The following is a 115,343-nucleotide window of genomic DNA, read 5'->3' as shown; positions in this document are numbered from 1 at the left end:
CGATGAATCCCCGAGCCATGGGTGAACATCAGCCGCATCCGGCCGCCGCTGACGGCGCAGTCCACGTCGAGCAGGTGCGCGCGCAGCCCTTCTGGTGCGTGCGTGGGCCCCGCCGAGCCCTCCGACAAGCGCAGCGGCGCCGTGGCGGGCAGCACATTGTCGAACTGCCCCAGATAGTTGAACCCCACCTCCGGCACGGGCAAGGCGCTCAGTCGCTCGCGCAGCGCCCGGTCCGGCGACAGGTAGCGCAGCACACCGAACCCCACGCCCTTCGACGGAGTGCGCCGCACGGCCTCCTTCGCCGCTCGCACCCACGCCCCGGGCCCATCCCCCATTGACTCCACCAGCACCGGATACAGGCTGGTGAACCAGCCCACCGTGCGCGAGAGGTCCACCTCTCCGAAGAGGTTCTCGCGCCCGTGCCCCTCCATCTCCACCCGCACGCACGATGCCCCCGTCCAGCGACGCAGCACGTGCGCGAGCGCGGCCAGCAACAGCTCATCCGGCTTCGCGCGGAACGCCTTCGCCACGTCCTGGAGCAACACCTGCGTCTCCCCAGGCTCCAGCGTCACCTCCACCAGGCGCGAAGCACCCTCCGTGTTGGCGGCGCCTCCCTCCACCTCACGGGGAAGCGAGCCCACCCGCTCCCAGGGGAGCCCGAGCCAGAAGGTCGCCTCCTCCCTCGCGGACGGCGTGCGCGCATGCTCCACCAGGCGCGAGGCCCAGGACTGATAGGACAGCGTCTTGGCGGGAAGTCGCACGGGCTCGTCCGCGCGAAGCCGCTGGTAGGCAGACAGCAGATCCTCCAGCAGCACCCGCCACGAGACGGCATCCACTGCCAGGTGGTGGATGACGAGCAACAACTCCTGCGGCACCTCCGGCCCCAGGTCGAAGAGCACCGCTCGCGCGACGTCTCCCGTGGAGGGCTTCAAGCGCTCCTGGACCCGCGCCGAGTACGCCTCCACCCCTGCACTCCGAGCCCCCGGCGCGCACCGAGAGAAGTCCACCGTCTCCAGCGGCAGGGTTCCTTCCAACCCCATCAGCTCTTGATGCCAGCCGCCCTGCCCGTCCCTCGTGAAGCGCAGGCGCAGGGCGTCGTGGTGCTCGCGCACGAGTTGGAGGGCTCGGTCCAGATGCGCGGCCACCATCCGCTCGCGCAGCGTGAAGCGCAGGGCTTGATTGAAGTGGTGCGCCCCCGACAGCTCGCGCGCGAGGAACCAGCGCTGGATGGGCGTCAACTCCACCGGACCCGTCACGGGCCCCTGGGCGATGACTTCCCTGGGTGCCTCGGACACCACCGCGGCCAGCCGCGCCACCGTCGGATGGTCGAAGAGCTGCTTCGCGCTCAGGTGCAACCCCGCCTGCGCAGCGCGAGAGATGACCTGGATGCCGAGGATGGAGTCGCCCCCCAGTTCGAAGAAGTCCTCGTGCACGCTGACCTGGGGACGCCCCAGCACCTGGGCCCAGATGCTCGCGAGGGCTTCCTCCTTCGCGTCACGTGGTGCGATCTCGGCGGTCCGCTCCACCACCGTGAGCTCCGGTGCCGGCAGGGCTCGCCGCTCCACCTTCCCGTTGTCCGACAGCGGGAACGCCTCCAGCACGACGAAGGCCGCGGGCACCATGTACTCGGGCAGCCGCTCCGCCAGGAACTCGCGCAGCGCGGAGGATTCCGGTCGCTGTGCGCCGGAGGGCACCACATACGCCACGAGCCTCGCGCCGGAGGGCACGTCCTCGCGCACCACCGCCACCGCGTCGCCCACCGAGGGGTGTGTCCGCAGCACGGACTCGACCTCGCCCAGCTCGATGCGATAGCCGCGCACCTTCACCTGGAAGTCCGCGCGGCCCAGGTACTCCAGGCGTCCATCCGCGCGCCAGCGCACGCGGTCTCCCGTGCGATACAGCCGCGCCCCCGGCTCCGTACCGAAGGCATCCGGGATGAAGCGCTCCGCCGTCAACTCCGGCCGCCGCCAGTAGCCTCTCGCCACGCCGGCGCCACCGATGAACAGCTCTCCCACCACGCCCACCGGCACCGGGCCCAGGCTCGCATCCAGGACATAAAGGCGCGTGTTCGCGATGGGCCGACCGATGGCCACCGGACCACTCACCGGGTCCGCCGCGCTCACCGTGTACACGCAGCAGCCCACCACCGTCTCCGTGGGGCCGTACTCGTTGATGAGGCGCGTGTCGGGCGCGTGCTCGCGCCAGAAGGCGATGCCCTCGGCCGTCAGCGCCTCACCGCCAATGACGAAGGCCCGCGTGCGTCCCGCGGCTTCCTCGGGACGAAGCTGCGCGGCCAGCATGCGCAGGTGGGTGGGCGTCAGCTTCACGAGACTGAAGTGGTTGCCCGCGCGCAGGGCTTCGCCCAGTCCCTCGATGCCCACGTCTTCCGGGACCAGCACCACCGGCCGCCCCGCGACCAGTGGCGCCACCAGGCTCGTCACCGTCAAATCAAACGACAGCGGCGAGTGCACGGGCGAGCCGCTGCCCTCCGCGAGCCCATAGGCCCGCTGCGCCCAGGTCAGGTAGTTCACCACGCCCCGGTGCTCGACCATCACCCCCTTGGGTCGCCCCGTGCTTCCAGACGTGTAGATGAGGTACGCGAGGTCTCCGGCTCCGGCCAGTGGCTCTGGCGGCGTCATGGGCTCGCGACCCGCGGTGCGCGCCCAGTCCGTGTCCAGGCAGAGGAGGAACTGCGAGGTCGCCGGCAGCGCGTCCGCGAGCACCTCCTCGGTGAGCACCACCGGCACACCGGTGTCTTCCAGGAGGAAGGACACCCGTGTCGACGGCCAGGCCGGGTCGATGGGCACATACGCGCCCCCGGCCTTCAAGACGGCCCACAGCGCCACGACCATGTCTGGAGAGCGACGGAAGCACAGGCCCACCAGCGTTCCTCGCCGGACGCCCAGGCCGCGCAGGTGGTGCGCGAGCTGATTCGCCCGCGCGTCCAGCTCGCGGTAGCTCCAACGCACATCTCCCATCGACACGGCCAGCGCGTCCGGGGTGCGAGCCACCGCCTCCTCGAAGAGGCCATGCACGGTGGCCTGCTCCGGGAAGTCCGCGCGTGTGTCGTTCCAGGTCGCCAGGAGTTGGTGCCGCTCCGCGCCGGACAACAGGGACAGCTCCCCCAGTCGCCCATCCGGCCGCGCCGCGATGGCCTCCAGCACGAGGATCATCCGCTCCAGTCGCGCATCCGCGAACGCCTGCGTGAAGCGGGTCTGGTCGTAGCGTAGGAGCAGCGGAAGTTTCGCGCCCGAGGTGGAGATCAACGTGAGGCCGAAGTGGTCCGCCTCCCGGGCCCGTACGTCGCGCACCTCCAGCGCCCGCGCGGAGGACGTGAGCGCGGCATCCAGTGGGTAGTTCTCGAAGACGACCAGCGTGTCGAAGAGCGAGGTGCCCGCGGGGACGTTGCTCCAGCGCTGCACCTTCACCAGGGGCGCATGCTCGTGCTGGCGCGCCTCCACCTGCGTGTCCTGGATGCGACGCAGCCACGTCGACCAGGTCAGGTCCTGGGACCAGCGCACTCGCACGGGCTGGGTGTTGATGAACAAACCGACCATGTCCTCCACGCCCGCGAGGTCCGGAGGACGACCGGAGACCGTGGTGCCGAAGACGACGTCCTCGGCGCCCGAGAGCTGTCCCAGCACCAGCGCCCACGCGCCCTGCACCAGGGTGCTCAGCGTGAGCCCGTGTCGACGCGCGAAGGTGTTGAGCGCCGCGGTGGTGGACTCCGACAGATGGCGGGTGCGCGTGATTCGCCCCGTGCCCTCCCCCGCCCCCTCGCCCGTCGGCGTGGGTTCATCGACCCCGGCCAGTTCGCGGCGCCAGAAGTCCTCCGAGTCCTTCAGGTCATGCTCGGCCAGCCACCCCAGGTAGTCGCTGAACGGACGAGGCGAGACGAGCCTCGGAGACCGCCCCGCGAGCGAGCCTTCGTACAGCGTGAAGAAGTCCCGCACCACCAGCGGCACGGACCAGCCATCCAGCACCAGGTGAGAGTGACTGAAGACGAAGCGGTACGCATCGGCGGCGCTTCGCAGCAGCGTCAGCCGGATCAACGGCGCGCGCGACAGGTCGAACCCCTCACGCCGGTCCTGCTCCAGGAAGGTCGACAGTCGGGCCTCGAAGGCGTCCGCCGACAGGTCGCGCCAGTCCTCGACGCGCACGGGCAACTCCACCTCTCGCAGCACCACCTGCACCGGCTCGTCCACGTCGTCCCAGACGAGCGCCGTGCGCAGCGCGGGATGCGCCGCCACCGCGCCCCGCCAGGCCTGGATGAAGGCGTCCACGTCCAGCTGTCCCCGCAATTCACAGACGAGCTGGTTGAAGTAGAGCCCCTCTCCTGGCTCCGCGATGGCGTGGAAGAGCATGCCGCCCTGCAGAGGCGACAGCGGGTACAGGTCCTCGATGTTGTCGCTCATCGCGTCTTCTTTCCGAACCGCGCCGCCAGTTTGTCGAGCTGCGACTGCTTCACCTTCGCGAGCGGGAAGTCCGACGGAGAATGTCCCCCCGCGTCGGGCGCTCGCGAGGCGGCCACCAGCGCCAACAGTCTCGCCACGAAGTCCTCCGCCACACCCACCACCGTCTCTCGCCGGTGCACCGCCTCGCTGAAGGTCCACGTCACCTCCAGCCGGCCCTCGCGCACCACGCTCGTCACATCCAGCAGGTACGGCCGCCGCGAGCTGTCCGCGCGCTGCCTCAGCCCGTCGCTCTCCGGGGCCAGTCCGAAGGGGCCTCCCGTACCGACGATGCCGTCCACCTGTCCCAGATGGTTGAAGCCAAGCTCCGCGACAGGGAGCGCCGCCAACGAAGCGTCCTTCGCCACGTAGCGCAGCAGCCCCCAGCCCATGCCTTGCGACGGGACCGCGCGCAGCGACTCCTTCACGACGCGCAAGGCCTCGCCGGGCCCCTGCACGTCGCGGAGGTCCAGGAGCGCCGGGAAGACACGCGTGAACCACCCCACCGTGCGGGAGACATCCGCGCCCGGCAGCACCTCTTCACGGCCGTGCCCTTCCACGTCCACCAGCGCGACGCTCCGTCCCGTCCAGGCCGTCAGGGCCTGCGCCAATGCGGTGAGCAAGGGGTCCTGCGGCTGCGTGTGCCAGGCCTTCGGCACGTCGTGCAGCAGCGCCTTCGTCTGCTCCGCATCCAGCGACACCTGTACCCGGCGAGCCGTGGCCTCGGTGTTGATGCCCTCCGGGAAGTCCCTCGGCAGCCGCGCGGCTTCGGACCAGGGCCGCTCCAGCCACCACGCGCGCTCCGCGAGCAGCTTCTCCGAACGCGCCAGTGCCTCCAGTCCTCGAGCCCAGACCTGGAAGGAGGTCGTCTTCGGTGGCAGTCGCACCGCGCCGCCCTCGGCGAGCTCCGCGTAGGCCGTCGCCAGGTCTTCCAGGAGGATTCGCCAGGACACCGCATCCACCGCCAGGTGGTGGAGCGCCAGCATCAGCAGCGTCGGGCGTCCGGGACCTCGCTCCAGCAACACACCCCGGATGAGCGACGCCTCCAGGCGCAGGGACTGTTGAAGCTCCAGGGCGCACCGCTCCAGCGCGGGCCCCATCGCCTCCGGCGGCACGGTCGACAGGTCCACGCGCGCCACCTCCACCGACACGCCCGGAGCCACGGACGTCTGATGCCAGCCGTCCTCCTTCCTGGCGAAACGCAACCGCAGGGCGTCATGGTGTTCGACGACCCGCGCCAGCGCGCGCTCCAGCAGCGGCGCGTCGAGCGCGGCCCGCGCCTCGAACATCAGCGACATGTTCCAGTGGTGCGGCTCCTCCAGCCCCAGCTCGAAGAACCAGTGCTGGATGGGCGTGAGCGCCACCGGGCCCACCACGGGTCCCTGCTCGGCCTGCACCGCGAGCCGTGTTCCCGCCACCGTCGCGAGCCTCGCCACGGTGGGGTTCTGGAAGAGCTGCTTCGGAGACAGCTCCAGACCCGCCGCCCGCGCACGGGTGACAATCTGCAAGCCGAGGATGGAGTCGCCGCCCAGCTCGAAGAAGTCGTCGTGGATGCCCACGCGCTCCACGTTGAGGACCTGCCGCCACAGCTCCGCGAGGCGCGCCTCCACCTCCGTACGAGGCACCGCGTCCTCCGCGCTCGAGGACTTCGACGGCTGGGCCTCCGGTGCCGGCAACGCGCGCGCGTCCACCTTGCCGTGACGCGTGCGCGGCAGCGCGGCCAGCGTGACGAAGGCGGACGGCACCATGTAGGGCGGCAGGCGGGAGAGCAGCCACGACTTCAGCGCGCCCGAGGTCAGCGCCTCGACCTCTCCCGGATTCCGCGCCACGACATAGGCGACGAGCCGCCGAGGCCCACTCCCCTCCGCCCTCGCCACCACCGTCGCCTCCCGCACCTCGGGATTCGCGAGCAGCGCGGCCTCCACTTCACCCGGCTCGATGCGGAAGCCTCGCACCTTCACCTGCGCATCCGCGCGGCCCAGGAACTCCAAGCTCCCATCGCGGCGCCAGCGGGCCATGTCTCCCGTCCGGTACATGCGCGCGCCCGGTCGCGTGTCGAAGGGGTCCAACACGAAGCGCTCGGCGGTGAGCCCGGGCTGGCCCAGGTACCCTCGCGCCACGCCGGAGCCACCCACGTGGAGCTCGCCCGGTGCGCCAGGCAGCGCCAGCCCACCTCGGGCATCCAGCAGGTACACCTGGGCGCCCGGCACGGCCCGACCAATGGGCACATGTCCCTGCTCGTCCCGCCGGACACGATGCACCGTGCTCCAGATGGTTGCCTCCGTCGGACCGTACTCGTTGAACAATGGCACCGAGGGCAGGGCCTCGTGATGCGCGCGCGCCAGTTCGAGCGTGCAGGCCTCTCCGCCCACGCTCACCGCGCGCAGGCCCACCAATCCTCCCGCTGGCGCCGCCGCGAGCACCTCCGCGTAGAGAGCCGGCACGGAGATGAGGTGCGTCACGCGAGCCCTGGCCACCAGCTCCGCCAGCTTCCTCGGGTCCTCGCGGTCCTCCACGTCCGGGTAGCGCAGCGTGCCACCCTCGAAGAGCGACCAGAGCAACCCCGCCAGCGAGGCATCGAAGGTGAACGGCGCCAGGGACAACACGACTCCGGGGGCGCCATAAACCTGCTGTCGTGCCCGCGTCGCCGAGACGAGCTGGCGGTGCTCCAGCACCACCCCCCTCGGCTTGCCGGTGGAGCCCGAGGTGTAGACGATGCATGCGGCCTGGTGCGGCTGGGGCTCCGAGGGCAGCGCGCTTGCACCCGTCGGGAGGGACTCCAGGGTCACCACCGCCATGCCCTCTCGCGAAGGCACACGCGCCAGCCATGCGCCGGACGTCACCACCGCGTGCGCCTGGGTATCCTCGATGATTCCGGACAGCCGCTCGGAGGGATGCTCCAGGTCGAGCACCACCACGGCCGCGCCCGCACGCAGGATGCCGAGGAGGCCCGCAACCACGTCGGCCGGTTGCGCGAGCGCGAGCGCGACGATGTTCCCCGAGCCCGCGCCCACCGCCTTCAGCGCACCAGCGAGGCGCGCGGACAGCGCATCGAGTTCGCGGTAGGTGAGTCGGCGGGTGCCGTCGTCCACCGCCACGACGTCGGGGTCGGAGGAGGCGCGCGCCGCGAAGCACGCGGTCACCGTCTCGCCCGCCGTCGACTCGCGCGAGGGCGCAGTGGCCCATTCAGTCAGGAGCTGGTGACGCTCATCCTCGGACAGCACGGAGAGCTGGGACAGGCGTCGCTCCGGATGCGCGGCCAGTTGCTCCAGCAGTCGCAGCAGGTGCCCCGAGAGTCGGTGGATGGTGTCCGCGTCGAAGAGGTCGGTGTTGTAGTCGATGCCTCCGGACAGCCCCTCCTTCGACTCCACCAACTCCAGCATGAGGTCCAGCTTCGTGGCCCCCGTGTGGACGGCCTGGCTGCTCAAGCGCAGACCGGCCATGGTCAGCTCGATGGGCGGCGTGTTGTGCAGCACGAGCATCGTCTGGAAGATGGGCGTGTGACTCAGGTCGCGAGCCACATGGAGCGCGTCCACCAGCTTCTCGAACGGCACTTCCTGGTGGGCGAAGGCCCCCAGCGAGGCTCGGCGCACGCGGCCCAGCAACTCCGTGAAGGTGGGGTCGCCGGACAGGTCCGCGCGCAGCACGATGGAGTTGATGAAGCAGCCGATGAGCGGCTCGATTTCGGGTCGGTTGCGTCCAGCGACGGGAGTGCCCACCGCGAAGTCATGCTGCCCGGTGTACGCGTGGAGGAGCGTCTGCCACGCGGTCATCAACACCATGAACGGCGTGGCGCCTTCTCGCCGACCCAGTGACACCAGCGCGTCCGTGAGAGACCGGGAGAGGGAGAGGGGCAGTCTTGCGCCCGGATAGGTCTGCACCGGAGGCCGGGGACGGTCCGTGGGCAGCCGGAGCACGGGGACGTCCGCCAGCACTTCGCTCCACCAGGCCTGCTCGGCCGCCAGCTCCGGGCCTCGCATCCATTCGAGCTGCCAGGCCGCGTAGTCCGCGTACTGCACCGTGATGGGTGGGAGTGGAGACGGCTGGCCCGCGAGGAAGGCGGCATAGAGGCTCGCCAGCTCAGGGAACATCACGCCCAGGGACCAGCCATCCGAGACGATGTGGTGCATGACGATCAGCAGCACATCCTCGTTCTCGCGGACGCGCAGGAGTGAAGCCCGCAGCAGCGGCCCCGTCTCCAGGTCGAAGGGCTTGCGCGCCTCGTCCCGCGCCCAGCCGTCCACTCCCCGGGCGTCCCCTGCATCCATCGTGAAGACCCGCAGGGGCACTTCGAGCGCCGCGGAGATGTGCTGCACTCCGCCCGCGTCGGACATCGAGAACGTCGTCCGGAGGACCTCGTGGCGACGCACCACCTCGTTGATCGCGCGCTCCAGCGCGGCCACGTCGAGCGTGCCGGTCAGCGCGAGCATCACCGCGTTGTTGTTGGCCACATTCCCCGGCTCCAGCCGGTCCATGTACCAGAGCCGTTGCTGCGAGAACGAGAGCGGCAGCGGGCGCTCGCGGGAGACGTGCGGAATGGGCGGAGGGCCCTCGCGCCGAGCGGCGCCGCTCGACTGCGCCACGACCCGGGGCGGGGTCGGACGACGTGACGACACGGGCAGCGGAGGCAGCAACTCCAACGAGCCATCCAGGTGGCGGCGCGCCCTGCGCCCCATCGCGAGGCGAGGCCCCGCGCCGCCGTCCGGAAGCAGCCGGAGCGCGGCGGACGCCGGAGCATTCCAGAGGCCGCGTGGCGCATGTTCGCCCAGCACCGCCAGCTCGCCCACCACACCCGTGGGAACGGAGCGGCCTCGCGCATCCACCACGTCCCAGGACAGGGGCTCCTTCGACGAAGGTGAAGCAGACCCGGACCGCGTCCACGCCCCCAGGCCGAGCAGCGGGTCCCGGCGCGACACCTCGACCGGCAGCGCACGCGACAGCGCGTCCGCGACCTCTCCCTTCGCCTCCTCCAGCAAGACGCGCCGCACGGGACGCAGGACCTCGGCGGCGGAGGGCAGCTCCGACAGGGCCTTGGCGAGCGTCGCCGTGAGGTGCAGGTGCGTGGCGCCCGTCTGGCGCACCAGGGACAACAACGCCTCGGCGGCGCTCGGCCCTTCGTGGATCGTCACGGTGGGCACGGGCGACGCGGACAGCGGCGCATGTCGCCGCCGCAGCACATCCAACTGCTGGAGCGAGTCGAGCGTCGCCTCCACCTCCACGCCGAAGTCCACGAGGCAGGCCACTTCATCCACATCCAGGCGCTTCACGCGCTCGACCACCGGCCCGCACGTGTCCGGGGTTCCGAAGAGGCCCCCATCCTCCACGTAGCGCGTCAGCCCGTGCTCCAGCAGGGCATCCATGTCCCCCGGAGTCAGCGAGCGGAAGTCTCCCTTGAGGCCCAGGCTGGCCACGAAGGCCTGAAGGATGTCCACGGAGCTGCGGAAGTATTCGAGCAGCGGCTTGCGCACGCGGCGGCGGACCTCGGCCTCGTCCTCGCCCAGGAATGCGTGGAGCATGAGGCTCACGTGTCCCCGCCCTGGATGACCGTGTTGCCGCCAGGCCTCGCGATAGAGGGCCACCTTCGACGACAGGTCCTCCAGGTTCTGCCCCATCAAGTTCGTGAGGACGTACGCCCCCATTTCACCCGCCATGCGGAACGTGTCCGGGCTCCCCGCCGCCGTGAGCCAGAACGGAAGTTCCTTCTGGACGGGACGTGGACGGAGGAACACCTCCACCTCGTCACCCGCGCCGTTGCGCCGAAGCACCGAGCCGCCACGCCACAGCGTGCGCACCTCCTCGATGCCCTTGAACATGACCTCCTTGCGCCGCGCGTACCGGTCCGGCGCGAAGACGAAGTCATTCGCATGCCAGCCCGATGCGAACGACACACCCACGCGGCCGTTGGACAGGTTGTCCAGCACCGACCACTCCTCCGCGACGAGGATGGGGTCATGCAGCGGGAGCACCACGCTGCCCGCGCGAATCCCCAGCCGCTCCGTCACCGTGGCCACGCCCGCGCCGACGACAGCGGGGCGGGGGTAGAGCCCTCCGAAGGAATGAAAGTGCCGCTCGGGGGTCCACACCGCCGAGAAGCCCTGCGCGTCGGCGTACTTCGCCGCCTCCATCAGCAAGCGGTACTTGCGTCCCCCCAGCGAGTCCTCGTCGTTGGCGAAGAACGACAGGCTGAAGTCGGGCCCAGGCCGTGTGCCCGCTCCGCTCGAAGTGGCCAGCACGAGGCGGGCACGCTCCGACGGCAGCACCACGCGCAGGCCTCGCGTCAGCGCCCACAGCAACTCCAGTCCCGTCCCCGGCGCCCCCGCCTCTTCCGCCGACAGCCAGGTCCCCTCCTTCACCTCGGCATTCGAGTCGAGGCGCCGGAACAGCGCATCCACCGTGCGCACCGTGTGCATGGCACGCAGTCGCGCTCCCGTCGGTCCAACCAACGACTCCAGGCAGACCAGGGTCTCAGCCGAGGACTCCATTGAGCCTCGCGAGGCGGAGGCATCCAACGTAAGGCCTCCCTCCACCGCCAGCGTGGAGAGCGCGCGGACGGAGATGACCCGAGCCGGGTCCAACGGCACGCTCGTGTGCAACCGCTCGTGCGTCAGCAACAAGGGCGGTGGGCCACCAGCAGGCGCGAGGGCCGCGAGTTCCCTGAGCTGGGGGGTGGAGAGGAGCACGTAGCCGCCGCCCGCCTCCAGGACCGCCCAGAGCGCCACCACGCGCTCCACGGACGGTTCAAGACAGAGCGCGACCAGCACCTCGGGGCCCACGCCCTTCGCACGCAGCTCGGACGCAAGCCGGCGCGACTCCGCGCGCAGTGCGCGCCACGTGAAGTCACCTTGGCCCTCCGTCGACACAGCCACCGCATCCGGAGCCCGCGTGGCACGAGACTCCAGCAACGCGGAGACCGTGCTCGGCGGCGCCGACAAGTCAGCGGGCGAGACGCGCGCGAGCGCCTCCTGGCCCTCGGCCTCCAGACGCAGTCCGGACAGCGGTTGCCCCGGGTCCGCGAGCGCGGAGGTGAGCAATACCGTCCAGTGCGACAGCAGCCGGTCGATGGTCTCGGGCGCGAACCGCTCCACCGCGTAGTCGAGCGTGCCCGCGAAACCGCCAGCATCCTCACCCATCGACACGGACAACGGCGACAGCACCGCGCCGAACCGCGGCGGCCCCTCCTCGACTTCCACCAACTGCATCCGCAGATCCGGAGCATCCAGGACCGCATCGAACCGGGGATGCAGGACGAAGAGCGCATCGAACACGCGCTCGCGGCCCGGGTTCCGCGTGGGCTCCACCTCCCGGATGAGATGCTCGTAGGGGACGTCCGGCTGCGCGTACGCGTCCAGCGTGACATCGCGCACGCGCCCGAGCAGCTCACGGAACGTCGGGTCACCCGACAGGTCCGTGCGCAGGGGCACCGCATGCGCGACGTAGCCAATCAACGGCTCGAGCTCCGGACGATTCCGATTGCCAATGGGCGTGCCCACGATGATGTCGTCGCGGCCCGCCCATCGCGCCAGCAGCGCCTGCCAGGACGCGAGCAACACCATGAAGGCCGTGACGCCCTCTCGCCGCGCCAGGGCGTGGATGCCGCTCGTCAACGACGCCGAGAAGCCGACGCCGCGTCGGACTCCGCTGAGCGCGGGCCCCACGCCAGGCGGCAGGTCCACGGGCAGGTCCAGCGGCCCGGGCATGCCCGCCAACCGCTCACGCCACGTCGCCGCCTGCGCGGTGGAGGCCCCCGACTCCAGGAACTTCCGCTGCCAGGCCGCATAGTCGATGTACTGAATCGCCAGCTCCGGAAGCGGCGACGACTCCCCCCGCTTGAAGGCGCCGTACAGCGCGCCCAGCTCCGAGCTGAACACCACCAGGGACCACGTGTCGCAAACCACGTGATGGACCGAGATGACGAGCAGGTGCTCCCGCGCCGAGAGCTTCAACAGTCGCGCGCGAACCACCGGCCCGTGGGCGACGTCGAACGGCTGGGACATCTCCGCGAAGACCCGCCGTCGCCACTCCGCTTCGCGCGCCTCCTCCGCCATCTCATCGAGGGAGTCGATGACCAGGGGAACGCGCGCCTCCGAAGAGACTCGCTGCACCATCCGACCGTCCACGAGCGGATACGACGTGCGCAGGGCTTCGTGACGCCGGACCACCTCCTCCAGGCTTCGCCGCAGCACCGACACGTCGAGCACGCCCGTCAGGCGCAGGGCCACGGACATGTTCAGCGCGGGATTGCCTGGGAGCGCCTGCTCCAGCGCGCAGACCCGCTCCTGCACCACCGACAAAGGCAGCACCCCATCCCGAGGAACCCGCACGAGCGGCGGCAGGACACCGTCCTTCGCGGACAGTCCCTCGGTCCCCAGTCGCGTCTGGATTCGCGCGGCCAGGCCCGCCACGGTGGGCGCCTCGAACAAATCACTGAGCGGAAGCTGGACGGGGAAGGCTTCACGCAGCCGCGTGAGCATCTGTGCCGCCATCAGCGAGTTTCCACCCAGCTCCAGGAAGTCGTCGTGGATGCCAAAGTCCGAGCGCCCCAACCGCTCGCGCCAGATGCCGAGCACGCCCCGCTCCACATCTGTTCGCGGTCCCGCCTTGTCCGCGGGGACGTCCATCACCTCGGGTGACTCCGCGCCGCTGGTGTCGAGTGCGGGCGCAACGGTGGCGGCAGTCGTCGTCGCGAGCACCTTGGGAGCATCCAGCGCGAAGCGCCGACGCTGGAACGGATACGTGGGCAGCGACACCCTGTGGCGTTGCTCGTTCGCGTAGACCCGCTTCCAGTCGGGCTCGAGCCCGGACTCCCACAGCGCGCCCAGGGCCGCCATGAGCACGCCGTACTCCCCCACCTTCGAGTCGGCCCGAGGCAGCGAGGCCACCACTCGCCCTCCGTGTCCGCGCAGTCCCAGTCGCGCCAGCGCCGTGAGCGCCTGGTCCGGTCCCACCTCCAGGAAGAGCGTGAAGCCGCCCTCCTTCAGCGTCTCCAGTCCCTCCCCGAAGCGCACCGGGGCCCGCATCTGACGCGCCCAGTACGCGGGGTCCGTCGCCTCCTCCGGACGAATCCACGTCCCCGTGACGCTGGAGACATACGGCACCCGGGGCGCGGAGAGCCGCAGGCCCGCCACCACGCGCGACAGCTCCTCTCGCAGCGGCTCCACGGCCTCCGAATGGAAGGCGTGCCCGGCGGGCAGGCGCAGCACGCCGACGCCTCGAGCCACCAACTCCCGCTCCAGGGCCTCGACCTCCGCCGTCGGCCCCGACACCACACACCGCTCGGGCCCGTTCACCGCCGCCAGGGCGAGGGCTCCCGTCAGTAACGGACGCACCACCTCTTCGGCGCAGCCCACCGCCGTCATGCTTCCCGGGGGCAGCTTCGACATCAGCCGACCGCGCGCCACCACCAGCGTCAGCGCGTCCTCCAACGGCAGGACGCCCGCGAGGCAGGCCGCCGTGTACTCGCCAAAGCTGTGTCCCAGCAGCGCCCCCGGCTGGATGCCCCATGACTCCCAGAGCTTCGCCAGCGCGTACTCCACGCAGAACAGCGCGGGCAGCGCATGGCGTGGGTCTCCCAGCGCCGCGCGTGCCGCGGCCTCCGCGCCCGGGCCCGGCAGCAGCACGTCGCGCAGCACCTGCTCCAGCGCGGGCCCCAGTTCTCGCAGACAGGTGTCCACCGTTTCGCGGAAGAGCGGCTCCGCGCCGTACAGCTCGCGCCCCATCCCCAGCGACTGCGCGCCCTGCCCCGGAAACAGGAAGGCCACGCGCCGCTCGCGCGCCGCCGCGACATCCTCCAGCACGCGCCCGTTGCTGGGAGTCCGCAGGCGTGCGAGCAACTCGGCCCGGTCCCCGGCCACGACCGCGAGCCGATGCTCGAAGCCACCGCGCCCCACATTGCGCGTGAAGGCCACGTCCGCGAGCGACGTGTTCCCAGGGACCGTCTCCAGCCACTCCGCCAACTCACGCACCGACGCGGAGAGCGCCTGTGCGGTGCGCGCGGACAGGGTGATGAGCTGCGCGGGCCGAGCACTCGGGCCCGAGGCTTCCTTCTTCGGCGCCTCCTCCAGCACCGCATGCGCGTTGGTGCCACCGATGCCGAACGAACTCACGCCCGCGCGCCGGGGCACGTCTCCGCGCGGCCAGGCGCGCTTCTCCGCGACGACGGAGAACGGGCTGCTGGCGAAGTCGATCGCGGGGTTGGGCGACGTGAAGTGGAGCGTGGGAGGCACCACCTCCTCGGAGAGCACCAGGGCCGTCTTGATGAGCCCCACGAGTCCGGCCGCCGTATCGAGGTGGCCGATGTTCGTCTTCACGGAGCCCAGGGCGCAGAAGCCCTTGCGGTCCGTGTCCCTCCGGAAGGCGCGGGTCAGCGCCGCGACCTCGATGGGGTCTCCCAGCGCGGTGCCAGTGCCGTGCGCCTCGACGTAGCCGATGTCGTCCGCGGTCAGTCCCGCATAGGCGAGCGCCTCGCCGATGACATCCGCCTGCCCTTCCACGCTGGGCGCCGTGTAGCCCACCTTCAGGCCACCATCGTTGTTCAGCGCGGAGCCTCGGATGACCGCATGGATGTGGTCTCCATCCCGCAGCGCATCCGCCAGCGGCTTGAGCACCACCGCCGCGACGCCATTGCCCGGCACCGTGCCAGCCGCGCGCGCGTCGAAGGCACGGCAGTGGCCGTCGGGGGAGAGGATCATCCCCTCCTGGAAGAGATACCCCGTGCGCTGCGGCAAGGAGATACGCACCGCGCCCGCCAGCGCGATGTCGGACTGGCGCAGCAGCAGGCTTTGACAGGCCATGTGGACCGCGACCAGGCCCGTGGAACATGCCGTGTAGACGGCGAGGCTCTCGCCACGCAGCTTCAGCTTGAAGGAGGCCTTGGTGGCCAGGTTCTCGCCGGACGTGCCCATCACCTCGTACAGCGAGGCCGGGTCCAGTTGCCCCTGTCCCAACATGCCCAACGTGTGCAGCGACGGGGCCGCGCCCGCGTACAGGGAGATCTTCCCCGAGTAGCGAGTCGGGTCATAGGCCGCATCCTCGAGCGCGGCCCAGGCGCACTCCAGGAACACCCGCTGCTGCGGGTCCATCCACAACGCCTCGCGTGGGGGCACGTCGAAGAAGTCGGCGTCGAAGGTGTCCGCCCCCTCCATCACTCCGGCCACGGGCACGAAGTCCGGGTGTCTCCGCAGCGCTTCGGGCACCAGCGGCGAAGTCTCCAGCGCCTCCGGCGACAGGCGGGAGACCGACTCCACGCCGTCGAGCAGATTGCGCCAGAAGTCCCGCACATTCGCCGCGCCGGGGAACCGCCCGGACATGCCGATGATCGCGATGTCGTTGCCACTTCCGCCCGTCAGGTCCTGGTCCGCCATGTTCTCAGGTATTCCTTCCGCCGCGACGCTGGAGGGCCTGACGACGGGCCTCCGCACGCTCCTGATGCTTTACCGTCTGCGTCCCTGGCTCCGACTCGGAGGACAGCCTCCGCGCCAGCGCATGGACGGTGGGATGCTCGAAGAAATGGGTGACGGGAACGTCCCGCCCGAGCACCTCGCGCAGCCGCGCGCACGCGCGCACCGCCGACAGCGAGCTGCCGCCCAGGTCATCGAAGAAGTGGGCGTGGACGCTCACCGTCGGATACCCGAGCGTCTCCGCCCATGCCTGGACCAACGTCTGCTCCAAGGGTGTGCGCGGAGCACCTTCCGAGGGCGCCGCTCGCGTCGGAGCCGGCAGGGCCCGCGTGTCCACCTTGCCGCTGGACAACAACGGCAGTGCCTCCAGGGTGACGAGGTCCGCGGGAATCAGGTGTTCGGGCAGGCGCGCGCGAAGGCTCGCTCGCACCTCTCCCGGCGTCGGCATCCCGCCTTCCGGGGGCACCACGTACGCGACCAGCCGAGGCTCTCCACCCGCAGGCGGGCGCCACACACGGACATGGGCCTGCCGCATTCCCGCCAGCTCGCGCAGGGCCACCTCCACCTCGCCCGGCTCGATGCGGAACCCGCGCAGCTTCACCTGCGCATCCACGCGGCCCAGCAAGTCGATGTGGCCAGAGGGACGCCAGCGCGCCTGGTCCCCGGTGCGATACAGGCGCGCCCCGGGCCGTGGGCCATACGGGTCCGGGACGAAGCGCTCCGCCGTCAGGTCCGGGCGCCCTTCGTAGCCGCGTGCGACGGCCGGTCCTCCCAGGAACAACTCCCCCGTCACCCCAGGAGGAACGGGCCGCAGGGCCTCGTCGAGCACGTAGGCATCGACATGCGGCAAGGGCGGACCGATGTCCGGCGCCCCGGTTCCGACCACGCACGTGGACCACGCCGAGCAGACCGTGACTTCGGTAGGCCCATAGGCGTTCAGCATCACCCGCCCAGGAGCGAAGCGGGTCACCAGGTCTTCCGGACAGTGCTCGCCCGCGGAGACGAGCGTCTTCAGGTCGGGAAGCGGTGTCTCCGGCAGCAACGTGCAGGCGGAGGGAGGGAGCGTCACGAGGGTGATGCGTTCTTCTCGCAGCACCCGGTGCAGCGCCTCACCCGCGAGCACTTCGCCCGGAGGAGGCAGGACCAGCGTCGCACCCGTCATCAGGCCCTGGATGTATTCCCAGACGGAGACGTCGAAGGCCGGTGACGCGAACTGGAGCACGCGTGCTCCGGGGGCCAACGCGAAGCCTTGTCGAATCGTCTCGACCAACTGCAGGGCGCTCCAGTGAGAGATCATCACGCCCTTCGGACGTCCCGTGCTCCCCGAGGTGTAGATGATGTACGCCGTGCAGTCCGACGAGGGCAGCGCCCGTGCTTCGAACGGCGAATCCCCGTCACGTGTGTCCCGGGCTCCGTGCTCCTCCCAGAGCAGCGTCGTCACGGCTTCGGGCAGGGTCAGCCGCCGTGCGAGCCGCTCGTGGACGAGCAACCAGCGCGCCCCGGCGTCGCTCAACATCCACGAGACTCGCTCCGACGGGTAGCCCGCGTCGAACGGCACCACCGTTCCACCGGCTTTCAACACCGCGAGGAACGCGATGAGCGCCTCGGGGCCCCCGCGCTCCATCTGCACACCGACACGGCACTCCGGACCGACGCCCTGACGGCGCAGCCTCGCGGCGACACGGTCCGACCAGTCATTCACCTCGCGATAGGTCCACCGCGACGTGCCCGCGACCAGGGCCACGGCCTCGGGTGTCTTCGCCACCCAGGACTCGAAGGCCTCGTGCAGACCGGTCACCGGGGGGGCTTCGGACATCGCGCGCCTTCGGCCGGTGGCCAGCGCCGCGCCCCGCTCCTCCTCATCCAGCACCGGCAGGTCGAGCACCGGCACGTCGGGTGTCCGCGACGCCGCGTCCAACAGCGCGCCCAGATGACGGGCCATGCGCTCCACGACTTCGGCATCGAAGAGGTCGGTGCAGTACTCCAGGCTGGCCGCGAAGCCACCTCGCGACTCCGCCATCGACAACGTCAGGTCGAAGGCCGAGGCCTGATTGCGCAGCGGAACGGACTCCAGCTCCAGCGCCCCCAGCCGGACCCGCGCCCCCTCGCCTCCGAGCGCGAAGGGCGCGAGGGCTTCACGACCCGGACGCCCGGAGTGCAGCACGAACATCGTCTGGAAGACGGGCGCGCGCGACGCATCCCTCCGAGGCTGGAGCCGCTCGACGAGCCGTGCGAAGGGCAGCTCCTGCCGCTCCAGCGCGGACAGCACCGTGCCGCGCACCTCCGCCAGCAGCGCGGAGAACGACAACCCTTTCGTCACGGTGGCGCGCAGGGCCACGGGGTTGACGAAGTAGCCCACCTGTCGAGCCAGATCCGCGCGTGCCCGGCCGGCCGTCGGCGTCCCCACCAGGAGGTCTTCATGTCCCGTGTAGCGGCGCAGGAAGGCTAGGTAGCCGGACAGGAGCACCATGAAGGGCGTGGCACCGCGCGCGCTCGCCAGCGACACCAGGCGAGAGGCGGTCTCCGCCTCCACTCGGAAAGTCACAGCCGCGCCTCGGAAGGACTGGAGCCGAGGCCGTGGACGCGAAGTGGGCAACTCCAACACCGGCAGCTCTCCGCTCAGTTGCTCACGCCACCACGCCTGGAGCCCGTCGCCTCGTGAACCGGAGTACAGCGCCTCCTGCGCGCGGAGGATGGGCGCGACGCGAGCCGGAGGTGGCGGCAGCGTCGGAGCCACGCCTTGGAGACCGGACGTGTAGAGGAGGCCCAGTTCCTCGGCCATCACCTCCAACGACCAGAAGTCGGTGATGAGGTGGTGGAACACGAGCAGCAGCACCGGTCCACCTGCGACGTCGGTGAAGACGCGCATGCGCATCATGGGCCCGCGCTCCAGGTCGAAGGGACGGTGGGTCTCCACCTCCAACCGCTCGCGCAAGGCCCCCTCCGTCCACCCTCCGGCTGACTCGCGCTCCAGCACGGGCGCGGCGGCGGGACGCAGCACGGGCTCGCCGCGCTCCTCGGGGAAGGCGCACGCGAGGGCAGGATGGCGGGTGATGAGCACCGAGAACGCGTGCTCCAGAACCCCGAGGTCCACGTCCGGAGCGAGGCGCATCGCGCGCGCGATGTGGTACGCGGTGCTTCCTGGCGCCATGCGCTGGAGGAACCAGAGCGCGCGCTGACCGTCCGAGACATGCGGCGTCGCGTCCTCCGACACAGCGGGAATGGACGACTCCGCCACCGAGTTCCGCGTGCGCTCCACCCACGCCGTCACATCACGCAGACTCGGCCCTTGCAGCAACAACGTCGGGGGCAGCGACACGCGCCACGTCTCTTGCACCGCGTGCATCACATCCAGCCCGCGCAGCGAGTCCAGGCCGTACTGCGTGAGCGGCGCATCGGCATCCAGCGTGCTCGCGGAGACACCCAGCCGGTGCGCCACCTCGCTCGCGAGCCACGAGAACACGTCTCCCGAAGTCAGCGCCTCGGACGCGCTCGCCACCTCGTCCCGCGCGAGCACGTCCGCGCGGCTCTCCCGCCACTCCTTCACGACCTCCAGGCCGTCGGTGAGGAACGCCTGCTTCGTCACGCGCCGCTGCACCTTGCCGCTGGACGTCTTGGGCAGGCTGCCCGACGTGATGAGCACCACCGCGTGCGCGGCCACGCCGTGCTCCTCGACGAGCGTGGCGCGGATGCGCGCGAGCGCCTCGTCGATGATGCCCCCTTCGGCCGCCTTCCCGGAGACCTCCTGGACGATGACGAGCCGCTCCTCCCCTTCCGCCTCCACCGAGAACGCGACGCCACACCCCGGACGCAGGGCCGGGTGGCCGCGCTCCACCGTCAACTCCAGGTCCTGCGGGTAGAGGTTGCGCCCGCGCAGGATGAGCACGTCCTTCAAGCGGCCCGTGACGAAGACCTCGCCGCCCTCGACGATGCCCAGGTCTCCCGTGCGCAGGAAGGGCCCCTCGCCCGTCCCCGCGAGGCGGCCCCGGAAGTCACGCTCCGTCTCCTCGGGGCGCTGCCAGTAACCCTCCGCGATGCTGGGCCCGCGCACCCACAGCTCGCCCACCTGGCCCGGGGCCTTCGGCTCGCGCGTCTGGGGGTCCACCACGCGCAGCTCCTGCGCGCCCAGCACCTCGCCGCTGCCCACGAGGACTGCTCCGGCGTCGGCGTGCTCCGGTGCTCGCGCCTCGCCCCGCTCCAGGCCCTCGCGCGAGAAGCTCTTCACCACCAACTCCACCGGACGCTCCGCGACGCGCTGGCGGCCCGTGACGATGAGCGTCCCCTCCGCCAGGCCGTAACAGGGATAGAGCGCGTGGCGGCGAAAGCCCGCGGGCGCGAAGGCCTCCGCGAAACGGTCCATCGTCTCCGCGCGCACCGGCTCCGCGCCACAGAACGCCACCTCCCAGCGACTGAGGTCCAGCGCGGCCCGCTCCTCCGGCGTGCTCTTGCGCACGCACAAGTCGAACGCGAAGTTGGGCCCGCCACTCACCGTGCCGCCGTGGCGCGAGATGATCTCCAACCACCGCATGGGCCGCTGGAGGAAGAACAAGGGCGCCATCAGCGACGCATGCATGTCCCGGAACAGAGGATGGACGATGCCGCCAATCAGCCCCATGTCGTGGTACGGCGGGAGCCACGAGACGAACCTCGGGTCCGGCTTCGCGTCGAACCCTCGGGAGATGAGCTCGCAGTTGTGCATCAACTGGCGGTGCGCCAGCACCACGCCGCGTGGCGAGCCGGTGGAGCCCGACGTGTACTGGAGGAACGCCACCGTGTCGTCGCGCACGCCCGCCTCGCGCCACGACGCGGCCTCACCGAGAGGAACCGTGTCCGTCGACAACCAGCGCAGCGCCCGCAGGTCTTCCAGTCCTTCGGTGAGCGGCCCTACCAGCTCCGAGATTCCGGACGTGGTGAGCGCCACACGCGCGCCGCAGTCCGCCACCAGCGCCTGGAGCCGGGGCAGCGTGCGACCCAGTCGCATCACATCCGGCGGATATGCGGGCACCGCCACCACGCCCGCATACAGACACGCGAGGAAGCCCACCACGTACTCGCGCCCTGGCGAGTACATGAGCAGCGCCCGGTCTCCTGGCGCCATCTCTTGCTGGAGCCGCGCCGCCACCGCGCGCACCTGCGCATCCAGTTCAGCATAGGTGACGGTGTGCTCCCCCTCTTCGTCGACAAACGTGAAGATGGAGTCGGTGGGCTGAGACACCGCCCGGGCACGGCACACGTCGACGAGGGTAGCGTTCTCGGGACGAACGAACGCGGAGGCGGGGGCAGCGCGAGTCGGCAAGTGCATGTCGAGTGTCCCGGGGGGATTTTCAGGAGGACGGAAGCCGTTTCAGCCCGGCACACACGCGTCCCGTGAACCCGGGGGGCGTTGACCTTGCTGCACCGACCGACGCCCCCTGGATTCCCCCTACTTTTAATGGATTCTCGGCATCCAGAAAAGTCGTGTCATCACGAATGACCCAGCACATCGGTGTTGACCGGTTGCATATTCACGAACGTTCGTGGCGATGTGCCGCGTCGACACCCGACGAGAGGAGCTCCCCATGAAGTACACGCAACTGGGCCGCACCGGCCTGCGCGTCTCACGCCTGTGCCTGGGCTGCATGAGCTACGGCACCCCCTCATGGCGCCCGTGGGTCCTCAACGAGGAAGCCTCGCAGCCGTTCTTCCGCCGCGCGGTGGAGATGGGCATCAACTTCTTCGACACCGCGGACATGTACTCACTGGGTGTCAGCGAAGAAGTGACGGGCCGTGCGCTGCGACGCTACGCGCGCATGGAGGAGGTGGTGGTCGCCACCAAGGTGTACTTCCCCATGGGCGATGGCCCCAACATGCGCGGCCTGTCCCGCAAGCACATCGTCCAGGCGTGCGAGGCCAGCCTGAAGCGGCTGGGCATGGAGACCATCGACCTCTACCAGATCCACCGGATGGACCCGCACACGCCGGTGGAGGAGACGCTGTCCGCGTTGGATCAGCTCGTCCGCCAGGGCAAGGTGCGCTACCTGGGCGCGTCGTCCACGTATGCGTGGCAGTTCGCGCGGGCCCTGGGCGTGGCGGACGTGAACAGCTGGTCCCGCTTCGTGTCCATGCAGGACCACTACAACCTCGTCTATCGCGAGGAGGAGCGGGAGATGCTGCCGCTGTGCGAGGCGGAGGGCATTGGCGTGCTCCCCTGGTCTCCGCTCGCGCGCGGGTTGCTCGCGGGGACGCGCAAGTCGCTGGGAGACCGGGACGCCACGCCGCGCGCGAAGACGGATGCGTACGCGCCGGTGCTGTATGACCAGGCGGGAGACTGGGACGTGGTGGAGGCCACGCGGCGGGTGGCCGAGGCGCGCAACGTGCCTCCGGCCCAGGTGGCCATGGCGTGGCTGCTGTCGCGTCCCGTGGTGACGGCGCCCATCATCGGCGCCACGAAGCTGGAGCACCTGGAGGACGCCATGCGCTCGGTGGACCTCAAGCTCCAGCCCGAGGAGCTCCAGGCCCTGGAGGCGCCCTACCAGCCCCACGCGCTGCGCGGCATGTGAGCCGCGCGGCGGTACGGTACCGGGTCGACGTCAGAGGTCGACCTGGGTGGGAGCGGGCTTCGGCGCACGCGCGGGCGCGACCGGAGGGACATCCAGGAAGGCGGCTCGCGGGCCAGAGCCGCCATAGGCCAGCGCTTCGATGCGGTTGGTGCGGGGAGCCAGCGGGTCTCTCGGCAGACACTCGGCCTCGGTCTCCAGGAGCTTCAGCTCCGGGCGGGACTCCATGAGCCGCTCGATGCGCGGGGGCACGTAGTCGACGGCGTCCTCGAACGCATACCGGGAGAGGATGCGCGTCGCCGTCACGGGCTCGCAGCGAATCTCGGGACGCGACGTCAGGGAGGTCGTGGTCATCAACACGGCCGCGCCCCGAGCGGAGCTGGGACCGGACCGGGTGGCCTCCGTCACCGTGGTGGACACCCAATGCTCCCGGCACTGCGTCATCGTGTACGGGATGGGGCGGCGGATGACCCGCAGCGGCGCGTATTCCCCCGCGGCCATGGCGGTGCGGACCAGGGCCTTCCATGGCGGCACGGGGCCCTCGGGCATCAGGTGCGTGCGGCACTCCAGCTCCGTGCCCCCGTCGTCCGCCATGAACACCACCTGGACGTTGCTGACGTAGCGCGCGCCCGACGTCTCCGCGCGCTCCAGGAACCGCAGCACCAGCGTGCTGCCGTCCTGCGCGTGTCCGAAGGGCATGGAGATGGCCCAGGGCGCGAAGCCAGACTGCTGCGCGAGCGCCGGCGTGGCGACGATGACGGGGGGCCCCTGGCGGACCAGGGGCGAGCGGGCGCACGCGGCGGAAAGGAGCAGCAACAGGGTCAGTGAGGAGCGGCGCATCGAAGGTCCCCTTGTCGTGGGCTTTGCGTCCTCCGAGATTACGCCCCTCGCGGCGACCCGCCCCAGCCGGCAAACCACGGAGCAACCATCCCCGTGGGGAACGATATGGCGGCCGCGTCGAAACGTTACCCGCGCCGACCGGCGTGTCGCAGCCACTGCGCCGCCGAGCGAAGGTCCGCCTCGAAATGGATGCGCAGCTCCGCGCGCTCACGAGGGTCCGCCCGGCGCAACACGTCCGCGGGTGCGAAGGTGGCCATGGCGCCGCGTGCCCAGGGCGTCTGGACGAATTGTCCCCGGTTGAGGTTGAGACGAAACCCCGGCCCCAGCACCGCCTGGCCCGCCGTGCTGCCCAGCGCGAGCATCAACAACGGGCGCACCGAGGCCACCTCCGACGCCAGCGCTTCCCGGAACGCCTGCGCCTCCCGCCAGCCCGCGGCCTCCGCGTCCCCATCCGGCGGAGGTCCCCGCGAGACATGGAGGTCCGTGGGCTTCAGCCCCGCCCGTGAGAGCACCACCTCCAACAACCGCCCCGCCGGCCCCACGAAGCACGGCACGTCACCGTCCTCCCGCGTGTCGGGCACGTCCCCCACCATCATCACCGGAGTCCCCTCTGACGGTGTCCGCGACTTGCGCGCGGCCGTGCTCCGCGCCGGGGCTTGCGGCGGCGCTTCCCACGCCAGTCCCGCCCCGTAGCTCAGGCGCGCCAGGTCCCAGTGGGCGCTGGCGTCCGGGGTGAAGAGGCTCCAGCGCAGCGTGGGAAAGCGCCCCACGAGAAAGGGCGCCGCCAGCCTGACGACGAGGTGCTCCGGCCGGTACCATGCGACATACCGCTCCGCGCCATCGGACGCTCCCCGCCGGAAGCGGACGCGAATCACGAGGTTGCGCACGTCCCGCCGCACCGCGCGCTCCATCCGCCGCAGCCGCTGGACGTCCCGGTCCAACTCCCGCTCCAACAGCCACCGCTCCCCGTGGGTCAGCCGCCAGAGCACGCGGTACAGCAGCGCCCAGCGCTCCGGCTCCCGATGACACACCACCTTCTCCGCCAGCCCCAGGAAGTCCCGGGGCACCACCGGCAGCGCGCCGGTGCCCATGCCGCTCACGAGCGCATCCACCCGTCCATCCCACGGGCCCCGCGCTTCCTCGAAAGACACCCGCTCCGGGGGCAGACACCGCGCCAACAGCCCCCGCGCTACTTCCCGAAACGATGCCAGCTCCGGCGCCACGCTCACCCGCACCTGGACCTCCTGGTCGCTCAGCGACACACGCCGCGAGCCACCCGTGGAGGGTGCTCGCGCGCGTGGAAGGCTTCTACCTTCCAGGTCTGACATCACCATCCCACCCGTGACGTCGTCGGGCCCTCGCGGCTATTCCTCCTTCGCGAGCGCGTCCACCTGCTGCTGGAGCCCCTCCATCTCCTCGAAGAAGGACTCCACGGGCTGGGCGCGGGTCATGCGGAAGGCCGGCGGCAGCAGCGTGCGCGGGAAGTCCAGCGACGTGCTGAAGGGCTCGTTTCCCAGCAGGTCGTTCGCGCGGGACAGGGCGCCAAAGGAGAGCGTCACCACGACGAGCACTCGAACCAATCTCGCGGGCTCCCACCGTGCCACGTAGCGCAGGTGCCAGAAGAGGCCCCAGCCCATGAGCGAGAGGAACGTCGCGTGGTGCAGCCAGGACAGGCCCGAACCCAGCCCCAGGCTGAAGCCCAGCGCCGACACGAGCGGTGGCAGCGCCACGGCCCCCAGCAGCACCAGGCTGCCGATGGTGGCATGCGTGCGGTAGTGGAACCGGCGGCGGGAGATGCGACTGGCGACGGCCCAGCCCCCCGCCCACAGCAACGTCAGCGTGAGCGGCGTCACCACCGCCACCGTCAGCTCGCCCCAGTCCGTGCGGCCGTAGTTGCCCAGGTGCGTCTCGAGCGAGCTGACGAAGATCAGGGCCAGCATCGCGATGGGGAACGCGCGGGCGTGCTCGAACACGCGCTCCCGGGGGGCGACGGCCGAGGTGATGACCGTGCCGGGCACGGCGTGGTCCCTGCGCCGGAAGCGCAGCACCGTGTCACCCACGGCCACGCGCGTATCGGGCGCCAGCTCCAGTTCGGCGAGCGGTGCCCAGGGCTCCACGCGCCAGGTGCCGTTGTGGCTGCCCACATCCCGCACCACGAGCGCGCCGTCCTCGCGCCGCTCGATGCGCAAGTGTTCGGGGGAGACCTTGGGGTCATCGAGGATGACGTCGTTCGAGTACGCCCGGCCAATCGTCGCGGGGAAGCGCTCCAGGCGGTGGCGCTCGTGGACGGAATCCCCTTCCAGCACCTCCAGGAAGATCATTTCGTCCACGACAGCCCCTCCAGGTAGCGGCGCGCCAGCTTGCGCGCGTTGTCCGCCGTGAAGCCGCCCAGCGTGAGGCTGGTGTCGACGCCGCTGGTGCTGGCGTTGAGCGCGGCGGCGCGCAGCACCAGGTCATAGAGGCCCGGGAAGCGCTTGTAGGCGCGCAGGCACAGCGCGGCGCGGACGGGCAGGCCCTCCACGTCCACGAACTCCGTCGTGCAGCGGAAGTTGGTCACGTCCTCGCGCGAGGCCTCCACCGTGTCCGGGTCCTGCGCGTACAGCGCGCTGTAGAGCGAGGAGAAGCGCAGCGCGCCCAGCTTCTGGCTGGAGGCCTGCTGGTGCAGGAAGGCCACCACGCCCGTGCGGTGATGCGAGGACAGGTAGATGTCCTCCTCCGAGGAGCACTGGTAGTTCGTCACCGTGTAGGGCACCTCCGGGTCATGCGGCGTGTCGCCCCAGCACTTGAGAAAGGGAATCCACCGGCCGGGGACCTGATAGCTGCCCAGCTTCTGCTTCGGCACCGGGGCCGCCATCAGCTGCTCGGTGAGGCGCTGCTGGTTGTCGACGAGCTGCGCGCGCACCGTGTCCACGAGCGTGCGGGCCTCGTCCGGCTTCGCCTCCAGCGCGCGCGCAAGCAGCGCGCTCGCGTGCTTCACCGGCACCAGGAAGCCGAGCTGGTTTCCCATGGTGGCGACGTTGACGCCCACCACGCGCCCCTGTCCGGTGAGCGTGGGCCCGCCGCTCATGCCCGGATTGATGGCGCCGCTGAAGTGGATGCGCTCATAGAGCGAGTCCTGGATGAAGCCGTTGTAGGTGCCCTCGACGATGGTGGTTCCCAGGTCATGGGGATTGCCCATGGCGAACAGGCGCGTGCCCTGCTGCGGCTCGCGGTCCTCCAGCGCGAAGAAGTCCTTCACGACGTCATCCATCCGGATGACGGCCAGGTCATGGACGACGTCCACGTCCACCAGGCGCGCCGGCACGGGCTCGCCGCCGCTGCGCAGGACGAGCTCCGCGGTGTAGTCCTCCGGGTGGAGCACCACGTCGGAGACCACGTGATAGTTGGTGATGGCGTGCCCGCTGGCGGAGACGAAGAAGGCCGAGCCGATGGACGAGCGCGTGCCCGAGCGCCGCTCGATGATGCGCACCTGGGCGACGCGGTTCTGGATGCGCTGGAACAGCTCGTGGGTGGCCGGAGGCAGCACGGCCGGAGGGGACTCGGGCGCGGGAGCAGGCGCGGAGTCGGGTTCGCTTCGAGCGGGGGCCTGCACGCCCGGTTCCGAGGGAGCGACCGACGGCGCCTGCCCAAGCACGGCGACGAGGAGGAGGACGAACATGGATGCCGCCCACGCTATCCCAGCGCCGAGCGCCTGGGCACCGAGTCGCGCACGGCCCGGAGCATGAGGCCCGCGTGCGCTCGCCGACCCACCTGCCCTGTTGGCGGCGTGCCTGCCAGCGGATAGGTTCCGCCCCGCCGAAGGTGGCTCGCGGGGGTCCGCGAGGTTTAGGGAATCCGGTGCCCGTCCCCGATTGCCGACCTCGCGACAGGCGCTCGGGGCGTCGTCACGCCTCGGAAGTACCCTGCCCCGCCCGCATCCGGCGCCACGCCGCGTACGACGCCACCAGCGCCCCGGCCAGTGCTCCCGCGAGCGCCCCCAGCACCCGGCGCGGCACCACGCCCGGCGCGGTCGTCGCCTCCAACCGGAACGTATCCAGCGACGCGCGCACCCCCGGAGCCAGCGACTCCCAGCGCACCGCCGGCGCGCTCACCACCACCACCGCGTGCCGGCCCTCGGACGCGAGCCCCGCCACCAGCACCGTGCGAACCTGTCCCGCCTCGCGCAGCGTGCCCAGCACCTCCACTCGCGGAACGATTCCACCCACCCGGTCCACGCGCTCCGGAGACAGCGTCACCCCCAGCTCCCGCTGGAAGTGCTGCATCACCGCCGACGCGAAGTCATCCCGCTCCGAAGGACTGGCGGAGAAACTCCGCTCCACCACCGAGACCAGCATCGTCGCCGCCTCGGGCCCCTCCCCATCCGCCAGCGCCGCCGACAGGCTCCGCGTCGCCTCCGCGTCGAGCGACACCGCTCCCGCCACCGAGCCCACGTAAGGCTCCCACCGCACCATGTGGAAGCGCTCCGGCGGCCGCAGCACGTAGCCGTCTCGACGCAGCTCGGAGCCGAGCGCGCCCGACAGCAGCAACCAGCCTCCAGCCGCCCACGCGAGATTCACGCCGCGAGCATAGGCCCCCCGCGTCACATCCGCAGGCCAGGTCATGGGCCCCGAGAAACGACGAACCCACGGATACCCCGTGCCCCCGGGCGCGGCGAAGTCACCGCTCACATGCCTTCGTTGTGACATCCCCGGGCGGCGCGGGTAACCTCGCGCCCAGATGACTCCTGCAGCCCGGGTGGAGATGGAGGCACGCGCCGACCGAGCCCTGCGCCGTGGCGAGCTCGTCGAGGCGGTCGACCTCTACGAGACGCTCACCCATGCCTTCCCGGATGACGCCTCGCTCGCCGACAAGCTCGCCAACGTGCGCGAGTCCCTGCTCCCCCTGGAACTCCAGAAGCTGGAGGCCGCCCGCCCGCCCGAGGAGCCGGAGCTGCCGGTCGGTCCCTCCTCACCCGCGCAAGAGGGTGAGCGCCTGTTCGCCCTCGGGGACTACGTGGGGGCCGCCGCCGCCTATCGCCGCGCCCTCCAGGAGCGTCCGGACAACGAGCTCTTCAAGGAACGGCTGCTCGAGATCTTCCAGATGGCCCGGGAGATGCCCCTACAGTCACCGACAGACAAGGCCCTTCCCAAGGCCCCTCAGCCCCGTCTCCAAGCCCTCCTCGACAGGGTTGCTTCTCGTCGCCGCCTCAAGCGGGACTGATGGAAGCTCGCGTTTCCACTCGGAAATCCGACCTGCCGAATGATTCGCGCGTTGCACCCCGGCTCCGGGGCCTCCTATCATCAGGTCCGACGTCGCTGTCATGGTGGGCCACCCTCCCTCTGACACCCGCGTCCGACCCCTATGGCCCGTTCCCTGAGACTCGGAGTCCTCACCGGTGGCGGAGACTGCCCCGGGCTCAACGCGCTCATCCGTGGCCTCGTCAAGCGGGGCACGCATGAGTTCGGCCATGAGTTCGTGGGCATCGAGAACGGTTACATGGGGCTGGTGGAGCCAGACCTCACGCGTCCCCTCACCGAGGAGGACACGCGGGGAATCCTGCCCAAGGGCGGCACCATCCTCGGCACGTCCAACCGCGCGAACCCCTTCCTCTATGCCTTCCGCGAAGGTGGCCACTGGGTGGAGCGCGACGTGTCCGACGCGGTGCTGCGGCGCTGCGAGGCGCTGAAGCTCGACGGAGTCATCGCCGTGGGCGGTGACGGCACGCTGTCGATTGGCCACCGGCTGAGCGAGAAGGGCCTCAAGGTGGTCGGCTGTCCGAAGACCATCGACAATGACTTGAGCGGGACGGACCAGACGTTCGGCTTCGACACCGCGCGCCTCATCGTCACGGAGGCGTTGGACCGGCTGCACTCCACCGCCGAGTCCCACGACCGGGTGATGCTGGTGGAGATCATGGGGCGCCACGCGGGCTTCCTCACGCTGGAGAGCGGGCTCGCGGGCGGGGCCGACGTCATCCTCATCCCGGAGATTCAGTACCGGGTGGAGGCCATCGTCGAGAAGCTGCGCCGCCGCGCCACCCGCCGCCGCAGCTTCTCCATCATCGCCATCTCCGAGGGCGCGTTCCCCGTGGGCGGCACGCTGGCCGTGCTGGACCGGGCCGAAGACGTCCCCGGGCGAGGCGTGGTGCGACTGGGCGGCTCCGGCAAGGTGTGCGCGGATCTGCTGGCGCAGCACGTCGAGGCGGAGATTCGGGTGAATGTGCTGGGGCATCTCCAGCGAGGAGGAAGTCCGAGCGCGGCGGACCGCGTGCTGGCGACGCGCTATGGTTGTGGGGTGTTGGACCTGGTGCGCGACGAACAGTGGGACCACATGGTGGCCCTGCGCGCCGGGCAGCTCGTCGCGGTACCTCTGAGCGAGTCGCGAAAGGAGCGCCGGGTGGACCCATCCGGCGAACTGGTGCGCTTCGCCAAGAGCATGGGCATCAGCTTCGGGGACTGAGGGAGGGGCAGGCACAACCGCCGCATGTCATGACGCTCGTCGGCCGCCATATCGGTCGTTATCGCATCCTCGAGCAACTCGGCTCGGGGGGCATGAGCGTCGTGTACAAAGGGCTCGACACGGCCCTGGACCGTGAAGTCGCGGTGAAGGTGCTGCACCCGCACCTGGCCGGCAAGGACGAGTCGCGCAGGCGGCTGGCCCGTGAGGCCCGCGCCGTGGCGAAGCTGCACCACCCCAACATCCTGGAGGTGTTCGACTTCTCCGCCGCGGACGCGCAGGACGCGTTCATCGTCACCGAGTACATCCGTGGCCGGACGCTCAAGACCGTCCTGGACGAAGGTCCGCTGGATCCGCCGGAGCTGGCGGCGATGATCATCCACGAGTTGGCGGCGGCGCTCGCGCATGCGCACGAGGCCGGCGTCATCCACCGCGACCTCAAGCCCGAGAACGTCATGGTGCGCGAGGACGGCATCCTCAAGCTCATGGACTTCGGCATCGCCCGGCTGCTCGACATCGAGGAGCGGATGACGGTGACGGGCTCGCTCGTGGGCTCGCCCGCGCACATGTCCCCGGAGATCATCGAGGGCCTGGAAGCGGGCCCCGAGGCGGACGTCTTCAGCGTGGGCATCATGTTCTACGCGGCCATGACGGGGCGGTTGCCCTTCTCCGCGCCCAACACCACGGCCACGCTCAAGCGCATCCTCGACGGTGACTACGAGGATCCGCGCCGCCGTCTCCCCGCCCTGTCGGACGAGCTGGCGGACATTTGCGCGCGCTGCCTCCAGAGAGATCCTCAGCAGCGATATCCGGACGCAAGCAAGCTGCGTGACGCGCTGGCGGACTACCTCGCGGGCCTGGGCTTCTCCCGGGTGGGCGAGGAGCTGGTGTCGTTCTTCGCCGATCCACCGTCGTACCGGAAGCTGGCGCGGCAGCGCATCGTCGCCAGGCTGCTGGAGCGAGGAGAGCGGCTGCTTTCGGAGAAGCGCACGTCGAGGGCGCTCGGCAGTCTCAATCATGTGCTGGCGTTGGACGCGCAGAACGCGCGGGCGCTCGGGTTGCTCAAGGGCATCCAGCGCGCGCAGCGCGTGAAGACCTGGCGGCGGCGCGGCATCCGGCTGGCGGTGGGACTGGTCACCGCCACGGCCGTGAGCCTGGGCGCCTACAAGGCGTACCACGCACGCGCGGATGCGGCGGCCCTCCAGCCGGGCACGGACAGTCCTCCCAAGGGCGGCGAGGGCGTCAACCCGGGCTCCGGCGACACCAGTCATGATGGCGCGAACGGCGGGGTCGGAAACTCCAGCCCCGAGGGAACACTCGGCTCGGGAAACCCGGACACGGACGCGCGCGAGCCCCCCGGCTCCGGCACCGTGGACACGGCTCCCCGACCGAACCTTCGTCCCGCCACGCCGACCGACGGAGCTCGCACGAGGAGCGCCGATCCGTCGCGATTCCCCCCGGGCTACACCCCCGAAGCCACCTCCTCCCGCATGGAGTCCCTCGTCGGCCGTCCCGACACCCGGCAGGCCCCCGCCTCGGGCGGAAGCGCGGCGCGCGCGAGCGCGGTACGTCCCACCGGAGGGGCCCAGGAGGACGCCCGCGCCCTGCCGGGAGGTCCAGGCGAGGACCGCGTCGCCGGCCGGAAATCCGCGTCGAAGAAGATCCTGGTGTCCATCCTCGTGCGGCCCTTCGGGCTCATTCGCGTGGACGATGGCATGCCCAGCGCCCAGGCCCTCCAGAAGCACGACGTGGAGATGGCCCCCGGCCCACACGCCATCACCATCTCCTGCGACTACTGCGAGGACGTGGTGGAGACCATCGACGTGCAGCCCGACGGGGAGAACATCTTCCACCTGCGCGCCCAGCCCAAGTCGGCGCCGCTGTCGCTCGAGTACGAGCCCGCCGAGGCCACCGTGCGAGTGGGCGACCAGGTGCGCACCGCGCGCGACAGCGTCCAGCACCCGTTCGAGATTCGCTCGCCACGCGGGCCCGCGGGCTTCCAGCACACCGTCACGGTGGAGATCTCCCATCCGGGCTTCCAGACGGAGCGACGCGTGGTGCACCTGCGTCCCGGCGAGCCCACCCTTCTGCACGGGAGCCTGCGCCCCGAATGAGTCGAAGGTTCGCGTTCATCTCGCTCTGGCTCGTGCTGTGGACCCCGGCCGGCTCGCTCGCGCAGGAGGCCGGAGACCCGGAGGTCGCCGCCCTGCGCGCCAGCTTCGAATACGGCAAGTACGCCGAGGTCCTGGACCGCGCGGGTGCCCGCATCGACCGTGGCGGGCTCAACGAGGACGAGCTGGTGGAGCTGCACAAGCTGGCCGGACTCGCCGCCTTCAACCTGGGACGCACCGAGGAGGCCTCGCGTCACCTGCGCGCCCTGCTCCGACTGGACCCCGATTTCAGCCTGGACCCGTTCGTCGTCCCGCCCCCGGCGGTGACCTTCCTGGAGAGCATCAAGGACGACATGACCAATGAGCTGGAGTTCCTCCGGCAGGAGCGCCGACTGCGCCAGGAGCGCGAGAAGGCCGAGGCCGAGCGCCGCGAACGTGAGCGCATGGAAGCCGAGGTCCTCCGTCGCCGCGCCGAGGAGCTGGCCAGTCAGGTCAACGTCCGCACGGTGGAGAAGCGCAACTTCCTGGTCAACTTCGTGCCGTTCGGCGCGGGCCAGTTCCAGCAAGGCCGCAACAGCCTGGGCATCGTCTTCGCCGCCACCGAAGGTGTGCTCGCCGTGACGAGCATCATCTCCTACTTCGCCTACGAGTCGCTCTTCGAGGAGCGGCCCCTCGAGCTGGACAACGTGCTCGACGAGGATGGCAAGGCGTCCATCACCATCCGCTACATCCCCACCAACCGCGAGCGTCAGCGGGACACGTGGCAGTTGCTCAAGCTGGCCTCCGCCGCCGGCTTCTACACCATCTATGCGCTGGGCGTGGTGGACGCGCTGTACCACCACGAGGACCAGGTGGTACGCACCTCGGTGGAGACGCGAGATCCGCCCTCTTCCAACGCGCCCCGCTCGGAGTCCTCGGTCTCCCGGCCGCCGCGCGCGACCGCGCCTCGCCCCACCGCACGGCTGGGGCTGTACCCTACTTCCGGCGGACTCGGCGCCGGACTCACCCTCTCCTTCTGAGCCTTTTTCTCCAGGTACGTGAAGCCCTATGGCCAGCCTCACCGTCCGCAGTCCTGATGGCAAGGTCCGCGCGGTCGCCCTGCACAAGCGCATCACCAGCATCGGCCGGAGCCCGGACAACGACATCCCGCTCGAAGACTCCGGCGTGCCCGACAGCGCCCTGCACGTCACGTTCGACGGCAGTCGCTACGAAGTCGGCAGCCTGGGCGCCACCTTCCACGTCAACGGCAAGAAGCGCGACTCACACGCGCTCGCCACCGGCGACGTGGTCCGCGTGGGCGGCACCGATCTGACGTTCGCCCGCGAGGACGCGCCGCGCGCGCCCCCCCCCTCCGCCCTCACGCCTCACCGCGACTCGGTGGCCAGTCCGGAGACCGCGGACTCGCACACCACGGAGCTGCCCGGCGTGCCCGGCCGAGAGCTGGCCATGCTGCGGCGGCTCACCGCGTTCAGCGAACGGCTGCTGGCCCTCTACGACGTGGAGCGCATCCTCGAGAGCCTGATGGACGAGGCCATCGAGGTGACGCGCGCAGACAAGGGCTTCCTCATCCTCATGGAGAGCGGGGATCCGCGCGTGAAGGTCGCGCGCAACGTGGCCCGGGAGAACATCGAGGACGCGGTGGAGAAGCTGTCCGACTCCATCATCGCCAAGGTGGTCAAGGAGCAGCGGCCCCTCATCGTCGCGGACGCGGTGGACGCGCCCGAGTTCAAGGCCAGCGAGTCCGTCGTCAACCTGCGCGTGCACTCCGTCATGTGCGTGCCGCTGATGCACAAGGGGGACCTGTTCGGCGTCATCTACGTGGGCAATGACCGGCTGGTGAACCGGTTCGAGCCCAAGAGCGCGGACATGCTCACCATCTTCGCGGCCCAGGCGTCGCTCGTCCTGCAGAACGCGATGCTGGTCAACGACCTCAAGCTCGACGTCACGGAGCTGCGCCGGAAGCTGGAGGACCAGCGCTATGGCGACATCGTCGGGGCCTGTCAGGGCATGCGCGACGTGTACAAGCGCATCGACAAGATTGCCCCCACGGACATCTCCGTGCTCATCACCGGCGAGACGGGCACCGGCAAGGAATTGATCGCCCGGGAGATCCACCGCCGCTCGCCCCGCGTGAAGGGCCCCTTCATCACCATCAACTGCGGCGCGATTCCGGAGAACCTGCTGGAGAGCGAGCTGTTCGGCCACGTGAAGGGCGCCTTCACCGGCGCGGTGGCCACCAAGGCGGGCAAGTTCCAGGCGGCCATCAGCGGCACCCTCTTCCTGGACGAGATTGGCGAGATGCCGCTCCAGCTCCAGGTGAAGCTGCTGCGCGCGCTCCAGGAGAAGATCGTCTACAAGGTGGGCGACAACCGCGGCGAGCCGGTGGACATCCGCGTCGTCGCCGCCACCAACAAGGTGCTCGAGGACGAGGTGAAGCGGAACACCTTCCGTGAGGACCTCTACTACCGGCTCAACGTCGTCACCCTGAAGCTGCCGCCCCTGCGCGAGCGCGGCGAGGACGTCGTCGTGCTGGGCAAGTTCTTCCTCCACAAGTACTCGCGCGAATTCAACTCCCGGGCCAAGGGCTTCACCCCGTCCGCCGCCGTGTCCATGAAGAAGTACGGCTGGCCTGGCAACATCCGCGAGTTGGAGAACCGCATCAAGAAGGCGGTGGTGCTGTCCGACAAGCCGCTGCTGGGCCCCGACGACCTGGACCTCAAGCCGGAGAACCTGGAGCCCATCATGCCGCTGCTCCAGGCCAAGGAAGAATTCCAGAAGCGTTACATCAACGAAGTGTTGGCGCGGAACAACGGCAACCGGACGAAGACGGCCAAGGACCTGGGCGTGGACCCTCGCACCATCTTCCGCCACCTGGAGAAGCTGGAAGCGGAGAAGACCGGGCGGCCCCTGCCCCCCGAGGAGGGCGAGGAGCTGCTCTGAAGCGGCCCCAGTCGCACTGGTGATGGACTCGACGACGCGGCGAGAAGTCTGGGACAGGCGCTCCGGCCAGGGCTGGGCGACGTGCGTGCTGGCCGCGAGTCTGGGCCTGCTCGTCGGCTGCCTGTTGCCCCAGGACGACACCCTGCTCGACGAGCCTCCGCGCTTCATGAACCGCTCGCCGCGCATCATCGAGTCGCTGGTGTTGCCGCAGGAGCACATCATCCAGGACTTCGGCGGGAGCCGGTGCGAGCTGACGTTCGAGGTCGCCGTCGAGGACCCGGACGTGGATGACCGCATCAAGGTGCACTGGTTCATCGACTACAGCCCGCAGGACCCGCGCGGGCCGTACCGGGAAATCGCCCTGACGAACAACGGCGAGGCCCGCCGTCCGGACCGGGGCACGCTGCGCATCAACCTGGCCTCGGCGAACGCGGAGCTGAGCACGCCGGGCCAGCACCTGGTGGAGGCGCTGGTGAGCGACGCGGAGCTCACGGACCGCGAGCCCGAATCGCAGGTGGTGAACCTGCCCGACGGAGGCTCCATCATCGACCCGGGGTTCGTCATCAGCTACTCCTGGGTGGTGAACACGGTGCAGGGGGACTGCCGATGAAGGGGGGCCCCGCGCGGCTCCTCCTCGCGCTGACGCTGCTCTGGGGCACCGGCTGTGCCCTGCTTGAAGAGGAGCCGGAGGATTCCCTGCTCGTCTGCCGCTCGGACGCGGACTGCGCCTCCAACGAGGTGTGCTTCGTGGACGGCTGCGGCGACCCGGGCCAGGACATCGTCGTGGAGGTGACGCCCAACCCCGCTCTCGGCCTGTACGCGCAGGACTTCCCGGTGGGTCGCCTGCGGGCCGAGCAGAACCTGGAGCTGTTCGACAAGGCCTCGCTGCGCGGGACGACGCTGCGCTCGACGGTGCCACCCGCGTCGTCGACCACCACCTCCCGTCCCTACTCCGAGCCGCTCGTGGTGCGCGCCGTCGGCACGAGCGCCCTCATCCCCGGGGTGGCCCGCTACCACGAGGCGACGCTGGTGCCGGACAACGGGCAGTGGACCCTGCCGGTGGCCAGCGGACAGTACGCGGTGACGGTGCTCGCCGAGGACCTCCTGGTGCCGCCCATGACGAACCTGGGCACCGTGTTCCCAGGCGAGGCGCTCGCGCTGGAGTGGCTGCTGCCCGCCGCCGACGCCGTGGTGCCCGTGCAAGGGCAGTTGACCGGACACGGGGGCGCGCCGCTGGACGCGGACCTCTCGGTGGAGGCCCTGGACGCCGAGCTGAAGTCAATCTCCCAGCGCGTTCCCGTCAATCGCGGCACGGGCGCCTTCGCGCTGGCGCTGCCGCCTGTGGCCGCGAGTGCCTCCACGGTGCTGCTGCGCGTGACGGCACGGGACGCGGGCGCGCTCCTGCCCCAGCAGACCTTCACGGTGGACCCGAGCGTCCCCTTGCCCGGCCCGCTGGAACTGGGTGACTTCGGCGCCCCGGTGCGGGTGTCGGGACGCGTGGTGGCCCTGGACGGCCGGCCTGTCGTCGCCGCCACGGTGTCGATCCAGGGGCGCGTGGGAGGAGGCGGGAGCTTCCAGAGCGCCGTGGCGACGACGGACGAGGAAGGCCGCTTCGAGCTGCGCTCCCTGCCCAGCGCCACCGAGTCCCCGCTGGAGCTGGTGGTGGTGCCTCCCGCCGGCTCCACCTCGGGGCTCACCACCTCCGCGGCCGTGGTGCCTCGCGAGGACACGGTGTTGCCGGACGTGGTGTGCGTCAACCGCCGCGTGGCGCGCGGCCGGCTCCTGCAGCCCGACAACGTCTCCCCCGCCGCGGGCGTGCGGCTGGTGGTGGAGCCCGTGGACGTCGTCCCCGGCCGGCTGCTTCCGCCCAACCTCGCCTCGGAGACCCTCACGGACGCCAACGGCGAATACGTGCTGCGGTTGGACCCCGCCCTCTACCGGCTGGACGTCGTGCCGGGTGAGAACCTGCCCCGCGTCAGCCGCTTCGTCTCGGTGCTGCCCGCCAATGACGGCTCCGAGCAGGCCGTGACGGCCTTCGCCCTCCAGCGGGGCCGCACCTTGCGCGGCCGGGTGCTGTCGTCGACGCGAGAGCCGGGCGTGCCTCCGGGCCTGCCCTTCACGTCCATCCGCTTCTATCGGGTAGTGAACGTGGAGGGGCGCCCCTCCTCCGTGCTGCTGGCCCAGTCCGTGACGGACACGCTGGGCCGCTACACCGCGCTGCTGCCGGTGCGCTGACTCACGGCCGGGGGGACGTGGCGGCCGGACTGGCGCTGGCGGCCTGGAAGGCGGCGTGGAACGAGTCCACCGTGCCGCCCACCTCGTCCGCGTACTGCACCGCGTGCGTGGTGTAGAGGTCCAGCACCACCTCCAGGCGGCGGTACACGGTGCGCAGCGGCGCGCGCTCGCGGGCCTTCAAATCGCACTGGGACTCCCGCTCGCGCATCCGCGCCAGCCACGAGGTCCGGAAGCGCATCCATTCCTGGTCCGTGTCTCGCGCGGGCGACACGCGCACCAGCTTCTCGCGCCCCGCCTCCAGCTCGTCCCACAGGGCCCGGGCACCCGCCAGACACTCCTGGAAGCTGAGCGTCGTGGCCGCGGGTGGCAACTCCTCTGGCGTCATGGCCGCCACCGAGCGGCTCACGTTCCAGATGATCCACAGCGAGAAGAGCGTGGTGAGCGCGATGTAGACCCCATACGCGGCACCACGGTAGCGGCGGAAGCGAGGATCTTTCCGAGGGTCGGGAGCGGACACGGGGTCCAGGTCTTATGACTGTGGACCCCGCGTGGCAACGCTTCCGTGTCACCCCACCCGACAGGCGGGCGGGGTGCGTCCAGGGACTACTGGCCCGCGGGGCTCGCCACCTGCTGGGTGGGGGCCGCGGCGGGGGCGGCGGCGGGCGCGGGACCCGCAGCCTCCGTGTTGCCGTTCATGGCGCGCTTCACCATGGCGATGCGGCTGCGGAACTGCATCTGGTACTGGCTGTTGAGGTAGGCACCGGCCGCGTCACGCGCCGTCTCCAGCGCCTTCTCCATCTGCCCGACCTCCTGGTACGACTGGGCCAGCAGCAGCATGGCGTAGTCGCGCGTCTTGGAGTTGCGGTCTCCCTCCACGAAGCGGGCCAGCAGGGGCACGGCCTTGTCGTGCTTGCGCAGCTGGTTGTACGCGGTGCCCAGGAAGAAGGACGCGTCCAGCGACTGCTCCTGCGGCGGGTTCATGGCCAGGAAGCGCTCCATCTCCGAGACGACCTGGTCCATCTCGTTCTTGCGGAAGGCGATCTTGCCGCGCTCGAAGGCGGCATCACCCGTCTCGCGGCGCAGCGACGTGGCGCGGTCATTGAGGGCCTGGCGCTCCAGCGAGCTGAGGCGCTGGGTGTCCAGCTTCATCAGCGCGTCGATGCCCTTGAGCCGCTCGTCGCCGGGCAGCGAGGTCATCATCTTGTAGACCTCGGCGGCGCCGCGCTGGGCCGTCTGGTGCGCGGAGGTGTCCGAGCGCTGCTTCTCCAGCTGGCCCGTCAGGTCCGCCACCATCTTCTCCAGGCGCTCCCGCTCGTTGGTGGCGCTGGAGCTGCGCGCGCTGGTGATCATCACCGCCGCGCCCACCGCGATGACCGCGAACAGCACGTAGGCCGCCGCGGACGAAATCCACTGCCGCTTCTGGAAGTCCTCGTGACGCTTGCCGACCGCCTTCACCTCCGCGTGGAGGTTCTTCAGCAGGTTGTCACTTTTGATGACGAGGTTACGGGCCTCGACGACTTCGCGGCGGAGGTCCGCCAATTCCTTATCAATCTCGGTCTTCGCCTGCTCTGGCATGGACATCTTCCTGGGCCCGGTAACGATCTCGGCCGATTCACGCATCGTAAGGAGTTCTCCCGGTCATACGGCGACAATTTCCGCACCGGAACAACACGGAGGCTTTGTCACATTTCCGGGAGCAAACAACCTTCCAATGTCCACGCCTGCTCGCTCTGCGAGCTACAAACCAGAGCCTGGGAGACCTCGTGATGGCTCGGGCGGAAAAGTGTACGTCACGCCCAGCGACAGCCAGCTCCCTCCCAGACTGAACGAGCCAATCTTCGCGTCCTCGGGGCCCACGGGTCCGCGCAGGAACATGAAGCGGTACTCACCGGTGATGCCCCAGCGAGAGGACAAGCGCCATGTCGCTCCCAGCGAACCCGCCCAGGCCTGCGTCGTTCTCTCCCGCACGGCCTCTCCGTCGCGCTCCGAGCTGATGAGCGTGGGACCGGTCAAGAAGCCCAGGAAGGGGACCAGCCCATAGGGGCCGACCTCGGGGAGCAGCTTCTGGAAGCGCAGGCCCAGCATCGCGCCGTAGGCCAGGGTGTCGATGCCCCGCTCGGTGGGAGGCAGGCCTTCCACGCCCGGTTCCGTGACGTAGAGCCGGGAGCCGGTCCCGAACAGGTCGATGCCCAGCTCCACGAGGTCCGACAGCGAATAGGCGAAGGAGGCCACACCGAACGGCCCCCCTCCGGTCTTCCGCGCGCGCGCCAGGTCGCCGTTGCCCGTCCGGCCGTACCAGCCCTTGTAGAACGTCTCGTTGGAGGTGGAACGCCAGCCACCCTGCACGGTGATGCGTCCCACGCCGTCCATCGAGGTGGGCCCATCGTCCTCCTCGTCCTGGGCGAAAGCGGGAGCGGCGAACAACAGGGCGAGCAGAAGCGGAAGTCGACGGAGCATCGAAGCAGGGACTCGGGGGCGAAGGTCAGGAGCGCTTGGGGCGCACGGCGATTTCGAGGAACGTCGTCCGTTGGCGGCGCAGCGAGGCGACCAGACAGCGGACGACACACAGGGCTCCGAACTCACGGAGCACCACGCCCAGGTTCGACACCACGTCCCGCAGGGTGATGACACCGCGCATGTGGCCGCTCCCATCGTGGTTGTTGCCGTGAGGGATGCTCTTCCCGGCCGTCCGTGCCCGGTCCGCCCCGTGCTACAGGCGTGTGGCCCACCGTAGCAGCGGCCTCCCACGGGTCAATTTTCCGGCCGTGCAAGGGCGCGGAGGGACTGGGATTCTGGCTTCAGCGGGCGCGGCGCTCCAGCTCCAGCAGGGGCATCTCCAGCACCACCACCGTGCCGTGGATGCAGGGGGGATGGAAGTCGGCCCGGTCCAGTTCGCCCAGGAGCGCGCGAAGCTGCGCGTCCGTGAGCGGCACGGAGCCCGCCTTGCGCGCGGCATGACACGCCATCACCCGCACGGCCTCGGCCAGCGTGACGGAGTCCAGCGCGGCGCCCTTGGGCGGCAACGCGCGCGCGAGCGCCTCCAGCAACGAGCGAGCATCCGCCCCCTCCAACCCCGGAGGCACCGTCTTCAGCGCCACCATCGTGCCGCCGAAGGGCTCCACGTCGACGCCCAGGCGCGACAGGGCCTCGCGCCCCTCGACGAGCGCCTTGGCGACCTGCACGGGAAACTCCAGCGTGGTGCCGAACAGCGAGGGCGCGGGAGGGCCCTTCGCATCGTCCAGCGCGCGCAGGTAGGTCGTCAGCCGGGTCCGCTCCAGCGCCGCATGAGGGTCCAACACCACCAGCGTGCCGCCGGGTCCTTCGCAGAGGTGGAAGCGACCTCCGAGCAGGCCCATGGGTCGCAGCGCGACGAAGTAGCCCGGCGGAGGGGCCTCATTGAGCTGGGGTTGGGCCTCGCCGAACGCGGGCGGGCGCCCCACCGCGCCGAAGGGCAGCGACGAGGGAATCCCGACCATGGGCCCGGGCGCTCCGGACAGGGCGTGCGACGGAGCGCCCCCCGATGCTGCGTCCAGCGTGGTGGGCAGCGGCGCGCCCCAGGAGGCCTCCTGAGCGCGAGTGAGGAAGCGCTCCACGGCGAGCGCATAGTGCGCGGCATCGCGCGGCTGATTCCCGCCGGGGCCATTGGGGTCGGCGCCCGCGCCCAGCCATGGGGCCGCGCGCAGCATCCGGTTGAGCGCGGCGCTGATGGCCTCCTGGACGCCTCGGGCATCGGAGAAGCGGACCTCCAGCTTCTGGGGGTGCACGTTGACGTCCACCGCGATGGGGTCCACGTCGATGTGCAGGACGACGACGGGCTGCCGGCCCGCGGCGAGGAAGTCCTGGTAGGCGCGCTGGATGGTGCCGATGAGGCCCCTGTCGCGGACGTAGCGGCGGTTGACGAACGTGTAGAGCCCGCGCGCGTTGGGGAAGGTGAACTCGGGCGAGGCCGCGTAGCCGGTGACGCTGACACCCAGGCGCCGCTCCTCCACGGGGAACAGGTGCGGGTGGGCCGCGGGGCCCAGCGCGGCGGCGATGCGCTCGCGGGGGTCCTCCGGGCAGGCCGCGCTGGAGAAGAGCTCGTTGCCCTCGTGGGTGGCGAAGAAGCCCACCTCCGGGTTCGCGAGCGCCAGGCGGACGACGGCCTCTTCGGCGTGCTTGAGCTCGGTGTCGCCCCGGCGCAGGAACTTGCGGCGCGCGGGCACGTTGAAGAAGAGGTCCTCCACGGTGATGACGGTGCCCGTGCGCGGAGGGGCATCCTCGATGAGCGGGTCCACCCCACCCTCCAGCGTCACCCGGGTGCCCACGTCCGCGCCCACCTCGGCGGTGTGGAGGGAGAAGCGGGAGACGGAGGCGATGGCGGGCACGGCCTCGCCCCGGAACCCCATGGAGTCGATGTGGAACAGGTCGTCCAGCTCGCGCAGCTTGCTGGTGGCGTGACGCTCCAGACACAGCGTGGCGTCGTGCCGCCCCATGCCGTGCCCGTCGTCCGAGATGATGATGCGGTCCACGCCCCCGCCGGCCAGGTCGACGCGGATGGTGCTCGAGCCCGCGTCGAGGGAGTTCTCCACCAGCTCCTTCACGACGGACGCGGGGCGCTCCACCACCTCGCCGGCGGCGATCTTGTTGATGAGGACGTCACTGAGACGTGCGATGCGAGCCATGGCAATCATCCACCCTCCGCCACGGAACGAACGTTGTCCAGCGAGACGAGATGGGTGCAGGCTGACATTCAGGACCGGCTGGGCTAACAGGAGAGCCCGCGTATGGACGTGTCACGACCAGGCAAGGGGCGGTTGCGCGTCGCGGTGACCGGAGCCAGCGGCGAGTACGGGAAGCTATTGCTGCCCCGGCTCGAGCGGGATCCCGACGTGGAGAGCATCCTCGTTCTGGACGTCGCCCGTCCGGAGGGGGCCAAGGTGGAGTTCCACCAGGTGGACCTCACCCGGCATGACGCCGAAAGCGAGCTCACCGACGCGCTGGCCGAGCGCCCCGTGGACGCGCTCTACCACCTGGCGTTCCTCTTCGGACCCATCCGCAACGGCTCCCTGGCGCACGAGCTGGAGGTCATCGGCACGATGAACGTGCTGACCGCGGCGGGCCGGGCGCGCCTGCCGAGGCTGGTGGTGCCCTCGATGACGGCCGTCTATGGGGCGCGGGGGAACAACCCCGCGTTGCTGCGAGAGGAGTCGCCGCTGCAGGGCTGTCCTCACAGCCGCTTCGTCACCGACAAGGTGGAGGTGGAGGGGCAGGTCCGTGCCTTCCGCGAGCGGCATCCGGAGATGCGCGTGCTCGTGCTGCGCTTCGCGCCGGTGCTGGGGCCGACCATCGAGAATCCCGTGACGCGGCTGCTGACACGCACGTCCGTGGTCCCCACGCTGCTCGGGTTCGACCCGCTGTGGCAGGGACTGCACGAGGAGGACGCGGGGCGGGCGCTTCATCTGTCGCTGCGGGCGGACGTATCCGGCGAGTTCAACATCGTCGGACGGGGTGTGCTGCCACTGTCCGGCCTCATCCGGCAGGCGGGTGCTCGCCCGCTCCCCCTCCCAGGGCCTTTGTTCCGTGGCGCACTCCACGCGCTGGATGTGGTGGGAGCGGACACGTTGCCCGTAGCCCTTCTCGACTACATCCATTACTCGTGGGTGGCGGACGGCGCGCGCGCCGAGACCGCCCTCGGATTCATCCCCTTCCACCACGTCAGGGACGCCGCCGCGGCGCTCAAGAGGAGCTAGAGATGGCCAAGGGTGTCCTCGGGAACGATCCCTTCCAGCGCGGAGCCGCCACCCGCGATGGCGCGCCCGCGAAGCCCGGCCCCCATGCGAAGCAGGAGCGCTCGCCCTCCGAGCGCGGGACCTCCGACGACAAGAAGAAGGCCGCGAACACCCGCGCGTCGTCGGGCCCGAGCGCGGCCCACGCCAGGAATGATGGCACCCTGGACAAGGGCCGAGCGAAGAAGCCCTCCAGCGCGAAGCCCGCACCCGCGAAGTCCACGGGCGGGGCGAAGGGCTCCACCACGGCGGCGGCCCGGAGCGCGGGCGAGGCCAGGGCACATTCCGGAGGCGGTGCATCCGCTTCGCGAACCGGAGTGGGAACGAAACAGCCACAGGGCACGGCGTCGCGAGGCACGGCCGGCTCGAAGGTCGGCGACGAGGCGAAGCTCAAGGCGAACGCCACGCCGCCCGACGCGAAGGTGAAGCACGCATCCAACGCCAACGCGAAAGCACCCTCTCGCACGAATGGCGCCAAGGGCCCGAAGGATGGCGCGAGTGCGGCAGCCCGTCAGCCCTCCGAGGCGGGCGCTTCGCAGCGCGCATCGGGCGCTGGCCACCAGGCCCCAGCATCGGCATCGCGCGGTGCACGGGCGCGGCAAGGCGACGAGTCCGCGGCTTCGGTGTCGGAAGAGAACCGCGACACCCTCGGCCAGGACGTCGCCGCGACGCGACCCGCCGACACGTCCGCAGTGCCTTCGGCTGAGGTCGAGCCCCTGCGTGAACCCGCGGCTCCGGTGACGCCGCGCGAGCCGCCGCCCGCGCGCGCTCCAGCCCTGGATGACGCCAACGCGGCGAGAACACCCCATCAGCGGGAGGTGGACCACGCGCTCGCGGAAGCCCTGGCCGCCGAGGTGGCCGAAGTCACCGCGAAGCACGCCGTGGACGTGGCAATGAACCGGCGGGACGGCTCCAAGGAGCCCGTGGACAGGCTCCTCGCCACGGAGATGGCGACCGAGCTGGCCGAAGCCGCGGTCGAGGAGGTCCTGGACCACAGCCCCTCGACCCGCCGCCCGGAACGCGAGCGCGAGCTCGCCGCCACCGTCGCCGCGCAGGTGGCCGAGAGCGCCGCCGAGCTCGCCGTCGCGGAGGTGATGGATCGCCGCGCCCCCTTCACGCACTCCAGGGACACGCTCGAGGAGCGCGCCGCGAACAACACCGCGAACGAACCCGACGCGGACCAGGGTTCCCGTCTCGAGCCGCACGAGGACCTGGCGGGCGCGGTGCTGGAGCTCTCCGACCTCGACGAAACCCCGGACGACGCCGATGACGTGTGGGAGCTGTCCTCCCCGCCCCTCTCGACAACCCGCTCCTCGCTGGAGCCGGAGGTGGAAATGCCAGACGCGACGCGCGACGAGTTCCCCCCAGGCCGTCGAGGCCCCTTGTCCCTGGTGCCCGCCTCCGCCGCGGAGGATGCGGCGCGCGCGGCGCAGGCTCCGGATGGCTCGCGGGAATCCGACGCCCCTCGTCCCCTCGCGCAGCGCGCCACCGGCATGCTGTCGCTGGCGCGTGAAATCGCCGGACAGGCGCTGGCCAGCGAGGGACTGGGACGTGCCTGGGGCGCGATGAACGGCATGCTGGACGCCGTCCGCGCGGGCCTGGGCACGGGCGGAGGCGCCCACCTGGACGAGTACGGCAAGGACCCGTCACTGGTGCAGCGGCTGGAGCCCGTGCTGGAGTTCCTCTATGGCCAGTACTGGCGCGTCGCCGCGCAGGGCACGGACCACATCCCCAAGGGCGCGGCCATCCTGGTGGCGAACCACTCGGGCGCCCTGCCTTATGACGGCCTGGTGATGTCGCTCACCCTGGCTCGCGAGCGCCCCGACCTGCGCGAATCACGCTGGCTGGTGGAGGATCAGATCTTCCACGCGCCCGTGCTGGGCACCCTCTTCAATCGCCTGGGCGCCGTGCGGGCATGCCCGGAGAACGCGCTGCGGCTGCTCGACGAGCAGCGCCCACTGGTCGTCTTCCCGGAGGGCTACCAGGGTCTCAGCAAGCCCTTCGCGGAGCGCTACCGGCTCAAGCGTTTCGGGCGAGGTGGCTTCGTGAAGCTCGCCCTTCGCACGGGAGCGCCCATCGTCCCGGTGGCCATCGTCGGCGCGGAGGAGACCTCCCCCCTGCTGGGACGCATTCCCGCGAGCTTCTTCGGGTTGCCCTACGTGCCCCTCACGCCGCTGGGCCCGCTGCCCGCCAAGTGGAGCATCCGCTTCGGCGAACCCATCGCCATGGACGGCCTGCCCCCTGAAGCCGCGGAGGATCTGGGCGAAGTGGGGCGACTCACCGAGCGCACGCGCGAGGCCATCCAGTCGATGATCCACACGCTGCTGCGGGAGCGGCGCTCCATCTTCGCCGGCTGAAACAGACGCCCCGAGGGGCGCACGCCGCTTCAGGCGATGACGCGGTTGCGCCCACCCGTCTTCGCCTCGAAGAGCTTCTCGTCCGCCGCGCGCACCAGGTCTCCAGGCTCGCGGTGGCGGGGATCCAACACGGCCACGCCCAGGGAGATGGTGACGGGGATGGGCTGGCGATCAAACTCGAAGCGCTGCTTCTCCACCAACCGCCGGACCTTCTCGGAGAGCTGTCGCGCGCCGACCAGCGCCACTTCCGGCAACAGGATGGCGAACTCCTCGCCGCCATAGCGCGCGAAGACATCCTCTCGCCGGATGCGCGTGCGCACCGTGGACGCCAGCTGCTTGAGCACCGAGTCTCCCGCCAGGTGCCCGAACTTGTCGTTCACCTTCTTGAAGTGGTCGATGTCCACCAGCACCAGCGACAGCACGCGCTCATAACGGCGGCTGCGGGAGATCTCCCGGTCCAGCTGCTCGTCGAAGTAGCGGCGGTTGTAGATCTGCGTCAGGCCGTCCATCGTGGTCAGCCGGTAGATCTCATCGTGGTAGGCGGCCTCGATGTTGCCGCCCGCGATGTACTTGAAGATGGTGCGGCCAATCTTCACCAGGTCGCCGTTGCGCAGCTCGCGATCACCCTCCACCACCTCGTCGTTGATGAACGTGCCGTTGGTGGAGCCCGCGTCGCGAATCTTCACGCCCTCGCGGGTATTCGCGATGGCCGCGTGGTTGCGGCTCACCGACTCCTGGTCGATCTGGATGTCGCACTTCGACGAGCGCCCGATCAGCGTCTCCTCGCGCGTCAAATCGAACTTCCGACCCAGGTCCAATCCGTAGATCACCACCAGCGCCGCGTCGAGGTTGACCGGCCGGTCGGAGATCTTCGAGATGACCGTGACGACCGTCTCCTTCTGCACCGCTCCTCCAGCGAACGACCCACGAGACGCTACCACCCTGCAAATCCAGAAAGCGAATCACAAGGCGAGACGCCAGGTAGGGAACCTCCGTCCATCGACATCCAACCAACGACGTCTTCCTTCATCCCCCCTAGGGGATATCCACGCCCCTCGAGGTGAAGACAGGTGGACGCAGCAGCGCGCCCTCCGTGTCCTCCAGCGAGGCGATGAGCGACACCCCTGTCCCGGAGCAGTTGACCGGGAGCTGGAGCTGCACTTCCCCCGTCGCGGGTGAGGCGGCGGAGTCGCTCACGAGGATCTCCTCGCAGCCCTTCCCGCCCCCCCGTACCATGACACGCACGCGGCCGTCGGCCCCGGCGCTCGCGCCCGGGCGAAAACCGGTGACTCGGACGCGTACGGCGCTTCCCCGGCTCAGCCGCTGTCCCTCCAGCTCCGGATAGAGCCAGGTGACTTCCGGGCGCCCCACGTCCAGCGACGACGCCGCGCGAGTCAGGTCCCCCACGTGGTCCAGGCCTGGACCGCCCGCCGCCACCAGCCGCGAGGGCCCCAGGGTGTCGCGAGCATCACGCCCGGTAACCTGGAGCACCTCCACTCGAAGGAGCGCCCGCGAGCCCAGGTGGTCGCCGAAGTACGTCCGGTCCTCGAGCCCCGCGGGAGGTCGAGGAACACGGATGCCCTCCTCGAGCTCGTCGGGTGAGGCCAGGACCGTCCAGCGTCGCCCGAGGCGGTCCGTGAAGACGACGCGGACCAGGGTGGCGGGCTCGTCGACATCGGCGCGCAGCTCTCGTCCCTGGAGTCCGTGGGCCTCGGCGCCGTCGAAGTTGTAGCGGGCGTCCTCGGGAATCGGGAGGAAGTCGACGGTGGGCTCGACGGGGTGCTCGCCCAGGGGGTCGAAGGTCAATCCCGGCAGGTCCGCCACCACGAAGCCGGTCGCCGTGCCCGCGGAGGCATCGTCGAGGGCCGCTCGGGAGGTGGCTCCCACCAGGAGTCGGTAGGGCTGCCCCTCCAGGCCATGGTGCGCGGGGGCCATGCGCAGGGCCACCACGCCGGACCGGCCCACCCGCACATCCGCGTCCGTGTTCGGGTCCGCGGGCGCGACGTTGGCCGCGGCTCCGAGCCCCAAGGGCACCAGCCCTCGTCCCGGAGCCACCACGGTGCTCACCACATAGGCCCGGTCCAGATAGGTCCCCCGGTAGCGCGGAAGCTCCGGGACGCGCACGGCGAAGGGAAACGCCAGACGCACGCCCTCGAAGTCCAGGGACACGCTCTCGGAATACGCCACGGTGTCTGGCCTTGGTTCTCCCGTGGAGAGGCCCGGCGTGGGGACCAGGCGGAAGGCGGCATCGCGCGCCACGGACGAATAGAAGCGCGGAGACAGGGGGAGCAGGCGCCCCAGCATCAGCAGCGGGTCGGCTCCGGGTTCCAGTGCATTGAGCGGCAGCTCCGCCACCGGCACGCTCCCCGTCAGCCCCCAGGCCGCGCGGGTGCCACAGGTACCGGACAGGATGGCCTCCTCGGGATTCAACACGCCCGCCAGCGCGCCATCGCAGATACCCGCCACCCCGGGCGCGGAGGCCGGAGGCGGCGTGCCCCCTTCCAACCAGAGCGCCGTGCCCGACGGCAGGGGCAGTCGCCGCGTGCCGCCCGCGCTCACTTCCACCTCGCGCTCGAAGCCCAGCAACGTCCCCGACGCCAGCTCGGAGAAGAGCCCCGGCACCGACAGGCCCGTCATTCCCAACCGCAGCATGGGAGCCGGGACGCCGGCCGCACGCGGCTCGACGAAGTCGACCCGCACGCCTCCGGAGAAATCCTGCGGGTTGCGCCGCAGCGCCATCCGGACATCGCGGTGGTCGTCCACGTCATGGCGGGCCAGCGTGAGGTAGCCGAAGTCCGGGTGGAAGGCGGACAGGCCCACGGTGCCCGAGGCGGGCACCCACGCGACGCCATCGAGCCCCGTCAGCGCCACCGACAACATCTTCCCGCCCACCTCCGACACGGCGACGGAGGCCAGCGGCAACGGGCGTCCCGTCAGCTCGTCAAACACGAGCACGCGCACCCCTCCGTCCGGCACGTCGGGGCTGAGCACCATGACGCGGGCGCGGCAGACGGCCGAGCCGACGCGCGCCTCCACCACGTCCTGCTCCGCGCCGGGCACCCGCAACGTGAAAGCAGCCCGGACGCCCGTGCCCCCACCTGTCGCCATCGGAGAGAGGGACAACCACGTCGCGCCATCACGCGGCACCACGGGCCGCCCGGACGCATCCTTCACCCACACCCCGAAGACGACGGACAGCTCGGGGCTGCCCACGACGACCTCCGGCGTCACCTGGCACGAGGCCGCGAGCGCCGGGGCCGGAGGCGCCCCGCAGGCCCCGTCCCGGCAGACCTCGTCCACGCCGCAATCCGCGTCCGCGGCGCACAGGCCCACCACGCACCGGTTCATGTCGCACTGACAGCCCAGCGGGTTGTCACACATGGGCAGCGCATATTGCTGGCGCTTGCCCTCCTCACAGTCCTCGCGGGTCCGACAGGCGGGCTCACAGCGGGACAGCGCCGTGTTGCAGATGAAGAGGGACGGGTTCGGGCAGTCCTGGTCCACCGCGCAGGGGCCCGGCAGCGGCTTGTTGTCGCCGGGGATGCCGGGGATTTCGTCGGCGTTCATCCCACAGCCGGCCAGCGTCCCCAGGGCGCACACGAGGGCTGTCAGCAGCAGGGGACGAGGCGAGGGACTCATTCGGTGCGGCTCCCGGGGGGCGGAACGCCCAAGACCATACAGGCACGACGCCCGTCGCGCGACGGCGCGGAGGGCCCTGAAGCCCCCTCGCTGGACACCGTCGGACCCGGCCGCCCGCTCTTCGCCCACGTCACGCAACAGGTGGTTGGCTTTCAGGTTCTCACGAATCATCATCGTGCGCGATGGCCCGTGGCGAGCCCAAGTCCCTGGAAAGTCTCCTACCCCGTGTCCTGGCGCGCCTCGCGGGTGAGTCAGGCCGGGGCCATGCCCTCGCGCCCGTGTGGGGCGCGGTGGTGGGAGCACACATTGCCCGCCATAGCTCCCCCCGTGCGCTGGAGGGCGGCACCCTCGTCATCATCGTCACGAGCGCCGAGTGGGCCCGCACCCTGGAGGCCGAAGCGCCCTCGCTGTGCGCGCAGCTCAATGAACGACTGGGCCCCGGCACAGTGAAGGCGCTCACCTTCCGGTGGGACACCCGATGATCGCCGTGCTCGCGCTGACGGCGCTCCTGGCCGCCGCGCCCGGGCCCACGACGGGAGCACCGAGGCCCGGCACGCCCTCCAGGGCCGCGACGGCGCCGTCAGTGCCCCTGGCGCCGCGCACCCCACCGCCCGAGCGCAAGGCCCCGCTGACGCCGGCGGAGTCGATGGAGCGGCAGGCCGCCCAGCATGTGGTGCGGGAGTTCGAGCGCGTGGGACGTCGCGCGCCCACGGAGGACAGCGCGCTGAGCGTGGCCGCGAGGCGACTGGCCCACGATGCGCTCAGCGGCGTCTTCACGGGTGCGCCCGACCTCTTCACGCTCACGGAGGCCGTCAGCGACGCGGGCGCGGCGGATCCCGCACCCCGGGCGCTCGTCATCCGCGCGTGGGCCCATGCGCATGCGCTCGAGTCGCTGCGCGCCCGGACCGACCTCAACTCGGATCGAGCCACCCACTTCGGCGTGGGCGTGGCCCTGGTGGACAAGCGCGCCGCCCTGGTGACGTTGGTGTCGGACCGCAAGGCGGAGCTGAAGCCGTTCCCCCGCGTCATGCCCGGCGAGCGCGCGGTGCAGACACTCTGCGGAAGGCTCAATCCGCCGCTCCATGCGCCGGAGATCTACGTCACGCGACCCGACGGCGAAGTGGTCATCGTCCCCCTCACGCGGCGAGGAACGGAGGGCTCCGACTTCTGCACGCGCCTGGATTTCCTCAAGCCCGGCACCTACACGGTGGAGGTGGTCGCGCAGGGCGACGCGGGCCCGGAAGTCACGTCCCTGTTCCTCACGCAGATTGGGGAAGTCCGTCTGCGCGGCGAGCGCGAGAACAACGTGGAGCCCACCACGGAGGAAGGCGCGCGGAGCGCGCTGCATGAGCGCATCAACGCCCTGCGCCGGGCCCATGGGCTGGTGGAGCTGATGCCGGACCCGGTGCTGGAGCGCGTGGCCCAGGGGTACAGCACGCGCATGACGACAGAGGGCTTCTTCGCGCACATCGCGCCGGATGGGAGCACCCTCACCCGTCGACTCCCCCCGGGCTCGCGCTACGGACGGGCCGGAGAGAACCTGGGGCAGGCCGCCGGGCCGCTCGCGGCGCACTTCGGCATCGAGCACAGCCCGGGTCACCGCCGGAACCTGTTGGATCCCGGGTTCCGCTTCATGGGGGTGGGCGTCGTCCTGCGAACAGTGGCAGGCGGTCGCAGCGAGGCCACCGTCACGGAGGTCTTCACCGCCGCGTCGCCCGCCTCGGCGGACCCGCAGAATCCCCAGCAGGACGCGTATGACGCCCTGGCGCGGTGGCGCGCCGCGAAGAAGCTGCCGCCCCTGGCCCGGAGTCAGGCGCTGGAGTCACTGGCGGTGGCACATGCCCGACATGCGCTGGAGTTGGACCAGCCCGCGGCCCAGCCTGGCGAGGCGCCCTTGCACGAACGGGTGTTCCGGGTGCTCCCCGACGCGGGGACCGCATCGGTGGACTTCTTCGTGGTCTCTGACCCGGCCGCGCTCCCCGAGTCCCGCAGCGTCACCGAAGCCACCAACAACCGGGTGGGCGTGGGCGTGGTGCGGGGCGATTCGAAGCGCTTTGGCGCGAAGCAATACTGGGTCGCCGTCATCTACGCCGCGGTCCAGTGAGGCGCGGCGGGCGCGGCCCGTGTGGGGCGCCCCTCTCCATAACGGGGCCTCCCCTCACACGGTGAAGCGACTCTGAATCAGACGGGACGGCGCTGGGTGGCGTAAGCCTCGAGGCCCATCTGCGGCGGCGCGGCGTGCTGATACATCGGGCACTTCATGCATGTGAAGGACTGCCACCCTCGCCGGACCGCTTCGTCCAGGCAGTTGTCATACTGGTGGCAATTCAGGTTGCGATGCGTCTCGACACCGGCACGCTTCGGCCCGGCCTCGGGATTGATGGTTTGCGGCAGATCGGCTGGACACGGCTTCATGGAGCCCTCCCTCTGTGCTGTTTCCCCCCCGAGCGCTGTGAACGAGCAGTGTTACCGGACGACAGGTCCCGCCTGGACAACGACGGACCGGGGTAGCGTGCAACGGCCGCGCAAAGTAGTGATGCACCCCGGGTGACGCAACGGGCCGACTTCAATGACCCAAGAGCACGTAATCGCCTGAACGCTTTCAGCGAATGACGACGGGTTGAGGACATTTCGAACCGGCCCGATGGCGCGCGGATTTAGGACTTGTCGGGCCGGCTGTCAAACCACCCCCCTCGTGTGAGAGGGGGAATGATTGAGGGACGCGTCTCGTTGGCAGGCCGCAAAGCCGCGTGCTGAAAGGGAGAACACATGAGCTGGATGGGGACGGTCGCGGGGTGGGCACTGGGGGTTTCCCTGGGACAATCCCCGACAACCCTGGAGGCCGTGCGGCTTCATCAGACCGACGCGACCTCTCGGGCCCAGAGCGAGTGGGCTGCCTGCGTGGCGAAGCAGTGTCCAGACGCGGGGCGGCTCGCCTTGCTGGCGGGCACACTGGCCCTGTCCGACGGGCGAGCGGCCGAGGCGCGCGACATGCTCGCGGCCGGCCCCGCCCCTGCCCTGCTGGAGCCCTACCGGGCCTTCTATCTGGGCCAGGCGCGCTTCTACGCGGGGGATGCCGCGGGGGCCGCGCTGGACTTCGCGCGGGTGCTGGAGGCCCCGGGAGCGCCCCTGGACCTGGTGACGCGGGCCCGGTCACGGCTGGGCGAATCGCTCCTGAAGGCGGGCAAGGCGAAGCAGGCGGTGGGCGTGCTGGAGGCGGCGGTGAAGGCGACGCCGTCCCCGGAGCTGCTCTTCCAGCGGGCCCAGGCGCGAGGCGCGTCGGGCAATCGCGCGGGGCAGCAGGCGGATTTGATGACGGTGGCGCTGCGCTTTCCCACGCACCCGTACGCCGATGACGCGGTGAAGTGGCTCACCGAGGTCCGCCGTCCCGGGGTGCGCCTGGGCTTCGCGGAGCGCGCGCAGCGCACCGAGGGCTTCCTCAGCGGTGGCGCGTCCCAGCGCGCGCTGGAGGAGCTGGAGGCGCTGAAGGGCGACAAGCTCTCGAAGGAGCAGACGGCGAAGGTGTCGCTGCTGCGGGCCAGGGCCCTGTTCGCGCTGGGCCGCGACGAGGACGCGCGGCAGGCGCTCGCCGTCGCGGAGAAGGGGCCCGCGAGTGTCGCGGCCGACGCGGAGCTGCTCGTGGCGCGGCGGGCCCTGCGCGCGGACGACAACGAGAAGGCCCGGGCGCTGATGGCGGCGCTGGACCAGAAGTACGCCTCGCAGTCCGCGGGCGAGGAAGGCGCCTTCTTCGCGGGCTGGCTCGACCTGCAGGCGGGGCGCTTCGCCGAGGCCGCGAAGGCCTTCACCGCGCATGGGGAGCGCTACGCGCGCTCGCGGCGTCGGGACGAGGGCCTGTGGTTCCGGTCTCTCGCGTACCTGCGACTGGCGGACTACGCGAAGGCGCGCGCGTCGCTGGAGTCGCTGGTGGCGACCTTCCCGAGGAGCAGCCTGGCCCCGCAGGCGCGCTACTGGATGGCGCGCAGCCGCGAGTTGGGCGGCGGGGCCGCCGCGGAGGTCGGCCCGGAGTACGAGCGTCTCATCACCGTGGCGCCCGCGTCGTTCTACGCGCTGCTGGCCTCGGAGCGGCTCAAGGAGCTGGGACGGGTGGCGCCGGCGAGCTTCCCGCGCCCTCCCCTGTCGCTGGAGCTGCCGCGTCCTCCCGAGCTGGGGCTGGCGGTGGAGCTGACGCGCACAGGCCTGTTCCGGGACGCGGCCGAAGAGGTGGAGTCGCATGTGGCGCGCCTGCGCTCCGCGGACCAGGCCCTGCCCTTCGCGCACGCGTTGATCGGCCTGGGTGAGTTCGGCCATGCGCACACGGTGGCGGCGCGACACCTGTGGGGCCGGGCCTTCGGCTCCCGCGAGCCGGATGCGCTCGCGGCCTTCTATCCTCGGGCCTTCTCGAACGCGGTGGAGCAGGCGGCGACGGCGCACAAGGTGGACCCGTTCCTGGTGTGGGCCATCATGCGGCGGGAGAGCGCCTTCAAGCCGGAGGTCATGAGCGCGGCGGACGCGCGCGGGCTGATGCAGATCATCCCCAAGACGGCGACGGAGATCGCCCGGAAGCTCGCGGAGCCAGACCCGGCGCCCGCCGACCTCTTCTCGCCCGAGCGCAACATCCGCTACGGGGCCTGGTACCTGTCACGGCTCATGGAGCGCTTCTCACATCCGGTGCTCGCGGCGGCCGCATACAACGCGGGACCGAGCGCCGCGGCGAAGTGGGCCCAGGAGCGCGGCGACCTGCCGCTGGACCTCTTCGTGGAGTCCATCCCCTTCCGGGAGACGCGCGGCTACGTCAAGCAGGTGGTGGCGGACCTGTTCCTCTACCACGCCTTCTACGACGCCCAGGGCGTGCAGCCCCGGCTGTCGCTGGTGGTGCCCGCGCCCTCCAAGGAGGGCGTCACCTTCTGAGCCGAGCCGGCCCAGCGGGTGGAGCGCCCACGCGCCCTACCCGCGCGCCGCCATGCGGCGGAGGATCTCCGCCTCCATGGAGTGCACCACCTCCGACAGCGGCAGGCTGCTGGAGTCCACGCGGATGGCGTCCTCCGCGGCCTTCAGCGGAGCCACCGCGCGCGCGGAGTCATCCTTGTCGCGCTTCGTCTGGTCGGCGAGCACGTCGTCGAGGCTGCTCTCCACGCCCTTCTGGAACAGCTCCTCGAAGCGGCGGCGGGCGCGCACCTCCGGGTTGGCCTCCAGGAAGAACTTCGCGTCCGCGTCCGGGAACACCACCGTTCCGATGTCGCGGCCTTCCAGGATGGAGCCCTTGCTCGACTCCAGGGCCAGGCGACGCTGGAGCTGGAGCAGGCCCGCGCGGACGACAGGGCGCCCGGACACCTGCGACGCGGCCATGGAGATTTCGGGCGAGCGGATGTCGCCCGACACGTCCTTGCCGCCGAGGAAGACGCGGTTCTCCTCGCCCACCACCTGGAAGTGGATGTGCACGCGGCCCAGCAGCTCCCCCAGGCGCGCGTCGTCGTCGTAGGGGATGCGCTCGTCCGTCGCCATCAGCGCCACGCAACGGTAGATGGCGCCCGTGTCGACGAGGGAGAAGCCGAGCCGGCGCGCCAGCAGCTTGGACACCGTGGACTTGCCAGCACCGGCCGGCCCGTCGATGGCGACGATGAAGCAGCGTGGGCTCACGAGAGCACCTCTTTCAGTGCGCGCACGCACCGCTCGTTCTCCGAGGCCGTCCCCACGGAGATGCGAAGACAGGTGGGAAAACCCCCGCCCGCGAAGGGCCGGACGATGACGCCCTTGCGCAGGAGCAGCTCGTACAGCTCGGTGGAGGAGCGGCGGAAGTCCGCGAACACGAAATTCGCGTGGCTCTTCGTGAGGGTGATTCCCAGCGGGGGCAGCTCCGCCTCGAAGTAGCGCAGGCCCGCGCGGTTGTTCTCCCGCGTGCGCCGCACATGCTCGGTGTCCTCCAGCGCCGCCAGCCCCGCCGCCTGCGCCACCACCGTCAGGTTGAAGGGCATGCGCGTGCGCTGCAGATACATGGCGAGCTTCGCGTCCATGACGCCGTAGCCCAGGCGGATGCCCGCCAGCCCGTGAATCTTGCTGAAGGTGCGCAGCGCCACGACGTTCGGGTGACGCCGGAACAACTCCACGCCGCTGACGTAGTCGGGCCAGTCGACGAACTCGAAGTAGGCCTCGTCGTAGGCAATCAGCACCTCGGGCGGGACGGCCGCGAGGAAGGTCTCCAGCTCGTTCCGGCCAAACGCCGTGCCCGTCGGGTTGTCCGGATTGGCCAGGAAGATGAGCCGCGTGCGCGGCGTCACCGCGCGCGCCATGGCCTCCAGGTCGTACTGGTAGCCCTCGCGCATGGGCACCTCCACGAAGGGCCGCCCGTGGGCCTGCGCGGAGATGCGGTACGCGGAGAAGGAGTTCCTGCACAGGAGGATTTCGTCCTCCGGCGTGGTGAAGGTGCGGATGAGCAGCTCGATGAGCTCGTTGGAGCCGCTGCCCAGCACCACTTCCTGCGGCTGCACGCCCAGGGACGCGGCCAGCCGGCGCACCAGGTGGAACGACGTGGCATCCGGATACAGATGCACCTGGGTTGACGCCAGCCGCATGGCCTCGAGCGCGCGCGGGGAGGGCCCCAGCGGGTTCTCGTTGGAGGCGAGCTTGATGACACCGGTCAGGCCGAACTCGCGCTCGGTCTCCTCGATGGGCTTGCCCGGCACGTACGGTTTGAGCGTTTCGACATGGGGAGGAACGAGAGGTCGCATGGAGGTAGAGGCCCTGGAGATGTGCCTCAGCGACCGGTGAACACGCCGAGCGCGCGGAACTTCGCGTAGCGGTCCTTGACCAGACCGTCGGGTGACAGCTCGGCGAGCTGGCCCAGGTGCTTGCGCAGCACCTTGCCCAGCGCCTCGGCCGCCTTCGCGGGGTCTCGATGCGCGCCACCTGCGGGCTCGGGCACCACCTCGTCGATGATCTTCATCTGGAGCAGGTCGCCCGCGGTGAGCTTCATCGCATCCGCCGCCTTGTCCGCCTTGCTGGCGTCGCGGAAGAGGATGGAGGCGCAGCCCTCCGGCGAGATGACTGAATAGACGCTGTTCTGGAACATCAGCACGCGGTTGCCCACGCCAATGGCGAGCGCGCCACCCGAGCCGCCCTCACCCACCACCGTGGAGATGATGGGCACGCGCAGCCCGCTCATCACCTCCAGGTTGACGGCGATGGCCTCCGCCTGGCCGCGCTCCTCCGCGCCGATGCCCGGGTATGCGCCCGGCGTGTCCACGAAGGTGAGGATGGGCTTCTCGAAGCGCTCCGCCAGCTCCATCAGCCGGCGCGCCTTGCGGTAGCCCTCCGGGCGCGGCATGCCGAAGTTGCGCGCCATGTTCTCCTTGGTGTTGCGGCCCTTCTGATGCCCCATCACCATCACCGGCTTGCCGTCGAAACGGGCGAAGCCTCCGACAATCGACGGGTCCTCGCCGAAGTGCCGGTCTCCGCACAGCTCCACGAAGTCGGTGAACAGCAGGCGGATGTAGTCCAGGAAGTAGGGGCGCGCGGGGTGGCGGGACATCTGCACCACCTGCCACCGCGTCAAGTCACTGAAGATCTCCGTCTGGAGCTTCTTCGCCTTCTTCTCGAGCTTGGAAATCTCCGAGGTGAAGTCCGCGGAACCACCCGTGGACAACGCCTTGAGCTCATCGATCTTCTTCTCCAGCTCGATGAGCGGGCGCTCGAAGTCGAGCGCGTAACTGATGCCGGTTGCCATGGCGCGGAACTAGCACCAGGGTAAGGCACCTTTCAACGCGCAAGCGGTTACGCACCGCACCGTGTCACGCTGCCGGACACCTGCGTCCCATTCGGAGCGACATGTTTCTGGCCCTGCCGCTGCTCGTCCTGGCGCTGACCGCCCCCCCTGCCACCCCGGCGCCCCCCTCCGCGAAGGGCCTCAACACCGAGGGCTTCCGCCTGTACCGGGCCGGCCGCTACCCGGAGGCCCTGGAGAAGTTCCAGGCCGCCGCCAAGGAAGACCCGGCGTACGCCCTGCCCCGCTACAACGCCGCCGCCACGCTGGGCGTGCTGCGCAAGCAGGGCCGCGTGTGCGAGTACGGCGCCCATCGGGACGTCATCGTCGAGCACCTCTCCCAGGCGGTGAGGCTGGACGCCCGGCGCCTGGCCCGCGCCCGCCAGGACGCCGACCTGGACGGCATTCGCGACACGCTGGGCTGGCAGCGGCTGCTGGGCCGAGTCCCGGAGCGCGAGGCGGACGTGCCCTTCCTGCTGCGCACCGTGGCCTGGTACGGCCCGGGCGTCGGCGTCCTGGGCAGCACCCGGGGATTGCGCTTCCTCACCCGGGGCAGGGCCGTCCTTTGGACCCGCTCCGTGGACGCGGAGGGCAAGCCCCAGCGAAGCGAGGTGTCCGGGACGTATTCGGTGACCGGCCGTCAGGTGGAGCTGCGCCTCAAGGGACAGGCACCCCGCACGGGCACGCTGACGGAGGCAGGAGCACTCACCTTCCCCGAACTCGGAACGTTCACCGACGCGCCCTCGGAGTGCGACGCCTGAGACGTCCCGCGTCCGAGTGCTGACCAGCCACCACTTGGGATGACGGGGCTCGCACGCATACAGAAGCCCCACGAGAAGAGCGCTTGGTCCTCACGTGAGAGGACGCCAAGGTGCTCAGCGGGGGCGGACGGGAACGGGCCTCGGCGGGCGTTTCAGGTGGGAGGCCACCAGCACAATGGCGGGGCCCCCACCTCGCTGCTTCAGGCGGCCTTGATCTTCGCGGCCGGAGGAGACAGCGCGTACCACGCCGTCCGGAACGCCTTCAGCTCGCGCAGCCCGGCCGGGTGCCGACCGAGCGCCGGTGCCATGGTGACGGGCAGGCCCAGCTTCTTCTCGATGGCCTTCGCCGCGTTCAGCTCCAGCTTGCGGCGGTTCTCGCACTTCTCGCAGGTGGACTTGGGGCCCACGCGGTTGACGAGGATGCGCTCCACCGGGAGCTTCCTCTCCTTCAGGTACTCCACCACGCGCTCGGTGCGGGACGCGGCCAGCTCCTCGCCGCGGGTGACGACGACGAAGCGCGCCTCCGTGGGAGACGCCAGCGCCTCCTCGAAGCGCTTCGCGTGTTTGATCATCCCCGCGATGTCGTCCGCCAGCTCGCCCAGGCCCTTGGCCCGGTGCTTGTTGAGCACGGCGTGCAGCGCGCCCAGCCACGTCTTCGCCGTCTCCGCCAGCTCCACCACGCGCACGGAGTTCACCACCGGCGACGAGTCCACGACGATGCGCTTGAAGCGCTCCTGCACCAGCGCGTCGGTGAGCACGCTCATCGCCGCCAGCTCGTCGATGCCCGGGGGCGCGGACTCCAGCAGGTTGCGCAGGTAGAGCAGATCCGCGGGGACGTCGTTGCCCGCCTTGGGCGCGCCCTCGAAGGCCTTCTCCGCCTTCTCCTTGAGCCGCTTGCGCAGGGCGTTGAACCAACCCGCCATGTCCAGCTCGCGCGCGTACAGACCCTTGGTGCCCTTCACCTGCGTCTCGGTGTCCGTCAGCCGGCTCTGGAGCACGTCCGACAGCGAGTGCGCCGGATCCGTGGAGATGAGGAGCACCGGCCCCTCCTTCTCCGTCAGCGTCACGGCGGCGGCGGCGGCGCAGGAGCTCTTGCCCACTCCGCCCTGCCCCACGAAGAAGATGAGCCGCGTGGGCGGCAGCGGCGGCGCGGCGATGGGCGGCATGGACGGCGCGCGCACCAGGGCCGGAGGGCCCTCCGCGGCGGCGAACTCCAGCGCCTTCGTCTCCTTGCCACCCGCCCAGGCCTTCGCGAACAGGCCCACGCCATCCAGCCCGCGCGGCGCCACTTCACGACGACCCAGCAGGTGGACCGGCACGGCCTTGTCCAGCGCCTGGAACTTGCGCACGTGCGGCGCCTGCAGACCCCGGCGGCCCTGACACGCGGGACACCCCTCGCGGTCCTCCACCTGGTTGACGACGATCTCCGTCACCGGCAGCCCGCGCTCGCGCAGCTGGGTGAAGAGCATGCGCGTCTGCGCCTCGGGAACCGGCTCGGCCAGCGCCACCAGGTGGAAGGCGGTGCGCGCGGGGTCCTTCAAGAGCCCCAGCAGCTTCTCCGCCTTCTGCCCCAGCGCTTCCAGGTACGTCGGCTCCGCCGCGGCGGCCTCCGCCTTCTTGCCCTTGCCCGTGGACGGCGCCGGCTTGTCGCCGCCCGCCTTCACCAGGCCCAGGAACTTGCGCAGCCCCACCGGCAGGTCGAACAGGCGCAGCGTGTGGCTCGTGGGCGAGCAGTCCACGACCACCCGGTCGAAATCCTCACCCTCCAGCAGCGACACCACGTGGAAGAGCCCGACCAGTTCCTCCAGCCCGGGGACGGCCTGCTGATACAGCGAGCCCAGCTCCTCCTCGGAGAAGTGGGTGCCCTTGCCAGCGGCCTTCTTCAGCGCGGGCAGGTAGTCCGCCAGGAACGGCTTGAGCAGCGCGGCCGGCTCCAGCTCCAGGCCCCAGACGCCACCCTCACCCTTGCCCGCCACCAGCTTCGAGGGCTTCGCGGTCAGCTTCTTCTTCAGCAGATCCGACAGGGAGCGCACCGGATCCAGCGAAACGAGCAGCACCCGCTCCTTCGGGACCTCCTCCGACAACCGCAACGCGTACGCCGCCGCGAGCGTGGTCTTACCGACCCCGCCCTTGCCGCCGAAGAAGTGAAGAACTCGCGCGTCGCTCATTGCGTTGTGGCCTTCCTTGTGCCCCCCCGGCGGCACTCTGATGCACACTCCTGATTTGCCGAGAAGAAGGCGTCGGAGTTTGCCCGGTGCGTCGACCTGTACGGCCGGGCCATCCCTGTGGGTGGGAGTCGACCACAGAATCCCTTGTCCAGAGGTCAAAAGTCAAGAATTGACGCGGGGTTTCGCGGAGGGTCGGCCCCTCTCGGCACCTCCTGCCAAGGCCTTCTTGACCGCCCCTCCGAGCCGCTCCAACAGCGCGGAATCCGGAGGGGATTTCCTACCCGTCAGGTCAGCGAGCGACCAGGTTGTGGGCGCTCAGGGGGCCATCGCCTCCCTGTCCCCCCAGCGGCCCGTTGTCACGCGAGGGCCCGCCTTGCTGAGTGCGCGCCTCCGCCGCATAGCGATTGAGCTTGTTGTAGAGCGTCTTCTCGCTCACCCCGAGCACCTCCGCCGTGCGCGCCTTGTTGTTGCCATTGCGCTGGAGGCTTCCCAGGATGTACTCGCGCTCCACCGCGTCCAGGCTCAGGCCAAAAGGCAGCCGGAACGTGTGTCGTTCCGGGCCCTTGCCCGCCATGTCCGGCGGCAGGTGCTCCCGGGTGATCAGCTCCCCGTCGCAGAGGATCACCGCGCGCTCCACCGCGTTGCGCAGCTCGCGGATGTTGCCCGGCCACTCGTAGTTCTTGAGCACCTCCATGGCCTCCGGGTGCACCCCGGACACGCGCTTGGCCGAGTCCCCGCGGAACTTGTCCACGAAGTGCTGGACCAGGATGGGCACGTCCTCGCGGCGCTCGCGCAGGGGCGGCAGGTGGATCTGGAACACGTTGAGCCGGAAGTAGAGGTCCTCGCGGAATCGCCCGTTCTTGATCTCCTGCTTCAGGTCGCGGTTGGTGGCGCACAACACGCGCACGTCCACCTCGAGCTCCACCTTGCCACCCAGCCGGCGCAGGCGGCTCTCTTCCAGCACGCGGAGCAGCTTGGCCTGCAGGTCGATGGGAATCTCTCCCAATTCGTCCAGGAACAGCGTGCCGCCATGGGCCAGCTCGAACACGCCCGGACGGCGCTGATCCGCGCCGGTGAAGGCGCCGCGCTCGTGGCCGAAGATCTCCGATTCGATCAGCGTGGCGGGGATGGACGCGCAGTTGATGGCGATGAAGGGCTTGTCGCGGCGCAGGGACAGGTTGTGGACGGCGCGCGCCACCACCTCCTTGCCCGTGCCGGACTCGCCGCTGATGGACACGCTGGCCTTGGACGGGGCCACCTTCTCCACCAGCTCGATGACCTTGCGCATGCCCGCGGACTGGGCGATCAGGTCGGAAGAGCCCAGCTGCTTGAGGCGACGGCGCAGCGTCTGCACCTCGCGCATCGTCTCCTTCTTCTCCAGCGCGCGGTCGATGCAGACCTTGAGGCGCGCGGTGTCCAGCGGCTTGACGATGAAGTCATACGCACCCTCGCGGATGGCCTCCACCGCCGCGTCGATGGTGCCGCGGCCCGTGAGGAACACCACCGGACAGTCCGGCAGCTCTTCCTTGAGGTTGCGCAGCAGCCACAGTCCGTCGGTCTCCGGCATCGCCAGGTCCGACAGGACGACGTCCGGTCGAAACTCTCCGGCCTTGCGCAGGGCATCGTGCCCGTCGAAGGCCGTCTCGACCTTGTGCCCCCAGGTGCTGAGCATTTCCGCCAGCGCCTCGCACGTGTCGCGTTCGTCGTCCACGGCCAGGATTCGTGCGCTACCCAAGATGAAGACCTCCGGTACTGCGTCGTGACGCGAATGGGGGATGACTCTGAAGGAGAAGCCTGGCGCCCGGTACAGCCCTCAAGCGCGAGGAAAGATGAGCCGGCAGGAACCACCTCGGACGTGGAGGTCCACTCCCAGCTGGGCACAGCGCAGCCCCAGGGCCGCCACCACGTCCGCGTGCTCCGGAGCGCTGTCGCCCCCGGTGTCCTCCACCTCCAGCACCGCCACCGAGCCTTCCCCTCGCACCGTGACGCGCACCGAGCCCCCGCCTTCGGCCCGCCGGAAGCCCCGCAGCAACGCCTGGATGACGAAGAAGCCCAGCTCCGAGGTGTCCGCCAGGCGGACCAGCACGCCCGCCTCCACCGCCACCTGCACCGTGGCCCGACGCTTGCGTCCCTCGTGAGCCACCACGCCCAGCGCCCGCGTCGTCGCGTCCGACAGGTCCACTTCGCCCGCCGTGCCGCCCCGGGTCACGATGAAGTCGGAGAACTGCCGCAGGATTCCGTCCACGCGCTGGATCTGCTCGCGCAGCGCCTTGAGGTTCTTCTCCTGCGACGGCGGCACCTGCCCGGTCTCCGCCTTCAGCTTCTCCGACAGCACCTCCAGGTGGATGGCCATCGCATTGAGCGGGTTGCGGACGTCGTGCAGCAGGCTGTCCATCAGCGTCTGCACGGCGCCATAGCGGGCAGCGCCCACCACGGGATCCGTCGCTTCCTGGACACGCACCACGCTACTGGACACAGCCGTCGAGCTAACCAACGGAAACTCCTCGGGTTTTTCGTCTCCCTCTCCCGCCGCCACCCCACCGCCGGCAAGAGTTAGGGAGCCTGTTCCACAACGTCAACCCTGGGTCGGTAATTCTTGCCGGAAACGGCAAATTCCCGAGTGGAGTCAATGGCTTGGACAGGCTCCGGAGTGTTGTCCGGATGACGCTTCCCGAAGGGTTCCAGCAGGCGCTTCAGGTCGAGGACGCGGGAGGGCGCGCGGCCTCACCCAGGCCAACGAGCTCCAGCTTGAGCTGGGAGGCCACCTCGAAGATGCGGGGATCCCGATAGAACTCGCCGAAGACGATGCGGACGAGGCCCGCGTTGGCGATCAGCTTGAAGCACGGCCAGCAGGGGCTGGCGGTCGTGTAGATGGTCGCTCCATCAATGGCCACGCCGTTGGTGGCGGACTGGATGATGGCGTTCGCCTCCGCGTGCACCGTCGCCACGCAGTGTCCGTTCTCCATCATGTGGCCCACGTCGTCACAGTGCGGCAGGCCGCGGATGGAGCCGTTGTAGCCGGTGGACAGGATGGTTCGTCCACGGACGATGACGGCCCCCACGTGCTTGCGATCACACGTGGCCCGCGTCGCCACCTGCTTGGCGATGTCCATGAAGTACTGATCCCACGAAACACGTCCCGACATCCGCTCGCCTCCTGGCCCGAGCAGATGTAGCGCGCAGCGGACGGCTGTCGACAAAAAGGCGGCTCAGCGCCCGGCGGCGTGAGCGACGCCTCCCTCGCCAGGCAGGCTGCGTTCCAACAAGCGCCCGAAGCCCTTGGCTTGCAGGAACTGTCGCACCTTGGTGCTGGGCGCGGCGAACGTCTCGCCGGGCATGGGCACGTCGAAGCTGTAGCTCTCCTCACGCACCGCGAAGTCCACCTGCGCCGTGCGGTAGCCCTCCACGATGGCCAGCAGCCGGCCCGACTCCAGGCTGAAGATGCCGCCGCCCGACGCGCCGTAGCCGATGGGCGCGTCCGTCTTCACCATCCTCGGACGCCGGGACTCCCGGTCCCACTCCACCTGGGACAACATGCCGCCGGACAGCGACAGCGCGCGGCCATAGGGCGACGCCGCCACGACGACGTCCTCGCCCAACTCCAGCTCCGCCTCGTCCGCCAACTCCACCGCGGGCAACGCCAGCCCCGGCACCTTCACGAGTGCCAGGTCCAGGTCCGGCACCTGTCCGGTCGCCACCACCTGGCCCACGTGCGACTCCACATCCGCGCGGCGGTCCACCAGCACGTTCAGCGTGGGGGCATTCAGGTCGTCCATCACCACCGCGTGCGCATTGGTGATGACCCACGCGACCACGCCCTCCGCGCTCCGCTCGGAGCCCACCACCACGCCGGAGGCCGTGCGCCTCACCTTGTCCGCCTCCGTGATTTGCAGGCGCACGTTGTGAGGGAGGATGCGGCGCACCATCTCCTTGCGCGTCGGCCTCGACGGCTCCGGCGTGGTTACCCGCACCACCTCCGGCGGCGCCTGTGGCACGGGAGCGCTGGCGGGAGACGCGGGCGCACCGGCACACGATGCGAGGGCGAGCAGGGCGACGGGGGCGCCCAGGAGGAAGCGGGTCATCGACTCTCCGGGATGAAGGACGGCGCTGAGACTGCGAACTCGCTTGCGACGCCCATCTTCCCCACGCCCCATCCTCATTGGAAAGCAGGCGCCCTGCAGGGGCCGGTCGCCTGCCCGCCCGGCCTCAGGCGTAGCGCTTCTTCATCAAGAACAGGATGGCGTCCTTCGCGCAGTACTCGCAGTAGCCGTAGCGCTCCGCCATCGTCTTCAGCGTGCCCTGCACCTGCGTCTGCTCGCGCGTCGACAGCTGGTTTCGGTCCTCGGAGAGGTACTTGAGGACGTTCTCCTTGTTCTTGCGCAGCACCCGCTTGCGCTCTTCGAAGTAGTGGTCCCTCAGGCGCTTGAACATGTCCGGGAAGATGCGCGGGTAGTCCATCGCCAGGTCTGGATTGTCCAGCCGGTGCGCGCCGATGGAGGAGATGAGCCCGCGGCGGAACTCGGAGACCTCTTCTCCGCGTGGCATGACGATGGCTTCCACCTCCTGCATGCGCTGCTCGTCGGGCTTTTCCATCTCGCCGGTGATGCGGTTGCGCATCTTCTCGCCGCGCACCCAGTGGCTGACGCCCTGGATGTAGCGCTCCACCAGCTCGCGATACTGGCCCTCGGAGACCAGGCCCATGGACTCGCGCACCTCGGTGTCCACGCGGTCCAGGTACTCCGCCTCCGCCACGCGCACGAACTCCTCATGGTCGTGGTAGCCGTCCACCACTTCCTGGAGCAGGAACTCGTAGACGCTCTTGTCCTTGCAGATGGCCTCCAGCTCCTCGAGCACCGCCAGCCCGTTGAGGCACTTGTAGTCGGGGTTCTGCGCGGCGTTGAACAGCGCCGTCTTGATTTCGCGCGCGCTCGCGCCCACACGCCCCTCGTAGTTGGGGTACGCGTCCGACTCGGTGAACAGCTCCTCGCGCAGCTTCCTCAGCTCCTTGGTGTTGGCCAGGCTGAGCCGGTCCGGCGGCGCGCCCTCCTCGTACAGGTGCAGCTTCTCCACCGGCGTGACGTGGTCGATGAGCTCCTTCACGTCGCTGGGATAGCGGTCCGGAATGGGCTTCTTCAGGCGCGTGAGCACGGCCCACATCGCGGCCAGCTCCGTCGCGTGGGGCGCCACGTGTTTGCCCACCGTCGTCGCGGACACCTGCGCGTCGTAGATCTGCTGCTCGGTGCGGTAGCGGCGCAGGTAGGGCACGCGCACCAGCTCGATGCGCCCCTTGAACGACGCGAAGTCAGGCAGCTCCTTGAAGGCGCCCAGGTGTTTCTCGTTGGACGACGCGATGAGCACCTCGTCCAGCTGGAGCACGAACGGCTCCAGCGGCACCTCGCTCGTCTCGCTGAACCCCAGCAGGTACTTGAACGCCTCCAGCGGGCGCTTGAGCAGGTCCGCGTACTCGATGAGGCCCCGGTTGGCGTGGACGAGCGGCCCGTGTGGCTCGAACAGGACGGTGCTGTGCAGCGGCGCGGGCACGTTGAGCTGGGTGCGGTCCGCGGTGATCTGCTGGACGACGGCGTCCACGCTCATCTGCGGCTCCACCGTCACCGTGGCCACCTGGTAGCGGCGCGACACGTAGAAGCGCTCCACCTGGACGTGGCGCATCACCTTCAGCCAGTCGCCGTTGTACGAGTTGAGCAGCGCCGTGTAGATGCGGCGGCACTTGGAGCACAGCTCTCCGTCCCGCACGTAGTCGGACAGGATGTAGTCCCCCGACTCCCCGTCCCCGGTGCCCAGCCCCTTCTTCTTCAGGGCCGTCTCCAACACCTTGCGCCGCTCGCCTGGAGGCATGGCGAACATCGGATGATCCCGCAGCTCACACGGCATGCGCAGGTCGATGTTCTCCGCGTCCAGATGCGCGAAGGTCGTCAGCTCCCCGTTGCCGTCCGTGCGCTCCCCGAAGCCGATGGAGCCCTTGATGAGCTTCTCCGAGGGGAACACCCAGGCGATGCGGTAGAGCGCCCCCTGCGGCAGCCAGGAGTACGTCTCCATGCCGGCCTTGAGCGCGTTGACCAGCGTGGACTTCGCGCTGCCGTTGGGGCCGTGCAGGAAGATGAGCTTGTTGATGCGGCCGGCGCGCACGAAGTTGCCGAGCACCCGGTAGATGGCGTTCTGCACCTCCTCCTGCCCCGCCACCCGGCCGTCCCGCCCGCTGCCCTCCGTGTTGAAGACCTTGAAGCGGCGAATCGTCCCCGTCGGATGCGGCACCGTCTCCGTGCCGAAGTGGTCCATTACGTCCCGGAGGTACTGCGCCGCGTTCCGCGCCTGGGCGCGCGGATCGTTGATGAAGAGCGACAGGTACTCCTCGAAGGACAGGATCGAACGGTTCTTGACGAAGTCGGCGTTCACCTGCGTGCCCACTTCCTGCAGATAACCCTTCGCGTCCACGGTGGCTCTCCTCGTACGGGTCAGTTCTCTCTAGTCAGGGGCCCGGCGCTCCGCAGCCTCCGTTGGCCTCCCCAAGACCTTTCCGCCCGGCCTGCTGGAAGTCCAGGCCCCTTTGCCGTCATGTCGTCCAGCCCACGGGCTCGGGCAGCCGGTTGCCCTCCAGGGAAGAGAGTGGCCGGGTTGGACTTTTCGCCCGACATCGTGCGGGGTTCCAGGGTTTTGCCAGGAGCCGACCGGAGGCGAGCGGGCGCGCTGGGTGTAAGCATACTCGCGTGGGGGCCGGGGGTGAGATACGGTCCGGACCTTCTCTTCGGTGCCCACCCGGAGTCCAAACACGATGCACAAGGAGCCCATCATCGGCATCGACCTCGGCACGACGAACTCGTGCGCGGCGATCGTCGAGGAGAGCGGGAACGTGAAGCTCATCCCCTATAAGGGCGGTGAGTACACCATCCCCTCCATCTTCGCGATTGACGACAAGGGGAACGAGCTCATCGGCTACGAGGCCAAGCGCCAGTGGCAGCTCAACCCGCGCAACACCGTCTACGGTGCCAAGCGACTGGTGGGGCGCACGTTCGGCAGCGACGTCGTGGAGACGATGAAGAAGGTCGTGGCGTACAACCTGCGCCCCGGCAAGAAGAACGAAGTCACGCTGGACGTGGGCAAGAAGGAGTTCACCCTCCAGGAAGTCAGCGCGAAGATCCTCGGGAAGATTCGAGAGGTCGCGTCCAACTACCTGAAGATGCCCATCAAGCGGGCGGTGGTGACGGTCCCCGCGTACTTCAATGACAGGCAGCGCCAGTCGGTGAAGGACGCCGGCAAGCTCATCGACCTGGACGTCGTGCGCATCATCAACGAGCCCACCGCGGCGGCGCTCGCGTACGGCGTGGGCAAGGGCCTGAAGCAGAAGGTCGTCATCTACGACCTGGGCGGCGGCACCTTCGACGTCTCCATCATCGAAATCCGGGACCGCGTCTTCGAGGTGAAGGCCACCGGCGGCGACGTCTTCCTGGGCGGCATCGACTTCGACAACGCCATCATCCACCACGTCCTGAAGGACTTCGCGGCCAAGACGGGCATCGACCTGGCCACGGACCCGGTGGCGATGCAGCGCATCAAGGACCTGGCCGAGCGCACCAAGATTGACTTGTCCGCGCGCGACGAGGTGCCGTTCAACATCCCCTTCATCACGATGACGTCCCAGGGCCAGCCCCTGAACATCGAGATGAAGTTCACCCGGAAGATGCTGGAGCAGCTCACCAACCACCTCGTGGACCGCACGCTGCAGATGGTGGCGCGGGTGCTGGTGGATTCGGGGCTGTCCACCAAGGACATCGACGAGGTGATGCTGGTGGGTGGGCAGACGCGCATGCCCGTCGTCCAGGACCGGCTGACCAAGTTCTTCGGCAAGCCGCCCAGCAAGGGCGTGCACCCGGACGAGGCCGTCGCCATCGGCGCCGCGCTCTACGCGCACTCGCTCCAGGACGACACCAACCTGCGCATCCAGCTGCTCGACGTGATTCCCATGGCCATTGGCCTGGAGAAGGCCGGTGGAGCCTTCCACGTCGTCTTCCCGCGCAACGCGCCCATTCCCAACGCCAAGCAGCTGCTGGCCACCACCAGCATGGACAACCAGACCGAGCTGGCCATGCGCATCTTCCAGGGCGACCACGAGATGGTGGTGCGCAATGACATGCTCGGCGAGTTCACCTTCTCCGGCATCCAGCAGGCCCGCGCCGGCGGCGTGCAGGTGGAAATCACCTTCGATGTGAACATCGAAGGCATCCTCACCATGCGCGCCAGGGACCCGGCCACCGGCCGGGAGATGAACACCACCGTGCGAGTGACGCAGAGCTGAGCGCTCCGCCGTCCCCTACCGGGACGGCAGCGCCGCCAGTCCCTGCTCGCGCGTCTCCTCACGCTTCTCCGACACGACGAACGGCGTGGAGTCCTCGGGCGTCACGTCCCGGGGCCCCTCGCCGCGCAAGAGTTCGAAGACGGTGAGCGACGTCGTCGCGCCGTGCAGCACCTGCTCTCCCTGCGGCGCGTAGACGAAGGCCTCCCGGGCGCGCTCACGCGTCCTGTCGCTGAGGAGCACCTGCCCTCGCCGGGCCAGGCCCGCGAGCTTCGAGGCGGTGTTCACCACCTCGCCCAGCACCGTGTAGTCGAGCCGCCCGGACGCCTTCGCGCCGATGCTCCCGGCGACGAGGTCTCCCGAGTCCAGGCCCATGCAGACACCATGCGCGTAGGGCGCATGCGCGCCGCCGCGAGTGGCCAGGGTCTCCAGCTGACGGCGGATGGACAGACACGCCTCCAGCGCCTGGTCCACGTGCCCAGGTCCGCGGAACACGGCCATCACCGCGTCCCCGACGAACTTGTCCACCGTGCCACCGCGCGCGAGGATTTCCGGGACAATGGCCTCGAAGTTGGCGTTGAGCCGGCGCAGCGACTCCGGGGGCGCCTGCTGGCTGAGCACGGGCGTGAAGCCATCCACGTCGATGAAGACGACGGTGCCCTCCACCCACTCGCCCGACATGTCCTCCGTGCCCTGCAACATCGGAGGAATCCGCTCCAGCACGCCGCCGGGGACGAACATGCGCAAGAGGCCATTCTCCTCCGTGTAGCGCACCGTGCGGCGCAGCTCGCGCACGTGCTTGAGCGTCTTGATGAGCGTCGCCTCCATGTCCGGGAAGTCGATGGGCTTGGTGATGAAGTCGAAGGCCCCCCGGTTCATCGCCGTGCGCAGGTTGCTCATGTCCCCGTACGCCGAAACGATGACCACCCGAGTCAGGGAGCTGACCTCGCCCACGCGGGACAGGAAGGTGAGCCCGTCCATCCTCGGCATGTTGATGTCGCAGAGCACCACTTCGGTGTCGGGATTCTGGCGCAGCTCCTCCAGCGCCTCCTCACCGTCCGACGCGAAGAGGAACTGGTACACGGAGCGGCGGATCTGCTTGCGGAAGCTCTGCTCCATCAGCACCGCGACGTCCGGCTCGTCGTCCACCACCAGCACCTTCGCTGGCCGTGACGGACGCCCCGCCTCCACCCGCGCGATGAAGTCCGAGGACAACTCGTGCGCGGACTGGTACCGCCGCGAGGGCTCAACGTCGAGCGCGCGCGCGAAGAAGGCGTCGACCTCCGTGCCCAGCCCGGGCACCAGCGTGGACGGCGGCACGGGGGCCGGAGGCACGTTGCCCAGCCGCAGCTGCCGTAGCGACTCCAAGGGGAACGGGTGCTGACCGGTGAGCGCGCGGTAGGCCACCACGGCCAGGGCCCACAAATCACAGCGGTGGTCCAACCGGGGCGACAGGCCGCGCAGTTGTTCGGGGCTCATGTAGCGCGGCGTGCCCGCCATCTCCTCGTCCGGATGAGGCTGCGCGTCGCCTCCCTGCGTCAACAGGGCGAGCCCGAAGTCGAGCACCTTCACCAGCTCCCCCGCCGTGCTGCGCGAGAGGAAGAGGTTGGCGGGCTTGAGGTCCCGGTGGATGACGCCCGCGGCGTGCGCGGCGGTGAGCGCGCGGGAGGCCTGCGTGAGCAGCCGCTCCACCATGGCGAGCGACAGCCTTCCGCGCCGGTTGAGCAGCGCCTCCAGGTCCTCGCCTTCCAGCAGCTCCATGACGATGTAGGGCTCGTCACCGGAGAGGTCGCAGTCGTGGACCTGGATGACGTGCGGACTCTGGAAGCGGGCGATGGCCTGGGCTTCCCATTCGAACTGGCGCAGCGCGTGGGGGGTGGGCGCGCAGTGGCTCGCCATCAGCTTGAGGGCGACCAGGCGCTGGAGCTTGGGATCCCTCGCCACCCACACGGTGCCCATTCCACCGCCCCCGAGCACCCGCTCCAGGACGTATCGCCCGCCGATGACGCGTGGCTGAGACATGTCGTGTTCGTTCATGTTTGTTCGCCCCGAGCGGCGGGATGATGGCACATGGGGTCCACACCCGGTACCCCATCCCGGTCCCTCCCTACCCAAGCGGACGGGCCACCTCGTGCGAGGTGGAGATGCGGCGCGTGATAGCGTGCCGGCCCCGTTCCCCTGACACGACTTGCACCTCCCTACCCGTGGAGGCGTCCATGCACGAAGCGATCAAGCCCCCTCTTCCTCCTCTTCCCCACGCCGCCAGCGACGACGAGCCCGCTCCCGCGCCGCCGCACATGCCGGACGGGACCACCTACCCCGGCCTCGTCGTGCATCCGGGCCTGCGCCCGGGCATGCCGCGCAACGCGATGACGTCCGATCGGACGCCGTACTCAAAAGAGCCGCTGAAGGTGCTCGCCGGCAAGCTGCCGCCGGATCTGCATGGACATGTCTTCGTCGCGGGCCCCAGCGTCCATGCGGGCTCGCCCGCGCTGGCCTCGGATGGGCTGGTGCTGCGGCTCGACTTCGACGGCGCCGACGCGACCTTCAGCTCCGCCATCATGGAGACGCCGTCGTACTACGCGCGGGAACCGGTGAACGATGGAGCGACTTCTCGCGGCCCCATCACCCGCTACCTCAACGAGTTCCGTGAGACGACGCTCTCCGACGTGAGCATCGCGCTGGGCGCGCAGGAGGCCCCCAACACGGCGCCGTTCCTGGTGGAGGGTGAGAACATGTTGCTGGTGACCACGGACGCGGGGCGCCCGTGGGCCATCCACCCGATGACGCTCAAGGCGTACACGCCGCTCGGCTATCTGCGCGAGTGGAAGCCCGCCATCCCCACGCCCTGGGCCTTCCCGCTGCTCCAGAGCACCGCGCACCCCGCGTTCGCGCCCGAAGTGGCGGAGCCCATCTCTCCCCGGGAGACCGAGTCCCAGCAGAAGCCTCGCCTCTTCTTCACCAACCACGCCCCCAAGTGGCCGCTCGGCGAAGGCTGGACGCACCTGTCGAGCTGGGACACGTGGGAGAACCGGCTGCACCACTGGGCACTGATGGACGCGGCGACGGGCAATCCGGTGGTCGCCCAGTCGCTCCATCAAATCGCCGTCACGCGCGACTACGTCGTGTTGCTCGACAGCAACTTCCCCATCAACTTCTGGACCATCGCGGTGCAGGCAGCGCTGCCGGGGATGACGCGCGTGCAGCGACTGGTGGATAGATTCACCTCCGAGCGCGCGTACCCGCAGGCGGTGTTCTGGGTGGTGAAGCGCTCGGACCTGCGGCCCTCTCCCGGCACGCTGTCGCGGGACGACCCACCAAGGATTCCGGCGCATCGCTTCCAGTCCGGCGGGGGTGGCCTGCACTTCGCGGCTCGCTACGAGAACCCGGACGACGTCATCACCCTGGTCGCGGGACACTCGCCGTCCGAGGACCTGTCCCACACCATCAAGGAAGGGGACCTGCTCATCAATGGCCGCCGGGCGGAGGCCTACCAGGAGGGCATGCCCACGGCGGTGCCGGTGACGCGCAGCTCGCTGGGGGTGCACCGCATCGACATGCGCAACCGGCGCATCGAGTCGCGCCTGCACTCGCACGACAACTTCACCTGGGGCCTCACCGTCTTCTCCAACGCGGGCCTCGTCAACGGAGAACTCGAGACGAACCTGCGGCTGTATCTGCGGCAGAAGTGGCGCTCGCCCACGTCCGACAACAGCGACGGGGCGGAGCCGAACTGGGTCATTCCGGATGACGAACTGGCCATCTACTTCAACTCGGATGGGTTCGCGGCGGACATGGTCCCCGAGTACGTCTACCAGCTCTACAAGCCCATCGTTGGAGACAAGAGCGGCCTGCCCATCCAGGAAGGCCGGGCCGCGAGCTTCTTCAAGTTCTACGTCAAGTCGGGTCGCTTCGACGGCTACGTGTTGCCCACGGGCTGGTTCGGCTTCGCGCCGCAGTTCGTGCCCAGCATCAAGCTGCCGAAGGTGCCGTACTGGAAGGGCTACGTCGTGGCGCTGGTGGTCTCCGACCCGACGCCGGACCTGCCTGCCGACTCCACGGGTGACGAGGTGTGGATCTTCGACTCGGAGAACATGAGCAAGGGGCCCATCTGCCGGCTGGGCAGCAAGTACTTCGACGTGGGCATGACGTTGCACACCACGTTCCTTCCGCCAGGGCTGGGGGAGATCCTCGACGGCCACGTGCCGGATAATGCGGGCCCGCAGTACTGCGTGGACGTTCGCGAGGACTACAACGTGGACGCGATGGAGAAGACGTACGCGGAGTGGCTCCCCGGACTGTTCCCCCGCGTCCCGCGCGTGCTCTTCACGCCGTGGAGGCTGGGAGTGAGGTGGGCGCTCAACTTCCCGAAGCTGCGCAAGGTATTCGAGCGAGACGTGTTCCCGAACTTCCCGCGCCAGCGCCCGCGGTCGCCTCCGGGCGGGGGCGGCAAGAAGGACTGAGCGTCACTTCGCCGGGAGCATCCCGGAGTCCGCCATCTCGAAGTCTCCCTCGGGGGAGACGAGGACAGCTCCCCCGAAACAGGAGATGTAGAGGCGTCCGTCGGCGAGCCATCCAGAGCCCTGAGGAGCACCGGGGAGCTGTCGCCAGGGCTCCACGTCGAAGGTCTCGCCCTGGGCAAACACCCGGTACAGTCGACCCGTGTTCCCTCCGAGGTGGGCCAGTCCTGTCGCGACGATGATGTGCGGCCCCAGGCGATGGATGCCAACCACATGGGTGTAGAGGATGTGCGTTTCGGTGGCGTCGTCCCGCTGGTGAACGAGTTCGCCACCCCACTCTCCCCGACTGGCACCCAGCAGATATCCGTCCGAGACACGCAGGCCGCATTGGGGCCGCTGGTTTCGCTTCTTCACCCGAGAAGGATATTCGCCCATGTCGAACACCTCGGCGGAGTAGGTCCGTTGCGCGAGGAAGACCGCGGGGAGTTCATCCGGGCCCAGGTCGAGAAACGGACGGGAGGTGGCCGTCAGGGATGCGCCCGCATGCTCATGGGCGAAGAACACGGAGTTGGTCCTCCCCGCCGGATACTCTTCCTCGCCCCGGATGACCCGAACGGCCTGGCTGGCCGCCTCCTTCACGGGCGGATACCAATGCCTCGCCGCGATGCGCTCGAGCGACTCGATGGCTCGCTCCGCGTAGAGCAACCCGAGAGCGCGGGCCGAGGCATGGACACGGCGCCAGTCCGGGCCATCTTCGAGCTGCGCGATGAGCGCATCGGTGGCCTCCGCGTATTGGATGAGGCCGAGCGCGAGGGCCGCGGTGATCCTCATGTCCCAGCCTTCGCTGGCCAGATGTTCAACGAGGACCCCCCCCCGCGTGGCGCGCGTGCGGGCCAAGCTCCGCGAGATCCCGCACCGCGAAGTCATCGTACGGCCGCTGCGCCAGGCGCTCGATGAGTTCTTGAACCCTGGCGGAGTGAGCTCCATCGACCCAGGTACCGAAACTCCGGAGGAATGCACTCACTCGGCCTGACGGGGTTGAGCCCAAATCCATACCTCCCAGGGGAAAGCCTCTCGAAAACCTATCACCCCCGAGTTCCGCGCGAGCCCCGCGGCGTGGTGACTCCTCGCATCACTCCCGTGCCATGACGGTACGGGTGGCGTCCTCGAAGAGCGTGTCCGGCACGGAGGCCAGGACTTCATCACGGCGTCCCTCGACCCAGGCCCAGCGCGCGCCCAGCTTCGTCACCAGGCCCAGGGTTCCACCACGCAGACGTGCGATGAAGTGCCGCGCCTGACCCTTGCCTCCATCGAACCGCCACAGCACCGCGTCGAGTTCCGGCGGCGGAGTGTCCGCCGCGAGCAATGGAGTGATCGCAGCCTGACACTCCAGCCGGAGGATGCGCGCGTCCAGTTCCACGATGAAGTCATGCACGCTCAAGTCGCCGCGCGTCTCCGCCTCGCGCAGGTACTTCACCACCCGAGCCACAGCCGCGGTGAGGTGGACATACGTGTCCTTGCCCCGACACAGGGCCGCCGCCGCGCCCGCTGTGCGCCGGGCCACCGCGAGTGCTTCCGACTCCTTGGGCTCGGAGCGGGAGTCCGCGATGAGTCGGTGGTATGCGCGGCCCGCGTGGCTGGTCAGTTGCTTCTGATGCCCGAGCGAGAGTGACTCCTGCGGCGTGAGGCGCGACGGCTTCGCGAGGAAGTCACGCACGTGGTCCAGCACGCGTCGTGCGACGGCCTCCTCGAACCGGTCAGCGAGGTGCGGCGCGACGAGCGAGGAGAACCACAGCCCCAGTTCCACCTGCCCCGCTGCCGGACAGACAGGGCGCGGCCCTCCCAGCGCCCACGGCCCGTCGGGCCGGTCCTCCGGGCGCGCGGCCTGGAGCGCCGCCTTCAGGATGATGTGACAGTGGGGCAGGTCCTCGACCGTCGTCATGTACGCGCTCCTCCGTGGCCTGATTCTCGGGCACGCGCGCCCCGCCCTCAATCTCCGCGTGAGCGCAGGGTGACGATGTGGGCTGCCCCGTCGCCATCGAGGTCCGAAGCAGACCCGGCCCCAGCACGAAGCTCACGCCTCCGTGCGGCGATACGGACTCACGCGCCGCCATCGAGACCTGAAGCCGCTCCGCCGCCTCGTCAGCACGAGGCTCACGCCTCCATGCGGCGATGCGGGCTCAGGCCTCCGCCATGACCGTGTCGACGATCTTCGCGGAGCACAACACCGCGGGCAGTCCCGCCCCCGGATGCGTCCCCGCACCCACGAGGTAGAGCCGGTCCACGTCCTCGCTCTTGGCCTGGGCTCGGAGGAACGTGGTCTGCATCAGCGTGGGCGCGAAGCTGAACGCCGCGCCCCGGAACGAGCGCAGGTCATCCCGGAAGTCCTCCGGCGTGAAGACTCGCGACGTCACCAACTCCTGCTCCAGCCCAGGCAACACCGTGCGCGACAGCCGGGCCGCCAGCTTGCGACGGAAAATCTCCGCCCTCGCCTTCCAGCTCGAGCCGTCTCCCAGGTGCGGCACCGGCGCCAACACGTAGAACGCATCGTGGTCCGGCGGAGCCAGCCCCACGTCCGTCGCCGTGGGGCGATGGAGGTACAGCAGCGGGTCCTCGGAAGGCAGCCCCGGCCCGGCCAGTCCGGAGAACATGCCCTTGAAGTCGCGTCCGAACAGCAACGTGTGGTGCGCGACGTCCGGGTACCGACGCCGCGTTCCGAAGTACCAGAGGAACACGCTCATCGAGTACCGCGCCTGCTGGATGCGCGTGTCCGTCCAGTGACTGCGCACATGCCTGGGCAGCAGATAGCGGTACGTCCACGCCGCGTCCGCATTGGACACCACGGCCTCGGCGGGAAGCCACGAACCATCCCCGAGCCGAACCCCCGTGGCCTTGCGCCCCTCCACCGTGATCTCCGACACCTCGCTGCCGTAGCGAACCTCGCCCCCCAGCGACTCCAGCAAGGACACCATTCCCCGCACCAACGCCCCCGTTCCTCCCACTGGAAAGAACGCACCCCAGCGCCGCTCCACGAACTGGATGGACGTGTACACCGCGCTCGCGGGCGAGAAGGGACTGCCGCCGATGAGGAGCGGATGGAAGCTCAGCGCCTGCCGCAGTCGCTCGTCCTTCACGTGACGCGACACCAGCCCATACATGCTCCGGAAGGCCTCATCGCGCACCAAGGCCGGAGTGAACGGCGCGAGGCTGAGCACGTGCGGTACCGGCGCACTCATCAGCGGGCCGATGCCCGCTTCGTACATCCGCTCGACACGGGCACTGAGCGACAGGTAGCCCGCCTCGTCTCCAGGCGAGATGCGTCGCACGGACTCCAGCATCGCCTCCTTGTCCGTGTGGTAGTCGAACGTGACGCCGTCCGGAAAACGCATGCGGTACAGCGGCGTCACCGGCTTGAGTTCCACGTGGTCCGCCAGCTTCCGTCCCGCCAGGGCCCACAGCTCCTCGAGCAGGTGCGGACAGGTGATGACAGTAGGGCCGGCATCGAAGGTGAACCCGTCCTGCTGGAAGGCATGGGCCCGACCACCAGGTCCATCCCTCCGCTCCAGGACGGTGACTCGCCAGCCTCGCGCGGCCAGTCGGACCGCGGCCGCCAGCCCTCCAAAACCACTTCCGATGACGAGAACGCGCCTGCCGTCCCGCCGCGTGTCGAGCTCCACCCTGGCCGAAGGTCTCATCACCGTGGAGGTTCCATGGCACACCCGGGCCGCGCGCTCCACTCCGGCGAGCAGGCAACCCTCCTGGTGAAGCGACCGGGCGCTGTTGCGAGCCTGGGGGTGCACAGCTAGCCTCCCCCTTCCAAGGGGGGGTGCCGCGCCCCTGCGCGCACGGGTTGAGCAATGATTGAGGTTCCTGGCTACCGCAGCGACAGAGCGCTCTCCTCCTCCGGCTCCTTCCAGCTCCTTCGCGCCACGCGCGCGGAAGATGGTGCCCGGGTCACCCTGAAGGTCGCGGAGCCCACTCGGCCCCCGTCCCTCACCAATCGTCTTCGCCACGAATTCGAGCTCACCCACACCCTCCGCCTCGACGGCGTCCTCCACCCTCTTTCCCTCGAAGAATCCCGCCCCGGCATGTCCGTGCTCGTGCTCGAGGGTTTTGGAGAGACGACCCTCGCCCAGCGACTCGCCGCGGGCCGCATGGAGGTCCGCGCCGGGTGCAGGATCGCCGTCGCCCTTGCTCGCGCCGTGGGCCAACTCCACGCCGCCGGCATCCTGCACCGGGACCTGCAACCCGCCTCCGTACTGCTGAGCGCGGACGGCTCGTCCGTGAAGCTGACGGGACTCACCCTGGCCACGCGCCGCGCGCGGGCCGAAGTGGCGCCTGTGGCCCCGGAGCGCTTGGAGGGCACGCTCGAATACCTGTCGCCCGAGGGCACGGGCCGCACCCACCGCAGCGTGGACTCGCGCAGCGACTTCTACTCGCTGGGTGTCATGCTGTTCGAGCTGTTCACCGGCCGTCGGCCCTTCGCGGACACCGATGCCCTGGGGCTCATCCACGCGCACGTGGCGCTCCCCCCGCCGGCGCCACAGGAGCTCGTGCCGGAGCTGCCTCGCCCCCTCTCGGCCCTCATCCTCAAGCTGCTCGCCAAGTCACCCGAGGACCGATACCAGAGCGCGTACGGACTGGTCGCCGACCTCCAGCGCTGCCTCGACGCGCTGGAGGAGACCACCGGCGCGGTGCCCGACTTCGAGCTGGGCACGAAGGACGTGCCCGAACGCTTCGCCGTGCCCGAGAAGCTCTATGGGCGCGAGACACAACAGGCCGAGCTGAAGGCCGCCTTTGATCGCGCCGCATCGGGTCGCTCCGGCTTCGTGCTGCTCACGGGCGCGGCCGGCATGGGCAAGTCCGCGCTCACGGGCACGCTCAAGCGTCCCGTGTCGGCGAGACATGGCCTGTTCGTGCGGGGCAAGTACGACCAGCTCCTTCGGGACACGCCCTACAGCGGCGTCTTCGAGGCCTTCCGCGAGGTGGCCCGCAGCCTGCTTGGCGAGGAGCGACTGGAGGATTGGCGCGCGCGCTTGCTGGAGGCGTTGGGTGGCATGGGGCGGCTGGTGGTGGACGCGGTGCCGCGCCTGGCGCTGGTGCTGGGCGAGCAGCCTCCTGTCGCCGAGCTGGGCCCCGCGGAGTCGGAGCTCCGATTCCAGCTCGTGTTGCGCAAGCTGGTGGGGGTGCTCGCCACGAAGGAGCATCCGCTCGTCATCGTGCTCGACGACCTTCAATGGGCGGACAGCGCGAGCCTCCAGTTGCTGCGCCTGCTCCTGTCGGACCGGGGACTCAATCACCTGCTCATCGTCGCGGCCTGTCGCTCCGAGGAGCTGGGGCCCGAGCATCCGGTGGAGGGACTCACGCAGGCACTGCGCGATGCGGGCACGCCCGTGCAGCGCATCGACCTGGAGCCGCTGACACCCGCACAGCTCACCCGCCTCGTGGCCGATGTCTTCCCCGCGGCGGCGGGTCAGCCGGACACGCAACTGGACGCGGTGGTGCTCTCGTTGACGGAGGGCAATCCGTTCTTCGCGGTGCAGCTCCTGCGCGCCTTCTACGAGCGCGGGCTCGTGCGCTTCGACGCGGAGGGCGGCGGGTTCCGGTGGGATGGTGGAGCGCTGCGCGGACAGGACTTCAGCGACGGCGTGGTGGCGCTGCTCACGGCGCGAATTCGAGAGCTGAGCCCGGGTGCGCAGGCCCTGTTGCCAGTGGCGGCGGCACTCGGACATACCTTCACGTTGCGCAACCTCGCCGTCGTCCTGGAGCGCTCGCCGGAGCAGGCGGAAGAGGCCCTGGACGAAGTGCTCCAGGCGGGGCTGGTGGCCCCGGTGGGCGAACGGCTCGCCGATACCGAGAGCAGCGACAGCTTCCAGTTCGCGCACGACCGCGTCCAGCAGGCAGCCCTGGAGCTGACGCCCGTCAGCGAGCATCCGGAGGTGCATGCGCGCATCGGCCGGCTGCTGCTGCGGCACACGCCTCCCGAGCTGATGGACGAGCAGCTCGCCGACATCGTCAGCCACTTCCACCTCGCCCTGCCCGTCTTGAAGGACGCGGAGGAACGCAACCGCGTGGCGGAGCTGGACCTGCGCGCGGGGCGCGGCGCCAAGTCACGCGGTGCGTGGGCCGCGGCGCTGCGGCTCCTGACGACAGGGCGACAGCTCCTCGGAGACGAGGGCTGGAAGTGGAACCGCGCGCTCGCGTTCGACCTGCACGTCGAAGCGGCCGAGGCGGCGTACCTCGCTGCGGACTTCGAGCAGATGGAGCGACTGGCCAGCACGGCGCTGGCCCATGCGGTGGACCGACTCGAACAGGTGCGGGTGCATCTGGTGCGACTCCAGTGTCACTCGCACCGGGGTGAGCACGAGCGCGCGGTGGACCTGGGGCTGAAGGTCCTCGGGACGTTGGGGCAGCACCTGCCCGCGAAGCCCAAGCAGGCGCATGTCCTGGCCGCCGTGGCGAAGACGAAGATGTACCTGGGGCTGCGCAAGCCCGAGGACCTGGAGTCACTTCCGGAGCTGACGGACCCGCTGCTGCTCGCCACGCTGCGGGTGATGATGAAGCTGGCCACGGCCGCGTTCATGGCCCGGCCGCTGCTCTTCCCGCTCGTCGTGTTGCGCAACCTCCAGATTTCCATCCGTCATGGAGCGACGGGCACGGCGGCCTTCGGCTACGTGGGCTATGGCCTGATGCTCAGCGTCCACCTGGGCAATCCCGAGGAGGGCTACCGCTACGGCCGGCTGGCATTGAAGACGTTGGACCGCTTCGGCGCGGAGAGCCTGCGGTCGATGGTCCACTTCGTCTTCAACCTCTTCATCCGGCACTGGAAGGAGCCGCTGTCGCCGTGCATCGACGACTTCTTCGCCGGGGCGAGCAAGGGCCAGGAGACAGGCGACATCGAGTACTTCGCGTACAACTCGAGCGCGGGCTGCGCCGTGTCGCTCATCGCGCGGGATGGACTGGGAGAGCATGGCCCGCGCGTCGACCGCTTCATCGATGCCCTCGCCTCGCACCGGCACCAGAACGTGCCCTTCCTCCAGTACACGCGGCACACGCTCGACGTGCTCACGGGTGCATTCACCGGGGACGTGGAGGCACGGGAGCAGGACATCGTCGCCCCGTATCACCAGCTCGGTTATGCCAACGGCATCGCCACCTGCGACGTCATGCGCACCATGCGGCGCTGGTTGTGGGGTGATGCGAGCGGAGCGCTGGAGAGCGCGGCGGCGGTGGACGCGCGCGTGGAGCTCATCGCGGGGCAGATGTATCTGCCCTGGTACAAGTTCTTCCAGGGCCTGGCGCTCCTCCAGCTCCATCCCACGAAGGGACCGCTGGAGCGAATCCGCTCCTCGCGCGCCATCGACACCCTCCGCAAGCAGATGCGGGGTTGGGCCCGCATCGCCCCGATGAACTACGGCGCGCGCGCGGAGCTGCTCGACGCGGAGCGCGCGCGCGTGGACGGGCGCGCCGACGAAGCAGCGGATGGCTATGACCGGGCCATCCGGCTGGCCCGGGAGCACGGGTTGTCGCTCGACGAGGGCGTGGCCTGCGAGCGGGCCGCGCACTTCCACCTGTCCGTGGGTCGCGAGCGAGTGGCCCGTTCGTATCTGGAAGAGGCACGGAGCGCGTATCTGCGCTGGGGTGCTCGGGCCCTCGTCTCGCGAATGGAGCGAGAGCATCCGCGCCTGCTGACGTCTTCGGCTCCAGAGTTCCCTCGGACCGAGGAGTCCGGTGGCACTCCGCTGGCCGCGCTGGACCTGGAGTCGGTGCTCAAGACGGCGCGCGCGCTGTCCGGCGAAATCGTGTTGGACAAGCTGCTGCGCAAATTGATGACGCTGCTCATCGAGAACGCGGGCGCGCGGCGCGGCTTCCTCATCCTCAAGAAGCCCGCGGGCCTCTTCATCGAAGCGGAGGGCTCCGTGGATGGAGCCCGGGTGCTGCAAGGGCAGGCCGTGCCGGTGGAGTCGTCCACGGCGCTGCCGGCCTCCATCGTCCATTACGTCGTGCGCACCGGCGAGACGGTGCTCCTCGATGACGCGACGGCGGAGGAGCCCTTCTCCGAGGACCCGTACGTCCGCAGCGCGCGTCCGAAGTCCGTGCTGTGCAGCCCGCTACTGAAGCAGGGCTCGCTCACGGGGGTGCTCTACCTGGAGAACGACGCGACGCGAGGCGCCTTCACCCCCGAGCGCCTCGAGGTGCTGCGCCTCTTGTCCTTCCAGGGCGCCATCTCCCTGGAGAACGCGGGCCTGTACGCGAGCCTGGAGGAGTACAGCCACACGCTGGAGCGGCGCGTGGATGAGCGCACCGCGGAGCTCCAGAGCAAGAACGTGGAGCTGGCGGGCACGCTCAGCCGCATCCAGGAGATGCAGCGGCAGTTGGTGGCACAGGAGAAGCTGGCGTCCCTGGGCTCACTCACCGCGGGCATCGCCCACGAGCTGCAGAACCCGCTCAACTTCGTGAACAACTTCTCGGAGCTGTCCGCGAAGCTGGCCGCCGAGCTGGACTCCACGCTGCGGGGCATGACGGACAAGTTCGACGCCACGACGGCGGAGGACGTGCTGGAGACGCTGGAGGACTTGAAGCAGAACTCGAAGCGCATCCAGTCCCACGGCCAGCGTGCATCGGGAATCATCAAGACGATGCTGCGGCACTCGCGGCGCTCGGAGGGCTCGCGCACCCGCGCGGACCTGAACATGTTGATTCGCGACAGCGTCAACCTGGCCGTGCAGGGGCTGCGAGCCCGCCAGGGCGCGGCCACCGTGGAGACGGACACGGAGCTGGACGCCACCGTCGGCACCGTGGAGGTGGTGGCCGGCGACATCAGCCGCCTGCTCATCAACATCCTCGACAACGCCTTCTACGCCACGGTGCAGAAGCAGCAGAAGGCCGACGCGGGCTTCGTCCCTCGCGTCCAGGTCTCCACCCGCCGGCAGGGAGACCGCGTGGAGCTGCGCGTGCGAGACAACGGGCCGGGCATTCCGCTGGAGATTCGCGAGAAGCTGTTCGACCCGTTCTTCACCACCAAGCCCGCCGGCTCCGGCACGGGCCTGGGCCTGTCGCTCTGCCACGACATCGTCCAGGAGCATCAGGGCGAGATTCGGGTGGAGAGCATCCTGGGCGAGTACGCGGAGTTCATCATCACCCTCCCCGCGCCCAAGGGCACCACCGCCGCCGCCTGACGCCGGACATGAGAAGGCCCCTCGTTCCACACGGGAAGGAGGGGCCGGAACATCAGAGAAGCAGCGCGGCGGCTAGGCCGTCTTCTTCTCCTTCTCCATGACGAGCTGGGGTGCCTCGTGACGGGTGATGACCGTCTCGGTGATCTTGCACTCCTTGACGCCCTCGCGGAACGGCACGTCGTACATGATCTCCAGCATCGCATCCTCGAGGATGGCGCGCAGGCCACGCGCTCCGGAGTGACGGCGCATCGCCTCGCGAGCGATGGCGCGCAGCGCCTCCTTCGTGAAGGTCAGCTTCACCTTCTCCATCTCGAAGAGCTTCTGGTACTGCTTCACCAGCGCGTTCTTCGGCTGGGCGAGGATGGTGACCAGGTCCTCTTCCTTCAAATCATTCAGCGTGGCGATCATCGGCAGACGACCGATGAACTCGGGAATCATCCCGAACTTCATCAAATCTTCCGGCTCCGTCAGCGCCAGCAGCTCGCCCACGCTGCGGTCCTCGCGGTGCGAGATTCGCGCCCCGAAGCCCAGGCCCTTCTCGCCCACGCGGCGCTTGATGACGCCGTCGATGCCGTGGAACGCGCCGCCGCAGATGAACAGGATGTTCGTCGTGTCGACCTGCACGTACTCCTGTTGGTTGTACTTCTTGCCACCCCTCGGGGTGACATTGGCGCGCGTGCCCTCGATGATCTTCAAGAGCGCCTGCTGCACGCCTTCACCGCCCACGTCGCGGGTCGCGCTGGGCATGTCGCCCTTGCGCGCGATCTTGTCGATCTCGTCGATGTAGACGATGCCGCGCGCCGCCTTCTCCACGTCGTAGTCGGCGTTGTGGAGCAGGTTCTGGATGATGTTCTCCACGTCCTCACCCACGTAGCCGGCCTCGGTGAGGCTGGTGGCATCCGCGATGGTGAACGGGACGTTGAGGAAGCGCGCCAGCGACTGCGCCAGCAGCGTCTTGCCGCTGCCCGTGGGGCCGATGAGCAGGATGTTGCTCTTGCTGAGCTCCACCTCCTCGCCCGACGGACTCTTCACGCCAGGGCGCGGTCGAGCCGAAGGCTTCTTCTGGTAGATTCGCTTGTAGTGGTTGTACACCGCTACGGCGAGTACCTTCTTGGCCTGGTCCTGCCCGATGACGTACTCATCGAGGAACGCCTTGATTTCCGAAGGCGTTGGCAGGCTGACCTGAGGCTTGCCTTCTTCACGCTCGTTCTCATCCGCGATGATGTCGTTGCAGAGCTTGATGCACTCATCGCAGATGTAGACCGTAGGTCCCGCAATCAGTTTGCGGACCTCGCGCTGCGATTTTCCGCAGAACGAGCAGGACAGGTTGACGTGGTGCTCCTTCTTCACTGCCGCCTCCGAGTTCGCCGACCCCGGTTCCCCCGGAGCCACTTCGCCGTCCACCGCTCCCCAACCCAAACGGCCTGCCCACGTCTCGAACAGCCGCCGGGCCCACCTACATGGGGGCCCATAACCACTATAGGGCCCTCCCCCCTGGGCAGGAAGCCCAACGGTGCGGGCCCGTTACGGAGCGTACAGCCTCCGCAACGGGTGAGCGTTCAGTAACAGTGGCTCAGGCGTCCGTCACGCCCGCGGCGAGCTCTTCCACGTCGTCCGCCAGGGCGGCTGCCCGCTCGGCAACGGCGTTCGGAATCTTGCGGCACCCCGCCAGCTCGCTGGCGAGCTTCCGAGCCATCGACGCCAGCTTGCGCACCTGGAGGCTCTCGGGCGGCGGCTCGGGCGGCGGACGGGGGAAGCGCTCGGTGAACTCCTTCTTCAGCTCCGTCGGAGACTTCTCCGGACTCCAGATGCTGTCACGTAGGGATTTGTATTCAGTGGGTGACAACTGGCCCCGCTCCTCGGCGTCGGCCAGCACTTCGATGACCTCGAAGGCCGGAGCCTTTTCCGGGAACTCCTGAGCCCGCAGCTCCTCCTCGGGCTCATGCTTGGCCAGGAAGCTGAAGGAACGGGTGAGCTTGAGGGCCGTCTGCTTCTTGATGTGCAGTTCCTTGAGGCAGTAGGCCTCGAAGGTGGGGTGGCCCCACTCCTCGAACTTCGCCTCGTCCCGGACCGTCACGAGCAACTTGCCCAGCTCGGCCCAGGTGGACTTGAAGCGCTTGGCGGCCATCAGCACGGTGTGACGGAACGTCCCCGGCGGCACGCTCAGCGCTTTCTTCGCGATTTCGGTCTCGGCAACGGATGCGGCGGACATGGCCCCGGTATGCGGCATGCCCGCGAGGTGGGCAAGAAAGTGGCCCTACCCCCGCTTGCCGATATTGAACGACAGGCCCACCGTCGCCCGCTCTCCGTCGTAGGCCCGGAACGGCCACTTCTGCAGCTCCGTGAAGAGGCAGTCGTAGAGTGGGCCCTTCTTGAACTGGGGGTTGTCCACCCACAGCTTGTTGACCTTGCCGTCGTTGCCGATGACGAACTCCAGGGGGATTTTCGTGGCCAGCCCGGGACTGCGCTCGGCCTCCTCCTTGAAGCACTTGAAGAGCGTGGACTTGTTGCCCGCGACGATGCGGTTGATGGCGGACTGGTCGAACTGCTGCGCCACCTCCATGCCCTCCGCGTCCGTGTTCACGCTCCCCGAGGGACGCGGCGGCTTGCGGTCCTCCGTGCGTGACGCGGAGGCCACCGCCGTGGGCTTGCCCGTGCCGTTCGCGGGCTTCGTCGTGCCCGTCTCCCCGGGTTTGGTCGGCCGGGCGGAGCCTTGCGTGGGGTAATCGAAGAGTTCCTCGTTGTCCTGACGCGCTTGCGCCACGCGGATGACGGGGGCCTCCATCTCGATACCCTCGAACTCGTCCTCTCCGAACCAGCCGTGCACCGCGGCGTTGCGCGCCAGCAGCAGGCCCGCGCTGCCGAGCACCAGCGCCAGCGCACCCGCGACGCCGCCGAGCACCATCACCCGCTTGCGGTTCTTCTCCCGCTCCACCAGGACGGCCGCATCCACGCGCACCCGTGCCTCGGAGAGCGCCACGTGCACCTTGAAGGGCTCCACATCTTTAATGGGGTGGAAGTCCCGCTCGCCGGCCAGGGCCAGGGGGGAATCGGGCGTCAACTCGCCCGTCTTGAGCTTCTCCACGATCTGGGAGCCACTCACCGGTCCAAGGACCAGGTCTCCATGTCGGAAGAGCCACTGCCCATCCACGTCCGCCGCGAGTTCTTGTCCAGCTGCCATTTCACGCGCGATTATCCCGTGTTACCCCGCGCCCTCGCAACGCCGTGCTTACTTCGACCTCCAAGCGGATTCCCGTCGCACTGTGGATCTGGTACCGCGGCGGAAACTTCCGCGGGTTCCAGCGCCAGCCGGAAGGCCCCACTGTCCAGGAAGCCCTGGAGGGGGCCCTGCGCTCGGTGGGAGTGCCCGCGACGGTGATGCCCTCGGGGCGGACGGACCGGGGCGTCCATGCGCGAATGCAGGTGGTGAGCGTCCGGCTGGAGGCGGGAGACTCACCCGAGTCGCTCGCCCAGCGACTGCCCCCGCACCTGCCCGCGGGGCTCGGGTTGTGCCTGGTGCGCCGGCCCGGCTCCTTCCATGCCCAGTGGAGCGCGAGCGGCAAGGAGTATCGATATCGACTGTGGCTGGGCGGCGAAGCGCCGTCGCCGGAGTGGGCGCCCTACTCGCTCGACGTGGCGGGCGAAGCGGGGCTCCAGGGACGAGGCGCGACGGTGACACCCGAGCGGGTGGCGGAGCTGCTCGCCATGGCGGCGGGCACGAGGGACTTCATCGCCTTCCATGAGAAGTCCAGCCCCCGCAAGCCGCGCACGCTGGAGTCCGCCACCCTGCACGAGCGGGGCGGTGGCCTTTACGAGGTGAGGCTGACCGGGGACGGCTTTGCTCGCTACCAGGTGCGCTACGTGGTGGGTGGCGCGCTGAAGGTTGCGGCGGGGCTGCTGCCAGAAGAGGCGTGGCTCGCGGCCCTGGAGACGGGGGCGGCCATGGAGGGCTTCAAGGCGCCCGCTCACGGCCTGATGCTCTGGGAGGTCCGCTACCCTCCTGGAGTGGATCCCTTCACCGCCCCGGAGCGTCTCCACCCTCCAGGGCTGCCGCTGGAGCCACCCTTCCTACCCGGGTGACACGCGGCGGATCCTCGCGCTGATCAGTCGACGAGGCGCTCTTCGTACTTCGCCAGCAGATCCGAGATGGCCTCTCGGAGGTATTCGCTCTGACGGATGCGGGTGGTGCGCGACAGCTCCTTCAGAGCATCGAGCTTCTCGCGGTTCAGCCGGAAGACCACCGAAGTGAGACGGGGATTCATGTCCAAGTGCGCAACCTCCTACAGATGCGCACACCATCTCACAGACCTATTTGATCGCAAGATTTTCACTCGGATCCGCCTACCGGGAAGATCCACTGCAGCCCGGTGAAGCCCTCGGCATCGGCGCGCAGTCCGGATCCGAACCCGAGCGTGAGCCCGAGTCCCCCGTACACCGCGAACCGCTCCGAGAAGGTGTGTCGCAGGCCCAACGCTACGCGAGGCCCCACCCACGGCCCAGAAAACGGACGCACGACGGCGCCGAGATCCACGAAGGACTGCCAGGACTCGTCCCTGAAGACGCTCCGGAAGCCCCCCACCAGCGAGAGATCCGGCTCCCGGAGGCTGCCGCGGATCAGCACGAAGACCTCGTCCCCGTCGTAACCCACCGTGAAGCTGGCCCCCACGTCGAGCAGCGCGTCCAGCCCCTTCACCACCTCGGCATCCCCGCTGTCGATCAACTCCGTATAGGAGGCGCCCGGGCCGAGGATCAGCGAGAAGGCACTGCGGTCCCGGTACGGAGAGTCCACGTACTCGGCGGCCGGCGCGTCCCCTGGCGGGAGCACTGTGATCAGCAGTGCCACGGCCCGCAGAGGATTCGTCAGCACCGAGGACCAACTCGACGTCACTGTGCGCTCGCGAGGCATCTTGCGACCGCGTGTTCTACCAGCCTCCAGGGCACGCGCGGACTCATCCCGGGGCACTCCCCGTCGTTTGACGCGATCACCCCGTACTCCTACGGTTCATCGCTCCAGTGGAGACCATGAAAATGAAGAAGTTGAACCTGAGCGCATTGCTTCTCACCCTGCTCGTCGCGGCCTGCGGCGGGTCGTCCGGGACGGGCCTGGACGACGTGCCCGAGTCCGAGGGCGTCATCCAGGTGCCGTTGATCACCACGGGGACGAGTGGCCAGACGTTCCGTCTGGTCGGGGCAACGTTCGACATCACCGGGCCGAAGAACCACACCATCACCGACACGTCCGCGGACACAGTGGCCGTGCAGCTTCCGGCGGGTGGGTACACCATCCAACTCCAGGGCGAGTGGCACATCGAGCGTGTCGGCGCACCGGGTCAGTCGATTCCCGCGACGCTCATCTCCCCCAACCCCCTGTCCTTCACGGTCGCCGAGGGAGAAGCGCGCACGGTGCGCTTCCTCTTCAAGACGCCCGCCGAGGGCACCACGGACGTGGGCTTCAGCGTGGACACGGGTGGCTGGCTCGCGGGCACCCTGGACTTCACGAACTCGCCGATACCTCCCAGCTCCGAGCTTTATGAACTGACAGGGAAGACGGTGCCGTTCGCCATCAGCTTCGAGTCCGCCCAGGTGCGCCAGGGCAACGACTCCTCGTTTGGCTCTCATCTGATGGTGACGACCAGCCCCGTATCGGTCCAGTTCGGAGGGGCCTACTCCGCCGTCCTGAATGAGCGCGTCGCACGGACGCTGTCGGCCCACGAACTCAACTTCATCGTCGCTAAAGGGGGCCCCGCCGTTGGACTCCGTGTGCGGAACCTTTCCCTCTGGGGCTTCGATGGGGCTGCACTTGAGCTATCGATGGCCGAGAGTGCGAACTTCCCGGGATACACCGACGCCATGGGCTTCCCCCTCCCAGGCATCTACCAGGTAGAGGGCCTCGTGATGCTCGGCCGCCCCTTCGGAGATCGGATCCCGGGCACCCTGCGCGCCACACTGTCTCCCAAGTAATCCCTCAGCTCACGACAGGCAGTGCGAAGCCCGTGGCCCCCTGGGTCGCGGGCTTCGTCACGCCAGCGGCCTCGTTCAGGCGGCCGGAGCGGAACGGCTCCAGGTCCAACGCCACGAACTTGAACCCCAGCGCCAGGAACGCGGTGTTGATCCGCTGGCGCACGTCCGCGACGAGGAACCGCTCGTACTCCTCGGCGGCCACTTCCAGGCGCGCCACGTCGCTGTGGTAGCGCACGCGGAACTGCCGGAAGCCCAGCTTGCGCAGCTCCGACTCGGCCGCGGCGATCTGCAGCAACCTGTCCCGCGTCACCGCCGTGCCATACGGAATCCGCGACGCCAGGCACGCCATCTGCGGCTTGTCCCACGTGGGCAGCCCCAGGAACTGGCTCCAGGCGCGAATCTCCTCCTTCGTCAGCCCGGCCTCCGCCAGCGGAGAGCGCACCGCGTGCTCACGCGCCGCCTTGTGCCCCGGCCGGTGGTCCTTGAAGTCGTCCGCGTTGAAGCCGTCCACCACCACCGCCAGCCCCAGCTCCTTCCGCTGGACCTCGCAGATGTCGTACAGCTCCGTCTTGCAGAAGTAGCAGCGGTTGGTGGGGTTGGCCGCGTACTGCGGATTGGCCAGCTCGTTGCTGCCCAGGACGACGTGCCGGGCCCCCATCTTCTCCGCCAGCTCCCGCGCCTCCTGCGCCTCCTCGGGGGCCACCGAGGCGGACAGCGCCGTGAGCGCCAGGGCACGCTCGCCCAGCTCCTCCACGGCCACCTTCAGGACGAAGGTCGAATCCACGCCTCCCGAAAAGGCCACCAGCGCACTTCCATGGGCGCGCAGCGCGGCGCGCATGGCCTCCAGCTTGGGACGCGACGACTCACACAGGGCCTGGATTCGCTCGGGGCTCAGCATGGGGGACTCCTAAAACGAAAGGGCCCCGGATTGCACGCGCATCGCGCGGCAACCTGGAGCCCTTGACTTGAAGTGGAACGAGGGCCGTGTCCGGCCCCCCTCTTCAGCGGGACTTGCCCTTCGCGGGCTTCTTCCCCGCGGGAGCCGGCTTCGCAACGCGGGCAGCGCGCGTGGCGGGACGCGACTTCGCGCCCTTGTCCGCCTTGTCCGCCTTGGCCGGCTTCACCTTGGCGGCCACCTTCGGCTCCTCCGCCCGACGGGCTTTGGCACCGCCGCCCTTCTCGGGCTTTTCGGCCTTCTCCGCCCGCTCGCCCTTGGCCGGCAGCGGGTTGGCCTTCATCTTCTTGCCGGTGATGATCTTCAGCTCCTCGGTGGTCATGTAGCCGAGGTCCAGCAGCGACTGGAAGATCTTCGCGGCGCCGTCCTCCACCGACTCCATGTCGGAGTGGATGGTGACTTCCGGCGAGTTGGGCGGCTCGTACGGCTCGGTGATGCCGATGAAGTTGGGGATCTCCCCGTTGAGCGCCTTCTTGTAGCGCCCCGTGCTGTCGCGCTCGATGAGCTTCTCGGTGGGGCAGTCGACGTAGACTTCCACATAGCGACCGATGGCGCGGCGGTTCTCCTCACGCTTCCCCTTGTAGGGGCTCACGCAGGGCACCAGGGCGGCGACACCATTGCGCGTCAGGACGTTCGCCACGAAGCCGAGACGACCGGCGATCGTGTTGCGCTCATCCTTCGAATCACCCAACCCCGCCCACAGCTCGTCGGCGAGCTCCCCCTCGTCGAGGATCTCCACGTTGCGGCCGACCTGACGGAGCCGCGCCGCGATGTAAGCGGCAGTGGTGCTCTTACCGGTCCCGGACATGCCGGTCAGCCAGAGGGTGAATCCAGTGTTGGAGGCCATAAGGGTTTTCAACTCCCTGCGTCCGGAGCGCTTCTTGCACGCCGCGGTGGACGCCGCAGATCCAGAAGATGGACGTGGTTATAGACGAAAACCCACTCACTTGACAATTCAGGCGCACCTTTCCGCAGGTAGGGGTAACAGGCGGTCAAGTGCTTGCGCATACTGGGCTTTTTCGTTCTTGCAATGGTCTTTTCAGACCCGTCACGTCTGAAAATCTCCATCCCTCCACACGTACTCGGACACCCAGGAGACACAGCCTCGGTGTACGGATGCGATGAGATAGGAAACTCCCGGTAGGAGCGGATGCCCGGCGGGGGCGGCCAGGGAGCGGTCCTCGCTCGAAAAAGTGGGAGGCCCGTCTACATGGGAGTGGAACACACTTACGACCTGCTCTCCCCGTGTTTCCGCCTGGACGCACACCGCCAGCCACTCCTCGGGGGCGAAGGCATAGGCGTGTACCGGGCGCGGGGACGCGTTGCGCAGGGGGCACACCCGCCAGGAGCCATCCCCGGGAGCGTGGAGGATCACTCCGCAGCCCTCCAGCGGGTAGCACGACTCCAGGTGCTGGATGACTTCGCGACGGACCGCCTCCGGCCAGCGCGGATCCGACCAGGGCATCACGGCGAAGAAGGCTCGGCTCGCGAGGCGCAGCGCGAACACTGGCGTACGTCCATCTCCTCCAGCCCTCCCGGGGGCACCAACCAGCGGCCGCCCAGGGCCGGCTCCATGCCCAGCCGGAGACGTTGGAACACCATGGCCCCCAGCGTCCCGAGCGCCACGCCCAGCGCGCCATCCGGAGGCGGCCCCAGGTGCCGCACCGTTTCTCCGAAGCACCAGACGCAGCCCTTCGCGCCCCGGAACACCACGCCGGCCCGAGCGCCATCGCCGCAGAGCGCCACCCAGGGGGCATCCCCGCTCCACGCCGTGGGCAGTTCCGCCAGCAGTCCGCCGCCATGCTCCGGATTCGCCGCGTCCGGGTTGAGCGCCGCCACCTCGCGGGCCAGCGTCACCGCCACGGGCTGACCCACGTCCGTCGCCGACATGAGGAAGCCTGGAGCCCACGGCCCCAGCGTCAGCGAGCCCACCCCGGCCACGGGTGATCCTCCTCCCGCCAGATACGCCGCCGCCGTCATCCCCGAAGCGCCCGTGGCGTCCACGCGCGCGCCGCCGGACAGGAGCGCTTCCTGGCCTCGACCGCCCACCTCGCGCAGGAGGATCTGCCGCGAGTAACGGAGGATCTGATCTTCACGCAGGGCCATGCGACGTCACCCTCCCGCCATCGCCGGGATGAGGGTGAGGCGATCCGCGTCCTTCACCGGTGTGTCCAATTCGCGCAGGGTGCGGATGTCCTCCTCATTGAGGAAGACGTTGACGTAGCGCCGGACGGCGCCGCGCTCGTCCAGCAGTCGCGAGCCGATGCCGGGGTAGCGCGCGTCCAAATCCGTCAGCACCTCGCGCACGGTGGCGCCGGAGGCGCTGACCTCCGCCTGATTGCGCGTCAGCGTCCGCATCGTCGAGGGAATCCGAATCGTCGCCATGGCTCACTCACCTTCCCTGCTTGCGGAGCACCAATCGGTGCGTTCCATCGTCGCGCGACTCGAGGGAGACGACTTCATGCCCCTCCTCGCGCGCGCTGCGGGGAACGTTCTTCAGCGGCTCGGTGCCCCGGAGCAACACTTCCAGCAACGCCCCCGACTCCAGCGCCTCCAGGCGCAGCTTGGTGCGCACGTAGGTCATCGGGCAGACCTCGCGAGTGATGTCCAGCGTCGCCGTCACCTCGCTCATGGCCGTGTCTCCGCGCACCGACGAGCAGAGCGCTGTACCTGGAGAACATCGAGGAGGCCCGACATCGCCGTCGCCGGCCTCATGGCCGTGCCTCCGCCCTCAGCGCGCGCATGCCGTGCCCTCCTCGGGGAACGTCGGAACAGCGGTGATGCGGCAGCCTGGGCAGTCCTCGGCCCGCTCGACGCGCGTACGCCGTCCCAGCAGCGTGTTCCCATCCAGCACGTGCAGCGTGGCCTCACCTGGCACACGGCGCGAGGCGCCGGCCAGCAACTCCAGCACCAGCAGCGCCTGCACCGAACCCACCAGCCCCGCGAGCGAGCCGAGCACTCCCGCCTGCGCGCACGTGGGTACCGAATCCGGTGGAGGCGGCGATTCATAGAGGCAGCGCAGACAGGGCCCCTGGGGCTCCACCCGCATCGCCTGCCCCTGCATCCGCAGCACGCCTCCGTAGACGAGCGGGACGCCCGTGAGCACCGCCACGTCCGAGAGGAAGAACTTCGTCCCCACGCCATCGGTGGCATCGATGACGGCGTCATGCGCGCGGAACAGTCCCTCCACATTGTCCGCGTCCACGCGCTCCGGAAGCACGTCCGTCGTCAGCGCGGGGAAGGCCCGCATGAGCCCCGCCGCCGCGGACTCCGCCTTGTTGCGCCCCACGTCCTGCGCGCGGTGCCAGAGCTGCCGGGGCAGATTCGTCACGTCGACCCGGTCCGGGTCCGCCAGCGTCAGGTGGCCGACACCGGCCTGGGCCAGCGCCAGCGAGGCCGGGCAGCCAAGCCCGCCTGCTCCCACGACGAGCACCCGCGAGCGCTCGATGCGGGAGGCGTGGGGAATCCGGGGATGGTGGTGCTCTTCTGGGCCGTGCATCGATTGCTGCTCCGCAAGGGCGGATGCGAATAACGTGCGGGACCCTGCGTCGCACCTGGCAACAGTTGGGCGCAGGCGCCCTTTCCACAGCCAGGACATATGAGAAACCTGACCGGCGTGCTCGTCTTTTCCACCACCCTGCTGCTCGTCCACGGTTGCCACAAGAACACCGGCGAGGCCCAGGGCCCCGCGGACGCATCGCTGCCGGCGGCTGACGCCCAGGGCTCGACCGAAGCGGCGAAGTTCCCCTCCGACAGTGGCCAGGCGCTCCAGGAGGCCGCGCCCACCGGCTCCGAGAAGTCGACCGCCGACTCCGGCACGCTCGCGTCCGGGACGCCCGACGCGGCCACGCCTCCCCAGCGAACACTGAAGGAGACCGGCACCCCCGAGGCCCACCGGGCCGAACTCGAGTCCTGCGTGGACCGCTGGCTCAAGAAGCACAAGCTGGACGAGTACGGCAACGCCGAGGGCACCATGTACGCGGGCGGCACGCCCCTCTTCGACGAGCGCACCGGCGAGTCCACGGACCGGCTGACCTACGTGTTCAACCACAAGCCCGAGGCCCGCAAGGTCTGCATGCAGCCCTCATCCCCCCGGTGACAACGCCGTCTCGCATGCCTCCCCGCCCGCCGGGGAGGTGGGCGAAGTACCCCAGGGATTCCCGCACACCCGGCGGCTCTCGTAAGCTGCCACCCAATGAATTCGAATCTCGCCCTCGGCGAGGAGACCCCGGCCAATGACCTCCGCGCGCGAGTGCGCGAGGTCCTCCTGCGCCGCAAGCTGACGGACAGCGTCTCCACGGAGCAGGCCACCGCGTCCTGGGAACAGGACCGGTTCGTCGCCCGGGCCCGCGCCCTCTTCTATGCGCGAATGATGTTCCTCACGCTGGGATTGCTCATCCTGGCGGTGCCCACCTGGAGCGGCTACTTCGGTCTCACCGGAGCCTTCTCCTTCCTGGGCTACTTCACGATGCTGCTCTACAGCGTCGCGAACCTGCTCGTCATCGACCACCCGAAGGCCGGCCGCTGGGTGACGTACACCACGCTGTGCCTCGACCTGGTCATCCTCGTGGTGCTCATCGCCAAGCCCGTGGTGGGAGGTGGCCTCCAGAGCCCCCTGCTGGCCACGCAGCTGCTCTTCACCACCCTCTTCTCCATCCTCTACCCCAAGCCGCTCGCCATCCTGCCGCCACTCTTGGCGCTGCCGATTACGACGCGCCTGGACCTGCTCCTCAACCGCTCCGTGACGGCGGTGGAGCTGCTCACGCTGCTCTGGTACCTGGCGCTCAACTTCATCATCGTCTACGTGCTCGTGTACCTGAACGAGCGCGAGGCCGCCGCGCACCGCGAGGTCGTGGCCCTCCAGGGAGACCTCAAGGAGCTGGCCGTGGTGGAGGAGCGCAACCGGCTGGCGCGCGAGATTCACGACGGCCTGGGCGCCTCGCTCTCGTCGATGATCATCCAGGCGGAGTACATCCTGAACCTCGCGAACGAGGACGGACTGCGCTCGGAGATTCGCGAGCTGAAGGCCACCGCCGAGGAGTCCATCGACGAGCTGCGCCGCAGCCTCCAGATGATGCGCGAGGACTTCGAGCTGTCGCAGGGCCTGGAGGACTACGCCAAGACGTTCCAGGAGCGCACGGGCCTGTCCATCCAGTTCGAGCGCACGGGCCCGCAGCGCAAGCTGTCCCCCGACACGCAGCTCGCCCTCTTCCGCATCCTCCAGGAGTGCCTCTCCAACGCGGTGAAACACGCCGAGGCGAAGCTCGTGCAGGTGAAGCTCGACTACGCCGAGGAGCACGTGCACCTCATCGTCCACGACAACGGCAAGGGCTTCGACCCGCAGCGCACCCCGCGCGGACACTACGGCCTGCTGAACATGCGCGAGCGCGCCATGAAGCTCGGCGGCCAGCTCATCGTGGATTCGTCACCGGGCTCGGGCGCCCAGGTGGCCTTCTCCCTCCCCAGCCCCCCGACATGACCGGAGCCCCCGTGGATGCCCCGCAGCCTCCTTCCACTCCCGCGCAGCCGCCCATCCGCGTCTTCGTCGTGGAAGACCAGACCAAGATCCTCAAGAACCAGCTGCGCCTCTTCGAGGGCCACCCGGAGATCGACATCGTTGGCACCGCGCTGTCCGGCGAGGCCGCCCTGGAGGAAGTCCCCCGCGTCATGCCCGACGTCCTGCTGCTGGACCTGGGCCTGCCCCGCATGAGCGGCATCGACGTGACGCGCGAAATCAAGGCCGTCTACCCGAAGATGGAGATCCTCATCTTCACCATCTTCGACGAGGAGGACAAAGTCCTCGAGGCCGTGAAGGCCGGGGCATCCGGTTACATGCTCAAGGGCTCGCCGGTCGACAAGATCATCGAGGCCATCAAGGAAGTCCGCGCGGGCGGCACCGTCATCCAGCCCAACCTCGCGCGCAGACTGCTGCGTCACTTCCGCGTCGACCCGGATGCCACCCCCATCCCTTCCGAGCCCGCGTCGCCCCCTCCCGCGGCCCCCACTCCCGCCGCGGCGAACCCCTCCCTCGAAGAGCCCCTGCTCAAGCCCCTGTCGGACCGCGAGCGCGAAATCCTCCAGCTCATCGCCAAGGGCGTCTCCAACAGCGAAGCCGCCCGCCTCCTCAGCCTCAGCAAGGCCACCATCCGCACCCACCTGGAGCACATCTACCGGAAGCTCGAGGTGACCAACCGCGTCGAGGCCGTCACCGAGGGCATCCGCAAGGGCCTCATTTCGGTGTGACGCGACATTTTCAAGCAGGGTCTAAAAACAGACATTCCCTGCTTTATCCCACTTAAGCCGCAACTCACGGACATGGGCACCGATAACCCTCTTGTACGAAGCCTTCCGCCTTCGGCGAGAGAAAGAGGCCCTCCATGCTCCAGGTCGGTACGCGCGGTTCGGATGTGACGCGGCTGCAGAAGACCCTGGCCAAGGCCGGTTACAACCCCGGCACGGCGGACGGAATCTACGGCGCGAAGACGAAGGCGGCGGTGACGGCCTACCAGAAGCAGCACGGGCTGAAGGCGGACGGCGTCGTGGGCAACAACACGGGCCGCTCCATCTTCAACTCGCGCAACCAGGACATGTGGGACGGCAAGCCGGATGGCACCAAGGGCCCCGGCGGCGTCCCGGGCAACTTCCCGGTGAACGGCACCAACCGCCAGAAGCTCGACTTCGCGTCGAACCTGGCCCGGCAGATGGGGCTCACCATCACCTCCACCACGGGTGGCCAGCACACGCCGGGCTCGTACCACTACAAGGGCCGCGCCATCGACGTGGCGGGCAGCCCGGCGAAGATGGCCGAGTACTACACGCGCCTGGCGGGCACGAAGCCCACCGAGCTGTTCTATGACCCGAAGGGCGGCATCAAGAACGGCACGCCCATTGGCGCCATCGGTGGCCACGGCGACCACGTGCACGTCGCGTACTGAGTCCCCGTCACTCTCGTGACACCTCCGGCCCGGTGGGAGCACGACTCCCAACCGGGCCTTCGTGTGTCAGGGCCTCGCCGCGCCCGCCGCCTCCACGACGAGGTCGGCATAGCGGTTGGCCGGGTCCTCCGGCCGCGTGCCATCGCGGAAGTAGAACGTGTGTTCGTCCCACGCGTCGGGCCGCGCGTCGTTGGCGAACATCCACAGCGCGCCGGCGCCCACGCCTGACTTGCGCATGCACTCCAGCCAGCCGCGATACAGCGCGCGGCGCTGGGACAAATCCAGGGCCCCTTCGTTGCGCAGCCCCAGCTCGCCCACGAACAGCGGCTTCCCAAGCCCCCGGGCGATGTCCGCGTGCTCGCGAATCCACCGCGCTCCCGCCTCGGCCATGTCCGAGTCGTCCAGGCCCCAGGACTCCGGATAGAAGTGCACCGACGCGAAGTCGATGTACGGCGACGCGGTGTTGCGCGTGAAGCTGGAGCCGGGCGTGCGCAGCATCGTCGTGCCCGCGCGAGCCCAGAAGGCGCCGTCGTAACCCTCCGAGGACGGCTCGAAGCCTTCCTCTCCCGTCCCCACCTGATGGCCTGGCGCGCGGGACTTCACCTCGCGCGCGACCTCATCCACCCACGCCCGCATGCTCGCGCCCTCCGCGTCCAGGCCGCGGCCGCGCGGCTCATTGAGCAGCTCCCACGCGAGCACCGCCGGATGGTCGCCATAGCGGATGCCATCCTCCGTGTTCACCCGCTCCAACATCCGCGCGATGTGCTCCTTGTAGAGCGCCACGACGACGGGGTCGGTGAAGAAGCGCGGGTCGCCCTGAATGGGAGAAGGCAGCCCTGCCCACGTCACATACTGGCGAGTGCCACCGTAGGCATCCCAGTAGTTGCCGAGCGTGAGCACCAGCCTGACGCCATGCACTCGCGCGCGGGCGAGCACCCGGTCCAACCCTCGCAGGGCGACCTCGTCGTACTGGAGCGGCCCCACCTGGATGGTGCTGTCGCCCACCTTCTCCGGCGCTTCGTTGTGGCCATTGGTCCGCAGCGCCACGGCGCCGAGCGCCGCCGCCTTGGCCAACACCTCCTCGACGATGGGTGACTCATGCAGCCCACGGCGCACGTCGCGTGCGGCCTCTTCCTGGAGGAAATAGGAGTTGAGCACCATGCTGCCCACCGGCAGGCGCTCCAGGCGCAGGGGCTCGGCGCTCCCACAGTCGGCCGCCGCTGCCTCCAACATCACCGGCTCCCCTTCTCCACACGCGCACAGCAAGAGGACGGGCGCGAGGCAGGGACTCCAACGCGGCGAGAACATGGAGCGCATGGTAACGGATGGGCTAGGTTGATGCCCGACATGGAGCTCCGACTCGAAGGCGTGTCCAAGACGTACCCCAATGGAACGCGGGCGTTGCACGACGTCTCCCTCACCATTCCGCGCGGCATGTTCGGACTGCTCGGCCCCAACGGTGCCGGAAAGTCGACGCTCATGCGCAGCATCGCCACGTTGCAGGACGTCGACGGCGGAACGATGACCTTCGACGGCATCGACGTGCGCCGCGACAAGGACAAGCTGCGCGACGTGCTGGGTTTCCTGCCCCAGGACTTCGGCGTGTATCCCAAGGTGACGGCCTGGGACATGCTGGACCACCTCGCGCAGCTCAAGGGCCTGTCTCAGCGCGGCGCGCGCCATGACGCGGTGAAGGCGCTGCTCACCAAGACGAACCTGTGGGAGCACAGGGACCGACGGCTCGGCGGCTTCTCCGGCGGCATGAAGCAGCGCTTCGGCATCGCCCAGGCGCTGCTGGGAGACCCCAAGCTGCTCATCGTCGACGAGCCCACCGCCGGCCTGGACCCAGCCGAGCGCTTCCGCTTCCACAACCTGCTCGCGGAGATCAGCGCGGACGTCGTGGTGCTCCTCTCTACGCACATCGTCTCGGACGTGGCGGACCTCTGCCAGAACATGGCCATCCTCGCCCAGGGCAACGTCGTGGCCAGCGGACACCCGCTGCGACTGGTGGACGCGCTGCAAGGGCGCGTGTGGAAGCGCTTCGTCACGAAGCAGGAGGAGCTGGATGCGTTGACGAAGGAGCTGGAGGTCATCGCGGTAAGGCGCGTAGCCGGCCAGCGGTTGGTGCACGTCCACGCGGAGAGCGCACCGGCGGGCTTCGAGCCCGCGAGCCCCGACCTGGAAGACGTCTACTTCCACGCGCTCTCACGCGCGTCGAAGAAGGCGTGAGCGAGGACACCCCATGTTCAGCGCTCTCGTGACATTCGAATTGCGGCGCCGGGTCAAGATGCTCTCGACCTGGATCTACGCCGCCGTGCTGGCGGGCGCCGGCATGCTGTTGATGATGGCCACCGGTGGCGTCTTCCGCAGCGTCTCCGCCAGCTCCGGCTCCGAGCGCGTGCTGGCCAACAGCCCGCACACGCTCCTGGGCTTCACCACCACCATCGCCCTGTTCGGCCTCTTCATGGTCGCGGCCATCTTCGGACAGGCCGCGCACCAGGACTTCGGCCACGGGACGTGGATGCTCATCTTCACGAAGAACGTGAAGAAGACGCCGTACCTGCTCGGCCGCTTCCTGGGCGCGTACCTCTTCAGCGCCGGACTGATGCTGGCCATCATCCCCGGCCTGCTCGTGGGCGCCGGCGTCGTGTGGCTGGTCGACAAGACGCAGCTCGCGCCGCACCAGACCCTCGCCTACGTGTGGCCGTACCTGGTGGGCGTGTGGCCCACGCTGTTCTTCGCGGGCACGGTGTTCTTCTCATTGGCCGCGCTCACGCGCCGCATGGCCCCGGTGTACGTGGGCATGGTGGTGCTGGTGCTGGGCTACCTGGTCATCAGCTCCGCCATGTCGGACGTGGCCAATCAGGAGCTCGGCTCGCTGTTGGATCCGTTCGGGTTCACCACCATCGAGACGGTGACCCGGTACTGGACGCCCGCTGAGCGCAATCGGGACCTGATTCCGTTCACCGGCTGGCTGCTCATCAACCGGCTCGTGTGGAGCGCCGTGGGCGCCTTGCTGCTGGGCCTCACGGTGGCGCGCTTCCGGACCACCGTGGAGGAGCACAGTGGTGCTCGCCCCGCGGCACGCGAGGAGACGCCCGCCGTGCCCGTGGCCATCCCCACCACGCGGCCCGCGCCCACGTTCGGAAGCTGGGTGCGCACGGCCCTGTCCTCCGCGTGGCTGGCGTTCCGCGACGTGCTGCGCTCGCCGGTGTACTGGTCCTTCGTGGTGGCGGGCCTGGCCTTCGTGACCATCGCCTCGCTGATCTCCAAGCAGATCTTCGGCACCGCCACCCTGCCCGTGACGTGGCAGGCGCTGGAGATGGCCACGTCCACCTTCCATCCCTTCGTGCTCATCACCCTGACGTTCTACGCGGGGGAGCTGGTGTGGAAGGAGCGGGACGCGGGCCTGGGCGACATCGTCGACGCGACGCGGGCTCCGACGTGGGTCGGATACTCCGCCAAGTTCGGTGCGCTGCTGCTGGTGGTGCTGTCGCTCAAGGGCGTCGTCGCGCTCGCGACAATCATCTCCCAGGTGAGCCGGGGCTTCTTCGACATCGAGTGGTGGCTGTACTTCACGGACATCCTGCTGCTCGACTTCACGCACAACATCCTCCTGTGCGTGCTGGCCTTCTTCGCGCAGGTGCTCATCCACCACAAGTACGTCGCGTACCTGGTCATGGTGCTCTACTTCGCCTCGCAGGCCGCGCTGGGGCTGCTCGGCATCGAGGAACCGCTGGTGCGCTATGGCTCGGAGCCCTCGGCGCCCTACTCGGACCTGAACGGCTATGGCCACTTCCTGGCCTCGGTCGCCTGGCACCGCCTGTACTGGTACGGCCTGGCCACGCTCATGGTGGCCGCGGGCGCGCTGCTCGTCGTTCGGGGACGTGGAACGGCCTGGAAGGAGCGGCTCGCTGAAGCGCGGGCCCGCCGCACCCCGGCCTGGACGGTGACCGCCATCCTCGCGGCGCTCGTGTTCGTGGGGACTGGCGCGTTCATCACCTACAACACGCGCATCCTCAATCCGTACGTCACGGCGAAGGACAGCGAGCGCGCGTTGGCTCGCTACGAGAAGGACTACAAGTCCTTCGCCGCCCTGCCCCATCCGCGCGTCACCGCGGTGGACGTCACCTTCCACATCCACCCGGAAGAGCGACGCATGGAGGCGCTGGGCACCTATCGCGTGCGCAACAAGACGGAGCAGCCCATCTCCCAGGTGCTCATGGAGCTGCCGCGCGACGCACGCGTGCGCAAGCTCTCCCTGGCGGGCGTGGACACCCCGGCGAAGCGCGACGAGTCGCTCGGCCTCTTCGTCTTCCAGTTGCCCACGCCGCTGGCTCCCGGCGGCGAGGCGGACCTGGTGTTCGACCTGGAGTACGCGCCGCGCGGCATGAGGCATGGCTCGACGCGCACGGACATCGTCGAGAACGGCACCTTCTTCAACAGCGGCAACCTCCCCACGCTGGGCTATCAGGAGGACGCGGAGCTGGTGGAGGACGGTGACCGCAAGGAGTACGGCCTCGCGCCCAAGGAGCGCCTGCCGGACCGGGATGACCCGAAGGCCAAGGCCAACAACTACATCACCCAGGACGCGGACTTCGTCAGCTTCCAGGCCACGGTGAGCACCTCGGCGGATCAGATCGCCATCGCCCCCGGCTACCTGGAGAAGGAGTGGACCGAGGGGAACCGGCGCTTCTTCCGCTACAAGATGGACCAGCCCATCCTCAAGTTCTACTCGGTGCTGTCCGCGCGCTACGCGGTGGCGCGCGACACGTGGAAGAACGTGGCGCTGGAGATCTACCACCACCCCACGCACGTCTATAACCTGGACCGGATGATGCGGGGGATGAAGGACACGCTGGAGTACTGCACGGAGAACTTCGGGCCGTACCAGCACCGGCAGGCCCGCATCCTGGAGTTCCCCCGCTACGGTGCCTTCGCGCAGTCCTTCCCCAATACGATTCCGTACTCGGAATCACTGGGCTTCATCGCCCGCGTGCGCGACGGCAGCCCCGATGACGTGGACTACCCGTACTACGTCACCGCGCACGAGATTGCCCATCAGTGGTGGGCCCACCAGGTGGTGGGCGCGCGCGCGCAGGGCAGCACGATGACGTCGGAGACGATGTCCCAGTACACCGCGCTGATGGTGATGAAGCACCGCTTCGGCGCGACGAAGATGAAGCGCTTCCTCAAGTTCGAGCTGGACGGCTACCTCATGGGCCGCGCGCTGGAGCGGAAGAAGGAAGTGCCGCTGTCCCGAGTGGAGAACCAGATGTACATCCACTACCAGAAGGGCAGCCTCGCCATGTACGCGCTGCAGGACTTCATCGGCGAGGAGCGCGTCAACCGCGCCATGAAGCGCTACGTGGACAAGGTCCGCTTCCAGGGGCCGCCGTACACGGGCTCCGCGGAGCTGCTCGGCTTCCTGCGCGAGGAGACGCCGCCGGAGTATCAGTACCTCCTGGAAGACCTCTTCGAGACCATCACCCTCTACGACAACCGCGCGGTGTCCGCGACGATGCGGCAGAACACCCAGGGGACCTGGGACGTCGCGCTCAAGGTCATCGCGAAGAAGTTCCGCAGCGACGACAAGGGCAACCAGACGGAGCTGGAGTTCTCCGACTGGATGGACGTGGGCGCGCTCGACAGCAACGGCGAGGCGCTGTTCCTGGAGAAGCGCAAGGTGGGCAAGGGGGAATCGGAGATCACCTTCACCGTGCCGGTGCAGCCGGCCGAGGTCGGCGTGGATCCCCTCAACAAGCTCATCGACCGCCAGTCACAGGACAACGTGACGGAGCCCAAGGTGGCCGCGGCGCTCGCGATGGGGAGCCCCACCCAGCCCTGAGCAACACCTCCGAGGGCTTCACCAGCGAATGCGCAGGTCGAAGCCCTCCGTCTCATACCGTTCGACGTCCACGGTGACACTCAGGGCGCCCGCCTGCTTCAAGGCGCCCTCGCACGTGCCGGCGGCGGACTCCGCGGGGAACGGGTAGTCGCGGAACTTCACCCGATAGTCCTGGGGCGCGAGCAGCGCGGTCTGGATGTTCACCGGCTCGAACACGGAGCTGAAGCTGAGCGCCACGCGCTTCATCGCCCGCTCCGGCCCGGCCACCTTGAGGGCCATCCCCACCACGCGCCCCACCAGCGTGTCGAAGTACTGGCGGAGCAAATCCCGTCCCATCTCCCGCTGCGCCTGCTTGGACGCGAGCCCCCCATACGTCGTGCGCAGCACCAGCGCCTGACAGGCCAGGAACACGGAGCTGGGATAGATGGCCCGGGGCTTGTCCACGTCGTAGCCCGCGGCGAGGAACTCGGCGCGCATGGCCGCGTCGGGATTCGCACAGCGGACCAGCGACTCGAACAACGTGGACTGGACTCTGACCTCGGTCGGCATGTGGGGCGACACCCTAGGGGAGCCGCGTCATCCGGTCATGACGCGGTGGTTCAAGACGTGGGCAGACCTTCGCCCCACCCTCGACCGACAGCAGCGAGGCCCCGCTCACTCGGCTCCCGAAGGCGCGCTAGGAATCCACCCGCTCAGAGACTTCGAAGCGTCCCGCCGTGACGACGTGCTTGTTCTCCACGACGAGCTTCGCGGCGCGCAGGGTGCCCCGGACCTCCAGGGCGTAGTCGTTGTACTGCGCCGTGACGTGCGTGGCCTCCAGGTTGCCGCCGATGATGACCGGGCCCTGGGACTTGAGCGTCTCGCAGGTGAAGTCACCGCCGACGAACAGCGAGGCGCCTTGGGGGTTTGCGGCCCCACCCTTCACCGTCAGGTTGCCCGTCACCATCAACGCGCCGACCTTCAGCGGGCCTTCGACCTCCAGGTTGCCGTGATGGACGTAGCTCGACTTGGAGACCTTCTTCACCTTCTTGTCCTTGGGCGGCTCCGCGATGGCCGCCTGGATGAGCCCGATGCCCGCGAAGACGAGGTCCGGGTTCATCGAGGACTGTTCCTCGATGCCCTCGAAGAACGCATCGATGGTGACGAAGTGCGCCTCCACGAAGACCGCGTCCATGATGAGGCGGAGCTTCTCCCACGAAGCGGGTCGCACGCCCGGCGGCGCGGCGCCTTGGAGATAGCGGACGACCTTCTCTTCCGACAGGCCCTTGGGCTTCTTGGGCGGAGGCGGTCTCTGGGACTTCGTCGGCAGCAGCAGCTCCACCAGCAGGGCCGGAACCTTGCGGCTGTGTCGCGAGGTTCGTGCCGCGCCCAGCACGCTCTGCCCTCCTGGAGTCAGACCACGCGGGTCCGCGCCCTGCTCGATGAGGAACCGGACCACGCGGTCCGCGCCGAACTCCGCCGCGCGGTGCAGCGGCGTGTCGTAGCGGTATGGCGCGAGGAGGTTGGCGCCGTACTCCTTCAAGAGCTGGAGGAGCTCCACGTTGTTCTGGGTGACGGCGAGCAGCACCGGCGTGTGCTGGTTCTGGTCAACGAAGTCCAGGCTCACACCCCCGACGAGCATCTGGCGGATCTTCCCGAGCGCCACCTCGTTCTCCGCACGCTCCTTGGCCAAGCGCTCGTCGAAGCTGTCCGCTTCGTAGACCTGAACATGGTCCTCGAGGTGTTTATGGCTCTGGACTTGTCGGAAGAGTTTGGTCAGCTCGTACTGCTGTTCCGTCATGGTGTGTGGCCTCGGCGCTTCGCGAATCCATCGCGTGACTCGGGCGTGAATGCAACCCCGGACACGGGCCGTGCCTCAGTCCGCGCGCGTTCCACCCAGCGCGGGCAATCGCCGACGGAGGAACTCTCCAGGAGGACCTCCCGTGAACTGCCGGAAATCGCGAATGAGGTGGGCTTGATCGAAGTAGCCCTGCTCCAACGCGAGGCGGGCCTGGCTCTCCGCCGCGCCGGACTTCAGCACCTGGATGACACGGTCGAAGCGGATGAGTCGCGCGAGCAGCTTGGGCGTCAGGCCCAGCTCCTGACCACATCGCGCGATGACGTGCTTCTGGCTGAAGCCCAGCTCCCGGGCCAGCTCGCCAATCTCCACCTGTCCGCCACTGGCGCGCAGCCGCTGCCACGTCCAGATGATGACGGGTGAAACCTCGGGCGCCGTGAGGATGCGTGAGAGGAGGAGCTGGTCCAGCAGCGCGAAGCGGGCCTCCCAGGACGGCGCCTCCACGAGCCGCTCCGTGAGCAGCGGCCCCTCCGCGCCGAGCACCGACTCCAGTCCGACGACCTGCCGCGCGAGGTGATGCAGCGGTATGCCGAAGAACCGTCGTGCGCCCACGGGCGTGAAGTTCACCTGCATGCCGTTCATCGACCCGGCCGTCTCGGTGATGGAGTACCCGTCATCCAGCCCCGCGACGAAGCCGACCGGATGTCGGCCGAGCGGTCGCCCCGTCCTCGGGTCGACGATGCGCAGCGGCGGGCCGAAGTCGATGATGAGCACGACTTGCGGCGCGGGAAGCTCGCGTCGACGCACCGGGCCAGGGGTGGATTCACGATAGCCGCAGTAGTCGTGGACGTGCTCGCGCAGTCGGGCGTCGGGAGTGCCGAACACCAGCTCCCAACCACCCTGCTCGGAGGCCTGCCGGACCACTCGCGCATGGGGGCTTTGCGTGGTCATGCGGCACCCTCCGAAGACACGCCGTGTTGACGCCTTAGCATGGCCACCGGTGCCAATAAGGGACTTCCGGTGCCCGCCAACAAGGACCGGCTTCACCTCGCCATTGCCGCGGCCCGTTTTTGCGCCTATGGGACGGGAACGGCCCGTCCCACGGTGCCACTCCCCTGCGAGGACACAGCATGTCGCAAGTGCCTCTTCACATCGCCACCGAGTTCCCGGCTCGCTCGCTCGACGAGTGGCGCCGACTCGTGGACAAGGACCTGAAGGGCAAGCCCTTCACGTCGCTCCAGTCGCCGCTGGAAGGCGGGCTGACGCTCCAACCCCTCTACGCTTCCCAGGACGCCGCGCCGCCGCCCCCGGGCGTCGCGCCGTACGTGCGAGGCACGCAGGCCCTGGGCCACACCGAGGGTGGATGGCTGGTGTGCCAGGAGTACGCCGAGCCGGACATCGCCGTCGCCGCCGAGGCCATCCGCAATGACCTGGAGCGCGGCACGCTGGCGGTCTGGCTCTGCCTGGGCCCCACTCGCGGCATCCCCGTGAAGGACGAGGCCACGATGGAGCAACTGCTGGCCTCGGTGCTCCTGGCCCGCACTCCCGTGCACCTGGAGTCCGAGGCGGCGCCCGTCTCCATGGCGTCCCTGCTGTTGGGCGTCGCCACCAAGGCGGGTGTGTCGCGCAAGGCGCTGAGCGGCTCGCTGGGCATCGACCCGCTGGGAATCCTCGCTCGCACCGGCGCGCTGCCGGGTGGCGTCGACGCGATGTTCACCGAGGCCGCGCCGCTCGTCACTTCGCTGAGCGGGAGCGCGCCGGAGCTGCGCGCGCTGCTCATCTCGACGCGGGCGTACTCGGACGCGGGCGCCACGTCGGTGCATGAGCTGGCGTGGGCCATCGCCACGGGCGTCGAGTACTTGCGCGGGATGGAGCGCGCGGGCGTGCCGCCGGAGGTCGCGGCGCGCTCGGTGCAGTTCGCGCTGTCCGTCGGCGGACAGTTCTTCCCGGAGATCGCCAAGCTGCGCGCCGCGCGGCTGCTCTGGGCCAAGGTCGTCGCCGCGTCGGGCGGCTCCCCCGAGGCGCAGGCCATGCGGCTGCATGCGCGCACCGCGAGCGCCACGAAGACACAGCGCGACCCGTGGGTGAACATCCTGCGCGGCACGGCCGAGTCCTTCGCAGCGGTCGTCGCGGGCGCGGACAGCATCAGCACGTCGCCCTTCGACGAGCCGCTGGGTGCTCCCGATGAAGGCGCGCGCAGGCTCGCGCGAAACACACAGCTCATCCTGCGCGACGAGTCCAGCCTCAACCGCGTCGCGGACCCGGCGGGCGGCAGCTACTACCTGGAGCAGCTCACCACCGAAATCGCGCGAGCGGCCTGGACGGAGCTGCAGCGAATCGAAGGCCTGGGCGGCATGGAGAAGGCGCTCACTCAAGGCGATATCGCCCGCGTGCTCACGGAGACGCGCGCGGCGCGGGACAAGGCCGTGCGCACGCGCAAGCAGCCCATCGTCGGAGTGAGCGAGTTCCCCTTCCTGGGTGAGACGCCCGTGAAGCGCGAGGCCCGCAAGGCCTTCGGCGTCGAGAATTCCGCGCGAGTCCCCGGCGTCACAGAGGGCGCGGAGGTGAGCAGGAGTGTGGGCCTCAAGCCCTCTCGCATCTCGGAGCCTTTCGAGCTGCTGCGCGACGCGAGTGATCGCACGCTCGCGGCGAAGGGCCAGCGCCCCACCGCGTTCCTCGCGAGCCTGGGCGCGGTGGCGGAGCACACGACACGGTCCATGTGGGTGGTCAACGCGCTGGCCGCGGGAGGCATCGAGTCGCGCGAGAAGCACGGCTTCGCCGACCCCGCCGCCGCCGTGGCCGCCTTCGCGGAGTCAGGCGCGTCCCTCGCGGTCATCTCCGGACCGGACGCGATGTATCCGGAGTGGGTGCCCGCGCTGACCAGCCAGCTCAAGGCCAAGGGCGCACGCGTGGTCGCCGTGGCGGGTCGTCCTGGTGATAACGAGGCCGCGTTCCGCGCGGCTGGTGTGGACCTCTTCATCTACGCGGGAGCGGACCTGTTCTCGCTCCTGTCCTCGCTGCACGCGCAGCTCGGAGTGGCCTGATGCGCACCCACGTCCCGAACTTCTCCGGCATCGACTTCGACGCGCCCGAGACGCAGGCGCCCACGCCCGCACTCAATGCGCAGGGAAGCCAGGCCGCCACCAGCCGGCGCGACGCCGAACACTGGGACACGCCCGAGGGCATCCCGGTCAAGCCCGTGTACACGCGCGAGGACCTGGCGGACGTCGAGCACCTGGGCTCGCTGCCGGGCCTGCCGCCCTTCGTGCGCGGCCCCTACTCCACCATGTACGTGCAGCAGCCGTGGACGGTGCGCCAGTACGCGGGCTTCTCCACGGCCGAGGCGTCCAACGCCTTCTACCGGCGCAACCTCGCGGCCGGTCAGAAGGGCCTGTCCATCGCGTTCGACCTCGCGACGCACCGGGGCTACGACAGCGATCATCCTCGCGTCGCGGGCGACGTGGGCATGGCGGGCGTGGCCATCGACAGCATCAAGGACATGCGCATCCTGTTCGACCGCATCCCGCTCGACCAGATGAGCGTGTCGATGACGATGAACGGCGCGGTGCTGCCCATCCTCGCGCTCTACGTCGTCGCGGCCGAGGAACAGGGCGTCAAGCCCGAGCAGCTCAGCGGGACCATCCAGAACGACATCCTCAAGGAGTTCATGGTCCGCAACACGTACATCTACCCGCCGGGCCCGTCGATGCGCATCATCGGCGACATCTTCCGCTTCACCGCCGAGAAGATGCCGCGCTTCAACAGCATCAGCATCAGCGGCTACCACATGCAGGAGGCGGGAGCGACGCAGGACCTGGAGCTGGGCTACACGCTCGCGGACGGCGTGGAGTACGTGCGCGCGGGCCTCGCGGCGGGCCTGGGAGTGGATGCCTTCGCGCCCCGGCTGTCGTTCTTCTGGGCCATCGGCATGAACTTCTTCATGGAGGTGGCGAAGATGCGCGCGGCCCGGATGATCTGGGCCAGGCTCATCAAGGGCTTCAGCCCCAAGAGCGACAAGAGCCTGGCGCTGCGCACCCACTCGCAGACCTCCGGCTGGAGCCTCACCGCGCAGGACGTGTACAACAACGTGGTGCGCACCTGCGTGGAGGCGATGGCCGCCACCCAGGGCCACACGCAGAGCTTGCACACCAACTCGCTCGATGAAGCGATTGCGCTGCCCACCGACTTCAGCGCGCGCATCGCCCGCAACACCCAGTTGTATCTCCAGCTCGAGAGCGGGACGACGCGCGTCATCGACCCGTGGGGCGGCAGCTACTACGTGGAGCGGCTCACCCACGAGCTCGCGCAGAAGGCCTGGGGCCACATCCAGGAGGTCGAAGCGCTGGGTGGCATGACGAAGGCGATTGAAGCGGGCCTCCCCAAGCTGCGCATCGAGGAGGCGGCGGCCCGCACGCAGGCGCGCATCGACTCCGGCCGTCAGGCCATCATCGGCGTGAACAAGTACCCGCCCGAGCGCCCCGACAACATCGAGATCCTCAAGGTGGACAACTCCGCGGTGCGCGAGGCGCAGATCGCCCGGCTCAAGGAGCTCCGCGCGGAGCGCAACGCGGAGGAAGTGCGGCGGAGGCTGGACGCGCTGACGGAGGCGGGCCGACGCAACGAGGGCAATCTCCTGGCGCTGGCCATCGACGCGGCGCGGGCGAAGGCCACGGTGGGAGAAATCAGCGACTCGCTCGAGAAGGTCTTCGGGCGCTACGAGGCCACGGTGCGAAGCGTGTCCGGCGTGTATTCGAGCGAAGCAGGCAAGGACTCCCAGGGAATCATCCAGGCACGCGCCGCCGCGGACGCGTTCCTCGCGCGGTTCGGCCGTCGGCCGCGCATCCTCATCGCGAAGATGGGGCAGGACGGGCATGACCGGGGACAGAAGGTCATCGCCACGGCCTTCGCGGACCTGGGCTTCGACGTGGACATCGGCCCGCTCTTCCAGACGCCCGAGGAGTCCGCGCGTCAGGCCGTGGAGAACGACGTCCACGTCGTGGGCGCCAGCTCCCTGGCCGCGGGCCACCTCACGCTGGTGCCACAGCTCAAGCGCGCCCTGCGCGAGCTGGGCCGTGAGGACATCATGGTCGTCGTCGGCGGCGTCATCCCGGCGCAGGACTATGACGAGCTTCGCGCCGCGGGCGCCGCCGCCATCTTCGGCCCCGGCACCGTCATCTCGAAGGCCGCGGTGGAGCTGCTGGAGAAGCTCTCGGCGGCGCAGGAGGAGGAGTGAAGCTGCTGACGGCGGAGGCCTATGTGGAAGGCGTCCGCTCAGGCGACCGGTCCGTGCTGGCTCGTGCCATCACCCTGGTGGAGAGCGGGCACCCGCGCCACCAGTCGCTCGCCCAGGAAGTGCTCACCCGGTTGCTCCCTCACACGGGTGGCAGCCGACGGGTGGGCATCAGCGGCGTGCCCGGCGTGGGCAAGAGCACCTTCATCGACGCGCTGGGCATGCACCTGGTGGGCGAGGAAAGGCGCGTCGCGGTGCTCGCCATCGACCCGTCGAGCACCATCTCCGGCGGCAGCATCCTGGGCGACAAGACGCGCATGGCCCGGCTGTCGCGTGAGACGGCGGCCTATATCCGTCCCAGTCCCTCCAGCGGAACGCTGGGCGGTGTCGCACGCAAGACTCGCGAGACGCTGCTCCTGTGCGAGGCCGCGGGCTTCGACGTGGTGTTGGTGGAGACGGTGGGCGTGGGCCAGTCAGAGACGGTGGTCGCCGACATGGTGGACTTCTACCTGGTGCTGATGCTCGCGGGTGCGGGGGACGAGCTCCAGGGAATCAAGCGCGGCATCCTGGAGGTGGCGGACATGCTCGCCATCAACAAGGCGGATGGTGACAACCAGCCCCGCGCCGAGCGCGCTCGCGCCGAGTACCGCGCCGCGCTTCACCTGATGCGTCCCGGCAACGAGCCCGTGGTGACGACGTGCAGCGCGATGGAGGGCACGGGCATCGCTTCGCTGTGGAGCTCGCTGGAAGCGCAACTGGACAAGCGCGTGGCTTCTGGAGCGATGGAGCAGCGTCGGCACGCGCAGCAGGTGGGTTGGATGTGGTCCATGGTGCAGGACGGCCTGCGGGCGGCCCTGCATGCGAACCCCACGGTGGCCGCCCTGTTCCCCCAGTTGGAACATGACGTGCGTGAGGGCCGTGCCACGGCGACGTCCGCCGCACTGCGCGTCCTGGGTGCATTCCTCCCGGAATCGAGGGCTTGACAGTCCGCGTCGAGCCTCGGCCGTCCCCGCTTCAATCGCTTGCCCGACACCCACCGCGCTCCTACTGTACGCGGCGTGCGAAACGTCCAGTTGACCCCGGTCCCCGGGCCCTACAAGCCGCGATTCCATGTGCGAATCGTGACGGCCGCCTCCCTGTTCGACGGGCATGACGCGGCCATCAATGTCATGCGCCGGCTGATGCAGTCGTCGGGCGCCGAAATCATCCACCTGGGACACAACCGCTCGGTCTCTGAAATCGTCGACTGCGCCATCCAGGAAGATGCCCAGGGCATCGCCATCACCTCCTACCAGGGAGGCCACGTCGAGTACTTCAAGTACATGATCGACCTGCTGAAGCAGCGCGGGGCGAACATCAAGGTCTTCGGCGGCGGTGGCGGCACCATCCTCCCCACGGAAATCGAAGAGCTACATGCCTACGGCGTGACGCGCATCTATTCCCCGGACGACGGCCGCTCCATGGGCCTCCAGGGGATGATCGACCACCTCATCTCGGAGTGTGACTTCGAGAAGCGCCCCGCGGACTACGGGCCGGCCGTCGCGGCCATGCCGGTGCGCGACTCGATGAAGATCGCCTCGCTCATCACCATCGCGGAGAACTTCGCGAGCGCCGGAGACGCGCTGCGCGACGCGATGACGAAGCTGAGCGCGAAGCAGCCGCGCGTGCCCGTGCTGGGAATCACCGGAACCGGTGGCGCGGGCAAGTCCAGCCTCGTGGACGAGCTGGTGCGCCGCTTCCTCGCGGACTTCCCGGACAAGACGCTGGCGGTGCTCTCCGTGGATCCGTCGAAGCGCAAGTCGGGCGGCGCGTTGCTCGGTGACCGCATCCGCATGAACGCCATCGACAACCAGCGCGTCTACATGCGCTCCATGGCGACCCGGCAGAGCAACCTCGCGCTGTCCAAGCACGTGGGTGACTCCATCGAGGTGTGCAAGGCCGCGGGCTTCGACCTCATCGTGGTGGAGACCTCCGGCATCGGTCAGTCCGACACGGAGATCATCGAGCACTCGGACGTCTCGCTCTATGTGATGACGGCCGAGTATGGCGCGGCGACGCAGCTCGAGAAGATCGACATGCTCGACTTCGCGGACGTCATCGCCATCAACAAGTTCGACAAGCGCGGCTCGCTGGATGCGCTGCGCGACGTGCGCAAGCAGTGGAAGCGCAACCACAACGCGTTCACCACGGCGGATGACTCGGTGCCCGTGTACGGCACCATCGCCTCGCAGTTCAATGACCCGGGGATGAACCAGCTCTACCGGGCCATCGTCGACACGGTGGTTCGCAAGACGGGCGCCCCGCTCCAGTCGCACCTGGAGCCGACGCCGGGCATGAGCGAGAAGAAGTGGATCATCCCGCCCGATCGCACCCGCTACCTCGCGGAGATCGTCGAGACGTGCGAGGCGTACGACAAGTTCGCGCGCTCCCAGGCGGCGGTGGCGCGGCGGATGTATCAGCTCCACGGCACCATCGAGGCGCTGCGACAGAACGTCGGCAAGAAGCGCCTGGAGATCGTCGAGCCGAAGGACACGTCCGACGTGGTGCACGTCACCGAGCGCGTCGAGGGCGAGCCCGCGTACCTGAGCGAGCTGGTGGAGCTGTACAAGGACCTGGAGTCTCGCCTGGACCCCGACTGCCGTCGGCTGCTGACTGAGTGGCCCGCGACAAAGCGGCGCTACGCGGCGTCCAAGTACCAGTACCAGGTGCGCGACAAGGTCATCGAGCTGGACCTGTTCACCGAGTCGCTCTCCCACCTGCGCATCCCGAAGATCGCCCTGCCCCGCTACGAGGACTGGGGCGACATCCTCATCTGGCTGCTGCGGGAGAACGCGCCGGGCGCGTACCCGTTCACCTCCGGCGTCTTCCCGCTCAAGCGCGAGGGTGAGGACCCGGCGCGCATGTTCGCGGGTGAAGGCGGCCCGGAGCGCACCAACAAGCGCTTCCATTACGTGTCACGCGGCCTGCCCGCGAAGCGCCTGTCCACCGCGTTCGACTCCGTCACGCTGTACGGCGAGGACCCGGACCACCGGCCGGACATCTACGGCAAGGTCGGCAACTCCGGCGTGTCCATCGCCAACGTGGACGACGCGAAGAAGCTCTACTCGGGCTTCGACCTGGCGGACCCGGCCACGTCGGTGTCGATGACCATCAACGGCCCCGCGCCGATGCTGCTCGGGTTCTTCCTGAACGCGGCGGTGGACCAGCAGTGCGAGAAGTGGATTCGCGCCAACAACAAGGTCGACGAGGTCGAGAAGAAGATCGACGCGATCTACCGGGAGCGCGGGGTGCCTCGGCCCCGCTACCAGGGTGACCTGCCGCAGGGGAGTGACGGACTGGGCCTGCTGCTGCTCGGCGTGTCGGGCGACGAGGTGCTGCCGCGCGACGTCTACGAGAAGATCCGCGCGACGACGCTCCAGCAGGTGCGCGGCACGGTGCAGGCGGACATCCTGAAGGAGGACCAGGCGCAGAACACCTGCATCTTCTCCACGGAGTTCGCGCTGCGGGTGATGGGCGACATCCAGCAGTACTTCACCGACAAGAAGGTGAGGAACTTCTACTCGGTGTCCATCTCCGGCTACCACATCGCGGAGGCAGGGGCGAACCCCATCTCCCAGCTGGCCTTCACGCTGGCCAATGGCTTCACCTTCGTCGAGTACTACCTGTCGCGCGGGATGCACATCGACGACTTCGCGCCCAACCTCTCGTTCTTCTTCTCGAACGGAATGGACCCGGAGTACGCGGTGCTGGGCCGCGTGGCGCGCCGCATCTGGGCCAAGGCCATCCGCGACAAGTACGGCGGCAATGACCGCTCGCAGAAGCTGAAGTACCACATCCAGACGTCGGGCCGTTCCCTGCACGCGCAGGAGATCGCGTTCAACGACATCCGGACCACGCTCCAGGCGTTGCTGGCACTCAACGACAACTGCAACTCGTTGCACACCAACGCGTACGACGAGGCCATCACCACGCCCACGGAGGAGAGCGTGCGGCGCGCGCTCGCCATCCAGCTCATCATCAACAAGGAGTTCGGGCTCTCCAAGAACGAGAACCCCAACCAGGGCGCGTTCATCATCGATGAGCTGACGGACCTGGTGGAGGCGGCGGTGCTCACGGAGTTCCGCGCCATCTCCGAGCGCGGCGGCGTGCTGGGCGCGATGGAGCGCATGTACCAGCGGTCCAAGATTCAAGAGGAGTCGCTGTACTACGAGATGCAGAAGCACGACGGGACGCTGCCCATCATCGGGGTGAACACGTTCCTGGACCCGAAGGGTTCTCCGACGGTGACGCCGCCGGAGGTGATTCGCGCGACGAAGGAGGAGAAGGACTACTCCATCACCGCGAGGGACGCCTTCTGGAAGCGCAACGCGGCGACCGCTCCGGCGGCGTTGGAGGCCGTGAAGCGCGCGGCGCTCGACAACGGCAACATCTTCTCCGCCCTGATGGACGCCTGTAAGGTCTGCACGCTCGGCCAGCTCTCCCGCGCGCTGTACGAGGTGGGTGGGCAGTACCGGCGGAACATGTAGTGCCTCAGGGGCCCCGCGCGAATCGGGGCCCCTGCCCTCCGCTCACTTCTTGGAGCGCGTGGGCCGTTTTTCGACGGACTGCCATGCAGCACGCGCAAGCACCGGGATGGCCGCACGCAAGTCCGTCTTCGTCCGTCCCGCGAGCCAGTCGCGCACCAGTTCCTGTGCGGGCCCGCGAAGGATGGCGAGGAAGAGTTCGAAGGACATCTCCTCGAACGCGCCGTCCCGGACGTGCGCCTGCCACCAGTCCTTCATCTGCCGGAAGAAACCCTTGTTCTGCTCGCGGATGCTCGCCTCGGCCGCGACAACCGCCGCGACGCCTCGCGCGCCCATGAGGAAGCGCGTCGCATCCGGCCGCGCCAGCGTCCACTCCAGGTGGTGACGAACGAGCGCCTCGACGCCCTCCCGGGCTCCCGGCTGCGTCTTGAGCACCTCGACCACCCCTGACTGGTACTCGCCCAGGACGTCCAGGTAGAGCGCCGCGGCAATCGCGTCCTTGCTCTCGAACAGGTGGTAGATGCTCCCCGTGCTGGCCCCCGAGCGCTCGCGGATGGCCGCCAGGGTCGTCCCCTCGACGCCCCGCTCCAGGAAACACTCCAGCGCCGCCTTGAGGACCTCTTCTCTCCGGTGACCCGGGTTGCGCATCCCTCCACCTTACTTTAGAACAGTGTTCTAGAACTATATTCTAGACATCTGGGAGGTCGCCGTGGAGTCACTGATGGAGCTGGGTCAGCAGGTGCTCAAGCAGCAGGCGTTCAGCACGCTGATGGGGACCCGGTTGGTGCACCTGACGAAGGGCGAGGCCGTGCTCGAGCTGCCGCTGCGTCCGGAGCTGGGTCAGCAGCACGGCTTCGTGCATGGGGGCGTGCTCAGCTACATGGCGGACAACGCGCTCACCTTCGCGGGGGGCTCGGCGATGGCGGCGCCCGTCGTCACGTCGGAGTTCAAGATCAACTACGTGCGCCCCGCTCAGGGCTCCATGCTCATCGCCAGGGCTCGCGCGCTGCACGCCGGACGCAGACAATCCGTCTGCCACTGCGACATCTTCGTCGTCACGGAGAAGGGCGAGACGCTGGTGGCCGTGGCCCAGGGCACCATCGCCGCCATGGCGCCTCGCGAGGAGACATGAACTCCGCCGCGGAGCCCGCGCTCCAGGGCTTTTCGAGAACAGACCCGAAGGCGCTTCACGAGCAGTGGCCCCGAGTGCGCCAGTTGTTCTCCAGGGCCTTCGCCAGCTCCCTGCACTTCGCCATCGCCAGCGTCGATGCGCGAGGAGCACCCCACGTCACGCCCATTGGCTCGGTCCTGCTCGGTGAGCCCGGACGCGGCATCTTCTTCGAGGTCTTCGCGCGGCGGCTCCCGTCGAACCTCGCGAAGGACTCCCGCGTGAGCATCCTCGCCGTGGACAGCGGCAAGCTGTTCTGGCTTCGCTCACTCCTCGCGGGACGCTTCGCGCGCCCACCCGCGCTGCGACTCGTGGGGCACGTACTCGGCCCACCCCGACGCGCCACACCTGAGGAGCAAGAGCGCTTCGCGCGACGCGTGCGGCGGCTCCGGTGGCTCAAGGGCCACTCGCGACTCTGGAGCCAGCTCGATCATGTGCGCGACTTCGAGGTCGAACGAATCGAGTCCGTTCACCTCGGGGCCATGACGGCGGGCCTGGCTTGACCGGCCCACCCGTCACACCACCTCAAGGCCCCGTGAGCACGTCGAGCGCGCATCACGGGTCCTCGGAGGGATTCAGCTCACAGCCACTTCGACGTCTGACGACGCGCGGGCGGCTCGGCGACCTTCACGGGAGCCGGCGCCGGACCCGAAGAGCGAGCCGGAGCGCTGCCGCCACGCGACGGAGCATTGCCACCGCGCGACTGCTGTCCACCGCCACGACCCGAACCCGCGGAGCCGCCACCACCCCGCGCTGAACGGCCCCCTTCGGGGCGTCCCTGGCCTCCGCCACCACCCCGGCGACGACGCGACGAGTTGCTGGGCTGATTGCCTCGGCCACCACCACCGCCCTGCCCGCCTCGCGACTGCCCACCGGAATTCGAGCTGCGCGCGACAGGCTCGTCCACCGAGGCCGAGGCCCCAGGACGCGGCGCCGCGAGGCCCGAGCGGTACGGATGCTCCTCCACCACCGGCACGCTGCGGCGGATGGTCCGCTCGATGTCGCGCAGGTACGCGCGCTCCTCGCCGTCGCAGAAGGACACCGCCGTGCCCGTCGCTCCCGCGCGGCCCGTGCGGCCGATGCGGTGCACGTACTGCTCCGGCACGTTGGGCAGGTCGTAGTTCACGACGAAGCTCAACCCGTCGATGTCGATGCCGCGCGCCGCGATGTCCGTGGCCACCAGCACCCGGAGCGCGCCGTTGCGGAAGTCGTCCAGCGCACGCTCACGCGCGTTCTGGCTCTTGTTGCCATGAATCGCGGCGGCCGTGACACCGGAGCCCTCGAGCTGCTTGGCCACCCGATTGGCGCCGTGCTTGGTGCGCGTGAAGACCAGCGCACGCTCAATCTTGCCGTCCTTCAGCAGGTGCGTGAGCAAGCCGCGCTTCTGCTCGCGCTCCACGAAGTACACCTGCTGAGCAACGGTCTCCGCCGTGCTGGAGACCGGCGTCACTTCCACCCGGATGGGGTCCGTGAGGATGTTGCGAGACAGGTCGACAATCTCCGGCGGCATCGTCGCGCTGAAGAACAGCGTCTGCCGCTTCGAGGGCAGCGCCTTGATGACCTTGCGCACGTCATGGATGAAGCCCATGTCCAGCATGCGGTCCGCCTC

At 69.3% G+C, this 115,343-nt stretch carries 78 protein-coding genes (2 of these 78 running past the window's edge); 31 read left to right on the top strand and 47 right to left on the bottom strand.

All coding sequences use genetic code 11. The features are described 5' to 3' along the window. The 3 genes in view from HUA78_RS22060 to HUA78_RS22050 are tightly spaced (at most 4 nt apart) and all read right to left on the bottom strand, a layout consistent with a single transcriptional unit that may run on beyond the window. A protein-coding gene (locus HUA78_RS22060; RefSeq protein WP_174477079.1) for a non-ribosomal peptide synthase/polyketide synthase crosses the window boundary here: on the bottom strand, window positions 1-4,415 show its beginning. It extends 13,741 nt beyond the left edge of the window; the window shows 4,415 of its 18,156 coding nt (coding positions 1-4,415); the start codon lies at window positions 4,413-4,415; the stop codon falls past the left edge of the window. Beyond that, window positions 4,412-15,811: a non-ribosomal peptide synthetase/type I polyketide synthase gene (locus tag HUA78_RS22055; protein WP_174477078.1), complete on the bottom strand. Its 11,400-nt coding sequence runs from the start codon at window positions 15,809-15,811 to the stop codon at window positions 4,412-4,414. Before HUA78_RS22055 ends, HUA78_RS22060 begins: the two co-directional genes overlap by 4 nt. A 4-nt stretch (window positions 15,812-15,815) precedes the next feature. Next, on the bottom strand, window positions 15,816-21,080 hold the full coding sequence (locus HUA78_RS22050; protein WP_371745635.1) for an amino acid adenylation domain-containing protein: 5,265 nt from the start codon (window positions 21,078-21,080) through the stop codon (window positions 15,816-15,818). A gap of 325 nt (window positions 21,081-21,405) precedes the next feature. Here HUA78_RS22050 and HUA78_RS22045 point away from each other — a divergent pair, with 325 nt between their 5' ends. Next, a complete protein-coding gene (locus HUA78_RS22045; protein WP_141646072.1) occupies window positions 21,406-22,386 on the top strand; it encodes an aldo/keto reductase in 981 nt (326 codons plus the stop codon). Between the two features lie 30 nt (window positions 22,387-22,416). Here HUA78_RS22045 and HUA78_RS22040 read toward each other — a convergent pair whose 3' ends face one another. The 5 genes from HUA78_RS22040 to HUA78_RS22020 form a co-directional block, all read right to left on the bottom strand. Next, window positions 22,417-23,223, bottom strand: coding sequence for a hypothetical protein (locus HUA78_RS22040; protein ID WP_174456591.1), 807 nt, complete (start codon window positions 23,221-23,223; stop codon window positions 22,417-22,419). Window positions 23,224-23,348: 125 nt separating this feature from the next. Then, a complete protein-coding gene (locus HUA78_RS22035) occupies window positions 23,349-24,485 on the bottom strand; it encodes a DUF4130 domain-containing protein (RefSeq protein ID WP_371745633.1) in 1,137 nt (378 codons plus the stop codon). Window positions 24,486-24,587: 102 nt separating this feature from the next. Further along, window positions 24,588-25,553 (bottom strand): FHA domain-containing protein, encoded by a 966-nt coding sequence (locus HUA78_RS22030; RefSeq protein WP_141646070.1) that lies wholly within the window; start codon window positions 25,551-25,553, stop codon window positions 24,588-24,590. Then, complete coding sequence (locus HUA78_RS22025; RefSeq protein ID WP_174456592.1) at window positions 25,541-26,881, bottom strand: S1C family serine protease; 1,341 nt, start codon at window positions 26,879-26,881, stop codon at window positions 25,541-25,543. The genes HUA78_RS22030 and HUA78_RS22025 overlap by 13 nt, the downstream gene beginning before the upstream one ends. Before the next feature lie 226 nt (window positions 26,882-27,107). Continuing rightward, window positions 27,108-27,824: a hypothetical protein gene (locus HUA78_RS22020; protein WP_254623830.1), complete on the bottom strand. Its 717-nt coding sequence runs from the start codon at window positions 27,822-27,824 to the stop codon at window positions 27,108-27,110. Between the two features lie 115 nt (window positions 27,825-27,939). On the opposite strand from HUA78_RS22020, the gene HUA78_RS22015 reads away from it, so the two are divergent. The 7 genes from HUA78_RS22015 to HUA78_RS21985 all read left to right on the top strand — a co-directional run bounded on the left by HUA78_RS22015 (window position 27,940) and on the right by HUA78_RS21985 (window position 36,944). Continuing rightward, entirely contained in the window at window positions 27,940-28,422 is a 483-nt protein-coding gene (locus tag HUA78_RS22015) for a hypothetical protein (protein WP_174463653.1), read from the top strand. Between the two features lie 141 nt (window positions 28,423-28,563). Beyond that, complete coding sequence (locus HUA78_RS22010) at window positions 28,564-29,661, top strand: 6-phosphofructokinase (protein WP_174456593.1); 1,098 nt, start codon at window positions 28,564-28,566, stop codon at window positions 29,659-29,661. A gap of 29 nt (window positions 29,662-29,690) precedes the next feature. Further along, on the top strand, window positions 29,691-31,772 hold the full coding sequence (locus tag HUA78_RS22005; protein ID WP_174463651.1) for a serine/threonine-protein kinase: 2,082 nt from the start codon (window positions 29,691-29,693) through the stop codon (window positions 31,770-31,772). Beyond that, window positions 31,769-32,788, top strand: a complete 1,020-nt coding sequence (locus HUA78_RS22000) for a hypothetical protein (RefSeq protein WP_141647956.1) — start codon at window positions 31,769-31,771, stop codon at window positions 32,786-32,788. Before HUA78_RS22005 ends, HUA78_RS22000 begins: the two co-directional genes overlap by 4 nt. Window positions 32,789-32,816: 28 nt before the next feature. Next, window positions 32,817-34,709: a sigma 54-interacting transcriptional regulator gene (locus HUA78_RS21995; protein ID WP_174477076.1), complete on the top strand. Its 1,893-nt coding sequence runs from the start codon at window positions 32,817-32,819 to the stop codon at window positions 34,707-34,709. Window positions 34,710-34,728: 19 nt separating this feature from the next. Further along, window positions 34,729-35,319, top strand: a complete 591-nt coding sequence (locus HUA78_RS21990; protein WP_141647954.1) for a hypothetical protein — start codon at window positions 34,729-34,731, stop codon at window positions 35,317-35,319. Continuing rightward, window positions 35,316-36,944 (top strand): carboxypeptidase-like regulatory domain-containing protein, encoded by a 1,629-nt coding sequence (locus tag HUA78_RS21985; protein WP_174477075.1) that lies wholly within the window; start codon window positions 35,316-35,318, stop codon window positions 36,942-36,944. Before HUA78_RS21990 ends, HUA78_RS21985 begins: the two co-directional genes overlap by 4 nt. A gap of 1 nt (window position 36,945) precedes the next feature. Here the strand turns inward: HUA78_RS21985 and HUA78_RS21980 are convergent, their stop codons facing one another. The 5 genes from HUA78_RS21980 to mutL form a co-directional block, all read right to left on the bottom strand. Further along, complete coding sequence (locus HUA78_RS21980; protein WP_174456598.1) at window positions 36,946-37,461, bottom strand: hypothetical protein; 516 nt, start codon at window positions 37,459-37,461, stop codon at window positions 36,946-36,948. Window positions 37,462-37,547: 86 nt separating this feature from the next. Further along, complete coding sequence (locus HUA78_RS21975; protein WP_174456599.1) at window positions 37,548-38,564, bottom strand: tol-pal system YbgF family protein; 1,017 nt, start codon at window positions 38,562-38,564, stop codon at window positions 37,548-37,550. Between the two features lie 117 nt (window positions 38,565-38,681). Then, a complete protein-coding gene (locus HUA78_RS21970; RefSeq protein ID WP_174456600.1) occupies window positions 38,682-39,401 on the bottom strand; it encodes an outer membrane beta-barrel protein in 720 nt (239 codons plus the stop codon). Window positions 39,402-39,426: 25 nt separating this feature from the next. Further along, the gene (locus HUA78_RS21965; protein ID WP_174456601.1) at window positions 39,427-39,582 is read right to left on the bottom strand and encodes a hypothetical protein; all 156 of its coding nucleotides are present in this window, start codon (window positions 39,580-39,582) and stop codon (window positions 39,427-39,429) included. A gap of 160 nt (window positions 39,583-39,742) precedes the next feature. After that, the gene (gene mutL / locus HUA78_RS21960; RefSeq protein ID WP_174477074.1) at window positions 39,743-41,605 is read right to left on the bottom strand and encodes a DNA mismatch repair endonuclease MutL; all 1,863 of its coding nucleotides are present in this window, start codon (window positions 41,603-41,605) and stop codon (window positions 39,743-39,745) included. 102 nt (window positions 41,606-41,707) lie between these two features. Here mutL and HUA78_RS21955 point away from each other — a divergent pair, with 102 nt between their 5' ends. Both HUA78_RS21955 and HUA78_RS21950 read left to right on the top strand, forming a co-directional pair. Then, complete coding sequence (locus HUA78_RS21955; RefSeq protein WP_141647948.1) at window positions 41,708-42,673, top strand: SDR family oxidoreductase; 966 nt, start codon at window positions 41,708-41,710, stop codon at window positions 42,671-42,673. A gap of 2 nt (window positions 42,674-42,675) precedes the next feature. Beyond that, complete coding sequence (locus HUA78_RS21950) at window positions 42,676-45,066, top strand: 1-acyl-sn-glycerol-3-phosphate acyltransferase (RefSeq protein ID WP_174477073.1); 2,391 nt, start codon at window positions 42,676-42,678, stop codon at window positions 45,064-45,066. A 29-nt stretch (window positions 45,067-45,095) separates the two neighbouring features. Here the strand turns inward: HUA78_RS21950 and HUA78_RS21945 are convergent, their stop codons facing one another. After that, entirely contained in the window at window positions 45,096-45,971 is an 876-nt protein-coding gene (locus HUA78_RS21945) for a GGDEF domain-containing protein (RefSeq protein WP_141647946.1), read from the bottom strand. 130 nt (window positions 45,972-46,101) lie between these two features. After that, window positions 46,102-48,705 carry a carboxypeptidase regulatory-like domain-containing protein gene (locus HUA78_RS21940; protein ID WP_174477072.1) on the bottom strand — a complete coding sequence of 868 codons (2,604 nt, stop codon included), beginning with the start codon at window positions 48,703-48,705 and terminating at the stop codon, window positions 46,102-46,104. A 182-nt stretch (window positions 48,706-48,887) separates the two neighbouring features. Here HUA78_RS21940 and HUA78_RS21935 point away from each other — a divergent pair, with 182 nt between their 5' ends. Together HUA78_RS21935 and HUA78_RS21930 are read left to right on the top strand one after the other, a co-directional pair. Beyond that, a complete protein-coding gene (locus HUA78_RS21935; RefSeq protein ID WP_174477071.1) occupies window positions 48,888-49,187 on the top strand; it encodes a DciA family protein in 300 nt (99 codons plus the stop codon). Further along, complete coding sequence (locus tag HUA78_RS21930) at window positions 49,184-50,809, top strand: CAP domain-containing protein (RefSeq protein ID WP_174477070.1); 1,626 nt, start codon at window positions 49,184-49,186, stop codon at window positions 50,807-50,809. The genes HUA78_RS21935 and HUA78_RS21930 overlap by 4 nt, the downstream gene beginning before the upstream one ends. 77 nt (window positions 50,810-50,886) lie before the next feature. On the opposite strand, the gene HUA78_RS21925 is transcribed toward HUA78_RS21930, so the two are convergent. Further along, on the bottom strand, window positions 50,887-51,120 hold the full coding sequence (locus HUA78_RS21925) for a hypothetical protein (RefSeq protein ID WP_141648765.1): 234 nt from the start codon (window positions 51,118-51,120) through the stop codon (window positions 50,887-50,889). A gap of 354 nt (window positions 51,121-51,474) precedes the next feature. Between HUA78_RS21925 and HUA78_RS21920 the strand changes: the two genes are divergently transcribed. Then, window positions 51,475-53,613: a transglycosylase SLT domain-containing protein gene (locus HUA78_RS21920; protein ID WP_141648764.1), complete on the top strand. Its 2,139-nt coding sequence runs from the start codon at window positions 51,475-51,477 to the stop codon at window positions 53,611-53,613. Window positions 53,614-53,649: 36 nt separating this feature from the next. Here HUA78_RS21920 and cmk read toward each other — a convergent pair whose 3' ends face one another. From cmk to HUA78_RS21905, 3 genes are read right to left on the bottom strand one after another with little or no spacing between them, the layout of a single operon-like run. After that, window positions 53,650-54,342, bottom strand: coding sequence for a (d)CMP kinase (gene cmk / locus HUA78_RS21915; RefSeq protein ID WP_141648763.1), 693 nt, complete (start codon window positions 54,340-54,342; stop codon window positions 53,650-53,652). Further along, a complete protein-coding gene (gene hisC / locus HUA78_RS21910) occupies window positions 54,339-55,430 on the bottom strand; it encodes a histidinol-phosphate transaminase (protein WP_141648762.1) in 1,092 nt (363 codons plus the stop codon). The genes cmk and hisC overlap by 4 nt, the downstream gene beginning before the upstream one ends. 26 nt (window positions 55,431-55,456) lie before the next feature. Beyond that, entirely contained in the window at window positions 55,457-56,425 is a 969-nt protein-coding gene (locus HUA78_RS21905) for an acetyl-CoA carboxylase carboxyltransferase subunit alpha (protein WP_141648761.1), read from the bottom strand. Between the two features lie 101 nt (window positions 56,426-56,526). On the opposite strand from HUA78_RS21905, the gene HUA78_RS21900 reads away from it, so the two are divergent. After that, window positions 56,527-57,222, top strand: coding sequence for a tetratricopeptide repeat protein (locus HUA78_RS21900; protein ID WP_174456607.1), 696 nt, complete (start codon window positions 56,527-56,529; stop codon window positions 57,220-57,222). Window positions 57,223-57,422: 200 nt separating this feature from the next. Here the strand turns inward: HUA78_RS21900 and HUA78_RS21895 are convergent, their stop codons facing one another. The 6 genes from HUA78_RS21895 to HUA78_RS21870 all read right to left on the bottom strand — a co-directional run bounded on the left by HUA78_RS21895 (window position 57,423) and on the right by HUA78_RS21870 (window position 65,843). Next, complete coding sequence (locus tag HUA78_RS21895; protein ID WP_174463643.1) at window positions 57,423-59,390, bottom strand: ArsA family ATPase; 1,968 nt, start codon at window positions 59,388-59,390, stop codon at window positions 57,423-57,425. Window positions 59,391-59,679: 289 nt separating this feature from the next. After that, window positions 59,680-61,125 (bottom strand): enhancer binding protein Nla6, encoded by a 1,446-nt coding sequence (gene nla6 / locus HUA78_RS21890; protein ID WP_141644773.1) that lies wholly within the window; start codon window positions 61,123-61,125, stop codon window positions 59,680-59,682. Window positions 61,126-61,203: 78 nt separating this feature from the next. Further along, the gene (locus HUA78_RS21885) at window positions 61,204-61,884 is read right to left on the bottom strand and encodes a HAMP domain-containing sensor histidine kinase (RefSeq protein WP_174456609.1); all 681 of its coding nucleotides are present in this window, start codon (window positions 61,882-61,884) and stop codon (window positions 61,204-61,206) included. A gap of 199 nt (window positions 61,885-62,083) precedes the next feature. Continuing rightward, the gene (locus HUA78_RS21880) at window positions 62,084-62,536 is read right to left on the bottom strand and encodes a cytidine/deoxycytidylate deaminase family protein (protein ID WP_141644775.1); all 453 of its coding nucleotides are present in this window, start codon (window positions 62,534-62,536) and stop codon (window positions 62,084-62,086) included. A 63-nt stretch (window positions 62,537-62,599) separates the two neighbouring features. Beyond that, window positions 62,600-63,472 carry a serine protease gene (locus tag HUA78_RS21875; protein ID WP_174477069.1) on the bottom strand — a complete coding sequence of 291 codons (873 nt, stop codon included), beginning with the start codon at window positions 63,470-63,472 and terminating at the stop codon, window positions 62,600-62,602. A 124-nt stretch (window positions 63,473-63,596) separates the two neighbouring features. Continuing rightward, the gene (locus HUA78_RS21870; RefSeq protein WP_141644777.1) at window positions 63,597-65,843 is read right to left on the bottom strand and encodes a PrkA family serine protein kinase; all 2,247 of its coding nucleotides are present in this window, start codon (window positions 65,841-65,843) and stop codon (window positions 63,597-63,599) included. Window positions 65,844-66,180: 337 nt separating this feature from the next. Between HUA78_RS21870 and HUA78_RS21865 the strand changes: the two genes are divergently transcribed. Further along, on the top strand, window positions 66,181-67,701 hold the full coding sequence (locus HUA78_RS21865; protein WP_141644778.1) for an Hsp70 family protein: 1,521 nt from the start codon (window positions 66,181-66,183) through the stop codon (window positions 67,699-67,701). 15 nt (window positions 67,702-67,716) lie between these two features. Here the strand turns inward: HUA78_RS21865 and HUA78_RS21860 are convergent, their stop codons facing one another. Continuing rightward, window positions 67,717-69,720: a response regulator gene (locus HUA78_RS21860; protein WP_174477068.1), complete on the bottom strand. Its 2,004-nt coding sequence runs from the start codon at window positions 69,718-69,720 to the stop codon at window positions 67,717-67,719. Between the two features lie 194 nt (window positions 69,721-69,914). Between HUA78_RS21860 and HUA78_RS21855 the strand changes: the two genes are divergently transcribed. Then, the gene (locus HUA78_RS21855; protein ID WP_174463642.1) at window positions 69,915-72,161 is read left to right on the top strand and encodes a carotenoid oxygenase family protein; all 2,247 of its coding nucleotides are present in this window, start codon (window positions 69,915-69,917) and stop codon (window positions 72,159-72,161) included. Window positions 72,162-72,164: 3 nt separating this feature from the next. On the opposite strand, the gene HUA78_RS21850 is transcribed toward HUA78_RS21855, so the two are convergent. From HUA78_RS21850 to crtI, 3 genes are all read right to left on the bottom strand, one after another. After that, a complete protein-coding gene (locus tag HUA78_RS21850; RefSeq protein WP_256433661.1) occupies window positions 72,165-73,085 on the bottom strand; it encodes a HEAT repeat domain-containing protein in 921 nt (306 codons plus the stop codon). A 205-nt stretch (window positions 73,086-73,290) separates the two neighbouring features. Continuing rightward, complete coding sequence (locus tag HUA78_RS21845; protein ID WP_174456613.1) at window positions 73,291-74,100, bottom strand: hypothetical protein; 810 nt, start codon at window positions 74,098-74,100, stop codon at window positions 73,291-73,293. 238 nt (window positions 74,101-74,338) lie between these two features. Next, window positions 74,339-75,958 (bottom strand): phytoene desaturase family protein, encoded by a 1,620-nt coding sequence (gene crtI / locus HUA78_RS21840; protein WP_371745632.1) that lies wholly within the window; start codon window positions 75,956-75,958, stop codon window positions 74,339-74,341. 57 nt (window positions 75,959-76,015) lie between these two features. Between crtI and HUA78_RS21835 the strand changes: the two genes are divergently transcribed. Beyond that, window positions 76,016-81,337 (top strand): trifunctional serine/threonine-protein kinase/ATP-binding protein/sensor histidine kinase, encoded by a 5,322-nt coding sequence (locus HUA78_RS21835; protein WP_174477067.1) that lies wholly within the window; start codon window positions 76,016-76,018, stop codon window positions 81,335-81,337. A 72-nt stretch (window positions 81,338-81,409) separates the two neighbouring features. Here the strand turns inward: HUA78_RS21835 and clpX are convergent, their stop codons facing one another. The 3 genes from clpX to HUA78_RS21820 all read right to left on the bottom strand — a co-directional run bounded on the left by clpX (window position 81,410) and on the right by HUA78_RS21820 (window position 84,518). Continuing rightward, window positions 81,410-82,687: an ATP-dependent Clp protease ATP-binding subunit ClpX gene (gene clpX / locus HUA78_RS21830; protein WP_141644784.1), complete on the bottom strand. Its 1,278-nt coding sequence runs from the start codon at window positions 82,685-82,687 to the stop codon at window positions 81,410-81,412. Window positions 82,688-82,910: 223 nt separating this feature from the next. Next, window positions 82,911-83,567, bottom strand: a complete 657-nt coding sequence (locus HUA78_RS21825; protein ID WP_141644785.1) for a hypothetical protein — start codon at window positions 83,565-83,567, stop codon at window positions 82,911-82,913. 27 nt (window positions 83,568-83,594) lie between these two features. Further along, on the bottom strand, window positions 83,595-84,518 hold the full coding sequence (locus HUA78_RS21820; RefSeq protein WP_174456616.1) for an AgmX/PglI C-terminal domain-containing protein: 924 nt from the start codon (window positions 84,516-84,518) through the stop codon (window positions 83,595-83,597). 44 nt (window positions 84,519-84,562) lie between these two features. On the opposite strand from HUA78_RS21820, the gene HUA78_RS21815 reads away from it, so the two are divergent. Next, a complete protein-coding gene (locus tag HUA78_RS21815; protein WP_174456617.1) occupies window positions 84,563-85,417 on the top strand; it encodes a tRNA pseudouridine(38-40) synthase TruA in 855 nt (284 codons plus the stop codon). Window positions 85,418-85,440: 23 nt separating this feature from the next. Here the strand turns inward: HUA78_RS21815 and HUA78_RS21810 are convergent, their stop codons facing one another. After that, the gene (locus tag HUA78_RS21810) at window positions 85,441-85,605 is read right to left on the bottom strand and encodes a ribbon-helix-helix domain-containing protein (RefSeq protein ID WP_141644788.1); all 165 of its coding nucleotides are present in this window, start codon (window positions 85,603-85,605) and stop codon (window positions 85,441-85,443) included. A gap of 59 nt (window positions 85,606-85,664) precedes the next feature. Then, the gene (locus HUA78_RS21805) at window positions 85,665-86,180 is read right to left on the bottom strand and encodes a hypothetical protein (protein WP_371745631.1); all 516 of its coding nucleotides are present in this window, start codon (window positions 86,178-86,180) and stop codon (window positions 85,665-85,667) included. Between the two features lie 185 nt (window positions 86,181-86,365). On the opposite strand from HUA78_RS21805, the gene HUA78_RS21800 reads away from it, so the two are divergent. Continuing rightward, window positions 86,366-87,298, top strand: coding sequence for a hypothetical protein (locus HUA78_RS21800; protein ID WP_174477066.1), 933 nt, complete (start codon window positions 86,366-86,368; stop codon window positions 87,296-87,298). A gap of 4 nt (window positions 87,299-87,302) precedes the next feature. Here the strand turns inward: HUA78_RS21800 and larE are convergent, their stop codons facing one another. The 7 genes from larE to HUA78_RS21765 all read right to left on the bottom strand — a co-directional run bounded on the left by larE (window position 87,303) and on the right by HUA78_RS21765 (window position 91,752). Continuing rightward, window positions 87,303-88,196 (bottom strand): ATP-dependent sacrificial sulfur transferase LarE, encoded by an 894-nt coding sequence (gene larE / locus HUA78_RS21795; protein WP_141644791.1) that lies wholly within the window; start codon window positions 88,194-88,196, stop codon window positions 87,303-87,305. Window positions 88,197-88,299: 103 nt separating this feature from the next. Then, a complete protein-coding gene (gene cysC, locus HUA78_RS21790; protein WP_174477065.1) occupies window positions 88,300-89,100 on the bottom strand; it encodes an adenylyl-sulfate kinase in 801 nt (266 codons plus the stop codon). Window positions 89,101-89,301: 201 nt separating this feature from the next. After that, on the bottom strand, window positions 89,302-89,718 hold the full coding sequence (locus HUA78_RS21785) for a Mov34/MPN/PAD-1 family protein (protein ID WP_174477064.1): 417 nt from the start codon (window positions 89,716-89,718) through the stop codon (window positions 89,302-89,304). Then, entirely contained in the window at window positions 89,718-90,359 is a 642-nt protein-coding gene (locus tag HUA78_RS21780) for a ThiF family adenylyltransferase (protein WP_174477063.1), read from the bottom strand. Before HUA78_RS21780 ends, HUA78_RS21785 begins: the two co-directional genes overlap by 1 nt. Window positions 90,360-90,365: 6 nt before the next feature. Further along, on the bottom strand, window positions 90,366-90,638 hold the full coding sequence (locus HUA78_RS21775) for a MoaD/ThiS family protein (RefSeq protein WP_174477062.1): 273 nt from the start codon (window positions 90,636-90,638) through the stop codon (window positions 90,366-90,368). A 7-nt stretch (window positions 90,639-90,645) separates the two neighbouring features. After that, window positions 90,646-90,885, bottom strand: a complete 240-nt coding sequence (locus HUA78_RS21770; RefSeq protein WP_174456624.1) for a sulfurtransferase TusA family protein — start codon at window positions 90,883-90,885, stop codon at window positions 90,646-90,648. A gap of 99 nt (window positions 90,886-90,984) precedes the next feature. Continuing rightward, on the bottom strand, window positions 90,985-91,752 hold the full coding sequence (locus HUA78_RS21765; RefSeq protein WP_141644797.1) for a HesA/MoeB/ThiF family protein: 768 nt from the start codon (window positions 91,750-91,752) through the stop codon (window positions 90,985-90,987). Window positions 91,753-91,851: 99 nt separating this feature from the next. Here HUA78_RS21765 and HUA78_RS21760 point away from each other — a divergent pair, with 99 nt between their 5' ends. The 4 genes from HUA78_RS21760 to HUA78_RS21745 all read left to right on the top strand — a co-directional run bounded on the left by HUA78_RS21760 (window position 91,852) and on the right by HUA78_RS21745 (window position 95,188). Next, window positions 91,852-92,352 carry a hypothetical protein gene (locus tag HUA78_RS21760; RefSeq protein ID WP_174466975.1) on the top strand — a complete coding sequence of 167 codons (501 nt, stop codon included), beginning with the start codon at window positions 91,852-91,854 and terminating at the stop codon, window positions 92,350-92,352. Window positions 92,353-92,448: 96 nt separating this feature from the next. Beyond that, entirely contained in the window at window positions 92,449-93,732 is a 1,284-nt protein-coding gene (locus HUA78_RS21755) for a sensor histidine kinase (RefSeq protein WP_174456627.1), read from the top strand. Then, on the top strand, window positions 93,729-94,496 hold the full coding sequence (locus HUA78_RS21750; RefSeq protein WP_174456628.1) for a response regulator transcription factor: 768 nt from the start codon (window positions 93,729-93,731) through the stop codon (window positions 94,494-94,496). The genes HUA78_RS21755 and HUA78_RS21750 overlap by 4 nt, the downstream gene beginning before the upstream one ends. 134 nt (window positions 94,497-94,630) lie before the next feature. Then, on the top strand, window positions 94,631-95,188 hold the full coding sequence (locus tag HUA78_RS21745) for a peptidoglycan-binding protein (RefSeq protein ID WP_141645629.1): 558 nt from the start codon (window positions 94,631-94,633) through the stop codon (window positions 95,186-95,188). Window positions 95,189-95,254: 66 nt separating this feature from the next. On the opposite strand, the gene HUA78_RS21740 is transcribed toward HUA78_RS21745, so the two are convergent. Next, a complete protein-coding gene (locus tag HUA78_RS21740; protein ID WP_174477061.1) occupies window positions 95,255-96,496 on the bottom strand; it encodes a cellulase family glycosylhydrolase in 1,242 nt (413 codons plus the stop codon). Between the two features lie 39 nt (window positions 96,497-96,535). Here HUA78_RS21740 and HUA78_RS21735 point away from each other — a divergent pair, with 39 nt between their 5' ends. Both HUA78_RS21735 and HUA78_RS21730 read left to right on the top strand, forming a co-directional pair. Continuing rightward, window positions 96,536-97,417: an ABC transporter ATP-binding protein gene (locus HUA78_RS21735; protein ID WP_141645627.1), complete on the top strand. Its 882-nt coding sequence runs from the start codon at window positions 96,536-96,538 to the stop codon at window positions 97,415-97,417. A gap of 58 nt (window positions 97,418-97,475) precedes the next feature. Next, window positions 97,476-101,036 (top strand): M1 family aminopeptidase, encoded by a 3,561-nt coding sequence (locus tag HUA78_RS21730; protein WP_254623829.1) that lies wholly within the window; start codon window positions 97,476-97,478, stop codon window positions 101,034-101,036. An 18-nt stretch (window positions 101,037-101,054) separates the two neighbouring features. On the opposite strand, the gene HUA78_RS21725 is transcribed toward HUA78_RS21730, so the two are convergent. The 3 genes from HUA78_RS21725 to HUA78_RS21715 all read right to left on the bottom strand — a co-directional run bounded on the left by HUA78_RS21725 (window position 101,055) and on the right by HUA78_RS21715 (window position 103,764). Further along, entirely contained in the window at window positions 101,055-101,585 is a 531-nt protein-coding gene (locus tag HUA78_RS21725) for a DUF2378 family protein (protein ID WP_174477059.1), read from the bottom strand. A gap of 127 nt (window positions 101,586-101,712) precedes the next feature. Next, the gene (locus HUA78_RS21720; protein ID WP_174456632.1) at window positions 101,713-102,816 is read right to left on the bottom strand and encodes an ankyrin repeat domain-containing protein; all 1,104 of its coding nucleotides are present in this window, start codon (window positions 102,814-102,816) and stop codon (window positions 101,713-101,715) included. A 75-nt stretch (window positions 102,817-102,891) separates the two neighbouring features. Then, a complete protein-coding gene (locus tag HUA78_RS21715; protein WP_174466369.1) occupies window positions 102,892-103,764 on the bottom strand; it encodes a helix-turn-helix domain-containing protein in 873 nt (290 codons plus the stop codon). Between the two features lie 179 nt (window positions 103,765-103,943). Here HUA78_RS21715 and HUA78_RS21710 point away from each other — a divergent pair, with 179 nt between their 5' ends. From HUA78_RS21710 to HUA78_RS21695, 4 genes are all read left to right on the top strand, one after another. Next, window positions 103,944-105,857, top strand: coding sequence for a methylmalonyl-CoA mutase subunit beta (locus HUA78_RS21710; protein ID WP_174477058.1), 1,914 nt, complete (start codon window positions 103,944-103,946; stop codon window positions 105,855-105,857). Beyond that, window positions 105,857-108,046, top strand: coding sequence for a methylmalonyl-CoA mutase (gene scpA, locus HUA78_RS21705; protein WP_174477057.1), 2,190 nt, complete (start codon window positions 105,857-105,859; stop codon window positions 108,044-108,046). Before HUA78_RS21710 ends, scpA begins: the two co-directional genes overlap by 1 nt. Next, window positions 108,043-109,026, top strand: coding sequence for a methylmalonyl Co-A mutase-associated GTPase MeaB (gene meaB / locus HUA78_RS21700; protein ID WP_174477056.1), 984 nt, complete (start codon window positions 108,043-108,045; stop codon window positions 109,024-109,026). The genes scpA and meaB overlap by 4 nt, the downstream gene beginning before the upstream one ends. 75 nt (window positions 109,027-109,101) lie before the next feature. Next, window positions 109,102-112,569 carry a methylmalonyl-CoA mutase family protein gene (locus tag HUA78_RS21695; RefSeq protein ID WP_141645619.1) on the top strand — a complete coding sequence of 1,156 codons (3,468 nt, stop codon included), beginning with the start codon at window positions 109,102-109,104 and terminating at the stop codon, window positions 112,567-112,569. Window positions 112,570-112,611: 42 nt separating this feature from the next. On the opposite strand, the gene HUA78_RS21690 is transcribed toward HUA78_RS21695, so the two are convergent. Further along, window positions 112,612-113,214, bottom strand: coding sequence for a TetR/AcrR family transcriptional regulator (locus HUA78_RS21690; protein WP_141645618.1), 603 nt, complete (start codon window positions 113,212-113,214; stop codon window positions 112,612-112,614). Between the two features lie 61 nt (window positions 113,215-113,275). On the opposite strand from HUA78_RS21690, the gene HUA78_RS21685 reads away from it, so the two are divergent. Together HUA78_RS21685 and HUA78_RS21680 are read left to right on the top strand one after the other, a co-directional pair. Then, window positions 113,276-113,698, top strand: coding sequence for a PaaI family thioesterase (locus HUA78_RS21685; protein WP_371745628.1), 423 nt, complete (start codon window positions 113,276-113,278; stop codon window positions 113,696-113,698). Further along, window positions 113,695-114,237, top strand: coding sequence for a pyridoxamine 5'-phosphate oxidase family protein (locus HUA78_RS21680; RefSeq protein ID WP_174477055.1), 543 nt, complete (start codon window positions 113,695-113,697; stop codon window positions 114,235-114,237). The genes HUA78_RS21685 and HUA78_RS21680 overlap by 4 nt, the downstream gene beginning before the upstream one ends. Before the next feature lie 77 nt (window positions 114,238-114,314). On the opposite strand, the gene HUA78_RS21675 is transcribed toward HUA78_RS21680, so the two are convergent. Then, window positions 114,315-115,343, bottom strand: partial view of a DEAD/DEAH box helicase gene (locus HUA78_RS21675; protein ID WP_174477054.1) — the 3' portion only. Its footprint extends 465 nt past the window's final position; the window shows 1,029 of its 1,494 coding nt (coding positions 466-1,494); its start codon lies beyond the right edge, outside the window; its stop codon occupies window positions 114,315-114,317.

Source organism: Myxococcus sp. CA033 (assembly GCF_013336625.1).
GTDB lineage: Bacteria > Myxococcota > Myxococcia > Myxococcales > Myxococcaceae > Myxococcus > Myxococcus llanfairpwllgwyngyllgogerychwyrndrobwllllantysiliogogogochensis.
Note: the sequence above shows the minus strand (reverse complement) of the source record. Positions and strands in the feature narration are given on the sequence as shown.

Excerpts from the sequence above, each read along its gene's own strand:
- HUA78_RS22055 (WP_174477078.1), bottom strand. The coding sequence starts at position 15,811 with ATGGCGGACCAGGACCTGACGGGCGGAAGTGGCAACGACATCGCGATC.
- HUA78_RS22045 (WP_141646072.1), top strand. The coding sequence starts at position 21,406 with ATGAAGTACACGCAACTGGGCCGCACCGGCCTGCGCGTCTCACGCCTG.
- HUA78_RS22040 (WP_174456591.1), bottom strand. The coding sequence starts at position 23,223 with ATGCGCCGCTCCTCACTGACCCTGTTGCTGCTCCTTTCCGCCGCGTGC.
- HUA78_RS22025 (WP_174456592.1), bottom strand. The coding sequence starts at position 26,881 with ATGTTCGTCCTCCTCCTCGTCGCCGTGCTTGGGCAGGCGCCGTCGGTC.
- HUA78_RS22020 (WP_254623830.1), bottom strand. The coding sequence starts at position 27,824 with ATGACCTGGCCTGCGGATGTGACGCGGGGGGCCTATGCTCGCGGCGTG.
- HUA78_RS22015 (WP_174463653.1), top strand. The coding sequence starts at position 27,940 with ATGACTCCTGCAGCCCGGGTGGAGATGGAGGCACGCGCCGACCGAGCC.
- HUA78_RS22010 (WP_174456593.1), top strand. The coding sequence starts at position 28,564 with ATGGCCCGTTCCCTGAGACTCGGAGTCCTCACCGGTGGCGGAGACTGC.
- HUA78_RS22005 (WP_174463651.1), top strand. The coding sequence starts at position 29,691 with ATGACGCTCGTCGGCCGCCATATCGGTCGTTATCGCATCCTCGAGCAA.
- HUA78_RS22000 (WP_141647956.1), top strand. The coding sequence starts at position 31,769 with ATGAGTCGAAGGTTCGCGTTCATCTCGCTCTGGCTCGTGCTGTGGACC.
- HUA78_RS21995 (WP_174477076.1), top strand. The coding sequence starts at position 32,817 with ATGGCCAGCCTCACCGTCCGCAGTCCTGATGGCAAGGTCCGCGCGGTC.
- HUA78_RS21985 (WP_174477075.1), top strand. The coding sequence starts at position 35,316 with ATGAAGGGGGGCCCCGCGCGGCTCCTCCTCGCGCTGACGCTGCTCTGG.
- HUA78_RS21975 (WP_174456599.1), bottom strand. The coding sequence starts at position 38,564 with ATGCGTGAATCGGCCGAGATCGTTACCGGGCCCAGGAAGATGTCCATG.
- HUA78_RS21970 (WP_174456600.1), bottom strand. The coding sequence starts at position 39,401 with ATGCTCCGTCGACTTCCGCTTCTGCTCGCCCTGTTGTTCGCCGCTCCC.
- HUA78_RS21965 (WP_174456601.1), bottom strand. The coding sequence starts at position 39,582 with ATGCGCGGTGTCATCACCCTGCGGGACGTGGTGTCGAACCTGGGCGTG.
- mutL (WP_174477074.1), bottom strand. The coding sequence starts at position 41,605 with ATGGCTCGCATCGCACGTCTCAGTGACGTCCTCATCAACAAGATCGCC.
- HUA78_RS21955 (WP_141647948.1), top strand. The coding sequence starts at position 41,708 with ATGGACGTGTCACGACCAGGCAAGGGGCGGTTGCGCGTCGCGGTGACC.
- HUA78_RS21950 (WP_174477073.1), top strand. The coding sequence starts at position 42,676 with ATGGCCAAGGGTGTCCTCGGGAACGATCCCTTCCAGCGCGGAGCCGCC.
- HUA78_RS21940 (WP_174477072.1), bottom strand. The coding sequence starts at position 48,705 with ATGAGTCCCTCGCCTCGTCCCCTGCTGCTGACAGCCCTCGTGTGCGCC.
- HUA78_RS21935 (WP_174477071.1), top strand. The coding sequence starts at position 48,888 with ATGGCCCGTGGCGAGCCCAAGTCCCTGGAAAGTCTCCTACCCCGTGTC.
- HUA78_RS21930 (WP_174477070.1), top strand. The coding sequence starts at position 49,184 with ATGATCGCCGTGCTCGCGCTGACGGCGCTCCTGGCCGCCGCGCCCGGG.
- HUA78_RS21925 (WP_141648765.1), bottom strand. The coding sequence starts at position 51,120 with ATGAAGCCGTGTCCAGCCGATCTGCCGCAAACCATCAATCCCGAGGCC.
- HUA78_RS21920 (WP_141648764.1), top strand. The coding sequence starts at position 51,475 with ATGAGCTGGATGGGGACGGTCGCGGGGTGGGCACTGGGGGTTTCCCTG.
- hisC (WP_141648762.1), bottom strand. The coding sequence starts at position 55,430 with ATGCGACCTCTCGTTCCTCCCCATGTCGAAACGCTCAAACCGTACGTG.
- HUA78_RS21905 (WP_141648761.1), bottom strand. The coding sequence starts at position 56,425 with ATGGCAACCGGCATCAGTTACGCGCTCGACTTCGAGCGCCCGCTCATC.
- HUA78_RS21900 (WP_174456607.1), top strand. The coding sequence starts at position 56,527 with ATGTTTCTGGCCCTGCCGCTGCTCGTCCTGGCGCTGACCGCCCCCCCT.
- HUA78_RS21895 (WP_174463643.1), bottom strand. The coding sequence starts at position 59,390 with ATGAGCGACGCGCGAGTTCTTCACTTCTTCGGCGGCAAGGGCGGGGTC.
- HUA78_RS21880 (WP_141644775.1), bottom strand. The coding sequence starts at position 62,536 with ATGTCGGGACGTGTTTCGTGGGATCAGTACTTCATGGACATCGCCAAG.
- HUA78_RS21875 (WP_174477069.1), bottom strand. The coding sequence starts at position 63,472 with ATGACCCGCTTCCTCCTGGGCGCCCCCGTCGCCCTGCTCGCCCTCGCA.
- HUA78_RS21865 (WP_141644778.1), top strand. The coding sequence starts at position 66,181 with ATGCACAAGGAGCCCATCATCGGCATCGACCTCGGCACGACGAACTCG.
- HUA78_RS21860 (WP_174477068.1), bottom strand. The coding sequence starts at position 69,720 with ATGTCTCAGCCACGCGTCATCGGCGGGCGATACGTCCTGGAGCGGGTG.
- HUA78_RS21855 (WP_174463642.1), top strand. The coding sequence starts at position 69,915 with ATGCACGAAGCGATCAAGCCCCCTCTTCCTCCTCTTCCCCACGCCGCC.
- HUA78_RS21850 (WP_256433661.1), bottom strand. The coding sequence starts at position 73,085 with ATGACTTCGCGGTGCGGGATCTCGCGGAGCTTGGCCCGCACGCGCGCC.
- HUA78_RS21845 (WP_174456613.1), bottom strand. The coding sequence starts at position 74,100 with ATGACGACGGTCGAGGACCTGCCCCACTGTCACATCATCCTGAAGGCG.
- HUA78_RS21835 (WP_174477067.1), top strand. The coding sequence starts at position 76,016 with ATGATTGAGGTTCCTGGCTACCGCAGCGACAGAGCGCTCTCCTCCTCC.
- HUA78_RS21825 (WP_141644785.1), bottom strand. The coding sequence starts at position 83,567 with ATGCCGCATACCGGGGCCATGTCCGCCGCATCCGTTGCCGAGACCGAA.
- HUA78_RS21820 (WP_174456616.1), bottom strand. The coding sequence starts at position 84,518 with ATGGCAGCTGGACAAGAACTCGCGGCGGACGTGGATGGGCAGTGGCTC.
- HUA78_RS21800 (WP_174477066.1), top strand. The coding sequence starts at position 86,366 with ATGAAGAAGTTGAACCTGAGCGCATTGCTTCTCACCCTGCTCGTCGCG.
- larE (WP_141644791.1), bottom strand. The coding sequence starts at position 88,196 with ATGCTGAGCCCCGAGCGAATCCAGGCCCTGTGTGAGTCGTCGCGTCCC.
- cysC (WP_174477065.1), bottom strand. The coding sequence starts at position 89,100 with ATGGCCTCCAACACTGGATTCACCCTCTGGCTGACCGGCATGTCCGGG.
- HUA78_RS21785 (WP_174477064.1), bottom strand. The coding sequence starts at position 89,718 with ATGCCCTGGTCGGATCCGCGCTGGCCGGAGGCGGTCCGTCGCGAAGTC.
- HUA78_RS21780 (WP_174477063.1), bottom strand. The coding sequence starts at position 90,359 with ATGGCCCTGCGTGAAGATCAGATCCTCCGTTACTCGCGGCAGATCCTC.
- HUA78_RS21775 (WP_174477062.1), bottom strand. The coding sequence starts at position 90,638 with ATGGCGACGATTCGGATTCCCTCGACGATGCGGACGCTGACGCGCAAT.
- HUA78_RS21770 (WP_174456624.1), bottom strand. The coding sequence starts at position 90,885 with ATGAGCGAGGTGACGGCGACGCTGGACATCACTCGCGAGGTCTGCCCG.
- HUA78_RS21765 (WP_141644797.1), bottom strand. The coding sequence starts at position 91,752 with ATGCACGGCCCAGAAGAGCACCACCATCCCCGGATTCCCCACGCCTCC.
- HUA78_RS21760 (WP_174466975.1), top strand. The coding sequence starts at position 91,852 with ATGAGAAACCTGACCGGCGTGCTCGTCTTTTCCACCACCCTGCTGCTC.
- HUA78_RS21755 (WP_174456627.1), top strand. The coding sequence starts at position 92,449 with ATGAATTCGAATCTCGCCCTCGGCGAGGAGACCCCGGCCAATGACCTC.
- HUA78_RS21750 (WP_174456628.1), top strand. The coding sequence starts at position 93,729 with ATGACCGGAGCCCCCGTGGATGCCCCGCAGCCTCCTTCCACTCCCGCG.
- HUA78_RS21745 (WP_141645629.1), top strand. The coding sequence starts at position 94,631 with ATGCTCCAGGTCGGTACGCGCGGTTCGGATGTGACGCGGCTGCAGAAG.
- HUA78_RS21740 (WP_174477061.1), bottom strand. The coding sequence starts at position 96,496 with ATGTTCTCGCCGCGTTGGAGTCCCTGCCTCGCGCCCGTCCTCTTGCTG.
- HUA78_RS21735 (WP_141645627.1), top strand. The coding sequence starts at position 96,536 with ATGGAGCTCCGACTCGAAGGCGTGTCCAAGACGTACCCCAATGGAACG.
- HUA78_RS21730 (WP_254623829.1), top strand. The coding sequence starts at position 97,476 with ATGCTCTCGACCTGGATCTACGCCGCCGTGCTGGCGGGCGCCGGCATG.
- HUA78_RS21725 (WP_174477059.1), bottom strand. The coding sequence starts at position 101,585 with ATGCCGACCGAGGTCAGAGTCCAGTCCACGTTGTTCGAGTCGCTGGTC.
- HUA78_RS21720 (WP_174456632.1), bottom strand. The coding sequence starts at position 102,816 with ATGACGGAACAGCAGTACGAGCTGACCAAACTCTTCCGACAAGTCCAG.
- HUA78_RS21715 (WP_174466369.1), bottom strand. The coding sequence starts at position 103,764 with ATGACCACGCAAAGCCCCCATGCGCGAGTGGTCCGGCAGGCCTCCGAG.
- HUA78_RS21710 (WP_174477058.1), top strand. The coding sequence starts at position 103,944 with ATGTCGCAAGTGCCTCTTCACATCGCCACCGAGTTCCCGGCTCGCTCG.
- scpA (WP_174477057.1), top strand. The coding sequence starts at position 105,857 with ATGCGCACCCACGTCCCGAACTTCTCCGGCATCGACTTCGACGCGCCC.
- HUA78_RS21690 (WP_141645618.1), bottom strand. The coding sequence starts at position 113,214 with ATGCGCAACCCGGGTCACCGGAGAGAAGAGGTCCTCAAGGCGGCGCTG.
- HUA78_RS21680 (WP_174477055.1), top strand. The coding sequence starts at position 113,695 with ATGAACTCCGCCGCGGAGCCCGCGCTCCAGGGCTTTTCGAGAACAGAC.